Below are 115,343 nucleotides of genomic sequence, written 5' to 3'. Positions count from 1 at the left end.
TCTCTCGTAGTACGTGCTTCCCCCATAGCTCACCCTTCTCCCTTTTCTTTCTCCTATACAATATAAGATCCCCAAAGGAATTCCCGGGGATCTTATAAGCACAATTATTCTGGTACAAATGCAGATACAGGTCCTAATTCCTTTTCTAAATAACTGTGAATATTCGCTGGGTATTTCTCTACCACGGCGATATGTTTTTGAATCGTCTTATATAATTCATCATGATTCATTTGAATATAATCCTGCGTAAGCATTTTTCGAAGAAGAATAATTTCTTTAATATGCGCTCCCTCTTCTCCACTTATAACTCTCTCGTCCATTAAAATATCAATAATATCTTCGTAACTTCCTGGATCGCGCATAATAAATCCATCAATCATCGCATTTCCTACATCTAATATACAATCAATAATAAGATGCGCCATGCGCTCTAATGCGTAAAATTCAAACTCGGTTTCATATGTCTTTTTCTCTTGAAATGTATTTGTTGCTCGTTCTAAACATACTAGCATTTGTTCTATTTTCTTTCTGTCTACGAAGTACATGAATGTCACCTACCTGGAAATTAAAGCATTTACATTTTAATTGTAACGCTTTCTTCTGAAAAAATCGACAATTTTTCGAATTCACCTTTTCCTCGTTATTTGTTATAGTTATATTTGTATGATTTTTGAAATTGGAGGAATGCAACCTTGGAACGTGAACTCGCACTAGAAATTGTCCGTGTAACAGAAGCAGCAGCCTTAGCATCCGCACAGTGGATGGGCCGCGGAAAGAAAAACGAAGCAGATGATGCAGCAACTACAGCTATGCGTGATATGTTCGATTCAGTAAACATGGCAGGTACAGTTGTAATCGGTGAAGGAGAACTTGATGAAGCACCGATGTTGTATATTGGTGAAGAACTAGGAACAGGTAACGGTCCAGAAGTAGATATCGCCGTTGATCCATTAGAAGGTACAAACATCGTTGCAAAAGGCCTTGCAAATGCAATGGCAGTTATCGCAATCGCAGATAAAGGAAACCTTCTTCATGCTCCAGATATGTACATGGAAAAAATCGCGGTTGGTCCAAAAGCAGCTGGTAAAATTAGCTTAGATGATCCAATTGAAAAAACAATTGAAATTGTAGCAGAAGCAAACAATAAAAAAATTCGTGACCTAACGGTTATCATCCAAGAACGTGAACGTCATCAAGATATTATTGACCGTGTTCGTGCAAAAGGTGCACGCGTAAAACTATTTGGTGATGGAGATGTTGGTGCATCAATCGCTACAGCTTTACCTGGAACAGGTATCGACTTATTCGTAGGTGTTGGCGGAGCTCCAGAAGGCGTTATTTCTGCAGCAGCATTAAAATGCCTTGAAGGTGAAATGCAAGCGCGCTTAGTTCCAATGAACGAAGAAGAAGAAGCTCGTTGTCGTGAAATGGGATTAGAAGATCCTCGTCAACTTCTTATGTTAGATGACTTAGTATCTGGTGATGATGCAATCTTCTCAGCAACAGGTGTATCTGCTGGTGAATTATTAGACGGCGTGAAATTCCTTGGCGGAGATTTAGCTGAAACATATTCTATCGTAATGCGTTACAAAACAAGAACAGTACGTTTCATTAAAACGCATCACCATTTAGATCATAAACCACACTTAAACTTAGATATTTAATAAAGGAGCCATGTGTATGGAAGAACGTTTCTTTCTGTACGACGATACAGTCGCTACAAAAACTCGTTTCGTTAGCTTTATGGGGGAAAATGAGCGTCATGATTTAGCGCTTCTATACTCCGATCGTCATTACGGTAAAACGATAGTCCTTGATATGCAAAGTAACAAATTTGCTATCATCGGTCCTGACGATTTAAACGAACAAGGCTACTTAGAGCATGCATTTTCGATGTCTGAAGAAAATGCAGAAGAATTACGCTCATTTTTATTTGAACTTATATAATTTATCTGGTGCACCAGCTATGTTAGCTGGTGTTTTTTTACAATTTATATTTTGAATTTTCAATCTTATGTGTTATACTTATGAACAAATCTATTTGGATAGAAAGGACGTTATCTGCGTATGCCAACATTTACTTTGTAATGGACCAGCAATTGGATAGCATTACTCTCAAAAAAGCACCGTGCTTTTTCAAGGGAGTAGTCTGCCCATTCCCATTACAAAGGAACGTAACGCATCTGTAGTATGATGTTTACGGAGGTTCCTCTTGGGGGAACCTCCTTTTATTTTTGTCTCTTTCTTATGTCTTCATACTACAAGACATCCAAATAGCTGTATTACGTTCCTTTGCCACTAATATAAGAGGTGAAGGAAAATGCAGAAAGTACAACTTTCTTGGAGTTTATATGAAAACGAACTAGCAACAATCGAAAAGTATTGTAAAAATTGCAGACGCACTACCCTATTTACTGACACGAACATTCGCAGGCATAACGCAAACGGAAAGAACATATACCGATTTGCAATTTATAAATGTCCGAAAGATCATACGTGGAATCAAAAACTTCATATTTATAAATCATTTACTGATCACGTCGAAACTGTCGATATGACTCAGCAAGAACAAACGGAAACAAGTACTACCATTTCCATTACACAATACAAAGAAAGTGGTATAGCCGAAATAACGATCGTATTAGACATAGTTTTCGGTTCCCACCGGATTGATAAAGTGTTATCCACATATATTTCAGATTGGAGCCGTGCACTCATTGTGGATAAAATTAAAAATGGGCATATCCAATTGAACGGACAACAAATGAAACCAAACAAAACTCTTTCTGAAGGTGATTACATTTCAATTTGTTTGTAAGGAGGACTCGCATGTTAAAGGTGAAAAAAGGTACGATTGATTTATTGAATGACTTAGATGTAATGTATACAGCATGCAAAGAATTACTCTTACAGAACCAAATTTACCAATGGGATGATTCTTATCCGACGCGAGAACACATTTCCTATCATCTAGAACAGGCCGAATTGTATTGTCTATTCCAAGATCAAGTACTTGTCGGTGCCGTCGTCTTAAACGAAGCACCGTCTCCAGAATACAAACTAATTGACTGGTCAGAAATAGACGGACGCTTTCTTATCGTCCACTCTTTTGTCATCCATCCGCTCGCGCAAGGCAAAGGATATAGTAAAGTACTTTTATCCTTTTGGGAAAGCGAAGCAAGACAGATGGACTACAAAGGAATACGCCTAGATTGCTTTACAGGTAATCCCGTTTCATTAAGCTTATATGAAAATGAAAAAAATAATTATATTTGTCGAGGTGCTGTTTACTTTGCAAGTAAACAGCCTCCTCATAATTGGTATAATTGCTATGAAAAAATCCTCTTACAATCGTAAGAGGATTTTTTCATTTCTTCACTTTTCGTAATACAAAGTGTGCACAACCGAAGTTACAGTACTCGTATAAATACTCTGATAAAGTACTAATTTTCGTATCATATGTCGAACGTTGATTACTATCATCAAAGAATCCGCGCAATCTAAGTTGCTCATAACCCCAGTCTCCAACGATATAATCATATTTATTTAAAATTTCTGCATAGCGCTCTTTAAGTGCTTCTTCACTAAAACCGTCACGAAAGTTTTTAATTACTTCGTACTGAACATTATTAACGCTCACCGTAGTATGAATCTCTTGCTTTTGCTCCATTATGAACTTCCTCTCTAAGCATTCTTCTTTTTATCGTATCACAAAGCATAACAACCAACAATTTCAAATACAAAAAATTGAAAATTAGTGCATGCTATGGAGAAGGAGGTGCTACATCGTGAAAAAACAAATTATACTCTCTCTTCTCACTCTTTCCTTATTTGCAGGCTGCCAATCAACTAATAAAGCCGAAATGGAGCGTGAAGAAGGAAGTCGTGTTCTTGTTTCCAACAAAAACGACATGTATCATACGGAAAATACAAATACACGGCTCACAAGGGTGGGCTATTCATCTAAACAAAAACATGAAGTATCTAACAAACAAGTAGGCGCCATTAACCGTGAGAAAGTCGCTGAAATGATTACAAGCATGACAGTCAAACTTCCTGACGTCACCAATGCCGCTACACTCGTTACCGACGACGAAGTGTTCGTTGTATACCGTGCAAACACAACGGATCCGAAACTCGTAACAGATCAAGTATATAAAACTGCTTTGTCCATCGTTCCTCGCTATTATAAAGCATATGTATCAACAAACCAAAAGTTGATTTCTCAAATTCAAGGTCTTCAATCTGGTAGCTTAAACAATAAAGAATATGAACAAAGTCTTGATATGTTAAAACGTGAAATGAGCGATAATCCTCATTTGAACAATACGGGGGATCAAACTTTGAATGATATGATTAAAAAATAAAAAGGTGGAGAAAACCTCCACCTTTTTACTATTTCTTACGATTCGCATAAACCTCCATCGCATCACACATAAACTGCGCTAACCCTTCACCAAACTTATCAATATTTTTCGTAAAACGCTCATCAGCAACATACATTTGACCGAGTCCCTTAAAGGCCTCTAATGAATATTCACCGAAGTTTTGCAAGTAATCGTACCATACCCCGATTGCTTCTTGCGCCTCTTTAGAATCAGGTGCTCCATTTCGAATTGTTGCTAGATTTCTGTAAATATTATTAAACTCCTCCTGTTTCTCTTTAGACATCCCCTTCGCTGTTTTATTCGCTTTATCTACAGCCTCATCTCCCCATCGTTCACGTGCTTCTTCTTCGTACGGGTTATGACTAAAATCAAATCCTTCAAATTTCTCTTTATTCGTCATATCAATCTCTCCTTTTGTATGCTGAATTGTTTTATTAATCGTCGCTATCACCTTATCTAACCTGGCACGCTTTTCAAGAAGCATTTTCTTATGAAGCTGTAGTGCTTCTTTGTGGTCAAATGACGGACTCTTGATAATTTCTTTAATCTTCTTCAAAGGGAAGCCTAACTCTTTAAAAAACAAAATTTGCTGCAACGTTTCTAAATTTTCATTGGAATACAGACGATATCCAGACTCTGTCGTCTCATCTGGGGTTAACAACCCAATTTCATCGTAATGATGCAGTGTGCGCACACTAATCCCAACTAAATTAGCTACTTCTTTTACCCTCATTGTCATGCGTATCTCCCCCTTAATACATACGATAAAGTATGACGCAACGTTAGAGTCAATAAGTAAATTCATTTATCTCTAAAAGTTTCATCTCTCCCATATTTCATGCATAATAGATATGTACATATATTAGAAAGCGGTGAAAGTATGGTTTCAAATACTGTAATTGCCAGCATCATATTTCAACTCGTTGTTTCGGTTCTGGTCCCAATTATTGTACTCGTTTATTTCCGTAAAAAATATAATATTAATTGGAAAGTGGTCGGCGTTGGTGTTCTTATCTTTATTGGATTTACCCAAATTCTCGAAACACCGTTCCACCTATTTATGCGTGGTAATCCAGCAATCGCTCCATTTTTAGAAAATCCGTATGTCTTTGCAATTTATGGCGGACTAACTGCTGGTATTTTTGAAGAATTAGGACGCTTCGTTGCCTTCTTCTTCCTACTAAAAAAATATCTAGAATATAAAGATGGCTTCGCTTATGGAATTGGTCATGGCGGGATTGAATCCATTTTAGTTGGCGGATTCTCTGCATTGCAGACACTTATATTCGCTAATGATATTAACAATGGTAGCTTCACTCAAATGGCAGAAAAACTACCACAATTAAATCTTGTAAAGGATATGTTAATAGAACAACCTGCTTATTTATACTTCCTTGGCAGCTTGGAAAGAATTATGGCTCTTGTATTGCAAATTGCCTTCACAATGCTTGTCTTATACGCTGTAAAACAGAAGAAATATATTTTCCTTGTTTACGCTATATTATTCCACGCATTTGTAGACTTTTTCGCGGCACTTTACCAAACAAAAACAATTAACATCTTTGTTGCAGAAGGAATTACTCTTCTCTTCGCGATTGGTGGTTTCATTCTTATTCGTAAAATGAAAGAGAAATTAGTAAGTGTGCCAGAATAAAAAATAACCCACCAGTTGGTGGGTTATTTTTTATATGGATTTTCGTAGTGATGATAACTTTTCCCCCCTTGCAGCTCCCTCTTTGTTTCCGCATCTATAACGATGTACTTATGAAACTCATCTACTTCATCTTGAGAAAAGGAAGCGAAAAAATAAACTTGGCGATCAGGGTGAAGAAAAAAATCTTGAAACACCACGCTACTCCGACAACCCACGGCTGTTTTTTGTCTGAAAGAAAATTCTTCATCGGGCACTTCTTTAAATAAAATCTTTTTCCGAACACTATATGCTGCATTTTTATATTCTTTATACACCTTTTTATCTAACTGTTCGTAAAACACATCCTCACTCACAAATGGCTTATTTCGATTGCTTGGATAGTCTAATTTTTGATTTGATTGTGCATATGTTGTGGACAATTGCGCGAGAAAACAAATACTGAATACAATGCATATCATTTTTTTCATAATTGCACCTCAAATTTTCATTATCCACATTACTTTTCCACATACTTAGATCACTATTCCGTTTCCAATAAAAAGGAATTTTTTCCACATTTGTCGAAGTATATAGCGTCAACTTGAAAAATGGGGATGAATTATGAAGAAAATTATTGTAATACGACATTGTTCCGCAACTGGACAAAAACGTGATGCCGGATTAACGTTTGCCGGAAAAGATCAAGCTAACACCCTTGCTGCATTCCTCTTAGAAAATCAGCTACAAATAGATCATATTATTTCGAGCCCATTTGTCCGAGCTATCGATTCCATTCGGCCCTATGCGCTCAAAGCTAACCTATCTATCGAAGAGGATGAACGATTAGCTGAACGTATATTAAGCAGCGTTCCGATGGATGATTGGATGCAAAAACTAGAATCTACTTTTACAAACATAGATATTGCCTTTTCAGGCGGAGAGTCAACAAAACAAGCAACGGACCGTGCTATATCGCTTATCCAAGACGTTTTAAAGTTAAACCATACTACAACACTACTCGTTACACATGGAAACTTACTTACGCTCATTTTAAAGCACTTTGATCGTACGATCGGCTTTAGTGAATGGAGAACTTTAACGAATCCTGATGTTTACGAAATTACAATCGATGAACAAAGTTTCATAAAACGATTATGGGAAGCATCGTCCAAATAGTATCCCTTTCCAAAACACTCAGTTGACGCCACGAGAAGAGACTGTATTAACAATAGAGAGGGGTATCATTCCATATGTACGAAGACGTACTTTCTTTACTACATAAAACAAATGCTTCTTATGAAAAGTTTGAACACGAACCAGTACTTGACTATGAAACAGATCGTATCGTTCGTGAAAGACTTGGTTTGCAAGGCACTCCAAGTAAAAGCTTATTTTTAAAATCAAAATCCGGGGAGCATTACGTATTCTTTACGTTAGAAGGCACTCGCCTCAACCGAGGAGAGATGAAGGAAATAACAGGAGAGAACTTATCTCTCTGTTCTCCTAATGAGCTAAGAGAAGAAACTGGTTGCACTCCTGGATGTGTAGCTCCTTTCGGTTATTCACAAGATGTAACGATTATTGTGGACAGTTCAATTTATACTTACGATAAAATTTTAATTACACCTGGTGTACCTGAATTTACAATTGAATTATCCACAGAGGAATTAAAAAAGATTTTATCCACATGTCAAAATAAAGTTTTAGAGTATAAGAAAAAAGAGAGCTAATGATTAGCTCTCTTTTTTCATTATTTCGCTTCTGCTACTTTTTCTTTTGCAGAACGTACTTGCTCGTCCGCATGATAAGAAGAACGTACAAGTGGGCCAGCTTCACAGTGGCTAAATCCTTTGCTAAGTGCAATTTCTTTTAGCTCTGCAAATTCTGCTGGTGGGTAATATTTAATAACTGGTAAATGCTTCTTAGATGGTTGTAGGTATTGTCCAAGAGTTAAAATATCCACATTGTTTGCACGTAAGTCATCCATTGCTTCAATTAAATCTTCTCTCGTTTCACCTAAGCCCAGCATAATGCTCGATTTAGTTGGAATATCAGGCTGCATTTCTTTTGCTCGACGTAAAAACTCTAATGAACGGTCATATTTTGCTCTAGCGCGAACTCGGTTAGATAATCGACGTACTGTTTCAATGTTATGGTTCAAAATATCTGGTTTTGCATCCATTAACATTTTTAAGTTTTCTTCTACCCCACCCATATCAGATGGTAATACTTCGATAGACGTGAATGGATTTTCACGACGTACAGCGCGTACTGTTTCAGCAAAAACAGCTGCTCCGCCGTCCTTTAAATCATCACGTGCAACCGCTGTTATAACAACGTGCTTTAAGCCCATTTGTACTACAGAATCTGCTACGCGTTCTGGTTCTTGTAAATCAAGCTCAGTTGGTAAGCCTGTTTTAACCGCACAAAAACGACAAGCACGTGTACAAACCGCACCTAAGATCATAAATGTTGCTGTTTTCCTTACAGCCCAGCATTCATGAATATTCGGACATTTCGCCTCTTCACAAACTGTATGAAGATTCTTAGAACGCATCATTTTCTTTAAGCCTGTATAGTTTTCATTCGTGTTTAACTTAATTTTCAACCATTCGGGCTTGCGCTTATACTCTGTTTGTTTTGTCATGGTTATCAACTCCGCACAATATGAAATAGTTTACCGTGTTCGCTTCTTTCAATGTAACATATCTATTCTAACGTATGAAAGCGATTTGCTCAAATGAAGATTCTAAGATTTTTTCCAATCGTTCCCTATAATGAAATACTCCGTATATCCCACACTAAAAAGAGTGATTTTGTGAAAGGAGTCTATTTCATGCTTCGAAAAATTTCTCTTTTGCTTTCGATTTGCTTTCTTCTCCACCAAAACATCGCTTACGGTGAAGATAATCAGCAAAGCATATATGAAAAGCGCATGGCACTATATAAAGAAACTGAGCAATCTTCCGGTATTCCGTGGTATTACTTAGCCGCAATGGATCAATACGAAAGAAACATACGGAGCGTAAGAAAAGATATTCCGAAAAAACCAGATGCCATCATTTCCCTTTATTTCAAACCTGAAATATGGGCTGGACCTGTGAATAGTAATGATACTCTCCCCCATACAATTTCTCTATTTGGCGGAATGGGTTTAGATGGTGACAAAGATGGATTTGCAAATGCAAATAACGACCGTGATCTTCTGCATACAGCAGCAACTATTTTAAAGAAACAAGGAACGTCGGAAGACCGTGTTAACATTATGCTTTGGGAATATTATAGACGTGCAAAAACAGTTGAATTAATTACAGAATACGCCCGAATTTATAAACATTATGGACGCATTAATTTAGAAGGCAATGCTTTCCCTCTCCCGATTCGCAGTGACCATAGCTATCGTAGTACTTTCGGTGCTGGTAGAAGCTTTGGCGGCAGGAGGATTCATGAAGGGACCGATATTTTCGCTGGATATGGCGTACCAGTACGATCAACTTGCTATGGCGTTATTGAAACAAAAGGATGGAATCGTCTTGGTGGATGGCGCATTGGTATTCGTGACCTTCATAATAATTACCACTATTACGCTCATTTAGGCGGGTTCTCTAAAGAAATACAGCTCGGACAAATTGTCGAACCAGGAAAAGTAATCGGATTTGTCGGTAGTACCGGCTACGGTCCTCCTGGTACAGCTGGAAAATTCCCGCCCCACTTACATTTCGGCATGTATAAAGACAATGGCTATACAGAATGGGCTTTCGATCCATACATGCATTTAAGCCTTTGGGAACGAAAAGAACGAGCAAATACAAAACGATAACCGTAGCGAATTGCTACGGTTATTTTTATAAATATAAATCAATAGAACACTACTGACTAATTATCCGTTTTCTTTTTATCTGGTACAGTAACTCCGCCACTTCCGTAATAAGTAGGCACTTCACCTTGAACGATGCGCGTCGCAATCGGAATGTTTTGCTTCACCTTAATTTCTTTCGTGCGTAACGGAATCATAACTTGTAACGTCACTTCCACTTCCATAATAATTTTGATCGCCGTATTATTAATTCCTTGCGGCTCAACTAATTGTTTAATATCCGTATTCACATGACCAATTGGCGTAAAATTAATCGGAATATCCGGTCCTATATTACCAAGAAGCGCATTATCAGTTATGCGCCCAAAAGGAACTGACATAGATACCCCATTCTCTTCAAAAATACCAAGTGCTTTCGTATCCCCTTTTTCTACTTGTTGTAAATATTTTTCTATGTATGCAGTAGTCGATGTTAATATTTCATTTACTTGTTTTGTATTTAAATCAATTGTAGATACTTTCCCGTTCCTATCCGTTTGCACTTTCATTAATGAATCTACATCAAACCCTTCATTAATTCGGTCTTTTACCGCTTTCGTCATAACTGCTGTTGCCATTTTATGAGTCTCTGTTTCCCCATACTTAATTAACGTTGGCTGAATACTTTTATTTACAATCCATAAACCTTGAACTACCATTACGATAAAAATAATAAATGAAATAAGCAGTATATACCGAAAGGAAATCGGTCCCCTTCGAAACCGCGAATTTTTCGAACGAAATATGCCCATAAGAAAACCCTCCTTCTTATATTATTTCTATGCAAGAAAGAGGGACGATATATGCTTATCTCATTTTTAATAGTGCATCTTTTCCGATTGTGCCTACCGGAATACCTAAAGCTTCTGCTCCAGTCGTTACTGATTCCAGCGGTGCTTCAAGAAGTTGTTCAATCGTTCTTACACCAACCGCACGGCCAGCAATAATTCCTCGATCACCTAACTTCTCATTTAGAAGACCTACATCTAAAGCACCGCACATAATATATCCTTTATCGCTCATTACAGCTAGCAAATTTGTCTTTGGAAGTTTTACGCTAACAGCAATGAACGTATAGTTATCAATTATAATTGGCTCTACATTAACCATAGTTCACACTCCTCTCTTTCTTATCTTTATGACAAGAGAAAAATGAGTGTTACAAGTTAACTAGCCTATAGTTTGACTGAAGATGTATAAGTTATCAACATGTCTGTTAGTACATCTCTAAGCAATTCCGGCATATAATATTGTTTGTCAGAAAGTGTGGATAGCTCTGGGTATAAGTATCCGAATGTAAACATATCAATCGTTCCTACCGTATATATCCGGTCTAATTCCAGCGATTCGCCGTTAATCAATACATCTTCTAGTAAAATTTTATTCCCTGGAATCGTATCTGGAATCACTTCCAAACCATCGTAAATCATTTTCCCCATTACTTTTCCACGAAATCCGAATCCTTTCACCTCAAGATTCTCCATATTCGGGCGGCGCGCTTTCAAAATAACTTCTCTTAACGTTTTCCCTGGTACTTTTAACAGACATGGATTAATGGGATGTGGACAAATCCGATGAATATCTCCGCGCGTCACAACACCTTCATTTAATCCCTCAAGAAGTACACCAGCATTCACCATCCCAACATCCGCATTACACCACTCTTTAAGTGCACTTGCCAACATATGAGAAAACGTCGTCTCCTTAAACCAATCAACCGGCAATGATTCTTTTAAATGAACGACAGGCTCAGCCATTATCTGTTTACTTTCTTCCTTTAGCATTTCAATTGTGGATAACGGCTCGCTATAAGCACCTAACCGTTCTGTCTTAATCGCTCTACCGTCTTTTTTCAACAGTCTCTTCGTCTCTTTATCCACAGTAAGCTGAACGTGACCAACGTAATGTCCCCACTTTTCACAACAGCAAAGCAAAGTATTATCCACAAGAACACCGCGCTCAAATAAATGATGCGTATGTGCCCCTAAAATAACATCTATATCATAATGCTCCGCCATATACTCATCCATACTTTTTCCAAGATGAGAAAGCACAACAGTAATATGAGCTGTATCCTTAACTTCTTCTAAAATAGACTCTAAATGGATGATCGGATCTTCAATATGCCAGTCTAACATATGATAAAACTCTGGATAAGCTACCGTTAATCCAATAAAGGCAATCGTAATCCCATCTGTCGTTGTATGTAATTTATAAGGCTGCGCCCACGCCGGACGTACACCTTCTTTTTCAAATAAATTCGCTACGAGCACCTCAAATCCAGCATCATCATATAGACGATTCAAATGCTCTTTCGCCAATGTAATTCCTTCATTATTTCCGATCGTTACATAATCATATAACGCCTCATTTAATAATTTTGTATTCCCAAGTCCATTTGTCGCTTCCGAAATACTATGAAAACGATCCACATGATCGCCAATATCCACAGTTAAAACAGTCTCTCCCGCTTCCTGTCTTCGCCTTTTCTCCCCTAGTACAAACCGAGAAATTTGCGGCCAATTTTCAAAATGACTATGTATATCGTTTGTATGATAAAGGTGGATGATTGTTTCTTTATTTATATTCAGAGAAAAAACCTCCTCTCAGTTCCTTACTGCCATTTACGCTATACGTACGCAATAATCCTGTAAATACTTTTCGTCTTTTCTTGCTATTCTACATTGTACTCGCATTATAAGAAAAAGCCAAAGATTGCCCTTTTAATATGGAAAACTTTATATTACTTTTTCTAGTCTGTTGATTAGTTTGAGGGGGAGAATTTTTCGAGAGGTTTAGCGAGCAATGCAGCGGATTTGTCAGTATCTTTGTCTTACTTCCATTGTCTTACTTTGTCGACAAATCGATATTCCTTGTCGAACCGCTGATATATTGAAATAATCGCCGATATATTCCGAGTTGTGGTCGATATATTTCATTAAACACCCACCCGGGTATCTTACAGTCGAACCCGAATATACAACATAAAAAGCGCCCTGCTATGCAGGGCGCTTTCTTCATACATATATTAACCAATAGAACCTTCCATCTCAAACTTGATTAGACGGTTCATTTCAACTGCGTATTCCATTGGAAGTTCGCGAGTGAATGGCTCGATGAAGCCCATTACGATCATTTCTGTAGCTTCTTGCTCAGAAATACCGCGGCTCATTAGGTAGAATAATTGTTCTTCTGATACTTTAGATACTTTCGCTTCGTGCTCAAGTGAAACGTAATCGTTTTTGATTTCGTTGTAAGGAATTGTATCAGATGTAGATTGGTTATCCATGATTAACGTGTCACACTCGATGTTAGAGCGAGAGTTTTTCGCTTTTGGTCCGAATTGTACGATACCACGGTAAGTTACTTTACCACCATGCTTCGCAATCGATTTAGAAACGATTGTTGAAGACGTGTTTGGTGCTAAGTGAATCATTTTCGCACCAGCATCTTGGTGTTGGCCTTTACCAGCAATCGCGATAGATAATGTTAAACCACGAGCGCCTTCGCCTTTTAAGATAACTGCTGGGTATTTCATCGTTAATTTAGATCCGATGTTACCGTCAATCCATTCCATCGTTGCGTTTTCTTCACAAACCGCACGTTTTGTAACTAGGTTGTATACGTTGTTCGCCCAGTTTTGGATTGTTGTATAACGGCAATATGCATCTTTTTTAATGATGATTTCTACTACCGCACTATGAAGTGAGTTAGTCGTGTAAACAGGTGCTGTACAACCTTCTACGTAGTGTACGTGTGCGCCTTCGTCTACGATGATAAGCGTACGCTCGAATTGTCCCATATTTTCAGAGTTAATACGGAAATACGCTTGAAGTGGTGTATCAACTTTAATACCTTTTGGAACGTAGATGAATGATCCACCAGACCAAACTGCAGAGTTTAATGCAGAGAATTTGTTGTCTGTTGGTGGGATTACTTTTCCGAAATGCTCACGGAAAATATCTTCGTTCTCTTTTAATGCGCTATCTGTATCTTTGAATACGACTCCTAGATCTTCTAGGTCTTCTTTCATGTTGTGGTATACAACTTCAGATTCGTACTGTGCAGATACACCAGCTAAATATTTTTGCTCAGCTTCAGGAATACCTAATTTATCAAATGTCGCTTTAATTTCCTCAGGTACTTCATCCCAAGACTTCTCAGATTTCTCAGATGGTTTTACGTAGTACGTAATTTCATCGAAATCTAAGTCGTTTAAGTCGCCGCCCCATTGTGGCATTGGCATTTCATAGAACTTATCCAGTGATTTTAAACGGAAGTCTAACATCCACTGTGGTTCTTCTTTCATACGTGAAATCTCTTCAACGATTTCTTTTGTTAAACCGCGTCCAGCACGGAAAATCGAAACGTCTTTATCCTTGAAACCATATTTATAATCGCCGATATCTGGCAGTTGCTTCGCCATGTTGGTGTGTCCCTCCTTATATAACCTCGTTTTTAGGAACCTTTAACATTACTTATCTTCGTTTAAGCCCTTTTCTAACGCTTTCCACGCTAATGTTGCACATTTAATACGTGCCGGGAACTTGCATACGCCTTGTAATGCTTCAATATCTCCTAAATCAATGCTGTCATCATACTCTTTTCCTAGCATCATGTCAGAGAAAATTTTAGAAAGCTTAAGGGCCTCTTCAATTTTCTTTCCTTTTACTGCTTGTGTCATCATTGAAGCTGAAGACATTGAAATTGAACATCCTTCACCTTCAAACTTCGCTTCTTGTACAATACCCTCTTCTACTTTCATCGTAAGTTGAATACGATCGCCACAAGTTGGATTGTTCAAGTTAACGGTAACACTATCTTCTAACACGCCATGGTTACGAGGATTTTTATAATGATCCATAATAACTTGACGATATAACGTATCTAAATTATTAAATGACATTTGTGAAATACTCCTTTGTCTTGATTAGTGATTCAACAAATGTATCAATTTCTTCTTTTGTATTATATAAATAGAAGCTCGCACGTGCTGTAGAAGAAGCTTTTAGCCACTTCATAAGCGGTTGTGCACAGTGATGTCCTGCGCGAACCGCAATGCCTTCTACATCTAATACAGTTGCTACATCGTGAGGATGTACGTCTTCAATATTAAATGTAACTAGACCAGCGCGATGCTTTGGACCATAAATTGTAACGCCATCTACTTCTGATAGTCTCTCTAAAGCGTATTGCGCTAATTCATGTTCATGCTTTTCAATATTATGAAGACCGATTTCTTCTAGGAAATCAATTGCCGCACCAAGTCCGATTGCATTACCGATAATCGGTGTACCTGCTTCGAACTTCCACGGAAGCTCTTTCCAAGTAGACTCTTGTAAGTCTACGAAATCAATCATTTCACCACCAAATTCAATTGGTTCCATATTGTTTAGCAATTCTTTCTTACCATATAATACGCCGACACCTGTTGGTCCGCACATCTTATGAGCAGATAATGCGTAGAAATCACAGTTTAAATCTTGTACATCCACTTTCATATGAGGTGCACTTTGTGCTCCATCAACGATCATGATTGCACCGTTTTCATGTGCGATTGCTCCGATTTCTTTTACAGGGTTAATCGTTCCAAGTACGTTAGAAACGTGCATGATAGAAACGATTTTTGTATTCGGTGTAACTGTTTGACGAACATCTTCTAAAGAAATTGTACCGTCTAGTTGAAGCGGAAGGTATTTTAAAGTTGCACCAGTTTTCTTCGCAACTTGTTGCCACGGAATGATGTTACTATGGTGCTCCATGTAAGAGATGACGATTTCATCGCCTTCTTTTACATTATCAAGGCCATAGCTAGCTGCTACTGTATTTAATGCAGTTGTCGTTCCGCGCGTGAAAATAATCTCTTCCATTGATTTCGCATTAATAAACTTGCGAACTTTCTCACGTGCACCTTCATACGCATCGGTAGCTTTCGTACCGAGCGTATGAACACCGCGATGCACGTTAGAATTATATTCTTTATAATAACGTTCTAACGTTTCAATGACTTGAATTGGTTTTTGAGAAGTTGCTGCACTATCGAAATATACAAGTTGTTTGCCGTTCACTTTTTGATCAAGAATTGGAAACTGTTTGCGTATTTCATGAATATTCATTAGCGAACTTTCCTTTCAATTACCTCAACAAGCTGTGCCTTTACTCCTTCAATTGGAAGCTCATTTACTACAGGTGCTAAGAATCCATGGATGACTAAACGTTCTGCTTCGCGTTTTGGAATACCACGGCTCATCAAGTAGTATAATTGGTACGGATCTACGCGACCTACTGAAGCTGCGTGACCTGCCATTACATCATCTTCATCGATTAAAAGAATTGGGTTTGCATCACCGCGAGCTTTCTCATCTAACATAAGAACGCGAGAAGATTGTTGTGCATTTGATTTAGATGCACCGTGTTCAATCTTACCAATTCCGTTAAAGATAGATGTTGCACTATCTTTTTGTACACCGTGTTTTAAAATCCAACCTTCAGAGTGTTTACCGAAGTGAACAACTTTAGTTGTAAAGTTTTGTGTTTGGTTACCACGACCAATTGTTACTGTTTTTGTATCAGCATATGATCCGTCGCCCATTAAATTCGTAACGTTCTCTGAAATTGTGTTTCCGTCATTCATAAGGCCTAGAGCCCAATCAATGCGGCCGTCGCGTCCAACAATACCGCGGCGGTTAACGTAAGTTGTTACGTCTTTTGCTAATAGATCAACCGCACCGAATTTCACTTGTGCGCCTTGTTCCACGATTACTTCTGCTACGATATTTGCAATACCTTTAGCATTTTCATTTGCAACGTAGTTTTCTACATATGTTGCAGTACTGTTCGCATCAGCTACGAATAATACGTGGTTATATACGTTAGCTTCTTCGCCGTCTACTAAGAATACAGCTTGAAGTGGAGTTTCAAGAACAACGTTTTTCGGAACATATACGAATGCACCGCCGTTGATTAATGCAGCATGAAGTGCAGTTAGACGATGCTCGTCTACTTTCACGCCGTCTTTCATTAAGTACTTTTGTACTAATTCAGCATGCTCTGTTGCAGCTGTTACGATGTCTGTAAAAATAACACCTTTTTCTTTTGCTTCGTCTGCTAAAGAAACGAAAGCAGTTGTACCAGTACGTTGTACTAATACGCTGTTATTTTCATCGATTAAGTTTTTCACTGCTTCTGGAAGCTCTGTTAAAGAACTTACAGGCTCTTGCTTAGCAGCGTCGCCTTTTCCGATAAAGTCCCATTTTTCAATTTTCGTTTTATCAGGCGTTGGCATTGGAAGTTCAGTTGCTTGTGCAAGAGCTTGTAAGCGGAACTCAGTCAACCAAGCAGCTTCGTTTACTTCGCTTGCGCGCTGACGGATTGTTTCTTGATCGAAAGGTAATGTACCGATTGTCATGTTTATGCTCCTCTCTTACGCTTCTTGCTCTGCTGTTTCGTCTTCAATACCTAATTCTTTTTTAATCCAGTCGTAACCTTCAGCTTCTAGACGTTGTGCAAGCTCAGGGCCACCAGATTTAACGATACGACCGTTCATCATAACGTGAACGAAGTCTGGAGTGATGTAGTTTAATAAACGTTGGTAATGCGTAATCATTAGGCAGCCGAACTCTTCGCCGCGCATTTGGTTAATACCTTTAGATACAACTTTTAATGCATCGATATCAAGACCTGAGTCGATTTCATCTAAGATTGCGATTTTTGGCTCAATCATCATTAATTGAAGAATTTCGTTACGTTTTTTCTCTCCACCAGAGAAACCTTCGTTTAAGTAACGTTGTGCCATTTCTGGATCCATTTCTAGGAATTCCATGTTTTTATCTAAAGTACGGATAAATTTCATAAGAGAAATTTCATCGCCTTCTTCACGACGTGCATTAATTGCAGAACGTAAGAAGTCCGCGTTTGTTACTCCGCTAATCTCACTTGGATATTGCATTGCTAAAAATAGACCTGCTAGCGCACGCTCATCTACTTCCATTTCTAATACATCTTCACCGTCGATGATGATGCTACCTTCTGTTACTTCATACTTTGGGTGACCCATAATCGCAGAAGATAAAGTTGATTTACCTGTTCCGTTAGGTCCCATAATTGCGTGGATTTCTCCACCTTTTACTTCAAGGTTTACACCTTTTAAAATTTCTTTGCCGTCGATTGATACGTGTAAGTCTTTAACCGTTAATGTAGAACCAGCCATCTCAATACCTCCATTAATCCTCTATATACATTTTAAAAATTACTAAAACGTTCATATTCTCATTTTATTCTCATTCTAATCTTATAGCAAATAAAATGATATCGCAAACACTAAGAAAATGTAACAATTTTTTCACAAATGTATATAAGTATTTCCTTTACATCCTCTTATGATACACCTTTCTTCTTATATATATAAAGAAAAAAGGACTGGGTTATTCCCAGCCCTTTCCAGCACCTATTCGTTCACAGGAAGTACAGCACCTTTATATTCTTTGTTAATAAAATCTTGAATTTCTTTTGAATGTAGCACTTCTACTAGCTCTTTAATTTCTTTTTTCTTCTCGTCACCTTTACGAACTGCGATAATATTTGCGTAAGGAGAGTCTGATCCTTCAATTGCGATTGCATCCTTTGTTGGATTTAATTTCGCATCAATTGCGTAGTTTGAATTAATAAATAAAGCATCACCTTCATTGTTTTCGTACAGCTTCGGTGAAAGTCCAGGTTCTACATCTGTTTTAAACTTTAAATTTTTCGGATTTTCTACAACATCTTTTACTGTCGCTTTAACAACATCTACACCGTCTTTTAATTTAATAACGCCGCCTTTTTGTAACAACGCTAACATACGACCACGCTCAGCTACGTTATTACTCATAATAACCGTTCCTCCATCTGGAAGCTCTTTTAAGCTTTTATATTTCTTAGAATAAATGCCCATTGGCTCTAAATGAATTTTTCCTGCATTTACAATTTTGTATCCTTTTTCTTGAATCTCTTTATCTAAATAAGGGATATGTTGAAAATAATTTGCATCGATTTCTTTATCAGCTAATGCCTTATTTGGTAAAACATAATCCTGGAATTTTTTTATCTCTAACTTAATGCCCTTTTTCTCTAATATTGGCTGTGCCTTTTCTAAAATAACAGCGTGCGGTATATTAGAAGCGCCAACGACAAGCTTATTCTCATCTTTCCCCCCGCAAGCAGCTAATGTAAATACAGACAGTGCTGTAACAACTGACAATATAATCTTTTTCATATGATGTCCCTCTTCTCCCCTATAGTTATGTAGTTATAAAAAGAGCCAGCATACACCAGCCCTTTTTCCGCAATTATTCTTTTACAGGAACAACTGCCCCTTTATATTCTTTAGTAATAAAGTCTTCAATTTCTTTAGAATGCAGTACTTCTATAAGAGCTTTAATCTCTTTTTTATCTTTATCGCCTTTACGAACAGCTACTACGTTTGCGTATGGAGAATCATCGCCTTCAATTGCAATCGCGTCTTTTTCTGGGTTTAATTTCGCATCAATTGCATAGTTAGAATTAATTAGAACAGCGTCGCCTTCTTTATTGTTATACACTTGTGGCAATAGACCCGGCTCGATATCTGTTTTGAATTTTAAGTTTTTCGGATTATCCGCAATATCTTTTGGAGTTGCTTTAACTGGCTCTACTCCGTCTTTAATTTTTAAAATGCCTTCTTTTTGTAAAATTGCTAAACCACGACCATGATCAGTAACAGAATTACTCATAATAATTGTCGCCCCGTTTGGAAGTTCTTTTAAGCTCTTATATTTTTGAGAATACACACCAATCGGTTCTAAATGAACTTTTCCTGCTATTTCAAAGTCATATTTTTTATCTTTAATTTCCTTTTCTAAATACGGAATGTGCTGGAAGTAGTTCGCATCTAATTCTTTATCTGCTAACGATTTATTCGGTAACACGTAGTCTTGGAATTTTTTAATTTCTAACTCAATTCCTTTTTTCTCAAGTAACGGTTTTGCCTTTTCTAAAATTTCAGCGTGCGGTACGTTAGAAGCACCAACAACAAGTTTTTTTTCATCTTTATCTTTCCCGCCACAAGCAGCTAACCCAAAAATTGAAGTTGAAATAAGTGCTGTAAGTAATAATTTTTTCATTTGAAATATCCCCCTGTTTTCATTATCTTTTATCTATTCGAGTCGTTAAACTATCACCAATCCACTGAATTAAAAATACAACGAGTAATACACAAATTGTCGCAACGATTGTTACATCGTTATTTCCACGCTGGAATCCCTCTAAGTAAGCAAGTGTTCCAAGACCACCAGCACCAACAACACCTGCCATTGCTGTATAGCCCACTAAAGCAATAGTCGTAACCGTAATACCAGATACTAACGCTGGTAACGATTCTGGAATTAACACCTTCAAAATAATTGTGCTTGTTTTTGCTCCCATCGCTTTTGAAGCTTCAATTACACCTTTATCAATTTCACGAAGTGCGATTTCAACCATTCTCGCGTAAAATGGTGCCGCTCCAATAATTAAAGCTGGTAGCGCTGCACTCGCTCCGAGAATTGTTCCAAGAAGAATCTTTGTGAATGGGATTAATAAAATAATTAAAATGATGAACGGTATAGAACGGAAAATGTTTACGAACGCTCCAATCACCGTATTAATCGCTTTATTTTCCCATAAATTATCTTTCGCTGTCATAAAGAGTAATAATCCTAAAATAAGTCCTAAAACAAATGTGGCAAGCGCTGCGATTGCCGTCATATATAACGTTTCACCAGTTGCTTCTAACATTTGATTCCAATCAATATTTGCGATTAACTTATCCATGTGCAATCACCTCCAGCTCTACTTGATCTTGATGAATCCCTTCTATTGCTTGCTGGATCGCTGTTTCTTCACCATTTAAATGAACGACTAAACTTCCGTAAGAGCCGTTATTCGTTTGCGCGATATTTCCTTGCAAAATGCTAACTTCTATATCACCGCGCTGCATTAACCTTTGAAGTACCGGTCTTTCTACCGCTTCACCGACAAACTGCAAACGAATTACTTTTCCATCTGGATACTTTTCTATTAAACTTTCAATCGTTTCATTCGTATCTTCAGAATCAGTTAACTGCTGTACAAATCGTTTTGTAATGTCTTGCTGTGGATTACGGAATACGTCAAGTACTGGACCCGTTTCTACGATCTTCCCTTTCTCCATTACAGCAACTCGATTACAAATTTTGCGAATAACGTGCATCTCATGCGTAATCAATACAATTGTTAAGCCGAGACGCTTATTAATATCTAACAATAAATCTAAAATTTGATCCGTCGTTTCCGGATCAAGAGCTGACGTTGCTTCATCACATAAAAGTACTTGTGGATTATTTGCTAACGCTCTTGCAATCCCGACGCGCTGCTTTTGTCCACCACTTAGCTGAGATGGGTACGCGTCTCCTCTTCCTTCTAATCCAACAAGATGAATTAACTCATCGACACGTTTTCTTCTCTCCGCCTTATCGACACCTGCAATTTCAAGTGGGAATGCGATATTTTCACGCACAGTTCGTGACCAAAGTAAGTTGAAATGCTGAAAAATCATTCCGATTTCTTGTCTTGCCTTACGAAGTTCATTTCCAGTAATCGCTGAAATCACACGATTCGCAATTGTAATTTGGCCAGAAGTTGGTTTCTCTAACTGATTAAACAATCTAATTAACGAACTTTTCCCAGCGCCACTATATCCAATAACACCAAATATTTCACCCTTATCTACTTTTAAGTTGGCGTTATCTACAGCAGTGACATCACCGCTTTTTGCCTTATATATTTTCTTTACATTTTCTAATAAAATCATGATGTTCACCCCTTTTTTGATTAAAAAGCGTAAGCGGCTCGTTTAGAACAAGAGGACGTTGGAATCCCAGACGTAGAGGCGCTTTTTGCCTCATAGGAAGGGATGAAACGACCGACTGTTCTAGCCGCTGGAGCTGGATTTCATAAAACTTTGGATAGACTCCGCAATTTTTTTATTTTTGATGCGTGTAGTCCATCGTTATAGCTCCTCTTATTATTTGAATGTCCTCCGCATTCAAACGACAAAAAACCTTTCCGCTTCTAGAGAAGCAGAAAGGTTTATATGCGTATATAACAACATTATCCCTCTCTCTCATCTCTCAAAGCATTTGCTTTGCAGGAATTGGCACCATTTCAACATAAGTTGACGGTTGCCGGGCTTCACAGGGCACAGTCCCTCCACCTCTCTTAATAAGAGAAATCAGATTAAATTTTCGTCTGATTTAAAATTTATGAAATTGTCTATATTTTATGAATTGAATTGTATCAATATCCACACGCTCTGTCAACAGAAATTTTCGTAAAAAAAGAAACTTCAGAATTTTAAGCTCCGACTGACATCGGTTTACATATATGAAACATCGATTCAACTAATAACATCGTTCGATACGTTCCAGAATATTGTACCCGTCCATCACTCATTAACTTTTGCAACCTCATATTTCCAGTCACTAATTTTTGTACATCCTCTTCCTCTAAACAAACGATTTGTTCCGTTCCTCTCGCCTCTTTCAAAAGTTCTATATAATCTCTTGAAATTTGTAACGAACAGCATTCATCTCCAAAACGAAAATTAACAGTTCTTTCTCCTTGCCTTAAAAGCGGTTCTAAATGATATTGACCATTAGCGTAATTTACAAATGATTGAAGCAAAGAATATAATTTCATCCTAAACCACATCCCTCATATCACTTTCTATTACATACCATTCCCTCTTATTAAAGGGCAATCCTGTTATTTTCGCTCGACAAATACTGTATCTATCACGCATGTCGACATATTTCCCAAGAAATATGTCGAGGCGGCAAAAACTTTGCCGCCTACTTTAATTCCGTATATAAATATTCAACCGAATGAAATGCATATATTTTCTTCATCAGTGTCCCATTTTCAAAAATAAGTAAACACGGTACACTTTCTATCCCATACTCTTTCGCTAAATGCGGGGCATAATTTAAATCTAACATTCCAATTTTCAAATCTTCAATCGTCATCTCAACGACCGTTAACATCTTCTTTGCCAATTGGCATGTTCCACACATTGGTGTATACACATATAACACTGTTTTTTCTTCATTTCCTATTAGGGCTGTAGCTTCGGCACCTGTCCAATCAATCACTTCTATCATTCCTTACCGTAAATATTCTGTATAAACGTCAATGTCTGCTCCCCATAATACATTTGCTAAATGTGAAGAAGGCGCAGTCGCCACCTCGCGATACGAGCGATCAATATAAATATGCTCTGCTTGCGGAAATTCTTTTCGGAATTGTTTCCTTAACTTTTCTCCTGCATCATCAGCATCCACTAGCACATATACGTCCTTATCAAAAAATTGATCAATGAGCTCATCCATTTTCGACAAACCAATTGTACCATTTGTACAAACAATTTCCACTGGTTCACGAATAATAGATTCAATCTTTCTTCTATCCGATTTACCTTCTACAATAATGACTTTTTCCACATAAATCATATGTCATCACCCGATCACCATATACTATACAACCTTTAACTTAGTATATAGTATATTCGTTATTTTCATGTTGTTTCCTGTTTATTTTTGCAAAAGAAAAGCGCAAGCGGCTTGCTCAGATTGTGAGGGGGATGGAGCTTCTGACGTAAAGGCGCTTTTTGCCTTGTAGGAAGAAGCGAAGCCACCGAACAATCTAGCCGCTGGAGCTGGACAATAAAGAAAAGCGGAACCGACTGTTTAGCCCTGTTGGCTAAGGTTCTTTCGTACAGAAGACGCTTTTTTGTCTTCTCGTACGGAAGGTTCTTAGACATGAAGGGCTAGGAGGTGGAACTAGACAATGAAAAGCGCAAGCCGCTCGCTCAGAACAAGAGGGCATTGGAACTCCTGAACTAGAGGCGCTCTTTGCCTCAAGTAAAGGAGTGAAATGACCGACTGTTCTAGCCGCTGGAGCTGGATCACAACGAAAAGCGCAAGCCGCTCGCTCAGCATGAAGCCTCCATGAAAAAAGTTTTTCAAAAACGTTCTCCTACATAATAATTAATATATATGTTTTTAAATTCATTATGTACACAACATAAAAAAGGACAGCACAAAGGCTGTCCTTTTTCTTCGACTATAATTAGTCTTGGTTTGTCATTTCTGCATATTTTTCTGCAGTTAATAACTTCTCAACTTGGCTTGCATCAGAAAGTTCAACTTTAACCATCCATGCACCCTCGTATGGAGATTCGTTAACTAGTTCTGGTTGGTCACTTAATTCTTCGTTTACTGCTACAACTTTACCACTTACAGGTGCGTATAATTCAGAAACTGTTTTAACAGATTCTACGCTTCCGAATGGCTCGTCAGCTTGGATTGTTGCACCTACTTCAGGAAGTTCAACGAATACGATATCGCCTAACTCACCTTGCGCAAAATGAGTAATACCGATAACAACCGCATTACCTTCTGTTTTTACCCATTCGTGTTCTTCAGAGTAACGTAAATTATTTGGAATGCTCATGACTGTACCTCCAGTGAATGTATTAATTATGTAAAAATACCTTATTGGTACTTTTTCCACACACTTTCAAACTGCTCTTCGTTAAAACCAAGTGTTACACTCGTTCCATCTGTTACAATTGGACGTTTAATCAACATGCCATCAGATGCTAAAAGCTCATACATTTCGTCTTCGCTTGCATCCTTTAACTTATCTTTTAAACCAAGTTCGCGGTAACGCATTCCACTTGTATTAAAGAATTTTTTTAATGGTAATTCACTTTTCTCATGTAAATTACGTAAATCTTCTTTTGACGGTGGATTTTCAACAATATGAATCATCTCATATGCTACATCGTTTGCCTCAAACCATTTCTTTGCTTTTTGACATGTGCCACATTTTGGATATGAATAAAATGTTACTGTCATAAATTCACCTACTTTTTTACTAACCTTTACCTTTATCATATAGAAAACATTTTATTATTTCAAACGATTATTCGCTAAACTTTTACTTATTTCGTGATAATTTTTAATAATCCTGCTAATTTTTCTTATTTTTCCGCCATTTATTAAGAAAAAATAAATATATAATTTTTTAAAATTTTTTTCTCATCCCACGCCGAACATATATCTTAAACAAACGTTTGATTAATTTCATATTTTTCTACCTCAACCTTCGGAATACGTAGATTCTTTTATACCGAACATATACCTTAAACAAACGTTTGATTAATTTCATGTTTTTCTACCCCAACCTTTGGAATACATGAATTCTTCCATACCGAACATACCTCTTAAACAAACGTTTGATTAATTTCATGTTTTTCTATATCACCTTTGGAATACATGATTTTCTATACCGAACATATATCTTAAACAAACGTTTATCCCGCATTAACGGGCAGTAAGACTCCCACCTCGAAATTCGGCAAATGCGAGGAAGTTAGGTGGGAGATAACTGCCCGTAAAAGCCCGATTGGTGCGGGCTAATAATCAGTGGGGGGATGGACAGACACCCCCCCACTGATTAAAGTTTCACTTTATTTAAAAAATAAGAAGTCCTTTTACAGGCTCCTTCATCATCGACTTAAATAGTCCGAAATGGTTTGAAATACTACTATATACATATTATGAATACTTTCTTCTGTATTTCCACCATTCGATAAACCTACTCCCCATTGTTGCCCTTCGCCACTTCCAATATTTGCAAAACCTTGCGCATACATAGCATTTACATCTTTTGGTGCACTGTTATACTCTATATTTTTTGTAATAAAAGTCGAATATGATTTATCTTGTAAGCCAATAAAAAACACTGGTTTCTTTAACGATAAAAATAAATCTTTATACTGCTCTTTCGAAGCTTCTTGAAAGTGCTCTTTCATTATTAGAAAACCATCTACTGCTCCAGATTCCTTTTTCAGTTCTTCTAACTTCACTTTTTCAAACTTTATATTTCTAAACGTATCTTTCGGCTTTTCACCAACAACTCCAATTACGAGTGCTCTCCCGTTGTATTCTAATTTCTCTCCTTCTTTATCCTTTGCACACCCAGTACTCACTAGGCATAACAATATAAAAACTAAGAAATAAAATGAACGCTTCATATAGCACCCTCCCCCTCTTTTAAGTCAAGTGACAAAAATGTAAGGTGAATTCAAGAAAATGTAAGTAAAATCGATAGCCCAATTGGATTTTCTATATTATAATCAATTGAATTTATTTACATTACTAAAACATAGGAGATTATCATGAAGAAATTTAAACTTTCATCTCTTCTTCCGTTAAGTTATATACTTCTACTCGTACTCGTAAGTCCCCTTTACGATGTATTAAATAAATCTACTGTTCACGCAGTAGATGTCACAACTGTAGTAGATGATTGGATTCCATTTGTGAAAGCATTTATTATTCCTTACTTACTTTGGTTTCCATACTTATACGGTGCACTTATTTATTACTGTTTTGCTGATCGAAAGCAATATTATGTCACTTTAAGTAGTGTAATTCTTGGAAAACTTGCTTGTTTTTCGATTTATTTTTTTTGGCAGACAACTGTACCACGCCCAACCGTCGTTGGAACAGATGTATTTTCCGAACTAGTCCGCTATATTTATAGTATTGATCATCCAGTAAACTGCTTCCCAAGCATTCATGTCCTTACGACATTTGTAATTATGTTAGCTGCCTTTAAGCGTAGAGAACAGCATACTTTGGAATATTACATCCTTACTTTCTTCGGTACGCTTATTATTTTATCAACATTATTTACGAAGCAGCATGCATTTGTAGACGCCATTTCTGGAATGACGCTTGCAAGCGTACTTTACTTTGGCGTTCAGTTGTTATTAGCAAAAGAAACCGTACGTGTTCCAGTAAAACAAAATCAAAAAATGTAAAAAGCAGACTGTGGCTTCAGTCTGCTTTTCTCTATATTAAGGAGATTTTCAAATTAAGATTGTGGTACAGTCATATCACCAGAATGAATACGACCTGCCTTTTTAAGAGCAATGTAAAGTATATAAGAAACAGCTACTGGAATGATGATATAAGTGATTACCATCGCTGGGACAACTTCCCACCCTTGGCTGGAAATTAAATTAATTGGTGCGATAAGAGAGCTTAATCCAAGACCTGCAATTTCTTTTCCTGCTTCCAGTTGGAAAATTAGTGCCGATACTGGGCCAACTATTGCACTGGCGACGACAGTTGGGACGAGAATCATTGGATTTTTAGTAATGTTCGGTAACTGCACTTTTGGAGTACAAAGTGCCTGAGCTAATATGCCGCCTAAGTTATTTTCTTTCGCTGAAATAACAGAGAATCCGATAAATTGAGCAACACATCCTGCAAGTGCTGCACCGCCTGCAACACCGTCTAAGCTAAGCGCTATCGCTAACGCAGCTGATGAAGCTGGAGAAATAAGTAACAATCCCCAAACTACAGCAATCACGATAGAAGCGATAAACGGGCTACCAGCTGAACTATCTTTAATGAATGCTCCAACTGTATTTAAAACTGGGCTAATATTTTGAGCTAACCAAATACCGACTAAACCAGAACCTAATATTGCTGCAAATGGAACGAGCATCATATCTAAAGCAGTTTTTCCGCTTAATCGTTTACCAATATAAACTGCTAAAGTCGCTGTTAATAATGCACCGATTGGTTCACCTGTTTTAATGATGAGACCAGCTTCAGTAATTGAAATTGAACCAGCTCCAATTGCTCCAGCTACCATCGCTGAGAAAATTACGAGTCCGTTTGCACCGAGCATAAAGGCAATCCCGGCTCCAATTGCTGGTGCCATAAGTGATTTTGCAACAATTCCGATTGTAATAAGTAATGGGATATCAACAATTCTTCCTATATTTTCGATCAGTAAACCAATTCCAAGGGATACGAAAATACCCTGTGCGATTCCGGCTGAAGCTTTAAACACACGAGACATTATATATTCCTTCATTTGTTTCACCTTCTCCTATAATTTAGTAACCAATTGTTTTCATATAATCGCGTAAAACATCGTTTGATTTTGCAAAGCGACTTTCTTCATCTTCTGATAAGTTTAGTTCTACCACTTCTCTTATACCATCTCTAGTAATAATTGCTGGTACTCCTGTACAAATATCGTATTCGCCATATTCACCATCTAAAATGGCTGAAACAGCGATAACACGGTGATCATCATTGAAAATTGAGCGAGCAATATAAGCTAAAGAATTTCCGATTCCGTAATAAGTAGTTCCTTTGCGCTTATAAATTTCCCATCCAGCTTTTGCAGTCTTCTCAACGATTTCATCTAAATCTATTTCACCTAAGCGTTCTTTTTGTTCCTCTAAAATTTGCAGAATTGATTTTCCACCAACAGTTACGTGAGACCAAGCAACCATTTGAGAATCACCATGTTCTCCTAATGAATACCCATGAATACTACGAGGATCTACATGTAACATTTCAGATAAAATTGTTCTTAAGCGAGAAGAATCTAATGATGTACCAGTACCTATCACACGATTTCTAGGTAATCCAGATAATTTCCACACTTGATATGTAATAATATCAACTGGGTTCGATGCGAGTAAGAAAATACCATCAAATCCACTTTCCATTACGCCGCCAACAATGCTTTCCATAATCTTTGCACTTGCTCCTAAAGTGTCTAAACGGCTTTGTCCAGGTTTTGGCGCTGGTCCTGCTGTAATAATTACAATGTCCATATCTTTGCAGTCTTCATAACTTCCTGCATATACTTTTGTTCTTGTATTTGTAAAGTTAATGCAATGTGATAAATCCATCGCTTCTCCAACTGCTCGTTCATGATTTATATCAATTAATAATAATTCTTCACATATGCCTTGATTCACAATTGAATACGCACAGCTCGATCCAACTAATCCAGTACCAATAATTGCAATTTTTCTTGTGTTTCTATTCATAGCAATCTCTCCTAATCGATCATGTAATCTATTTCTTTTGTTCTTTACACTCCTAATTATAAAGATTCCCACGATAGAAACCATGGATACTTTGTGAAACATTGAACAAACTTTTGTCCTTTTTGTGAATTGTTATATTCAATTTTCGTCATATTTGTTACAACTGAAAAAATATTTTTTATGTATTTATTGACATATACCAAACAAAAAAACGAGCGAATCCATTCGCTCGTTTCATTCATCACACTATTCCGCACTTAATTGACTTTTTAATTGCTGTACAATCATTGGATTAGCAGGTGCTGCCGGTTTGTAATAACTCTTTTGCTTTGCGTATTCATACATATTACGTTGACGCATCTCATCTTGATTACGAATTTGAATTAACGTTTGATGTAACTGTTCATTATCAGACTGAGAAATATAATTTGCATAACTTGTTAAACTTGAATTTAACCCTGCTAAATAATCATTTACCATATCTTTTTCATTCATTTCTCTCTTCCTCCTATCCTAGAAAAGTCATTAATTGTTGTTTCGTATTTCGTGCATCTTGTGCATCCTTCTCAAGCATTTGCTTTAGCTGTGGGTCCGTACAAGCCTGTGCATACTGTTCCAATTTGTTAATAATCGTCGCATGTCCACCAATTAAATGACGTAAGTTTTCTACTTCAAGCTCTGTTAAATTTTGCATATAACATACCCGCCTTTCTTTGTTCATTCATCATTAGTATTTGGTTCTTTTTGGATTGTATTCATTAACTTTTCCCATATATAAACAAAATAAAAGATGAATAGCTAGGCCATTCATCTTTTCTGCTAAATATTCATTCAAATTTATAAAGAAACAATCATACTTATACTCACAAGTAGGTTCCATACAATATGTAAAATGATGCTAGGTACAATAGATTGTGTTTTCTTATATAACATAGCAAATACAATCCCCATAATCATTGCCGTAATCGGAAAACCACCATGAAGAATCCCAAAGATGAAGGAAGAAATAATAGTACCAACTAGAAAACTATATTTCTTTTCAAAAAATCGATACAAAATACCTCTATATAAAATTTCTTCTTTAATTGGTGTAATTATAGCAACACTTAACACATATATAATACTTTGTAGACTATTTTGAAGTCCTAAGCTCCCTAATTGATCTCGTTGCTGCTCTGCACTTTCAAAGCTAAACAACTCTAACATTACATACTGAGTTAATGCAATGATGATAAAACCTATTAATAAATACAAGTAGGTTTTCCCATTTTTTAAAACAGATACATCCCAAATGTTCTTAATAAAATGAAGCACTGGTTTATAAGCAAATAAAACAATAGTAACAACAGCTGCATCAAATAGAAGTAAATAATATCCCTCTAAATTAGCACGTAATACCTCTTCTCCAAAAATTCCAAGGGCTAAAGCAAGAAATAATCCCCCTAAGAGTGAGAACCCTAGAATGCTTGCAATCGTTACAACTAGATTTTTATATGTTATGTTATCTACTTTTCTTTCTGCATTATACGCGTCTAACACTGTTTTTCTCATACTATTCCTCCATTTGTTTTCATTCCCTTAACGAAAAACCTTTAATGTAAATATATAGATAATATAACAATTTTTTTCAAAAAGAATAATATGCAATTTTACATATCATGAAAGCTTTGTATTATATAGTTTTTTGAATTAGATTACTATAGAATAATTATTAGATGAAATTCCAAAAATTTCTTATCTATCCACCATAACCCTCGCATCATATAAAACTTACTAATTGAAGGAGAAATGAACATGAAAACACATGACTTCCTTACAGAAATCCAGAAGGGCCCTGAACCTAATCCCTATCAAGACCCTATCGCATTTATTTTCGTTTGCTTTTCCTTAGCCATATACACATTTTTCAAACCTGCAAGATAATATCATCTAGCAAAAAGAGCCTCAAAATTATTTGAGGCTCTTTCTAGTTAAATTCCTTTCTGCTTCTTCAATCGCTAGTTTCATGCGTAGCAAAGGATCTTTAATCATCTTTCCGTGCCCTGTCGCCAATATAGATGGTTTATATTCCAGCAATTTTTGAGCGCTTGCCAAGGCAGTTTCTGCATCCCAAGTCCCAAACACAGGAAACGGAAAGAGCCACTTTATTTGTCCTGCGACCGCCACTCCTCCTTTAGTTTGAAACGCATCTCCAACAATTAGTGCATCGTTCCTCGTATCTAAAAACGCCATTGAACCTGGTGTATGACCTGGAGTCTCAATCGCTAAAAGAGAACCAATTTGATCACCCTCTTGAAGAAGAATATCTGGAATCGTCTTTATCTTTTTGGACACACCCACTTTTATCGGTGTGTTTCGTTCTCCATTTTGCAGTGCCATATCTCCTTCAAGTAAATGAGCATCTCTTTTAGAAATATAAACCGTAACATCCGGCAGCTCGTGTTTTATCGCATCAAGTGCTCCTATATGGTCATCATGCGCATGTGTAATAACAATATTCGTAATCGGTTTCCCTATTTTTCGAGCCGATTCTAAAATCTTCATTGCACAAAATGGTAAAGCTGCATCAATTAAATTTAATCCTGTTTCTTCTTCAACAAAATAACAGTTAATCGGAAATAAACGTGGTAAAAATGCGATTTGATGAACTGTTCCTACTTTTATTACCTTCATCTCCTTTACCTCCATTAAAAAAATCCGTTTACAAATACATATGTAAAACAGCCCTTCTCAAGAATCCATAGATAAAAAAACCAGCAGCCACAAGGCTACTGGTTCCCGCTGTTCTATTAAACTGTGTAACGCTCATCTTCTAAAATTTTTGCAGCGATTTCACGTTTCTTCGGAATTACGTTAAGTGGTGTGTGGCGAGTTAATTTACGTAATGATGATAACATCATGCGCAGCATGTCGCCGTTTTCAACTGCGATAAGTGTTTCTTTCGCATCTGCTTCGATTTCGTTGAATGCTTCTTGGCAGAATACTTCAGTGTATAACACTTTTTGTTTATTCTTTTCAAGACCAGTTGTTTTAATTGCTTTTTCTGTACGAAGAAGAGCTGATTCCATTGCGTAAAGATTGCTTACGATGTCAGCGATATTCACAAGAATTTCTTGCTCTTTATCTAATGCTTTACCGTATTTTTGAGCAGCTAATCCAGCTACCATTAAGCCGATTTTCTTCGCGTTAGTTACTAAATATTTTTGAAGTGCTAATGGCTCATCGCCTACTTCTTCTGGCATCATCATCATTAACTCTTCTTGTAATTTTTGTGCTTTTTGAAGAAGTGGTAATTCACCTTTCATCGCTTTACGTAAGAACGTACCTGGTACGATTAGGCGGTTAATTTCGTTCGTTCCTTCGAAAATACGGTTAATACGAGAATCGCGGTACATTCTTTCAATCTCGTACTCTGCCATAAATCCGTAACCACCATGAATTTGAACACCTTCATCTACTGTATAATCTAGTACTTCAGAACCGAATACTTTATTTAAAGAGCACTCGATTGCATATTCAGCGATAGAAGCTGCTACTGCTTTACCGTCCTTTACTTCTTCTTCAGATAATGTGCTCATGCGGCTTTCGAATAAACCTACTGTACGATATACAGAGCTTTCAGCTGCATATGTTTTCGCTGCCATATTCGCAAGTTTCTCTTGAATTAATGGGAAGCGAGCGATTGGTTGTTTGAATTGTTGACGTTGATTTGCATATTGTGCTGAAATTTCTACTGCACGTTTCGCAGATCCAACTGTACCAACACCTAATTTATAACGACCGATATTTAAAATGTTGAACGCAATAATATGACCTTTACCGATTTCACCAAGTAAGTTTTCTTTCGGTACTAACGCATCTTCTAAAATTAACGTACGAGTTGAAGAACATTTAATACCCATTTTCTTCTCTTCAGGGCTTGTAGATACACCAGCGTAGTCTTTCTCTACGATAAATGCTGAGAAGTGCTCACCGTCTATTTTTGCGTATACGATAAATACGTCAGCAAATGCAGAGTTTGTAATCCATTGTTTTTCACCATTTAATACGTAATGCGTACCTTCTGCATTTAAACGTGCAGTTGTTTTTGCACCTAATGCGTCAGATCCTGAACCTGGCTCAGTTAATGCGTATGCAGCTAATTTTTCACCAGTTGCAAGTAGTGGTAAATATTTTTTCTTTTGCTCTTCGTTACCGAATAATACGATTGGTAAAGATCCGATACCAACGTGAGCACCGTGAGTGATTGCAAAACCACCAGCGCGCGAGAATTTCTCTGCGATTAACGCTGAGCTTACTTTATCAAGACCAATTCCGCCGTACTCTTCTGGTACGTCAGCGCCTAGTAAACCAAGTTCACCAGCTTCTTTTAAAAGACGCACAGAACGATCAAATTCGTGTTGCTCTAAATATTCAAGCTCTGGAAGAACTTCATTTACGATAAAGTCCTCTGTCGTTTTTGCAATCATTTTATGCTCAGATGAAAAATCTTCTGGCGTAAACACTTGATCAATTGTAATTTCCTCTACTAAAAAGCTACCGCCTTTAACCGCATTTCCTACTGTTTTTTCCATAAAAATTTCCTCCTTCATATTTTCATAAGCCGCTTCTCTCATTTTGAAAGAAGCTGGCTCTCATTTTTTTATAAACCTTTGTTGCTTCCATTCTTTGCTTTAGCGCCCGCACATTCTGAGCGAGCCGCTTCCACTTTTTTTATATAATCCAGTTCCAGCGGCTAGAATGTTCGATGGCTTCACTTCTTCCTATGAGGCAAAAAGCGCCTCTACGTCTGAAGCTCCATCCCCCTCACATTCTGAGCGAGCCGCTTCCACTTTTTTTATAATCCAGTTCCGGTGGCTAGAACAGTCGGTCGTTTCACCCCTTCCTGTGAGGCAAACAGCGCCTCTTCGTCAGGGCTTCCAACGCCCTCCTGTTCTGAGCAAGCCACCTGCACTTTTTTTATAGTAATTCAAATACTCCCGCTGCTCCCATTCCGCCACCGATACACATTGTTACGATACCGAATTGTTGGTTGCGACGTTTCATTTCGTGAATAAGAGATAGTGTTAGTTTTGCTCCTGTACAGCCAAGTGGATGTCCAAGTGCGATTGCACCGCCGTTTACGTTTACTTTTTCTTCATCTAGACCAAGTTCACGAATAACTTGGATAGATTGAGAAGCGAATGCTTCATTTAGTTCAAATAGACCGATATCAGATAGCTCTAAACCAGCTAATTTTAACGCTTTCGGAATTGCAGCAATTGGGCCGATTCCCATTACTTCTGGTGGTACTCCAGCTACTGCGAATGAACGGAATTTTGCAAGTGGCTTCATGCCATCGCTCACTGCTTTTTCACGATCCATTAATAGTACAGATGCTGCACCGTCACTCATTTGTGAAGAGTTACCAGCCGTTACAGAACCGCGAACGTTAAATGCTGGACGTAATTTACCTAAAATGTCTAGCGTCGTCTCTGCTCTTACACCTTCGTCTTGTGCGAAAATGATTGTTTCTTCTTGCAGTTTGTTGTTTGATCCAACAGTACGTAATGTTACATCTACAGATACTGTTTCATCAGCAAAGTTCCCTGCAGCTAATGCTTTCGCAGCACGTTGATGACTTCTTACAGCAAATGCATCTTGTTCTTCACGAGAAATTCCATATTTCACAGCAACTTGCTCTGCTGTATGCCCCATACCCATATAATATTCTGGTGCTGCTTCTACAAGGCGACTATTCGGACGAACAACGTGCCCCATCATTGGAACTAAACTCATTGATTCCGCTCCGCCTGATAATACAGCTTCAGAGTGACCAAGCATAATACGCTCTGCTCCGTAAGCGATACTTTGTAAACCTGAAGAACAGTAACGGTTAATTGTAATAGCTGGAACATCGTAAGAAAGTCCTGCTAGCCCACCGATATTACGAGCCATATTTAAACCTTGCTCTGCTTCTGGCATCGCACAACCGAAAATTAAATCATCAATTGGTCCTTCATAATTCGCACGCTTTAACGTTTCTTTTACTACTAACGCCCCTAGATCGTCAGGACGAACTGTTTTTAATGAACCCCTCTTTGCTTTTCCAATTGGTGTTCTTGCTCCCGCAACAATGACAGCTTCTCTCATGAACGATATCTCCCCTCGTTATTAGTTACGTAATGGTTTTCCTTTTACAAGCATGTGCTGCATTCTTGCTTGTGATTTCATCTCACTTACTAAGCTAATAAATGCTTCACGTTCTACATCTAATAAATACTGCTCATCAACTTCTGTTCCGTACGGCACTTTTCCGCCCGCAATGACATATGCCAGTTTCTTCGCAATGTGCAGATCATGTTCAGAAATGTAACCTGATAAATGCATTGCCTCTGCACCAAGTACAAGCGCTGCATATCCTGTCTCACCAACAACTGGTATCTTTTTGCGGATAGGTGCTTTATAACCTGCTTCATATAAAGAAAGTGCTTTTTGTTTCGCATCATATAGTAAGTGATCACCATTCACACTAATACCGTCTTTATCGCCTAAGAAGTTGTTCGATACAGCTTCTTGTGCTGATGTAGAAACTTTCGCCATCGCTACAGATTCGAATACTTTATTCGCAACTTTTTGTAAGTCGAATTCTACACCGTTTGCCATTTTGTTTAAGTGTTTAATGTATAACTCTTTGTTACCGCCTCCGCCAGGGATTAAGCCAACTCCTACTTCTACTAAGCCCATATAAGTCTCACTAGAAGCTTGAATGCTCGCAGCTGGTAAGCAAACTTCTGTACCGCCGCCAAGCGTCATACCATATGGCGCCGCTACAACTGGCTTAGAAGAGTACTTAATTTTCGTCATTGCATCTTGGAAGTTTTTCACAACCCACTCAATTTCAAAGTAGTTGTCGTCTTGTGCTTCCATTAAGATCATTGCAAGGTTCGCACCAACGCAGAAGTTCTTCGATTGGTTTCCGATAACGAGACCTTTATAATTTTTCTCTACTTCATCAACAGCGTAGTTAATCATTTGCGTAATATCCATACCGATTGCATTGCTCTTCGAATGGAATTCTAAGCAAAGGATACCATCGCCTAAATCAATTAAGCTCGCTCCGCTATTTTTCTTTAACACACCGTTTTTCTCTTTTAACTGCTTAAGAGAAATTGCTTTTTTGTTACGTTCGATTAGCTTATATTCACCATTGTCGTAATAGTAGCTATCGCCGTTATCATGTTTATAGAAAGTAGTGAAACCTTTCTCTACCATTTCTTTCACCCAAGTAGGAACAACTGCGCCGTTTTCTTCCATCTTTTGAACAGACTTTTCAACGCCGATTGCATCCCAAATTTCGAATGGTCCTTGCTCCCATCCGAAGCCCCATTTCATCGCTTGGTCAATTGCAACGATATCATCAGCAATTTCTTTATGAAGTTTTGCAGAGTATAAAAGAGTTGGTGTAATGATGTTCCATAACAACTCTCCTGCACGGTCTTTCGCGTATACAAGCGCTTTCAATTTATTCGCTAATCCTTTTTCTTGTTTACTTAACTCTACGGATGCAGCTTTTAATTTTTTGCGCGCTTCGTATTCCATCGTTTCAGGGTTTAATTCTAAAATTTCTTTTCCTTGTTTTAAGAAGAAGCCTTGACCTGTTTTGCTTCCAAGCCATTTTTTATCAAGCATGTCATGCATAAAAGCAGGTACTTTAAATACGTCGCGCTCTTCTTCTTGTACATTTTCATATACGTTATTTGCAACGTGTACAAATGTATCTAAACCAACAACATCTAATGTACGGAACGTTGCGCTCTTCGGACGACCAATTAATGGACCTGTTACAGAGTCAACTTCTCCAATGCTATAGCCACGCTTAATCATTTCTTGAAGCGTTACAAGCAATCCATACGTACCGATGCGGTTTCCAATAAAGTTTGGTGTGTCTTTTGCGATAACAACGCCTTTTCCAAGAACGTCTTCGCCAAATAGTTTCATGAAGCTTAATACTTGTGGATCAGTTTCTTTCGTCGGTATTACCTCTAGAAGTTTTAAATATCGTGGTGGGTTAAAAAAGTGTGTTCCTAAGAAGTGTTTCTGGAAGTCGTCTGAACGACCCTCTGCCATTTTTTCAACGGAAATGCCTGATGTATTTGAGCTCACAATTGAGCCTGGTTTACGAACAGCATCTACTTTTTCAAATAGTTTCTTCTTTATATCTAAGTTTTCAACTACTACTTCAATAATCCAATCTACATCAGCTAGACGCTCAAGATCATCTTCTAAGTTACCTGCTTCAATCAGTGCTAAATTTCCTTTCACTGTCAGAGGAGCTGGTTTTTGCTTTAATAGTTTTTGCACAGCCGTATTACTAAAACGATTTCTCACACTTTTATGTTCTAATGTAAGTCCCTTCGCCTCTTCTTCTTTCGTAAGCGCAGGTGGTACAATATCAAGCAATAATGTCGGAATACCAATATTAGCTAAGTGTGCCGCAATCCCTGAACCCATTACGCCTGAACCTAGAACAGCAGCCTTTTTAATTTGGAACATCCATTTCTCCCCCTATTCTTGAATGAATGCTCATTCAATTTTTCGACATAAGTCGCAATCAATGAGTGAGCCTCTACTAATAAATATATGATACAGTTTGAATTTTCGCAATATATTTATTGATAAAATTTTCTGAAATAAATATATTTCTTTCATTTGGCTATGCTATACATGTGTATTTTCTTCATTAAAATGCACTTTTCCTTTTTATAATCTGACGAAACTGGAGGAATATATATGGCAAAACTTAAGAAGAACCCTTCAAAAGCTGGAATTAGCGCAGCAAGCGTAACTGGAAATGCAGGCCCGCATAATCAAGGTGTTGAAAAAGGGCGTCAAAGTAATAACCAACAATATAAGAAGCATAATATGGGCGAAAAATAACGCTATATTTTTGGGCAGAGAACGTGGCATAATGATTAATGGCTGCTTTTTCTGCCCAATTTATTTGTACATATGGAAAACAAAAGAGGGAACGACGATGAAACGAACAATAATCATGATTGTAATGATTGCCACACTATTTACAGGGATGATTTTCTTCTCTTATGCACAAAGGCAACAAGTTGTAAGAGCAGATCAGCCTAACATTACTGGGCAATACGGGATTACAATCGATGCAGACACAGGTGAAATTTTGTATGGAAAACGGGAAGATGAACGCTCTTATCCGGCTAGTATAGGGAAAATGATGACTACCTTACTCTTACTAGAAAATGTGAAAGAAGATGAAGAAATTACGGTTACAGAGAATGCGATTAAAACGGAAAGTCAAAGTAAGAAGATTAAGCTTCGCGCGGGTGAAAAATTAAAACGTGATGAGGCATTAAAACTTATGCTTATTATTAGTGCAGACCCAATCGCTGAGTCAATTGCAGAACATATCGCAGGATCAAAAAATGAGTTTGTGAAAATGATGAACGCTAGAGCGAAGGAACTTGGGACAAAACATGCGACTTTCAAAAACGCAAGCGGTGCTGATGCACTTGGAAATAAAGTATCACCATATGACATTGCTATTATTACGAAAGAAGCCTTGAAGTATCCGATCGTTTTAGAATATATGAATTCAATACATACAACACTACATACTTCAGAGCGATCTCCAAAAATCGCAAACTATGGACGAGAAGAACTATATGACGATCCATATGCGATTGGAAGTAAAAGCGGTTTATCAGCTCTCGGAAAATACACAGTCGTAACAGTTGATGAAAAAGACGGTAAACGCGTCATTAACGTCGTGTTATCTTCTACTCGTACGCAGCTATATCCTGATACGAAGAAAATGGCACACTACGCATTTCAGCAATTAAAATAACCAAGGAGTATTTTCTCCTTGGTTATTTTTTGATCATACCTTTTAATACGAACGCAACGTTTGCTGGACGTTCTGCTAGACGGCGCATGAAATAGCCATACCAGTCGTTTCCATAAGGCACGTAAACGCGCATTTTGTAACCTTCTTTTACTAGCTCAAGTTGACGCTCTGTACGAATACCAAATAACATTTGGAATTCAAATTGATCCCTTGGAATGTTATGTTCTTCCGCAAGTTTTTTCGTATATTCAATAATCGCTTCGTCATGCGAAGCAATTGCAGTGTAATTTCCATTTAATAAGTGCATTTTAATAATTTTTTTATAATTGTCATCTACATCTTTCTTTTCCGGGAACGCTACTTCTTCAGGTTCTTTATAGGCCCCTTTTACAAGACGTAAATTAGGATTATAAGCGTTTAAATCTTCAATATCTTTTTCTGTACGATATAAATAAGCTTGAATAACAGTACCAATATTATCGTATTCAGATTTTAATTGTTTAAAGATATCAATTGTTTTTCCGCAGCGCGTATAGTCTTCCATATCAATTGTAATAAACACACCATTTTCTTTTGCAGCTTCTAAAATACGGCGCATATTGTTCATTACGATTTCGTCAGAAATATCTAATCCCATAGAAGTCATTTTTAAAGAAAGCTGCGAATTAAGACCTTCTCTTCCAATTGCACGAATCGCTTCAATCGATTCGCTAGCCATTTCATTTGCTTCCGCTTCGTTATCAACGAATTCACCTAAATAATCGATTGTTACACAAAGACCTTGCTTATTTAATGCTTTAATTGCAGCTGTCGCTAATTCAATCGTTTCCCCTGCGACGAAGCGACCTGCACCAAAGCGTAAACCGTACTTTTTAGCCAGTTTTGTTAGCGCTTTATTTTTAGATAAGAAAAGAAACGAATTTCGCATTAATTGTTCCATGTAATTCACCCCTACGACTATAATTTATCTGTTTTTTACCCCTCTTCGAAATTATATCATTGTTTAAAATTATTTGATACAAATAATTATTTAGATAATTTATAAAATACTATCAAAACATTTAAAACTCTATATTCTCGTTTGTAAATATGAAGAAACTATTTTTCGACATTCAGAAAAAACGGGTTTACTAGGGAAAAAATGAGCATGCCGAAAATATTCGACATGCTCACAAAACCATTTATATTTCATGTAAATTATATAAGGATATTAATAACAAAAACTTGAGGTAACATTATCTCAAGCCTTCTTACTTCTCATTTCGCTTCTCATCATTCAGCTTTTTAATATTCGTAATTAACTGTACCATCTCTTCTTTTGCATCTGGATACGTCTCATTCCAATGTTTCACTAAAGCTGGCATCGTCTTAGCCATATAAGAATAAAGTGCCCATTTCTGTACCTGCTCTTTTCGCTCTTCGTTGCTCTCTCCAAGTAATAGTTCCGTGTATTTCTCTAGCAAGCCATCAAACTGCTCATTAAACTTTTCACTCATCTTATTTTCCTCCTATATGAAAAAAGCAGCGAAGATCGCTGCTTTTTCTTATAATTTTGATTGAACAGAGTTTAATTTCTTCTCCATCGTACTTACTTTATCACGGCGATCATCGATACGAATTGTTGTCGCAACGCGCTGTGCACCTTTCGTGTATGGAACTTCATGCATTTGTTGAATGACTTCTAAAATGACAGGAAGATCTCCTTCAATTACTGTATTCATCGGTGTTAATTGATACTTCACGCGATCAGCATTTTTCTCTAGTACCTTTTGTACTTCTGCTACATATTCACTAACACTTGGATTACCTGTTCCTACTGGAATAATCGATACATCAACAATTGCCATAATAATCTTCCTCCTATTACTGCTTCTTATATATCCATTGTCTATTTTACCGAAATTCTCATCATTTTACTAATACGTTACTCTTCTACTTTAAACTGCTCAACCAATCTTTCTAAGTCCTGCATATTCTCTGTCAAACTTTCCATCGTATGAGCTACTTTTTCTAAATGATTCACTTGTGACTCAGTTGCTGCATTTACCTCTTCAGAAACAGCTGCACTCTCTTGACTCGTGCTAGCAATTGTTTGCATAACTTCTGTAATTTCTTCTTGCTCGTGACCTATGTTATTTACCTCTTCTACAATTTTTTCAACTGAGGTACTAATAGTATTTACAACTGACATAATTGTGCGGAATTCTGTCTCCGCCTCTGTCGTAACTTTATTTTGTATATCCGCAATGTCTTTCAATTTACTTACAACTTCTACAACTCGTTTTACTTCTAACTGCACATCGCTAATCATTATTGTAATCTCACCCGTTGCCTCTTTTGATTGTTCAGCTAATTTCCGAACCTCTTCAGCAACAACAGCAAAGCCCTTACCTTGCTCACCTGCACGTGCTGCTTCAATTGAAGCGTTTAAAGCCAGTAAATTCGTTTGATCCGAAAGACCTTTTATAAGTTCTACCACATTTTGAATCGATCCAACCCTTTGCTCTAACTTACCGGACGCTTCTTCCGTATGAACAACGATAGAAGATGATTGTTCTCTTGTACGAACTAAATTACGCATCGTATTTAATCCTTGCTTAGATGCCTCTTCAGCTTTGCCAGCCACTCCTTTTATTTCACCAACGGAGTTATTCATTTGTTCCACTGACTGCGCCATATTCTCGAGCTGTTCTGAAACTTCATCTACACTATTAGCAAGAGTAGACGCGCCTCCGCTCACATCATCCATTGCAGCTGAAACTTCTCTACTAGCTGCTACAGTTTCATTCGTTAAATAATGCAGATTGTGAGTCGATTTCTGTACTGTCGATACACTATTTTTAATTTTACTTACCATTTCATTCATTTGCTCAACCATATCATTAAAGTGGGTCGTAAGCATACCAACCTCATCTTTACTTGTCACCTTCATTTGTAGTGTTAAATCACCTTCCGCTACTTTTTGAACGTGATTTGTTAATAGTTGTAATGGTCTTGCTAATCTTCTTGAGAATAAATATGATGCTACTATTCCAACTAATAAACTAATACACGCCATTATAATAACTGTATTTCTCGTACTACTTAACAATCCATCAATCGTTTGTTTCGGATAAAAGATTCCTATCTTCCATTTCATCGCATCAAATGACTGACTATAAACAACTACATCTTCACCTTTTAATGTAGTGACAGCATATTTTGTTACCTCTTTATTTAAACTCTTCATAAGTGGCTCTTTAGAAACATCTTTCCCTACTTTTTCTGGATAAACAAGAGCCATATTTTTATCATTTATAATAAACATTTCTCCGTCATTATTGTATTGAATATTGTGAAGCAATTTCTGAATTGTTCCGAGCGATACATCCATCGCAACAACGCCTAATACAGATCCATCTTGAGCTGTAATTGCTTTAGAAACCCCTACACTTAACTTTCCTGTCGCAATTTCATAAGAAGGTTGTCCCCAATGAACCCTTTTCACATCAGCCTCTGAATCTTTATACCACGTTCTTGTCGTTGGATCATATCCTTCTGGCACTTGCCCACCTTCAGCAAGATTGGCACTTAATGTTTTTTTATCTTTCGTACCAATATATAAATCTAAAATACCGGGATGATTCTTTTTATACTCTGCAAACTCTTTCGTTAAAAACGCTTCCTCTTCTGGAGTAACCCCATCTTGAATCATATTACGAATCATCTCACTGTTCGCTTAATACCCCATATCTTCATCAGTTCTTTGAACAAATGTCGTAAGTTGCTCTGTCACAAGGTCCATCGTATTTTGAGAATACTGGTCTAAGGAACGCACTTCCTTTTCTTTCTGTAATTGATACATAGCTGTACCTAATATTACGAACATCATAGAAATAAGTACCGAAAATACTACTGCAATTTTTAAACGTAAACTTCTCAACATATTCCCTCAAGCATCCCCTTCTCGGTAAAATTTAATCGTATTAATCACTATATTAAGTATAATAGATAAATCAGAAAGCTCAATCCATATAGTTTAAAAAATTGAAATTTATTCTCATTTCAATCAACTTACTTGTTATCTCAACACTTGTGTAAAAACAAATAGTTCATTATCCTTAACATATAATCTCATTCGTTCGGAGGGAACTATGCTACAAAAATTCGGTTTCTCACAATATGAAAGCCAAGCTTATGAAGTTGTCGTATCAAGCAATGACCCATTAGATGCAACAACTATCGTTAAACATTCAGGTGTTCCAAAAGCAAAAATATACGAAGTGTTAGCACGACTCATTGATAAAGGGATGGTAATGGATTCTGTTTCTGAAAAGAAAAAATTGTATACAGCATTACCACTCAAGCTAGCAATTGAAAAGTTAACGACAGAATTCCAATCTAATATTAAAGAACTTGAAAATAATATTTCTAAAAAATCATTTACAGATGACCGCGTTTGGAGTTTAAAAATGCAGTCTTCTATTAAAGTACAAAGTAGGCAACTTGTAGAAGATGCGAAAGAATCCATACGCATCTCCGCATGGAACGATACCCTTTTAGAATATCTTCCTTTACTAGAACAAAAAGCAAAACAAGGCGTCCAAGTCGAGTCCCTCATAGTTGGAAAAGTGGAAACTGACTTAGAAAACATGCATTTTTTAATCCCAGCTCAAGAACCTAACGCATTAGAGCGTTATTTACTACTCATCGTTGACGATAGTGAAATTTTATTTGCTGGTGTAGAGCAAGAATCATGGCAAGCGATGAAAACAATGTCACAACCTTTCGTGAAGTTCTTTACGGAGTTCTTCTATCATGACGTTGCACTTGCGAAGATTACAGAGAAGCACCATGATCTCTTTATGCAGGATGAGGAAATTAAGGAATTGTTGATGAAGTTGAGGTATTAACAAATCCAAAAATCGATTCTACCATTTGAATAGATAATATAATTTTTCATACAAAAAAAGCTGTACCAAGCGGAGTTTTACATACTCATTTGGTACAGCTCTTTTTTACGCTTTCGCTAATTTAATTTTATGTAGTTGGTTTTTCGGATGGTTTTGATTTGTAAATACAGAACGTTCATTTTACGATTTTTTTTGCTCCTTTATCTCCATCAAAAGCTCAATAATCTTCTCATTTTGCTCTACTTGTTTCTCAGAATTTTGATAGATGAAACGAATCCATCTAAATACAAAAATAATAAGAAATAATGGGACTAAAGAAATTAGAAAACCAATAATTGAAAAATTAGACTCCATATACTATCACCTCGCTATATATTCCCTTCTCCATTTCTCTACTAACCCCTGCATTTTTTTACACAAAAAAAAGAACCTATCAAACGATAGATTCTTCTTTCGTAAGCTGATTCGAACGTCCTCTCGTAATAGAGAAAATCGCACAAAGCAGTGCCAATATAATGAAAACGCCGCCTACCCAAGCGTTATATATAACAGATGATTTCTCAATAACAACTCCGCCCACTGTTGAGCCAAGTGCAATTCCTAAATGAAGTGCAGAGTTATTTAAACCTTGCTGAATACCAGCTGATTCTGGTGCAATTTCAATTAAATAATTTTGCTGTGCTGGTGAAATAGCCCAGCTCAGCATACTCCAAAGCCCCATCATAATAATGAAAAGCGGGAATGAGAATGTCATCATCGGCAACATAAAGATTGCACATACAAATACGATAATGATGGAAATAATACTTTTCTTCGATCCCCATTTATCAGCAAGCCAGCCGCCAAGGCCGCCTCCAAGTACCGCCGCAATTCCGAAAATGAAGTAAAACACACTAATCCAATTTGCTTCAACATGCATGACATCTTTTAAAAAAGGTGTTAAATATGCGTATAGCGTTAAATGACCTGTTAAAAATAAAAATGATGTTAACTGTGCGCTTACAATTTTTTTATCCTTTAACGTAGCAATTTGTTCTCTTATCGATAGTACTGATGTCGGTGGTACTTTCGTTAAAAATAATGAAATACAAGCGATTGCTATAACTGTTAATACCGAAATTAATACAAATGGTGCACGCCATCCATATGCATTTCCGAGCACAAGACCTAGTGGTACTCCAAGTACGAGTGATCCACTAATACCCATGAAAATGATTCCAATTGCACGCGCACGAAAATGCGGCTCTACTACACTAGAAGCAAGTGTTACCGATAGTGCAATAATAAGCGAACCACTCGCTGCACAAATTACTCTCGAGAACATTAACATCTCGTAATTCACACTAAATGCCGAAATGATATTTCCAATTAAGAAAATTGATAATGCCACAACATACAATTTCTTTCTTTCAAACTTGCCTGTTAATGCTAATAAAACCGGCCCTGATAGAGCGAATACTACTGAAAATATTGTAATAAGCTGACCAGCTGCACTAATCGACACACCTAAATCATTAGCAACTAAATCAAGCGTTCCTCCTATAATTAGCTCAACCGTTCCGACTACGAAAGCCGCAATAGCTAAAATATATACACGAAAATTCAAGCCTTTCCCCACACTTTCTCTTTTGGTTACTACCATTATAGTAACTAAAAGAGAAAGTGGACGCAAGTACAAATTTTTTTACAGCAAAAAAGCAGGCGTATAATACGCCTGCCCTTCAATCATTACACTCCAGTTTCTTTCTTCTTATTTAAGTACCAATATACCGGAAGTCCAGTAAATACAATTCCAATTGATAAGAAGCAGCTTACCGGATCGTTAATAATTGCACTTCCAAGTACAAACAACGATCCTAAAATCGCAACGATTGGTACAATCGGGAATAACGGTACACTATATGCACGCTCTTTATTCTTGTTACGTTTTCTTAAAATGAAGACACCTATAAATGTCATTACATAGAAAATATAAATAATGAATACGGAAATCTCGGATAGCTTATTCGGATCACTAATAATCATTAAAATAATTCCTAATATAATTTCAACAGTAATCGCATTCGCTGGTGTTTTAAATCTCGAATTTTCTTTTGCAATAAACTTAGAAAACGGAAGGTGTCCACGCTCTGCCATCGACATTGGAATACGTGGGAATGTTAAAATCTTTCCATTTAAACAACCGAAAATAGAAATGATAATACCGATACTAATAATTTTCCCGCCATATTCTCCAAGTAACATTCCCGCAGCTGTCGCCGTTGCGTTTTCTCCAAGGGCTACAATTTTCGCTGCTGGTAATACATTTAATAACGCTAAGTTAATTAATACGTAAGCAGCTGTTACAATTAAAATCCCAACTGTCATTGCCTTCGGTAATAACTTTGTTGGATTCTTCATTTCTCCGCCAATAGAAGCAAGCAAAATCCAGCCATCATAGGCAAATAAAGTTGCTAAAATTGCCATCCCGATACTTTGATTTTCTGATATCGGTACAACTACGTTGAAGATATCACTATTCCCTTTCCAAAACCCTAGCACAACAATTAATATAATTGGAATCATCTTCCCAACTGTCGTAACCGTTTGGACGATGCCCCCATATTTTGTTCCCAAACTATTTATAACGCCTAGGAACACAACTGTTCCAATTGCGATTGGTAAATTCCAGACTTTATCTAAATAGAAAAAATTGATCATTAAAGAACTAAAATACAAACCTAACGTTCCAATAATAGCTGGTCCATAAACAATTGTTTGCATCCAGCCAGATAAATACCCCCAAAAACTTCCGTAAATCTCCTCTAAATACGTATACAACCCACCATTTTTCGGAATTTGCGCTCCAATTTCGGCTACTGTTAAACCACTTGCTAACGTCAACAGACCACCAATTACCCAAGCAAGAATAGCCATATTAGAACTCCCTGAGTAATCTAATACGCTCCCTGGTTTCATAAACACACCAGACCCAATAATAGTTCCTACTACGATAGAAAGTGCTACTGTTAAACCAATTTTGTTTTTCTCATCATGATGCATGCTGCGTATCCTCCTTCCAATTCTAGTGTGATGCAAAAATGAAATAAAAAAACACTCGTCCCTAAAAAAGGGACGAGTGTTGTATTCGTGGTTCCACCCTTGTTTCAATTAGTAAAGTGACACACTTCACCAATTTCTCAAGTCTAAATAACGGTTTTTGCCGGCATGCAATTACTAGATATCCGTTCACTGCTGCAGTTCAGAGGTGGTAATCGATTTTCCCGTATTAGGAAGCTCACAGCCAAAGGCCTCCCTCTCTGATAATCGTAAAAAACTGATCATATCCTCATCATCACTTCTTGATGTCGAATTTTGTAGTTGTTTCCCATTATATTGAATTGTTAGAAAAAATCAATATATTTTTTATATAACATAAGAAACATTTCTCTTCTTATATTATAACAGAAGTTCCGACACTTCTCTAATTCCCTAAAAATGGTATAATTCATGTAGGAGGTGTACTAATAATGATTGCTATTTTTTGTATCATCGCTACGGTTCTTTCTTTTATATTCGCTATCATGTATCGATATAAGTATCCTGGTTATAGCATTTTAGCGGTAGCTATTATACCAGCTGCTTCCTTCTACGTATTAGGTAAATACCAATATACTGAAGTGTTTATCGGTTTTGCAATCTTCTACTGCATCTTTGGATACATACTAACAATGAAAAGAATTTCAATGAATCATTAAAAGGGACCGATTTCTGCTTACAGAAATCGGTCCTCGCATTTGTCATATGTACCTTTCGGTTACCCACACGAAAGATACTACATAGTTCAATTATTTATCATCTTTTTTCATAAAAAATTTATGATTTGGAAGATCCACATTTAAATCTGCTAATTGTTTCTTTTCCTTTTCTAGAATCGCTTTCGCTTTTTCTTTTGTCGCCTCATCTAGATTCGCGAACATATCACCGTGCTTCCCTTTCTCTGGGAATTTCACACCTAGTTCTTTCAACTTCGCTTTCGCTTGCTCACGAGTTAGTGTTCCAGACTTTTCTTGCTTCAAAATTGCTTCCGCTTTTTCTTTTGTCGCCTCATCTAAATCCGCGAACATGTCACCATGCTTCCCTTTCTCTGGAAGCGTTACGCCTAATTCTTTCAATTTCTCTTTCACTTGCTCATGCGTTAATGCTCCGGACTTTTCTTGCTCAAAAATGGACTTCGCTTTTTCTTTTGTCGCCTCATCTAAATTCGCGAATATATCTTTGTGCTTACCTTTCTCTGGGAATTTCACGCCTAGCTTTGTTAATTCCTCATTTGCTTGTTCGCGAGTTAATTTCCCGGACTTTTCTTGCTCTAGAATCGACTTCGCTTTTTCTTTCGCCTGATCATCTAGTCCTGCAAACATTTCCTTGTGCTTACCCTTCTCTGGGAATTTCACACCTAATCCCTCTAACTGTTTCTTTGTATCGTCCATAATCGTTTTTACTTTTTGTTTTGTAGCCTCATCTAAATTCTTCTTTGCAGTTCCTTTTGTAACTTGCTCAGCTGCTGGAGTATTAGTTGCCGCAAACGCTGGTATACCAGCTCCACCTACAATTCCAAATGATAGAGCACCTGCAATTACTAAATACCCAACTGTTTTCTTCTTCATAGGAAATTTCCTCCTTCATATTTCTAAAGCATGTACACTTTCGTATACAATGCCAATAATAATGTTGGTTTCTTAAAATTTCCTTAACGATTTAAATAAAAAACACCGCTCATCACGAGCGGCGTTTTTCTAAGCTTTTTGTAATTGTAATTCTTCACGTTCCATTACTTTTCTTAATACAATTGTTTGTGTCATTGTAAATAAGTTACCTGTAATCCAATACAGCACCAGTCCTGATGGCGCCGCAAATCCCATAAATAGAATCATTGCAGGCATCATAATTTGCTGTATTTTCAGCATTTGAGCTTGTTCTCCAGGCGTTACATTTGATTGGAACACCTTCATTTGAATAAATGTTGTTAACGCTGCGATAATCGGTAATATATGATATGGATCTGCATGTCCTAGGTTCACCCATAAAAATGAAGATGTACGAATCTCTTCAGTTCGGCTAATCGCATAATACAAAGCAGAGAAAATCGGCATTTGTATAAAGATTGGCCAGCACCCAGCTAACGGATTCCAACCGCCTGATTTCATTAGTTCTGACATTTCTTTTTGATACTGCTTTTGTTTTTCAAGATCTTTACCCACATCACCGTATTTCTGTTTCAGCTTCTGTAATTCAGGTTGCATTTTTTTCATTTTCGCTTGGCTACGATATTGCGAAACAGCTAATGGAATCATTGCTGAACGAATAACGAGCGTCATGATAATGATGGCAATCCCGAAGCTAGCTCCAGGTATATGATGAGCAACAAATTGAATCATAAATGAGATTGGATATACGAAATAATGGTTCCAAATTCCCGTACTATGTGAATCAATTGTACCTGCATTGCTGCAGCCAGATAAAACAAAAACAAGTAATAATGATAAACTAATGAGCCTAGCTCGGTATGATTTTAACATGTTCATTCCTCCAATGTTTCGTAATTAATTAGCGAAACATTGGTGTATACGGACCTACCTCGTCACTCTCTCCACTCGATTCTTGTCTGCGGACAGAACGAATCATTCCATATTTATAAAAAATAGAAAATAGCGGTACATTTCTTGTACCCTCTTCACACGTATCTACTAGTTTAAAAGCTCTCTGTCTACCGCTCGATGCTTGCTGACGCACAAAGCGAGAAACGTTAGCAAGAAAAAAGACTTCTAATACACAAAGCGCTGTCGTTACAAACGATATATATAGAATTGCATCCTGCAATAAAAATTCCATCGCTTCACATCCTTAATAAAGTCATTTTAGCATATTCAGCAAACATTCTCTATTTCCTTTTGTTCTCAAAAGTTTTTTTGTATATTTTCTCAAAAAATTATGCTAGAAAACCAATGTATTCGCTTTCTTTAGTATATTCACACGTATCTTTGAATAGGTTTAATTTGTTAGAAATTTATAAAATTTTTGCATTATAATAAAACTATTGCCAGTTTTTGAAAAAAGCTTTATTCTCTTCTTGTAATCAAAAATGAATATGGAGATGAAACATACTATGGGTCAACTAGGAGACGCCGATTACGTTCCCGACACCGCCTTTTTATCCTTCCCAGCAGCTAAAACATTTCATTTAGAATTCATCATACAGTTAGTTGTTATTTTTATAGCTTCTATTTTGTATGCAATTTCTATGAATATGTTTTTTATCCCGCATAATATGATTAGCGGTGGGTTCGCTGGTGTAGGGATGATTATCGGTTATTTAATGCACTACAATATCGGAGCACTTATCTTTTTACTAAACATTCCGCTTCTTATTTTAAGTCACTTTTACTTAGGAAAGAAGACAACCTTTTTAACGGCATACTTTGTGGCTGTATCATCTTTAGCGATGAACATTATCCCAGTACACCAAGTTTCAGACGATATTTTACTGTCTTCTGTATTCGGTGGTGTCATCTGCGGTGCTGCCTCAGGAATCATATTCCGATTTGCTTCTTCAACAGGTGGTTTTGATGTTGTTGGATTGATTGTAGCGAAACATCGCGATGTTTCAATTGGAGCAATCATCTTTGGATTCAACTTAATCTTACTTGTTGCAGCAGGATTTATTTTCGGATGGGATATTACGCTTTATACGTTAATTAGTCGGTTTGTAGTCAGCAAAGTAATTGATGCCGTGCATACAAAACATATTAAATTAACGATAATGACAATTACAGAAAAAGGTGAGGAAATAAAAAGCTCACTATTACATCACGGCATACGTGGCGTAACAATGGTAGATGCTGTCGGCGGCTATACAAACCATAAGAAAAAAATGATTTACACTGTCGTAACTCGCTACGAGTTGGGCGAAATGAAACGTATTATCCGCCAAGTGGATAATAAAGCATTTATGAACATTACTGAAACAGTTGAAATTGTCGGCCGTTTCAAACGTATATAAAAAAGCGCAAGGAACTACAATTCCTTGCGTTTTTTATTTTTTACACTTATTACAAAATCAGATAATTCTATTATTGTATCACTAAATATGTTATAATAAAACTAGACTTACAAAAAAGAGTATATAGACTTGGAAGTTTCTCTTATTTTTATAAGCAAAAAGAAACGAGCAGTCGGGTATATTTCAGACACCATACACGTAACGGTTTAAAAAAACCGATCATCTTAGTTATTCTTCACTGATCTTTTTATAAAAGATACGTACAACTAAAATTCACTTCAATATACTATACCTACCTTTTTGACTTCCAAATCATCTTATTACATAAGGAGATGAACATATGAATCAATATATACGATACACACTAGCTGTCCTATTTGCGATCGTCGGCGGCGTGATCTGTTTCTGGACAAACACAGAGCTTGGAGAGAATATCATTTTTAATGGAATCGAAACCCTTGTAAGCGCTTCAATTTTAGGCGGATACATTTTCTTCCTCTTCAATCCAGAAGAAAATGCTCAAAAAACAATGTTATTAACAATGATCGGAATCGTTGGTGGATGTATTTCCTACTCAATGACAAACTATACATTACCACTTCAATTAAGCTCAGCTTTCTTCCACGGTCTATGGACTTGGTTTATCGCATTCTGCCTAGCAGATGTATTCAACCTACTACAAGACCACGAAGAAGAAAATGGTCGTCAAATTGAAAGTAACTCTTAAGCTGGAAGATACTCTTCCAGCTTTTTTGTTTCCTGTTCTTTCCTGTTCATACCCCATCACCAAAATAAAAAGAAGTTACCTCCACGGCAACTTCTTTCCCATATACCCCACTTAGTATTCAATTAAATATATCAACGATGTTTAAAATATATCGATCGTTTCTCCACTTATATCAGCGATTTTTTCATTATATCGACGGTTCGACACTCAAAACGCACAACATGCCTATCCCCCAAGTAACTTACTGCCGAACTCAACGATTAAAAAGATAATTAATAGGATCGCGAGTATCTTTAATGCTACATACGCCACTTTAAAAACAGCATAAATGAGCAAGACTATCAAAATAATCGATAAAATTTCCATATGTATCTCCTCCTATCTCTTTTATTCTACCTGTACTTCGTTTTTTATGAAATCGAATAAGATGACATATAAAAAAGAGGATACCTCACCCATCGTAAGATACCCTCGCCTGTAGCTGCTCAAACCATTCTCTCTCTACTTGTAAATATCCCATTCCACTCTTCTCAGCACTCTCCAATTCTTTATCAGCTTTCTTCATATAAATGCGGGAAGCTTCCATATCGTCCTCTAAATATTTAATAATTCCTTGTGTACGGTAATATCCGTTTAAATCCATTTTGGTAATGGCCTTTGCATGTTCCTTTGCTTCTTGCAGAGAAAGGCTATCCGTCTGATACAGAGCTTTATATAAAAGATACCAACTATGAAAACTACCAACGAAAAATTTATTTTCCTTCGTTACAGATAGCTGAACAATTTGTTCTATATACGGTATCGCTCTTTCCATTCCCTTTTGATCAGCTCGGGCATAAAAGACGAGCATAAGTCCGCTCATTATCTCTCTTATACTTTTATCCTCTTTTAATTTTTCCTCACTAAGTTCTACTAATCTCTCATCCCAATCTTTCGGTCTTTTATAACTAAATAACTCACTCGATATTTGAATCGTATATAAATGCTGCTTAGCTTTTTCATCATCTTTAATTAAAATGAGAAATTGCATGCCATCACTCAGAAGCGTTCCTTTTATCGGCACGATTGTAACTGCAAAAATCACAAAGTGGAAAACGGAAAAATATAAAAGATATTGATAATAGCTCACCATGTATATGTAACCTGAAGTAATACCGAATAATAAACTCATAATTGGTCCGCCTAAAGTCATCCACGCCCATTTCTTTGAAAGGTTCGGTGTCTCTATAGAAGACGGTGCTAACATCACCACACCACCAAAGTACGCCCATAATTTATTTTCTCGAATGCGTAATTTCCCCTTTTCTTTTTGAACAGTGATAGGTCCTACTGTCATAAATTTAAAATTCAAACCACCTATCAAACCAAATACTACGTGCCCTAGCTCATGAATGGCTAACACTAATAATACAATTCCAAATACTGCCCATATATTCAACATTACTTCTAATTTCCCAGTTCGAATTACTCCGTATAAAATGGACAGAACTAGCGCCGCCGTCATGGAACCAGCTGGCCTTCTTAAAATATCCACCTTTTTCTCCCCTTAATAAATCATTTTTCTCTGCATTTCGTACATGAATTTTCCGAGATGCAATATCCAAATAAATGAGATTAAGCCAATTAATACAAAATCGATATCACTAGCCGCTGTATATATAACGGCAGCCCACCATACATATGCCAATATTGTATTCGTAAATTCATATGCTTTATATCCAGCCTCATGCACAATGTGCTTTAATCCTTCATCTGCGTTTTTCGTCCACATTTTCATAGATTCCATATATGTTACACCTTGTTCAGGATATAGCTTATTATAACGATTTTTTGTTATGAGCCCGATAACCACTACAATAGTTAAACAGACAATAGAAGCTACTAAATTCCACACTGCAAATGACACATTTGTATCCTGTAACAGTGCACGTCTACATGTAATAACTGCATATACAAACCATGCCTGCGTAACTATATCACCTACACGTAAATATATACTTATAATGCCTAATTTTCTGCCTTGTACGCTCTCTTCTTCATCGCGTGCCTCCGCTAACATACGTGTATTCTTCCAAGTGTAGTACATCATTAAGATTCCAAAAATAGTACATACACCTATAAATGTATTAGATGATAATTTTCTCGGTTCATTCGAGAGTAAATTTAAAGCTATATAAGATGTTAAAAAGCCACCCATCATACTTAATGCTATTTTCCCCACAAAATCAAATTGTTTTTTTCGTTTACTCTTCATCTTCATCGTCCTCTTCCCCCTCCACCAACATAAATATCTCCTCCACCGGCGCTCCAAAAATTTGTGCGATTTTTAGCGATAACACAATAGATGGTGCATAATCTCCGCGCTCAATTAAACTAATGGTTTGCCGTGATGAGCCAATCGCTTTCCCTAAATCCCCTTGTGATAAACGATGCTTTGCTCGAAATTCCCTCACTCGATTTTGAAGCTTCATGTCTTCCCTCTTTTTCATTTATTTAATTAAAATTGTAAATAATATCCTTATCTTTGTCAATTATAATTGTCATTTTGACTTATATACATGTCAAAAATAAATCTATATTCTCCTAAATATATAACTTAGATAATAGATTTTAATAATCACATACGGAAAAAAAATAGGAACGTATTATATACCAGCCACCGGTGACGGTATCGATGGAAAAATAAAAACAAACTGGAAAATACAATAAAAAAGGCAGTGCTTTTGCACTGCCTCCCTAAAATCTGACATAGAATGGATTCCATATTAACTTGCGTTTTGTAAAAATACTCGTTTTAGTTGTTTGCGGAAACGAATGCTTAACGTAATTGCTACAATGACAATCGCTCCGAAAATGATTTTGCCGATATGATCTCCCAGTAATCCGAAAATATCATGTAAGTTACCACCTAACCAGTAGCCGCCAATTAAGAAGAACGATACCCAGAATAAAGCACCTGAATAAATTGTAATTGCAAAGCGGCGAAACGGTAAGTTAATGATACCTGCAAAGTATCCTGTAAAATGACGTACACCAGGAATGAAGAAGCCAATAAAGATAAGGAAATATCCATATTTATCGAACCACATTCTCGTTAAATCAATTTTTCTTTGTGTTAAAAATACGTACTTCCCGTATTTTTGAACAAAAGGCATACCAAGCTTATTACCTAAAAAGTATTGAATCGTCATTCCTACACTTGTCCCAATAAAGGATAGGATAATTAAAATAGGTAAACTTAGATCACCCTTCTGTGCTAAAAACCCCGCATATGCTAATGTTGGCTCTCCCGGAAACGGAAGTGCAATATATTCTAACAGCAAGCCTACAAGTACTACATAATACCCATATTGCTGAAATAATTCATGAACCCATTCCATGTCATCTCCCCTTTCATTCACGTACAACTTGTTACTATTATTGTATAAAAAAATTGTCGAAATAACTATCACAATAGCTTACATTTTTATTACATTTTTGTAAGGCTCATTCTAAAGTTTTTTGTTCTCTATTTACTTATATCTATTAGCATTTAAAAACAAGCTAACAACTATATATCACGCGAAGGAAATCCATTAATATACATTTTTCATCCAGTTTTTAACACTCGAAAACCACCTTATTTTGTTCTCTATAAAAAACCACCACAAACTCATATGAACTTCATATTAGCTTCATATACGTATTGTAAGATTATATCGGAATTTGTTGAAAAATTTAGCTAATATATGACTAAACATTAAACTGAATAAATATAAGTCGCTTTTCGAAATTGAAAAAAGGGTGAATAAGAAATGGAAGCTTATAAAATGCACGATTTTATTAATACGAATGTTGAATCTCATCAAAATGAAACCGTTTTTAATTTACAAATATGTGAAACAAATGAATTTGACGTAAGTTTAACAAAATCTACAACGCTGTCTTTTATCGTTTCAAAAAAGAACATTAAGATCGTCACGAGAAAATGGGTTAATTCAAATCAAGAAAGCATGATTGGCAAAAGCTACATCATTCCAACGAAAGCTTTTCACTATTTCTTACCGATTATTTCTGAAACTGAAGATGAACTAAATATTCGAGTTCAAAGTTTTGGACTACATGGTGAGCTTTTATTAAATGAAAGATTACTTATTGATAAAAACAACAAATGTAATACAAAGATTACTACCTTCTTTGAAACATTAGATGAAAATGTCAATCAAGCATTACGAGGATTACAAATTCATTGTATGTAAGACTACTACAACAAGTAAAAGGAGAATATAATGAAAAAACTATTATTAAGTGCGCTATTATCATTAGGATTTTTAACTCTTCCATTCACTACTGCAGAAGCAGCTACGACGAAAGATCAGCTTATCGTAAACACAAAAATAAATAAAATGGATTATTATCAAGATGGAAAATTCATAAAAAGTTTCACTGTCGCTACTGGAAAAGCAGCAACACCAACACCTAAGGGTACTTTTCAAATCGTAAATAAAATTAAAAACCGTCCTTACTATACAGGAAAAATTAAAGGCGGCGATCCACGTAATCCACTTGGGGACCGCTGGCTCGGATTAAATATGGCAGGAACTTACGGAACAACGTATGCGATTCATGGAACTAACAATAATCAAGCAATCGGGAAAGCAACAACACTTGGTTGTATTCGTATGTTTAACAATGATATTCACTGGTTATTTGAGCGCGTTCAGCAACAAGCTACTGTCACTGTAAATTAGCCTAAGAACAAGATTTATGTGTAGCCAAGAATTTTATGTCTTGGCTTATTTTATTTATTCATTTACAGTAGCAAAACAACTGTATTTACATATATAATAAAAATAGATTGCATTCAACATCATCGTAACATTGATAAACATGGATATTAAAATTATACAGTTATAATATTTTATAAATTTTACAATACATACTATAATAGAACTACTGTAATTCTGAACTATTCAGTGACACTAAACAATCCCCCTTGCTACTTTCATTACTATTTTATAGCGGGGGCTTATTATATGTATAAACAATCTGAGCCATCCGAAAAATGATGAATTCGAATATTGCAGTAAAAAGCGTTATTTAGGAGGTGTTACTATGACGCATATACTGGTGATTGAAGACAACCCAGATATACAAGAACTTATTCGTGAATTTCTAATGGCACAAAACTTTACTGTTGATGTAGTTGGTGCTGGAACAGAAGGCATTCTTCTTTTCCAAAAAAATTCATACGATCTTGTCCTCCTCGATGTAATGTTACCAGATATAGATGGCTATAGTATTTGTAAAATTATGCGAGGACAATCTGATGTACCAATCATTATGTTAACAGGCTTACATAATGAAGAAAGTGAAATTAAAGGATTTGAGTTAGGTATTGATGACTATATTACAAAACCGTTCCATTACACCGTATTTATAAAACGTGTAGAAGCTGTATTAAGAAGGGCAGCAACAAAGGAAGCAGAAGCAGAAGCTGCAACTATACTACAATTCCATGAATTGATGTTAAATTCTACAGCATATGCCGCTTATGTTCATGGTAATCAAATTGAATTGACTACAAAAGAATTTGAAATTATATATACTTTACTGCAAAATCGGGGAAAAGTATTATCAAGAAGTGATTTGTTGAATAAGGTATGGGGCTATGAACATTATGGTGATGTGAGGGTTATAGATACACATATTAAAAACTTACGAAAAAAATTAGAAATTCCTTATATTAAAACGGTGAAAGGCATTGGCTACAAAATCGAGTCGTAGCAAAGACAACATCACCAAAAATATATTCATCAAAACCTTATTATTTTGTATTCTGTTATCACTTTGTCTTTATCAAATTATTTATTTTCTAGCCTCAAATTACGATAAAGATCGTTTGAAAGCTTCTGGAACGCAAACTGCGGAACAAGCGGAATCAGACAAACAAAACGACCAAAGTAAAACAAAGCAAAATAAAGCTGTGTCAGAGAGTAGCATCTCTAATTTTCAATCTTCTCAAATAGACATGAAAACACTCTCTACAGCCATCAATCATCTTTTGCAGCCTAGCCAAACTGCAAAAGCAAAAGAACATGCACAAAATATTCCGGGGAAAAGTAACACAACGTCTTCACTTACAAAAGCGGAAAAGCAAGTTACTAACAATGATGCCTTACATACACAAAATGCAGCAAGTAAAGCAAATGATACACATGATAATCCAAAGTTAACAGCTGTTTTGCAGCAGTTAGCTCCACATATTGGGGCGACAATGCTTGCATTATCTCTGCTTGGATCTTTAATCTATGCAAAAATAATCGCCAAACCTTTCCGATATATGAGCGATGCTTTAAAAGATATTATGAATCTTGATTTCTCAGATAAAAAGCTACTTAACAAAAATACAGATCAAACAGATTTTAATTTGCAAGTAGCTGCCTCACAAGTACCTACTATTGTGAAAAATTTACATGAAAGCAATCAAGATTTAAGAAATGAACTCAAGAAGGAACAACAGTTAGAACAATCTCGTAAAGAATTTATGTCTATGATATCCCATGAATTAAAAACACCAATCGCAGCCGTTATGGGACAACTCGATGGCATGATTCACGGAATTGGCACTTATAAAGATAGAGATAAATATTTAAAACGTTCATATGAGATGATGCAAGATATTAACATATTAACGGAAAAAGTGTCAGAATTATCCAAAATACAAAACCCTCAATTTAAACCAAATTTAAAAGTTATCTCATTAACTAATATTATTGAGGACGTTATAAAGAAAGTAGATTATTTTGTATCTGTAAAACAATTAAATGTTCAATCTAACATTAAACAAGATGTACAAATTTTAGCTGATCCTAAATTTATGCAAACTGCTATTTTTAACATTATTTCAAATGCAATTCATTATACAATTGACCATCAGCATGTATATATAAAACTTTATGAAAAGCCAAACGGTTACGCATTAGAAGTATTAAATACAGGTTCTCAAATTGACGAAGATAAACTTGCCCATTTATTTGAACCATTCTATCGCGCAAATCCTGACAAACATGGCTTAGTACAAGGTAGTGGTCTTGGGTTATATATTGTAAAACAAATATTAGATAAACATCAGTTTCCTTATGGAATACAAAACACACCTCAAGGTGTAAAATGCTCCATTGTATTCCCAAAAGCAATGTAAAACCTACTCTAATTTCATACCCCAAATTCATACTTCGTATGAATGGCGGAATTTTGTAGAGTATCTTACTCTGTTTCGTTCGCCCGTTATCCTTATTTGGATAGCGGGCGTTTTTTATTATTTAAAAGGAGGATTTTTATGGAGAAGTTTAAGTATTCACTACTCGTTTTACTCGGTGCTTGTAGCTACGGCGTACTTTCAACTATTTTTAAACTCGGATTCATCGACGGATTTTCATCACACCAACTACTAGGAGGACAATATGTCTTCGGATGGATTGGACTACTTTTACTCGTTCTTTTCTTTTCACGTCATAAAGTATCAAAAAAACAATTCTTTTCGTTACTAACAGTCGGCACAACAATGAGTATGACAGGTATTTTCTATGCTATTTCTGTAGAAGAACTGCCAGCCTCTATCGCTGTCGTTTTACTCTTTCAGTTCACTTGGATTGGTGTAGTCATCGAAGCGATTGCCAACCGAACATTCCCAAGCCGTGAGAAATTTATATCTATTATTATTTTATTTACTGGTACATTGTTTGCTGGTGGAGTATTTGAAGGTCTTGGACAAAACTTTTCTACGAAAGGTATTATTTTCGGACTATTAGCTGCCGTCTCTTTCTCATTCTATGTATTTGTAAGCGGGCGCGTTGCTACAGATGTTCCGCCTTATACGAAAAGCTTTCTTATGACAACGAGTGCTACTCTTATTGTATGCTTATTTTTCCCGCCTACCTTTTTAACGGACGGCGCTTTACAAGCAGGCCTATGGAAATATGCTTTCTTCCTTGGACTGTTCGGGGTTATTATACCTGTCATTTGTTTTTCAATTGGGGTACCAAAAGTCGGAACGGGACTTGGTACAATATTAGGTGCAGCTGAATTACCAACAGCAATTATCGCTTCTATTACACTTGTTCATGAAGTTGTATCGCCAATGCAGTGGATTGGGATTGTGGTTATATTACTCGGTATTTTCACACCACAACTACTTACTGCTAGGAAAGAAAAAAAACATAATCGTGTTCATAGTGCGTGACAACATCAACTTGTATATAAATGTGAATAAAGTTACGATATGTTAAACTTTATTACTACCTTCAAAATAACATATGATATTGCGGCTATTATTCTCGTAATCCTTGCTGTGCTTTTCTTTTTGAAAGATAAGAAAGAGGGTTATACAGCATAACAAAAGACCTTTCATTTATTTGAAAGGTCTTTTCCTTATATTTCACTTTACTGCTCCATATAACTTCTCTACCTCATGTTCAATTTGTTTTACATCGATTCGCTCAAATAATGGCTGTACATTATCAATTCGGTTTGGCAACGTATTTTGAGGTTCCCAATTTACTTTAACACTCGATAATGTATTTCTAACTCTTTCACTTGAAAACGGTAAAAATGGTTCAAGCAGTTGTGCAAAGTTTGCTATTAGGTAAACACAATTATAAATTGTTTCCTCACATGAAACTGGGTCGTCTTCTCTTTGTTTCCAAGGCTGCTTTTCATCAAAGTACTTATTTGCAAAGCGTACTGCATCAAATATTGTTTCTAGTGCCACCTTAAATTTAGTTTGTTCAATCGCCTCTCCTACACTTTTATATAATCCTTCTACTTTATCTTTCAGCTCTACATCAATACTTCCCTTCGGTACAGTACCACCATAATATTTTTCAATAAACTTTAATGTCCGGTTCACAAAGTTCCCGTATGCACCTAACAATTCACTATTATGACTGTAAATGAATTCACGCCATGAAAAATCAGTATCACGATTTTCTGGTGCGTTAACTGTTAAAAAGTAACGAATAGAATCTGGATTATAGCGTTCTAATATGTCAGGCACCCATACTGCCCAGTTTTTACTTGTAGATAATTTTCTTTTTTCAACTGTTAAATATTCATTCGAAACGATATGACGCGGGATTGCTTCTTCTCCTATTCCAAGTAATACCGCTGGCCAAATGATTGAATGAAACGGAATATTATCCTTTCCGTGCACATAATATGTTTTCGCTTCTTTATCCCAAAACTCTTGATCATCTTTCCCTGTTTCTTCAGTCCAGCGTTTACTCGCCGAATAATATCCTGTCACTGCTTCAATCCATACGTAAATTTTCTTATCTTCATATCCTGCCACTGGAATTGGTACCCCAATTGGTAAATCACGTGACACTGCCCTATCTTGTAATCCTTCCTTTAAATATCTCTCTGTTAATTGAATTGCATTGTCGCGCCATGTTCCTTTCTGCTTTGCAATTTCTACGACCTCTTTAATTTGCTGCTGAAATTTATGCAATGCAAAATAGAAATGCTCTGTTTCCTGTACTGATGGCGTACTACCACATAACTTACATTTCTTTTCTAACAAATCGAGTGGATCTAAAATAGCGGAACAAGCATCGCATTGATCGCCCCTTGCTGCTTCATGACAATGCGGACAAATACCTTCTACATATCGATCCGGTAAAAATTGCGTACACGTTTCGCAATAAGCTTGTTCAACTACTTTTTTATAAATATAACCTTCTTCTAATAGTCGCAAAAAGACTTTTTGAACAGTTTCATGATGATGCTCACTATCTGTACGTGTATAGCAATCATAAGTAAAACCAAGGCTACGAAAACATCGCTCAAACTCTTCGTGATACTTATCAGCAATTTCTTTCACCATCACACCGTCTTGCTTTGCTCTAATTGTAATCGGTGTTCCATTACAATCACTTCCTGAAACATACAACACATGCTCACCTTTTGCCCTGTAATAACGTGCTAAAATATCTCCTGGTAACAAACTAGCAATGTGTCCAAGGTGTAACGAACCATTTGCATACGGCCAAGCGCCTCCAATAAAAATACTCATCTTATATTCCTCCTTTAAAATATAAAAAGCCCCGCCCTTATCTTAAAAAAGATAAGGGCGGGGCTTTATAAACAGTCGCGGTACCACCTTATTTCGTCAGTCATTCGCATAACTAACCTTAACAAGTACGGAGCTATATGCTCTTATACTGTGGTTTTGATAACGAGTACCAACTCTCGTCGCCGCCTACTATTATCATTTGATAAGTTCAGGACGAAGCTCAAAGGCCATTGTTCAAATGAATATTCTTGCTTCTTCTCAGCTACCGAAGCTCTCTGGAAAGAATGGTTCCATTCTACTTTTCCTTTTCAACGCTTTTATGTATAAAACGTATTTTACGACTTAACAACAGAAAAATCAAACTTTTATTCAAAAAAACAGGAAATCCTACTCATTCACCGAATAACTATACGTTCACAAAAGGAGTGATAAAATTGAATCAAAAACAACTAAGTACTATTAATGAAAAAAGCTGGAACGCAGCTGCTTATGAAGCTTGGACAAATCGTCACGGGGCGCCAGGAGATTATGCGAAAAAGCTCATGGAAGATCCCGTGCGCGAGGTAGATCATTATTTACCTTACATACAATCTCCAAAAGGAAAACGTATTATTAATTTACTCGGATCAAAAGGCAATAAAGCAGTTGCTCTTGCTCTTTTAGGAGCCGATGTAACAGTTGTAGACATTTCAGCAAGTAATGAAAAATACGCAACCGAACTAGCCGAAGCTGCTGGTGTCTCTATTCAATATATCATTTCCGATGTACTAGATTTAAATCTATCCCAATCATTTGATATCGTGTTACTGGAGCTTGGCGTGCTCCATTACCTTTTAGACTTAAAGCCACTCTTTCATATGATCTCTCACTTACTAAAACAAGATGGGACCTTTATACTACGTGACTATCATCCCGTTTATACAAAATTATTAGGAGTAGATCATCCATCATTTCGAGCAAATGGAAATTATTTCGACGAGGAACTTATTGAAGATGACGTAGCTTATAGTACTCTCCTTACGGGATCACAGAAATACGCTTTACCGAGAACAAAAATTAGGCGCTGGACACTAGGAGAAATAATTACATCAATGGCAGAAACAAATTTCAAGGTTGAAAAATTGATTGAAGAACACGGATCTCATCAAAGGTGGGTTTTCCCTTCTACTGCACCAGAGGGAATTGAAGAACGTATACCAGGTCTATACACATTAATTGCGACAACATGCAAAAAAGGATCCCTTCACGGATAGGATCCTTTTTTTGCATGCTTACGCATATAAGTTGAGGTTGGAGATTACCATAATTCTGTAGAATAGGACACAAGATATTTCAACATTCGTCTCTGACTTACGTCGTCAAAAAGGGGTATGACCAACATAACGAAGAGTAATGTTTAGTTGATAGTGATAATCGTTATCAACTAATTAGAAGTATACAGGATGTTATTTCAAATTACAATACCATTTCTGATTTTTATTTATGAATTTTTTGATATACAAATGTATACATTTTAAGAACATTTACTCACATTAATCTGCCATATTCCATTATCTGCTATAATTTTCATTGAACAGATTAATAACTTCTTAATTATGTTTTTATTAGTTTCGTTCTCAATATTTATAAATTATAATAAATAGTTTTTAAAAAAGGTAGGGGTAACAATGAAATATGTTAGCATTCGAAAAAAACTACTGTTCACACTCTTAAGCATTTCTTCCTTATTTAGCATTGCTCTTATTGTTATTCTTTCATTCGCGATGAATCAAGCAAGTGAAATCGAAACATTAAAGAATGATGTATCGAAAAGAGCAACGATTTTAAAAGAACGTGGCGATTGGTTCCAAGCGCAGGTCGCTGGTTTACAAGAATATTTACTATCACATGACCAAAAAGAATTGGATAAATTCAACCGGGAAGGAAAAAAACTAGCTGATACTAGGGAGAAAGTAACAAGTGATAAAAAACTCCCAGAAGGAATGAAAGAGGCCATTTTAATGGGAGCAAAATGGCGCAGCGTCGTAGATAATGAAGTCCTCCCTCTTGCACGGGAAGGAAAATGGGATGAAGCATCCAAAATTGCTCTTGCTCAAACAGATTATGTAAATGATCTTTTAAGTCGTTTTACTAAATATGCAAATGAAGAAAATGACAAACGGGACGTATTAATTGCTGACGTAGAGTCTTCTTCATCCCTTATTCAATATATTATTTTCTTCTCACTCATTACATGTACATTAACGTCTATTCTATTGGCATGGTGGTTCTCTGGTAAACTCGTTAAACCGATTCGACAAATTGATGCGAAGTTAAAAGAATTAGCTTCTCAAGATGGCGATTTAACCGCTAGATTACACGTAACGAGTAAAGATGAAATTGGTGACATCGCAAATTCCTTTAATCAAATGCTTGCTAACTTACAGCGTATAATAAAGCAAGTTCAACAAACATCAACAAGTGTAAAAGAAGCTTCTGAAAATGTGTTTATCGAAACAACTGCTTCTATGGAAAATACCGCAAAAACTAAAGAGACTATGAATGCTCTTGAGCACAATATTCGTTCACAAGTTTCTAGCATTGAAGAAAGTTCAACCGCAATGGATGATATGGCAACGAGTGTTCAGCGCATTGCACAAGCTGCCTCTTCTGCCGCTAGCCTAGCTGTTACAACTTCTGAAAAAGCAGATGATGGAAATAAAGTCATTGAAAAATCTATTACACAAATGCATACAATTAACGAAGCTGTTAACGCTACATCACAAGTGGTAGAGCGACTCATTACACATACGAATCATATTGATACTGCACTTCAATCTATTTCTAATATTGCCGAGCAGACGAATTTGCTCGCTTTAAATGCTTCTATTGAAGCGGCCCGTGCTGGTGAACACGGAAAAGGATTCGCTGTTGTTGCCGATGAAGTACGAAAACTTGCTGAACAATCTCAGCTAGCAGCAAATGACATTAATCATTTACTTCATCAAATTCAAGCGGACACAAAAATAACAAATGACATGATGACACAAGGTCAGTCAGAAGCTTCTGAAGGAATTACAGTCATTCGTACCGCTGGATCTTCATTCTCAGAAATTGTTAATCACATTAACAATTTCTCTACACAAATACAAGAAATGTCTGCAACTGCTGAAGAAATGGCCGCAAGTTCTGAAGAAATGAATGCAGCTTTAAATAATATCGCTTCTATTTCAAATGAAGTTGCTGCCGAAACATCGAAAACAGCAACTTCAGCTGGTGACCAAGTAAACAAAATGAGTGTCGTTGCTAAAAAATCATCAGAAATGAAAACAATTGTGCAAGAACTTGAAGTGCTCGTTTCTCATTTCAAAACAAATAGTTAAAATGAAAATTTCATTTATACTTCTACGAACTCTAAATTGTTAGAAAGAGCGATTTAGAGTCTCTCTTTTTTCACGCTAAAATATCTCTTTCTATCTCCCATTCTGTCTGCTATAATTCCTAAAGGAAAGAAGAAAGCTTTATTCCAGATGGAGTAAAGCTTTCTTTCAATTTTTTACATTAATTAATTAATTAATTCTAATACTAAGATTTTACAAGGAGGATTTTTATCATATGAATTTTATTAGCATTCGAAAAAAACTAATGTTCATGATGGGAATGATTTGCGCTTTATTCGGCATCGCCTTAGCTTTTATTTTATTCTTTACCATGGATCAGTCTCATAAAGCTGAAACATTACAAAAAGAAATTTCTCCTCTTGCAACAGAATTGAAAGAGCGCGGAGACGCTTATCAAGTACAACTTTCTGCTTTAAGAGGTTATTTACTACAACATGATCAAGTCGAATTAGACAAGTTTAATGAGATGAGTAAACGTCTTGAAGATACAAAAGGGCAACTTCTTTCTAACCCTAACACTTCTCAGTCCGTGAAAAGCACAATGGAATTAGGATCCACTTGGAGAAAGTTCATTGAAGAGAAAGTATTCACTCTTGCAAAAGAACAAAAATGGGAAGAAGCTTTACAAGTAGCTTCTACAGAGAATGGCACTGTTTATAAAGTAATCGGTGATTTCACAAATTACAGTAATGAACAAGCTAAATTACGTGAACAATCTATTGAAAAAATCGATCAATCTTCACTACGAATTGAATATGTTGTCTTCTTATCACTTGTTATTTGTATTGTAACTGCAATTATTCTTGCATGGTGGTTCTCTGGTAAGCTTGTAAAACCAATTCAACAAATTGATACTAAACTAAAAGAATTAGCCTCTCAAGAAGGCGACTTAACAGCCCGTCTACAAGTAAATAGCAATGATGAAATCGGTGCAATTGCATCATCGTTTAATAAAATGTTAGAAAACCTGCAACATATCATTAATCGTGTTCAAAAAACATCTGTAGAAGTACAAACAGCTTCTGAAAATATGCTAGAAAAGACTAATACATCACGCGAGGCAACAATAAGAGTTCAAAGCTCGATGTCCAACTTAAATTCAAGTATTCAATCGCAAACTTCTAGTATGGAAGAAAGCTCGACTGCGATGGATGATATGGCAATAAGTGTTCAGCGTATCGCTGAATCTGCTTCATCTGTAGCCGAACTTGCTGTAGCTACATCTGAACACGCTAACGACGGAAGTACTGTTATCCAAAAATCTGTTTCACAAATGACAACGATACATGAAGCTGTAATTGCTACATCAGAAGTAGTCGAACGTCTAATCACTCATACAAAATATATTGATACAGCTGTACAATCTATTTCTAATATCGCTGAACAAACAAATCTACTTGCTTTAAATGCTTCTATTGAAGCGGCTCGTGCTGGTGAACAAGGAAAAGGATTTGCTGTCGTAGCTGATGAAGTTCGTAAACTTGCGGAACAATCAAAAACAGCGGCAAAAGATATTAACCAATTGCTTCATCAAATTCAAAATGATACGGAAACTGCTAGCTCTATGATGTCTAAAGGTCGTTCTGAAGCATTTGAAGGCATTACTGTCGTTCGTGAGGCTGGTACTTCTTTCACAACAATTGTTGAACAAGTAAATAAAGTATCAACTCAAATGCAAGACATATCAGCAACTGCTGAAGAAATGGCTGCAAGCGCTGAAGAAATGAACGCTTCACTTAATAACATCGCTTCTATTTCAAATGAAGTATCTAGTGAAACAGCCGCAACGGCACAATCTGCTGAACAGAAAGTCATCGTGATGAATGAAATGACTCTCACTGCAAAACAAATGAAACAAACAGTTGAAGAATTAGATCAGCTTGTATCTCATTTTAAAACTGAATAGCTTTTCAAAAAAATATTCCTCTCTCAGAGAGGAATATTTTTTTGAGCTCATTTCCTGCACTTATCCCGCATATCCGTTATAATGAGAACCGATATCATTAATATTTAGGGGGTGCTACACATGTCACAACAAGCATTTGAAGAAAAGTTATATGCAAACTTAGAAGCTGTTATTGACCCTGAGCTAGGTGTTGATATTATCAATCTTGGATTAGTTTATGACGTTACAGCGGATGAAAATAATAATGCTGTCATTACAATGACGATGACTTCTATCGGTTGTCCAATGGCTGGCCAAATCGTATCAGACGTTAAAAAAGTATTATCAACGAACGTACCTGAAGTAAATGAAATAGAAGTAAACGTTGTATGGAATCCGCCATGGACAAAAGAACGTATGTCACGTATGGCAAAAATTGCATTAGGTATTCGTGATTAAATAAGGAAAAGACCTGACAATCCAGTCAGGTCTTTTTTCTCTTATTATTTTACTCCTACAGCGTCATAAGCTTTCGTTACAGCTTGTACCTCTTTAGAGTTTTTACCGAATAAATCTTCTGCTGATTGAAGTGCAGCTTGGCGCATCATTTTGAAATCAGAGTTTGCAGTTAAATATTTTGTAAGAGCACGATAGTAAATTTTTTCTGTTGCTTCACGGCCCACTCCAGTTACTTTCACATTGTAATGCGTGCCGCCCTCAGACACTAAATACGCCGCCTTATTGTTAATACTACTGTTAATATGAACGCCGCCATTATCAGCTGTTCCAGTATAACGTTTATTATAGTGATCCGGGTAACCTTCACCTGGTTTTAATGGGTTTGGAATAGATGCTGGATCCTTCAGAGAACGAAGTGCATCACCAGGTTTACCAGGTGTATAAATATCAGCTCCTAAATCCCAGCTTTTCTTCTCAACCATGACGCCCATAATATCAGATAACGATTCATTTAACGCTCCTGATTCATTTTTATATACAAGGTTTGCTGTATGTTCAGTTACAGCATGCGTTAATTCGTGGCCAATAACATCTAGGCCAGCTGATAATGGAATAAATGTCTTACCATCTCCATCACCATACATCATTTGTACACCGTTCCACGCTGCGTTATTCCAAGATTCACCTACGTGAACAGCAGAAATAAGTTTTGCACCTTTATCATCGAAAGAGTTACGGTTAAATGTCTTTTTATAATAATCATATACTTTTCCTGCATTCACATGCGCATCAACTGCCGCTTTATCTTCGAAGAACTTAGATTTACTTCCAATTTCTTCTCCTGTATATCCAAGAATTTGTGAGAATAAATTAAACCAGTCTTCGTTCATATTCTCTGCATCAAATGTATGGACACCTTGTCCTCGTGTACCATCAAATAAGTTGAACGCTCCTGTTTTCGTATCTTGAGCAATTTCAAATGATTGTCTAGCACCTAATACTCCGTAACCAAATCCAGTAATGTTATCTACAGCATTATATTTCTCAATAACATTTCCATTTGTTGCATCAACAAAGTAATGCCAATATCCTGGAGCTGGTTTTGAAACCGACGCTTTTACAAGATATGCAAGATAGTATTGACCATCTTTTTCATACACATATAAATCTTTTTTCACGCCATCATAATTCTTTACTTTACCAATTTCTTTCTCAATATTAGCTTTTGCAATCGTTTCTGCTTGTTCCGCACTAATACTTGCAGATGTAGGAATATTTTTATCATCTAAACTCGGAATAACTTGTCCGAAAAATGCTTTTACATTGTTCTCTTTATCAAGCGTAACTGTTTGATCTGAACCATACACAGGAATGTTATTATGCTTCTCAACTAACTTCACATGTGTTGTACCAGACTCAGCATCTTTTTCTTCACCAACGATATTGAAATGTTTGTCAATATTTCCCGCTAGTTTAAACATATCCTTTTTACTCTCTAAATATTGAAAGACCGTCTCTTTTTTATCTAATCCTTCCGGCGCTTTCCATTCTTCCCCTATGTAAGCTGGCGTTTTAAACTCTTGGTGATACTGGATTTTTTGCTCTTCTGCTTTCGTCGTAGTTGCTCCAAATGCCCCAAACCCACTTGCGATAACAGTTAATGCTAATGCTGATGAAATTACTTGCTTTTTCAATCTAACACTCCCCATTTCCCTAAAAGTTTTTAACACCTTTATAAATATTCTGAATAATCTTTCTAATACCTGCTCTCAAAAATTGAGAAAGTTTTTTCTGATAATTAAACTCACCAAAAAGAGGACATCGAAAAACGATGTCCTCTTTCCTATAACTTTTCATTCCGCTATTTATATGCTGGAAAGCCACCACTGATTAAAGCCTCACTTTATTGTATTTTCATTTCAATTGCTAAATAGTGAGACTTCTCTTTCGCTTGAATGCGAATATCTTCTTCTACAGCCTCCGCTGCATCACGCATTACAAGTGTTTCACCGTTTACAACGCTGCTACCTTCAATTTGTACAAGGTACAATTGACGTCCTTCTTTAACAGGAAAATGAATTTCTTTACCAGCTTCTAATGATAAAGAATATAAATTTGCCTCTTGGTGAATATGAATTGGTGCATCTCCATCAGAAGGAGATACCATATGGAACCACTCATTTTCACGTTTACTCCAATCAAATTTAAACTCACCATAGTTTGGTTTATGACCGTCGCGGTCTGGTAAAATCCAAATTTGCAATAAACGTAATGTTTCACTTCCTAAGTTATGCTCACTGTGAAATACACCAGTACCTGCACTCATATATTGAACATGCCCACGCTCAATTGTCCCGCGGTTCCCCATACTATCTTCATGTGTTAATTCACCAGCTATAACGTAAGAGATAATCTCCATATCACGGTGCGGATGCATATCAAAACCAGTTTGTGGCGCTATTAAATCATCATTCATAACACGTACTGCTCCAAAATTCATGTTGTTTGGATTATAATAATTTGCAAAGGAAAAATGAAAATGTGTATTTAACCAACCGTGATTTGCTCTTCCCATATTTTTATGATCAACTTTTCTAAACATATCATTCACCTCATATTATCTCGAAATCGAGATAATTATTTTTAATTTTATCACTGCAACTTCTTCAGTAATTCTAATAATTGTTTTTGTTCTTCTCTATTTAACTTATCAAATTGCTCTGCTTGAAATGTTTCTTGCGGCGGGACTATTTCTTCATATAGAACCTTTCCCTTTTCTGTTAATGAAATATATTTCGTGGTACCTTCTTGTTCACGCTGAATCCAATCTAGTTGCTCCATCTTATTTAAAAGTTGAGTAACATTTCCTTTCGTAACAAACAACTTATTTCCAAGTTCTTGCTGCGTTAAACGATCGTTTCCTCCAATTTGAACTAATACATCAAACTGAGCGGCAGATACATTCCACTTTTTCAAATGCTGATTCGTCTCACGAATACTTCTATTATAAAAGCGTGATAAACGAAACCATAATAGTACTCCAGGTCTTTCCCCTGCTTTCATTCCATCACCTCGCTCATTTGATACTATTAGTTTAGAACTAAACTTATTAAAGGTCAACTACTTATTTTTAATTAGCAATAAATAAAAGCACAGTGATTTTCCTCCACTATGCTTCAGATTAAATTTCTATTTTTATATTCATCTAGCTTCCTCTCCGCGAAATGCCTCGCATCTTTCTCGATCCATCTTTCTTCGTATAGTTCATTTCCAACATATAGTACATCGTCCTTATGCTGCATCGCATGCCTGAATTCATGCAATAGCGTTTTGAGCACTTGCTCATACTCTTCCCACATACAAACGAAAATTAATTGTTTTTCTTTATGATAAAAACCACCTACTGGGAATAAAAACTCCTCTTCTTCTTCTCCTAATGATAAAAGTACATGATTCGCATCACACGTATCACAAAAAATAACTGGCGTTGCACTTACTTCAATAAGAGAAAACAAATCATTTCTTAACTTTTTGACATCCCAAGGAAGCTCCGAATCCAACACATACCAATTCTCAACTTGTTGATATACATTTTGAAACTGGAGTTCCATTTCTCAATAATCCCCTTCCTAAACTCCCTTTTCCTATATATATGCCACAAAATGGTAAATATTAAACATACACTTTCATCCTTTAAAAAATGACAATAAAAAAGAATCTATGTCAGCATAGATTCTTTTTTCCGTAATCACTTTTTTTTCATCATTTTTTTTAATATAAAATAACCAATTGCACAAACAATAGCAGCAAGTGCAAAGTATTTCACATATGGACCAGCTACTTTATTAATACTTTCCCACTCTGTTCCTAATTTAAAACCTAAATATACAAATACAATTGACCATGGAATAACAGCTAGTGTAGTTAGCGTAATAAACTTAGCATGTGACATTTTCGCAATACCCGCTGGTATCGAAATAGCATGACGCACAACAGGAATAAAACGCGCTGTAAAAATAACACCAGTTCCGTAACGATTAAACCACGCTTCAGCATAATCAATATGTTTCTTCTGAATCAAAATATATTTTCCATATCGCTCAAGAACAGGTCTTCCTCCGTATCGACCGATCCAATAAATGAATAGTTGTGCGATTACACCACCAATTGTACCGAACGCGACAGCCCCCCAAAATGTAATGCTTCCTGTTGATACTAAATAACCTGCATAAGATAATACGATTTCACTTGGGATAACCTCTAGCATTAATCCCAGCATAATTCCCCAATAACCAAGTCCTTCTAGAAAAACTAAAACTGAATGAATCAACTCTCCTAACATCATTTACCTCTCTTTACTGTTTTCATTGCAAAAAATAAAAGTACAAGCAGTAAATATCTTGTACTTTTATTTTTTTAAAATTTATCTAGTCTTCGTATCCCACTTAAAGATTTTATTTAAAAATTTATATACATTCTTTGACTCTTTCGTCAGAAGTGGACCTAAGATCGATAGTATAAGCACGTATAGTGCTGAGAATGGTTTCAGTACTGACATTAAACCACCGGCGATGCCGATATTAGCCATAATGATGGAGAATTCTCCTCTTGAAACGATTGTTAATCCAATATTTGTTGATGCTTTATGAGATAATCCAGCTTGTCTTCCTGCAATCATCCCTGCAACAAAGTTTCCGACGATTGTAAGAAGGACAGCACCTAACGTTAACCATATCGCCCCACCTAATGAAAACGGATCGATACTTAATCCGAAACTGAAGAAGAAAATAGCTCCGAAGAAGTCTCTAAATGGAACAACAAGATGTTCAATTCGATCACTATGCTCTGTCTCAGAGAAAACTAACCCTAAAAGAAGTGCCCCGATTGCTTCTGCAACGTGAATTGTTTCTGAGAAACCTGCAATAAAGAACAACGAAGCAAATACTACAATAATAAAGATTTCATCAGAACTAATATTGAGCAATCTATTTAATAACGGCGTTGCTTTTCTAGCCACAATAAAGAATAGAAGCATATATCCTAAAGCAATTCCAATTGAAGTAAGGGCACCTAAGAAGGAAGCGTGATCCCCAAGAACTAAGCCAGAAACTACTGATAAATATACAGCAAGGAATATATCTTCAAACATAATAATTCCTAAAATTAATTCGGTTTCATTATTACCAGTTCTTCTTAAATCAACTAATACCTTTGCGACAATAGCACTAGAAGAAATCGTAATAATACCCGCAATAATTAAGATTTCGAGTAACGGGAATCCCATTATAAATCCGTATAATAATCCTAGTGAAAAGTTAATCAAAATATAGATTGTTCCGCCAATCGCGATAGAACGTCCAGATTTAATTAGTTTTTTCATCGAAAACTCTAATCCCAGATAGAAAAGAAGGAACAGAACACCAATCCTTCCAAGGAAGGATATCACACTTGCACTTTCAATAAATTTGAGATCGATAACACCTATTGTCGGCGCGTGCGGCCCTACTAACATGCCAAGAACAATTAGAAAAGGAATTACTGAGAATTTAAACTTTCCAGCGATTACCGCCGCAATTGCTACTAAAACTAAAGCTGTACCAACTTCAAAAATTAAAGTATCCATCTAGTCAGTCCCCCTATTCGAAAGTAATTCATTAATAATCTTTTTAATTTCTTCTCTCTCACCAGAAACTACAAGCATATCTCCTTCTTCAATCACCGTGTCTGGACCTGGATTAAATAGCTTTTTCATATTCTTTTTCATAACTGCAATTATCGTTACGCTATATGTTTTTCTTATTTCAAGATCACCAATTGTTTTTCCGATTGCTGGAGCTGCATTCTCCACTTTGAACCACTCAATTGCTAAACCTTCAAAGACCATCTCAACATTTTCTAATGCCCTAGGCTTATATACCATCCCACCTAATATTGCTGCAATTTGTCTCGCCTCTGAGTCACGTAATGAAATACTTGAGATGCTTTCTTCATGATCTGAATCAAAATGATACATTTCTCTACGCCCATCATCATGAATGACAATCACCATCTTTTCGTTACCTTTCGTAACGATTTGAAATTTATAACCAATACCCGGAAGTTCACTTTCTCTAATATTCATATTTAGCTCCTCCATAACTTCTTTATTTTAATTTTCTGTTTTTCTGTCTTTTGTTCATCCAATCAATTTTAGAAATTCTAACCATTCAGGATACCTATGACTTGGAAATCTTTTATTGTAATAATAAGTGGCTCCTAAAAAGATACTTAAAGATGTAATGATAAAAAATAAATTACTTCTTATTTTCAAACTCTTAAGACTTACTTTCAATAAAGATTCTTCTTTCAAATTATCCCCTCTTTTTCGCTTTAAATTTAGTTTTTTAAAATGTAAATAATTCTAAAAATATTACGATGTAACATAATCATAACACAAAATGCATTTAAGTAACATGATTTTTTAGAAAAATTGATTCTGGTATATTTTTTGCATATAATTTTCTTATTACGAAAAAAAGGAAGTGTATTATATGGTTGATATCTTTAGCAGATTCCTTGAGGTAACGAATAATATTTTATGGTCATATATTCTTATTGCAATGTTAATCGGCTTCGGTCTTTATTTCTCTTTCAAATTAAAATTTGTCCAAATTACTCATTTCCGTGAGATGGTCAGTTTAATTAGTAAAGGATTTAATCGAAAAGAAAAAAAGAAAGATAGCATCTCTCCATTCCAAGCATTTTGCTTAAGTGCAGCAGCACGTATTGGTATCGGGAACTTAGCTGGTGTAGCATTAGCCATTTCAATGGGTGGACCTGGCGCAATATTTTGGATGTGGTTTATCGCTATCCTTGGAGCAGCTACTAGTTTTGTAGAATGTACGCTCGCGCAAATTTATAAAGTAAAAGATGGAAGCAGATTCCGTGGTGGACCAGCGTATTACATGGAAAAAGGGTTAAACAAACGCTGGATGGGTGTTTGGTTTTCACTTCTTATTACAGTTGCGTACGGATTAATTTTCAATTCTGTACAAGCAAACACGGTAACAATAGCATTTGAAAATGCTTTTGGACTAGAGCGAACGATCGTAGGAGCTCTATTAGCTTTATTAGTTGCAGTTATTATTTTTGGTGGTATCAAGAGCATTTCACGTATTACAGAAATGATTGTTCCTCCAATGGCAATCATTTATATCGGCGTAGCTGTTTTTGTCGTAATTAACAACTTCACTATGTTACCAAGCATTTTTACAGAAATATTTAACAGCGCATTTGGTTTAGACCAAGCTATCGCTGGTGGTATTGGAGCAGCAATCAAATTCGGAATTCAGCGCGGTTTATTCGCGACAGAAGCAGGTATGGGTAGCTCTCCTAATGCAGCAGCAACATCAGATGTATCTCACCCTGTAAAACAAGGACTTGTTCAAGCATTAGGTGTTTTCGTAGATACATTCTTAGTATGTACATCAACAGCGTTTATCGTATTATGTTCTGGACTTTACAAAGGATCGAATTTAGAAGGTATTGAATTAACACAACAAGCATTAAGTTCACAAATTGGACCGTGGGCAAGCACTTTCTTAGCGATTATTATTTTCCTATTCGCTTTCAGTTCTTTACTAGGAAACTACTATTATGGTGAAACAAATATCGCATTCATTAAAGAAAGCAAAACATGGTTACTGATTTATCGTGTTGCAGTTGTCGGAATGGTGTTCTTCGGATCTATCGCTGCCCTTCAAACAGTTTGGAGTTTAGCTGATTTCTTTATGGGACTAATGGTATTCACAAACTTAATTGCCATCTCATTCCTTAGCAAGTTCGCCTACGCAGCATTAGTAGACTATATTAAACAAAAGAAACAAGGAAAAGATCCTGTCTTCGTTGCAAGTTCTATCCCTGGCTTAAAAAATACAGAGTGTTGGGATGGGCAAGATTTAGAAGAGAAGAAACAAGTTGGATAACAACTAAAAGCAGAAGAGGCTCGCAGGAAAAAGCGAAGCCACCGAATATTCTAGCCGCTGGAGCTATATAATAAAAAATCCCTATTACTTCATAGTAATAGGGATTTTTTATTTACAACCGTTCATAATTTGTTCAAATTAATTCCAGAAAAAGGGTTGATTTATACAAATCACTAGATTATAATAATTATAAATTAGTAATTTGTATAAAATAATAACTCAAGAGGAGATTGATCATAATGAATACACAAGTAATCGAAGCATTAAACAAACAAGTAGCAAACTGGAGCGTTTTATTTACAAAACTACACAATTTCCATTGGTACGTAAAAGGACCTCAATTCTTCACACTACATGAAAAATTTGAAGAGCTTTACACAGAATCAGCTACTCACATCGATGAAATCGCAGAACGCATTTTAGCAATTGGCGGCAAACCAGTAGCAACAATGAAAGAATACTTAGAACTATCTTCTATTCAAGAAGCAGCTTACGGAGAAACTGCAGAAGGGATGGTCGAAGCAATCATGAAAGACTACGAAATGATGCTAACTGAATTGAAAAAAGGCATGGAAATCGCTCAAAACTCTGATGACGAAATGACATCTGACCTACTACTAGGCATCTACACAGAACTAGAAAAACACGCTTGGATGCTACGTGCATTCTTGAATCAATAATAGATTAAAAGCGGAAGCGGCTCGTTCAGAGTCGCTTTTTTTCTATGGGGTTGTCATGCATATCAGTACATGAAATTTATATCAGCGATTTTCCAATTATATCGGCGATTCCATTAAATATATCAGCGATTTTCCAATTATATCGACTTACCGACAAATCACGACAATATTAGCCCCCCTCTCCTCTACTTTTATCAATATATTACAATCCCTTTTATGTTAAAATATAGGTAACACCCTTTAGTAAAATAGATCCAAAAAAGCTTTTCCATATTCATCATTTACTACTTAAATGGCGGGAGTGGTTCAGTTGAAAGACTACTTAATTAGAGCATTTTTTGCGTTAATAACAGTTGGGATTCTCTTACTTATAGCTAATATTTTCAATATACGTGTCGAGGTTAAAGACTATGCTTTCCTCGTTGTTGTAGCAATTGGTGGCGGCTGGGGTGGCTGGTACCTGTATAAAAAACAAAGTAATCAAAATGATAAAGGCATTCCGAAATAATATGGAATGCCTTTTTTCTCTAATACATAATTAAGCTTAAACCACTAATAAAAGCAGTCCCCAAAAACATCATACAACCCATATTCTATGGTAAATAAAAAGAATTCATTTTGAATATAGAAATAGTCCAAAATCTTGCATAACAGAGGTATGCCCCATTTGCCGCAACATTGTGGCTATATTCCCACGGTGATATGCTCCGTGGGTGACGACGTGTAGTATTGTTTCGGAAACCGTCGTATCCAGGAGCCCAGCATACGGATTATCAACCTCAAACACTTTTTCATAATCTTGTTGACTACTTAAAAGTTCTTTATATCGTTTAGATAATTCATAAAAACTAGTTTCCATTTCCTCAATATTTTTTGTTTCTAGCTGTTCTTTCAATTGGTCTGTGTGTACCATTGCATCACTCATACTTTTACCAGAAATAATCTCAAGCCAGGCTAAATCTGTGAGGTATATGTGAGACATTACTTTTGCCACCGAAGAAAAACCACTCTTAACTTCCTTATGGAAAATGTCTTGCGGTAGTTCTTTTAAGCGATTTAAAATAACTTCATTTGCCCATAAGTGGTAGTTATACATTTTTAATACAGAACGCCCCATGCTCATTTCTCCTCCAATTTTCATTTTAATGATTAGATTATGATACATAGCTGATTAAAAATTCCCAAAGGATTACATCTATAAAATTTATTCTGATTTCGATTAAAAAAACCTCAATTAACTTCATAAAAACATTCGCTATTTTCCACAATCTGACCCTTTAACGGAACAATTCTATATCACTCAATAATTTCTTACTCACCTTTTATTCAGATGTTCTTTTTTAAATCAGCAAAACATACCTCCATCTGCTTCCCCTCTTGGAACGATTTCACATCTCACTATCAATATATTTAACCAAATTAAAAACACATGTCTTTTTGCGATAAAAAGACATGTGTTTCCAAAATCCACTATAAAAATGTACTATGATAACTGCTTCCACTTAGTTCCCAAAACAGGACGCTCATAATTTTGTATTTCATGAATTAGTTTATCTGCCGTCTCAGCTGAAACGATCAACTCTTTATTTGATGGATTCATAAATCCTTCTTCTGCTGCACGTTCAACCATTTGCAAAATTGGCCCATAAAAGCCTTTTATGTTCAATAAACCAACCGGCTTATTATGTATACCAATTTGTGACCAACATACTACTTCAAATAGCTCTTCAAACGTTCCGTATCCGCCTGGTAATGCAATAAAAGCATCCGCAAGCTCTGCCATTTTCGCTTTGCGCTCGTGCATCGTTTCTACTTCAATTAATTCTGTAAGCCCTGTATGAACAATTTCTCCTCGGAATAGACCGCGTGGCATAACACCTGTTACACGTCCGCCTAAGCGAAGAACTTCGTTTGCTACTTCTCCCATTAATCCAACGCATGAACCGCCGTATACAAGCTCATAATCGTTCTCAACAAACATTTTCCCTAACGCTATTGCCTGCTCTTTAAATTCTGGTCTTCCCCCTAAATTTGAACCTGCAAACACACAAATCTTTCTCATTCCTACACCCCGAAACTATATATTGTTATGATACAATGAGTATTGTACAACATATTGAAGGGATGAGGAAGAAATGGATATCGTCGCATTTCAAAGATGGGTGGAGGAATTTTACGAAAAACGAAGCTGGTCACAGTACAACTCCTTTATTCGCTTAAATTTCTTAACTGAGGAAGTTGGGGAAGTTTCACGCGTTGTTCGCGCAATTGAAATCGGTCGTGATCGCCCTGATGAACAAACGAAAACACAAGAAGAGCTAAAACAAGAACTAAAAGAAGAACTTGGTGATGTACTATCTAATCTTATTGTCCTTTCACAAAAATATGATTTGGATTTACAAGACATTATGGAAACACACGTCACAAAGCTTTCAAAAAGATTCGAAACATCTAAATGAGAACATTATCAATTGTGATATAATGTTCTTGTCAAAATAATAAGGGGGATTTTATGTTATCTAAAAAATTGCACGACGCATTAAACGATCAAATGAACTTTGAATTTTACTCTGCCCACGCCTATATGGCAATGGCTGCTTACTGTACAGCTGAGAGCTATGATGGATTCGCTAACTTTTTCCTTGTACAAGCTGAAGAAGAGCGTTTCCACGCAATGAAGCTTTACAACTACATTAATGACCGCGGTGAGCGCGCTATTATTACTGGATTTGATAATCCAAATAACAAATACGAATCTGTACTGAACGCTTTTGAAGTGGCACTTGAGCACGAGCGTGAAGTAACGAAGCGTATTTACAACTTATCTGATATCGCTTGGGATGAGCGTGAGCATGCAACAATTACATTCTTAAAATGGTTCGTCGATGAGCAAGTAGAAGAAGAATCTTCATTCGATAGCATCATCCAAAAATTAAAACGTATTACAAGCGATTCAAACGCATTATTTATGCTAGATGCTGAATTAGAGAAACGTACATTTACGCCTCCAGCTGAGTAGTATTCCAATCACCTTAATGAATGTATTAAGGTGATTTTTTTATTTCTTCTCTAAGTTGAATAACCCTCGCCACATCCTTCTTATAAAGCTCTGAAACCTTTTCAACAAAGTCACTATGAGTAAACGTCCCATCTCCTACCCCTACTATACTTAAATACCCATGTATAAATTTCAAAAACGCTCTAGCATCTTCTCCAGTTAATTGATCAATGTTCTCTATAATCTCATCAAACTCCCTTAAACTATCTCGTTCTTGCACCCTAATCCCCCCTCTCTATATTATTTATCATACCAAAATAAAAAAGTCGTTCATCCCTCTAGGCGAGAGATAAACGACTTCGTTTGTTTTTATTAAAGCATAACCCCAACGATAACCGCTGATAATATACTTACTAACGTTGCACCGTATACAAGTTTTAATCCGAATGAAGATACAACGTTTGCTTGTTTTCCATCGATACTCTTCGTTGCACCTGCGATAATTCCGATAGATGAGAAGTTCGCAAATGATACAAGGAAGATTGATAAAATACCTACTGTACGAGCTGATAAATCGCCAGCTACTTTTCCAAGATCAAGCATCGCAACAAATTCGTTTGTTACTAATTTCGTCGCCATAATTTGTCCTGCTGTTAGCATCTCTGATGTTGGAATACCCATTACGAATGCTAATGGTGAGAAGATGTATCCTAAAATGCTTTGGAATGTGATTCCGAAAATAGAATCGAACACACCGTTAATTGCTGTAATTAATGCTACGAAACCGATTAACATCGCCGCTACTGTTACAGCGATAGAGAAACCAAGCATAATATACTCGCCTAACATTTCAAAGAATGTTTGTTTCTTATCTTCTTGTAATTCTAAAATGTCATCTTCTTCGTTCACATCATACGGATTAATAATATGAATGATAATAAATCCACTAAATAAGTTTAGTACAAGTGCTGTTACTACATATTTTGGATCAATCATCTTCATATAAGAACCAACGATTGACATCGAAACTGTTGACATTGATGATGCACAAAGTGTGTATAAACGATTTTTCGGTAATTTGCTTAATTGATCTTTTACTGTAATAAATACTTCACCTTGGCCGACAATTGCCGCTGCTACTGCGTTATATGATTCAAGTTTTCCTAAACCGTTAATTTTACTTAATACGAAACCGACTGCACGAATGATAATCGGTAAAACTTTAATATGTTGTAAGATTCCAATTAGTACTGCTAAGAAAATAATTGGTAATAATACTGTTAAGAAGAATGGTGCTTGTCCATCATTTGCTAGACCACCAAATACGAAATTAACCCCTGCTTCCGCAAATTTTAAAATAGCGCCAAATCCATCTGCAATCCCTTTTACTAATACAAATCCGACCTTTGTATTTAGTAAGAAATACGCAAGTACCAATTGAATTACAAGCATAACTGCAATTGGTTTATATTTAATTTTCTTACGATCTGAACTTATAAGGAACCCTAGTACAAATACTACAAGTAAACCGACTAGAAACATTACTAACTTCATATGTGAATCCTCCACTTCCATGAGTTATCAGTCGTATAACGAATGACGTCTGACCATTGATGTTAAAAAATATGAACCCCTAAAATATTTTGAACTGTCTTCTAAAATAGGTAAGCGTTTACATAAATTGCAATTTATAACAGGTAGTCTCTTCTTCTCTACCGTATTTAACGTCTGAAATGGATACCACCTACAAATCAAATTGTAAGCGTTATCTAATCGAAATGCAATATAAATTTTAAAAGATTTTTATATGTTAATATATTCCTAACCGATTGGGTTTTTTATGTAAATTCACCATAAAAAATAGCCCTAGCTCATAGCTATGGCCTCCCTTTTTACCCCGCTTTAACGGGCAGTAAGACCCCCACCTCAAAATTCAGCGAAAACAAAGAAGTTAGGTGGGTGATTAACTGCCCGTAAAAGCCCGATTGGTGAAGGCTAATAATCAGCGGGGGATAAAGCCCCCCACTGATTAAAGTTTCACTTTATAACATAACACCAACGATAATTGCGGATAAAAGACTTACTAATGTCGCACCGTATACAAGTCGTAATCCGAATGATGAAACAACGTTTGATTGGTTTTCATCGATCCCTTTCGTTGCACCTGCGATAATTCCGATAGATGAGAAGTTCGCGAATGATACAAGGAATACAGAAAGAATACCGACTGTACGAGCTGATAAATCACCAGCTACTTTTCCTAGATCAAGCATCGCAACAAACTCGTTTGATACTAATTTTGTTGCCATAATTTGTCCCGCTGTTACCATTTCTGCTTGCGGGATACCCATTACGAATGCTAATGGAGAGAAAATATATCCTAAAATAGCTTGGAATGTAATACCGAACACTGAATCAAACAAGCTATTGATTGCTGTAATTAATGCTACGAAACCAAGTAACATTGCTGCTACCGTAATCGCAATCGTGAAACCAAGCATAATATATTCGCTTAACATTTCAAAGAATGACTGTTTTTTCTTATTTTCTAACTTCAGTGTATCTTCTTCTTCTGTAATATCGTACGGGTTAATAATATGAATGATAATGAAACCACTAAATAAATTTAATACAAGTGCTGTTACTACATATTTTGGTTCAATCATTTTCATATAAGAACCAACGATCGACATCGATACTGTCGACATGGAAGATGCACATAGTGTATATAAACGATGTTTTGGGATTTTACTTAATTGATCTTTTACTGTAATAAATACTTCTGCTTGCCCAACAATTGCGGCCGCTACTGCATTATATGATTCTAATTTTCCTAAACCATTTACTTTACTTAGCATAGTACCAATAGCACGAATAAATATCGGTAAAATTTTAAAGTGTTGCAGAATTCCGATTAACACTGCAAAGAATACGATTGGTAATAAAGCTGTTAAGAAGAATGAAACCTCTCCTTTATTAACAAGACCACCAAATACGAAAACGATTCCAGATTCCGCATATCCAAGAAGTGCTCCAAATCCATCTGAAATTCCTTTTACTAAAATATAACCAATTGGCGTATTTAATAAGAAATACGTTAACGCTAGCTGAATAACAAGCATAATTGCGATTGGTTTATACTTGATCTTCTTACGATCAGAACTTATAAGAAAGCCGAGTACGAATACAACTAGTAGTCCTACAAGAAACATAACAAACTTCATTAATAAAATCCTCCATTTAACTCTTCATTAACGTTGAACGTCTGACTACTCAAAACAAGGAATAATCCGAACTTTCCATTTCTCCTCCAAAACCTTCAATCGGATATGAAAAACCATAAAATCTCTTGTCTCAAAGCCATTTTCCATTCTAACACAAATTATAACTCACATCCGCACTTTTCTTAAAAAAATACATTTTATTATAAAACACTCATTAATGTTCGTATTTTCTCTCTTCCTTTAGTTTATCAACATAAAAAAAACGAGCATCAAATTTCTCTGATGCTCGTTCCTTTTTATTATACAGCTTTTTCTTTATCTGCTACTGCTGGCTTGTCCCAGCACTCTGTATTGTTTAAACCAGGAATAGACCCCGCATAAAAGACTGGATCTTTTCCTTGTTTCTTTTGTTTTACGTAATCTGATAATGCCGCGAAAGCATACTTAGAAAGGAATACAATCGCCACTAAGTTAATAATAGCCATGATACCCATGAATAAATCTGCTAAGTCCCAAACAATTTGAATTGTTGCTACAGAACCTAACATAACCATACCAAGTACCGCGATTCGATAAACATTTAGTAAAACTTTACTTCCATTTAAAAACTCAATATTTGTTTCACCATAGTAGTAGTTACCTACCAATGAACTAAATGCAAACAAGAAGATTGCAACTGCTACAAATATAGAAGCCCACGGTCCGATATGTTGACTTAATGCTTGTTGCGTTAATTGAATTCCGTTTAAATCAGCCGCTCCAGGCACATCTGATAATAAAATGATAAATGCTGTACAACTACAAATTAATAATGTATCTGTAAATACTCCTAAAGTTTGAATGAAACCTTGTTTCACTGGATGCGTTACGTTTGCAGTCGCAGCTGCGTTTGGCGCACTACCCATACCTGCTTCATTTGAGAATAATCCACGTTTTACCCCTAGTAAAATCGCAGCTCCTAATCCCCCGCCCACTACTTCTTTAATTCCGAAAGCATGTAAGAAAATTTCTTTAAATACATATGGAATTGCCGTAATGTTTGTTACAACAACGAATAATGCCACTGCTACATATATAATTGCCATTACTGGAACAATCATTTCAACCGCACGTGCAATACGTTTTACTCCGCCGAAGATAATGATTGCAAGTAAACCAGCCATAAACAGACCTACAAACTTACCATCTGTGTTAAATGCTCCATCAAAAGCCGCCGCTACTGTGTTTGACTGCACGGCGTTGAAAATTAATCCGAAACTAACTGTTATTAGAACAGAGAAGACAACTCCTAGCCAGCGTTTCTTTAAACCCTTTTCCATATAATACGCTGGACCACCACGGAACGCATTCCCATCTTTTACTTTATAAATTTGCGCTAATGTGCTCTCTACAAATGCAGAAGCACCCCCAATTACCGCGATTAACCACATCCAAAATACCGCTCCTGGTCCACCTGCTGAGATTGCGATAGCTACACCAGCTAAGTTACCAGTACCTACACGAGAAGCTGTACTCATACAAAATGCTTGGAATGACGATACACCACTTTTTTCTTTTTGCGCTTTTCTTGTTTTTGAACTCGCTCCATCCCCAAGTAAGCGAATCATTTCACCGAAGTAACGAATTTGGACAAATTTCACACGAAACGAAAAGTAAAGTCCTAATCCAATTAACATCGCAATAATGATATATGACCAAAGGACATTATTTATATCCCCAATTACATTAGTTAAAAAATCCATAATTGCATTGCCCCCCTCTTCCTAACAATAAGAAAATTATATTCTAAAAACTTTTAGTAATCAAGAACTTTATGTTAGGTTTCATTACATGGATACGTGAAGATTCCTAACATACATGTTTTTTTACGTGAAAATATAACTAGTACGTGCATTTATCCAATACTCAATCACTCATCCTATTCGACCAGTCATACTTTTAAGACAGTACGTTCCCTACAAATAACGAGAGGAATGAACAAACAAAAATTATATTAATAATTACCTCTCACCCTTTTTATCATTTACTACAACAAAAAAGGCGAGCATCGAATTTATCTCGATGCTCGCCTTTTTATTATACTGCTTTTTCTTTATCTGTTACCGCCGGCTTATCCCAACACTCTGTGTTCGTTAAACCAGGAATAGAATCTGCACTGAATACCGGATCTTTTCCTTGTTTCTTTTGCCTTACATAGTCTGCCAACGCAGCATACGCAAATCGGCCAAGAAGTGTAATCGCAATTAAGTTTGTGATTACCATTAGACCCATAAATAAGTCTGCCATATTCCATACAACTTGAAGCGTCGCAACAGAGCCGAATAGTACCATTCCTACAACCGCAATACGATAAATCGTTAACCAAGTTTTACTTCGTTTAATAAATTCAATATTCGTTTCACCATAATAGTAGTTTCCTAGAAGTGAACTGAAAGCAAATAAGAAAATAATAATCGCTAAGAAGCTACTTGCCCACGAACCGATTTGTGAACTTAGCGCGACTTGCGTTAATTCAATACCTTCTAAATCTGTTGCCTTATATGCACCAGAACATAGTACGATAAATGCTGTTGATGTACATACTAAGAATGTATCTACTAATACTCCAATTGTTTGAATAAAACCTTGTTTCGCTGGATGTGTTACATCCGCTGTTGCAGCCGCATTCGGTGCACTACCCATACCTGCTTCATTCGCAAATAATCCGCGCTGAATACCAAACTTCATTGCAGCACCAATACCGCCACCTACAGCTGAATCTAAACCGAATGCACCTTTAAAGATTTCTGTAAACATATCCGGTATTAAATAATAATTTTTAATAACAACGAACACAGCTACTGCAATATAAATAATTGCCATCGGCGGAACAATCATTTCTGACATACGCGCAATACTTTTCACACCACCAAAAATAATAACCGCAACTAATGCTGCAAGTACAATCCCTACAACATAACGCTCAATACCAAATGCATTTTTAAATGCTAATGTCACTGTATTTGCTTGTACTGAGTTGAAAATTAAACCGTAACTAATTGTAATAAGGATAGAGAACCAAATTCCCATCCAACGTTTATTTAAACCTTTTTCCATATAATAAGCAGGACCACCACGGAAGCCACTGCCATCTTTTATTTTATAAATTTGCGCAAGCGTACTTTCTACGAAACTTGAAGACGCCCCAATAATCGCAATAACCCACATCCAAAATACAGCTCCAGGTCCTCCCATAGAAATAGCTAGCGCTACACCAGCTAAGTTCCCGATACCAATACGAGCTGCTGAACTCATACAAAATGCTTGGAATGACGATACACTTCCCTTTTTACGTGTCTTTCCAGTTAAGCCATCACTCATTAATCGAACCATTTCCCCTAAATGAGTAATTTGCACGAATTTTAATTTAATAGAAAAATAAAGCCCTAAACCAATTAACATTGCAATAAGAATATATGACCAAAGAATTGTATTCGTTGATGAAACAAATTGCTCTAAAATATTCATACAATTAACCCCTCCTTTTCTCCATAAAACGAATTATATTTAAAAAACATTTAAAAATCAACATTTTTCGACAATTTGCAATTTCCAAATATTAGCCAGACACGAAGTAACAATATCTTTATGACTCTCCTCCCTCTAACTGTGCATAATAAAACAAAAAGTAAATCTACAAACTACCCCATTGACAAAAACACCAACCTGTAACTATAATGATTACATCAGGTTGTAACAAACCTTATTACAACAAATTCATTTAATTTCAGATATACACTTTAACAAAACACTTTGGAGGGATTTATTATGAAAATCGGAATCATCGGAGCAACTGGTAAAGCAGGAAGTCGTATTTTAAAAGAAGCATTAGATCGCGGACATGAAGTAACTGCAATCGTAAGAAACGCTGCAAAAATTACAGAAGAAAATATAAAAGTTTTAGAGAAAGATGTATTCGCTCTTACATCTAATGACCTACAAGCATTTGATGTAGTTGTAAATGCATTCGGTGCTCCAGCCGGACAAGAACACCTTCACGTAGATGCAGGAAACGTACTTATCGAAGCTATGAAAGGTGCACCTAATACAAAATTACTTGTAGTTGGCGGCGCTGGTAGCTTATTTGTAGACGAAGAGAAAACAACACGTGTATTTGATACACCAGGATTCCCAAATGAATATCTTGCAACAGCTCAAAACCAAGGTAAAAACTTGGAAATCCTAAATCAAACAAATGATATTACTTGGACATTCATTAGCCCTTCTGCACTATTTGCATTAGGAAAACGCACAGGCTCTTATACAGCTGGAAAAGACAACCTTCTTGTTAACTCAAAAGGTGATAGCTACGTAAGTTACGAAGACTTCGCAGTTGCAGCACTTGATGAAATTGAAAATCCAAAACACGTAAACGAACGCTTCACAGTAGTTTCTGAAGCTGAGTAATAGAAAAAAAATGCGCGTAGATCCAATATCTACGCGCATTTTTTATTACAATGTTCCCTTTACTAGTTCTAATCCACTTTGAGTGATTTTAAATACAACTTCTGCTGAAGCTACTTGTTCTGCTAACTCATTCTTTTTATACCATTTCAGACGACTTGGTTCTGCATGCTACACTTTTACAACATCCCCATACTCAAATGGAGTACCATTTACTTGTTCTGCAAAATTCTTTGAGGTTTCTTGACCGTCTGCTGATATATGCTTTTTCTCATTTCCATTTTGATCATAAATCGCAAAACCCAAATACTGTTCGTTCACAAAACGATAATGAATCACATCATTCGTAAATGTTGCATGTAATTTCTTTTCGTCATGATTTAACGTAACAATAGAACGTGTAACATTGGACACACCTTGATACACCAGGCTATCTCCATACGTCACTTCAATCGGTACTTCTGTTATTGTCTTATTCCCAAAACGATCTTTCGTCTCTACTTTTACTTTTTGCTCACCGAGTTTCATTGTGTCTGGTTTCTCTACAAATCCAATTACTTCTCCGTCTTTTACTTCAACAAAGTTTTTCACTTCTAACTTTTCAGCATCTGTTCCGATTACTACTTTTTGCTGTACTGCCTTTACTTCTTGTAGAGCTTCTATTCTTTCAAAACCTTTTTCTGTTACTTTAAAGAATAATTCTTTTTCTACTTTCGCCTTACCTTGACCAGTAAAGTTATTATTTTGATACCAATTAAATCGATCCGATTCTGCATGATACACTTTTACAACGTCACCGTATTCAAATTCTAAGCCGTTAATCGCTTTTGCAAACTCTTTCGTGTTTTCAACACCTTTTACAATCGCTTTCTTCTTCTCTATTCCTTTTTGATCTAATAATGTAAATTCAAAGTACGTTTCTTCTTTAAAATAATGGTGCACCGGATTCGAATCAGCTGTCGTACTGAATTTTTTCTGATCATGTTGCAATGTTACAATCGATTTAATATCAGTACTATAATTTAGCCCTTTAAATACCAAGCTATCCCCATACGTTACTTCTAGTGATACTTCCGTTACTTTCTTATTCCCGAAACGATCTTTCGTTTCTACCTTTACTTTTTGTTCTCCGATTTTCGTTGTATTTGGTTTCTCTACAAAACCAATCACTTCTCCATCTTTCACTTGAACAAAATCTTTTGCATTTAATTTTGCATCATCTGTTCCGATTACTATTTTTTGTGGTACTGCCTTTATTTCTTGCTGAGCTTCCATTCTTTCGAAACCTTGCTCCGTAACTTTAAAGAACACTTCATGAACGCCATACTGTGCGTCCACGAATTCATTCTTTTTATACACTTTAAATCTATCAAACTCTCTTTGATACACTTTTACTATATCGCCATATTCGAACGACATTCCCTTAAATTGCTCTGCGAATGCTTTCGTATTTTCAGACGCTTTTACAGATACTGCTTTCTTCTCTTTCCCATCTTTATCATATACAGTCATTCCCATATATTTCTCATCCGCAAATGAAGTATGCATTTTACCTTCTGAATCTGTTGTACCGAATTTCTTCTCTTCATGGTTCAAAGTTACAACCGATTTAATGTTTGTTCCGCCATAACTTGTACCAAAGAACATAATGCTATCTCCGTAAATTACTTCTAACGGCACTTCTGTCACTTTCTTATTTCCAAAACGATCTTTCGTCTCTACCTTTACTTTTTGCTCACCGATTTTTGATGTATTTGGTTTCTCTACAAATCCAACTACTTCTCCATCTTTTACTTCAACAAAGTTTTTCACTTCTAACTTTTCTACATCTGTTCCAATTACTACTTTTTGTGGATTTGCTTTTACTGTTTGCTCACCGTCTAACCTTTCAAATCCATTTTCAGTAATTTTGAAGACTAATTCCTTTATCTCTTTACTGTTTCCTTCTCCCACATATAAATCTTTTTGGTACCAATGTAAACGAGAAGATTCTGCATGGTATACTTTCACCACATCTCCATACTCAAATGCAAGTCCATTTACTTCCTTGGCAAAAGCTTTCGTATTCTCCAAACCTTTTACCGCTATATTTTTCTTCTCTGTTCCCTCTTTATCGTACAGTGTGAATTCAAAATACTTCTCATCTTTAAAGTAATCATGAATCAGATTCTTTGTATCTGTTGCACTCAGTTTTTTCGTATCATGATGTAACGTTATAATTGACTTCATATCGTCAGTACCATAGCTTAATCCATATACAAGTAAGCTATCTCCATATGTTACTGTTAGAGGAACTTCCGTCACTTGCTTATTTCCAAAACGATCTTTCGTCTCTACTTTTACTTTTTGTTCACCGATTTTTGATGTATTTGGTTTTTCTGCAAAACCACTCACTTCTCCATCTTTTACTTGTACAAAGTTTTTCGCTTCTAACTTTTCAACATCTGTTCCGACTACTACTTTTTGCGGTACTGCTGTTACTTCTTGTAAACCATCTTTAAATTCAAACCCTTGCGGAGTGATTTGGAATAATTTTTCTTTTTTATTTTTAGCATTTCCTTGATCTACAAGTGCGTTATTTTGGTACCACTTCAAACGGCTTGGTTCTGCATGGAATACTTTTACTACATCACCATATTCAAAATCCAATCCATTTAGTTCAAGCGCAAATCGTTTTCCATTTTCTTGCCCTTCTGCTGATACACTTTTCTTTTCAATCCCATTTCGATCATATAGCGTTAAGCCCATATATTCTTCTTTTTCAAAACGGTAATGTATTTTATTATTAGTAAAGTTTACATTTAATTTTTTTCATTGTGACGAAGCATCACTGTGGACATTACTTCATTTGAAAGTCCTTGAAAAATTATACTGTCACCATAAACTCCATTAACTTGGACAGGAATTGAATTTTTATTTCCTTTCTCATCCTCAATTTCTACTAACACTTCCTGTTTTCCATTCTCTAATTTAGGCCATATGATCTTACCTGTTACTTTTACATTCTCACCTAAATTTTGAACGGGTTTACTCGCCTCGTTTTCATCAGAATCCGTACCAACTAAAAGGTTTTGTACCTCATTAGCAGGTTCACCATACGGAACCTTATACGGTTCAACTTGCTTCTCACGAATATCATTACTATCAGTAGCTTTCCATATTTCTTTTTCTAATTTAGGTAAATTTAATTTTTCTATCTTCTCTCTAGTATCATCATTTGGCGTTAATCCCCATTCCTCAAAGAAAGGAATTAAATTTTGCCCAGCCACTTTTGATGTCATATAAATAAATAGTTGCTTTTTCTCTTCATCAGAATTAGGCATTTCACTCTGAGGCAACAAACGATAAGCTTGATGTAACCTAGGATAAAAATGGTCTCCATACACTACATTTAATTGCCAAAACATTGTAAGAGGATTGATTTCATCAATGACCTTTTCTGCTTTAGGTCTCTCTAAATACTCAAATGATTCTTTATAGTGCTCATCCATTTCTAATTGATTCCCTAATGCCTTTTGAACAGCTAATGAGTAAATATTTACTGTGACTTCTCTTACTTTAGACCACTTCCAAGGTTCTTGCTGATGTAAATGTCCAACTTCATGCCATGGTCCCCAGCCATCCTTTTCAAGTACTTCTAAATCTAAAACTCTATTCATTGCCGTCGGGATATATCCTGTATGATAATTTGTCGCAAACATAAAGTTCCCTTCAGCAGGCTTCCGTTTTTCAACAAACTGAACATAATGAGTTGGAGATTTCGCAACCCCAACACCGTCCTCAGATAATCCTGCCACTGCGTTTTCCAAACGAATAATCTTATCGTGTAATTTCATTAGCTCTGTTGGATCCGTATTCTTCGTATATTTCTGCACAGAATCATAAGTAGTAGTAATTAAGCTTCTCTCACCTTTTAATTCAACTGCATAAGGATCCTTATATTTTTTTAACATTTCATCCCAATCTTTTTTCGTATGTTTACCTAAAATAAACAAAGGGAAGTGGCTACCACCATTCGTAACTGTAGCTGTTACATTACCTTCGCTATTCATATTGTAAAAATATAAAATACCGCCTCTTGGAGATGAAATAACGTTTTTCCCTGGTTTTAAATCAAACTCTTCTGGATCCTTTTCATCATAAGATCTCGTTCCTATGAAAGCTTGAATAGACTGCGTTCCTTTTATGTCAATTGTAATCTCTTCATTTGGCGCTGCATAAATTCCAGTCGGCTCATTAGCAGAAAGTTTCCAAGTAACTCTTAAACGTTCATTTTCTTCATCTACGCTACCTTTACCCGGCAACTGAAACGCCCTCTGCTCAAATTTATTCTCTTCTAAATTCCCACCTTTATTCTCTTCCAAAGGTGCCGCATATCCTTTTGATGCTTCGAAAGCTACTGGTGATAATAATGTAGATATGCATATACCAGCTACTAATACCCTACTCTTCTTTTTCTTCGACATAATCTGTGTCCCCTATTCTTTTTGTAATGCAAACCATCATAGATATATTTATTTACTGTAAAATCAAATTATCTTTATACAATCATTTAATATATACAACTCAACCTCGCGCCCCTACACCTCTTACCATCGTTCACTTTAAATGTATCCTCTTTCTTATGTGACAAATTTTTAAAAGCGAAAGTTCCTCCTCACCTTTCTCTATATTTCGTGATGAGTTCTCTTTTTTATGTCAAAATAATGATGAGAGATGGTTTTATCAAGTATTGTTGTCTATACATGAAAAATGTGTATAAAAATATTGTTTTTTACAATTCATTCATAGGTATCCATCTATGGACAGTTTTTCCAAAATGAATTGTACATGATTTCTTTCTCGTTAGATAGCCTTTTCAATTAGATTAATATTACATTTTTATGAATAAAATCCAAAAATCGTAATGTTTATATTTTAAACGTTTAATGCTATTTCAAAATAAAAACCTGTCTGAAAGATACTATTCTTTCGGACAGGTTTTTATTAATCAAGCATACGTTTCATTATAAATCCTTTTCCGTGTAACCACTCATCCTCAATTTCACCGGTTAAATGGAACCCAATTGATTCATATAATTTTTGCGCGAGTTTGTTTTCTGGATGTATGCTTAAATACATAACTTTGCAATTATATTCTGTTGTAAAATGCTCCATTAACAAACGCAATAATGGTTTTGCATACCCTTTTCCTTGGCATGCACTATCGATGACAAATTGATTTAAATATACAGCCTTTTCTTCTTCCTCAAACCAGCCATACATTGCATATCCAATAGGTATATCAGCATCATATAGACCTACTGAAACTGCATCTTCTTTATATTTTGTTTCAGCATCAACTAAACAAGTTCCAACTGTACTTTCAATAAATTTATGCTGTTCTTCTGTTACTTTTAAGTTAGCAATTTCATACCGATTTTCTTTCGTTATTTCACAAATACGAAGTTTCATTTTTTATCTCTCTTTCTAATTTCTTGTTTTCATTATACCGTACAGATTAAAACATTAATGCTGGCGATGTAAGAAATCCAAAGCATGCAAAAAAGCACTGGCAAACGCCAATGCTTTTTCCACTATCTTTTAATTTGATTCGGTTTATGTGGTTCATTTGGTGTATAGGGTTTATTTGGTTTATTATCATGACCATTTGCTTTCTTCCAACTTACCGCCAACTCTGGACTTGTTTTCTCTTCACTACGCTCAAGTAATACAACTGCATTTTGAATTGTCGGTGTTCCTTTATGCGCGATTCCTTGTAGTTTCGTTAAATTCCCTGATACTTTAAAGCTAAATCCACCCGATGGTGTTTGTTTCGGAATTAAAATGCGGAACTTTTCTCCTACATTAAATTCTGTTTTTCCCTCGCCTTTTTCATTTACGAACTTCGCGCCTTCTGGTGCACCTGTTGCTTGCACTTTATACGTTCCACTTTTTGCATTTGTTTGCACTGTGTATAAACCTGTTTCAAAAAACTCATTTTTTAATACTGCCTCTTGTTCTTCCGATGGTACTACACTCATCGTAATTTCTTGTAGTTCCTCACTAGCGCTTGCTTTTGCAACTATATCTTTCGTTACTTTTTCTACATTTTTATTACGGAAATCTAAATCGTTAATATCAATTTGTTTTAACGCATTCCACACCGCAAGCTGCGTTGCGTAATGTGCCTCTCTCCAATCGGAAACACCTAATTCTTGTGGGCTCTTCTGTGGATACCCGTTTAATAGTACACGATATACGTTAATATCTACTTTACCCATTTCAGGTAAATCTTGGCCGCTCGGAGATTTCAAATCTACATTTAAGCAAAATGCAATTTTTCCATCTGCCGTTTTAATAAGCTCTGTTCGAATTGGTTTCTTCTTTGACTTACTATAGCTCCAATCCATTTCATACTTCGTATGATCCATAACTTCTGCGAATGCTTTTTGAAGCGGGAATAATAAGTTCGCAAATACAAATAAAACACTCAAAAAAGCGGCCATTATCTTGAACGATCGTTTTATATTCATGTCTACAACCCCTTATAAAATAACAAATTTACTACTGTTTATTATTTAGTTAGAAACGTTTTTTATGCATAAGTAAAACAAAAAAGAGTGCAAACTGTTTGCACTCTTTCTTCCACTATAAGTTTAGAAATCAAAATTATCAGGATCTGGACCAACGCGGTGGTTCTGATTTAAAGCATCAATCTTTTCCATATCTTCTTTTGTTAATTCGAAGTCGAATATATTAGCATTCGCAATAATACGCTGTTCTTTCGTTGATTTCGGAATCGTTACAACTTCATTTTGAAGATCCCAACGTAAAATGATTTGCGCTGTTGTTTTACCGTACTTATCAGCAACTTCTTGTAAAGTTTCATTATCTAATAATTGCCCTTGCATAAGTGGTGACCATGCTTCCATTTGGATTCCTTGTTCTTTACAGAAAGCTTGTAGTTCTTTCTGCGTTAAACGCGGGTGATACTCTACTTGGTTAATCATCGGCTTAATTTCCGCACCTTCCATTACATCTTTCAGATGATGGATTTGGAAGTTACTTACGCCAATTGCACGCACGCGTTCTTCTTTATAAAGTGTTTCTAACGCTCTCCACGAATCTTTATATTTCCCTTCAACAGGCCAATGGACAAGATATAAATCTAAATAATCTAGTTCTAATTTTTTTAAGCTCTCTTCGTATGCAGCAAGTGTCGTTTCATATCCTTGATCTGCGTTCCACACTTTTGAAGTAATGAATAAATCTTCTCGAGAAATTCCTGCTTCTTTTATACCAGCACGAATGCCTTCTCCAACTGCTTTTTCATTTCCATAAATCACAGCTGTATCAATGCTACGGTATCCTTCTTTAATGGCTACTTTCACAGCCTCTACAAGTTCCGGTCCATCTTCTACTTTAAATACACCTAAACCGAACCAAGGCATTTCCACACCGTTATGCAATGTTGTTTTACTTTGTAAATTTTTCATTATATTTTTCTCTCCTTTATTTTGCTTGATCTCTTTTTTCTAAGTTCATACTCCAAGCCGTTAAAATAACAGCGCCTACTACCATAATGCCGCCTACCCAAGCTGTATGAATTAATCCTAACGAGTTCGTTACAATACCGCCCAAATAAGCCCCAAGAGCAATTCCTGCGTTAAATGCTGCAATATTCATTGCTGATGCGATATCAACGGCACTCGGCACGAAACGCTCAGCCAATATAACGACATACACTTGTAGTCCTGGAACATTCATAAACGCGAATAGCCCCATAAAAATAATTGTGATAAGCCCCGCTACTTGAAACGGCGCTGTAAATGTTAGTACGAATAATACAATTGCTTGAATAAAGAACATGTAAAATAGTGCACGAATTGGATTATGATTCGATAATTTTCCGCCGACCATATTCCCAATCGCAATTGCAATCCCATACACTAATAAAATGATTGTAACGGTACTCGTTTTAAATCCTGTTACTTCTTGTAATAGCGGAGATAAATACGTAAATGTTACGAATGTTCCTCCGTATCCTAATGCAGTAATGACGAAAACAAGTAAGAGTCTTCCGTTCGTGATAAGTTTGAATTGATCACGAAATGATACTCGTGTACCCTTTTTTAAGTTAGACGGAATTAACATGCTGTTTGCGACTAAGGCAACAATTCCAATGACCACAATCACCATAAAAGATGCTCTCCAGCCAAATTGTTGACCAATAAACGTTCCAATTGGTACACCTGTAATCGTCGCAACGGTTAAACCAGTAAACATAAATGCTATTGCACTAGCACGTTTATTCTCTGGTACAAGTGCAGCCGCAATTGTGGATCCGATCGACATAAAAACGCCATGTGCAAACGCAGAGACAACCCTCGCGATAAGTAACACAGTAAAACTTGTTGCTACCGCTGCAATTCCATTACCGATAATAAAGACAATCATAATCCACATTAATAATGTTTTTCGCGACATACTAGCAGTTAGCGAAGTTAAAACAGGAGCACCGAATGCTACTCCTAACGCGTATAAAGAAACGGTTAAGCCCGCTGTTGTAACAGAAACATGTAAATCTTCCGAAATAGATGGTAATAAACCGACACTAATAAACTCGGTTGTACCAATTCCAAATGCACTAATTGCTAGCGCTAATAAAGCAAACATACTTCTTCGATTCGTCTGAACAGCCGAAGATGATACTGCATATGAATTCAATTGAACTCCTCCTTAATACGAGAAATCCAATCATAATAGTTTGATAAAAAGGCCTTTTTATCTTCTACAAAAATAACTTTACTGCTGATAAATGCTATTATGAATGGCTTCACTCTTTTTTTGAAGAACGCACTTTAAAGTACGATAGGTACCCAAAAGTAACATAGGCACTTTTTAGTACCGTACTACTCATTTCCCTCTTACGTATGCTATTATGAAACATATTCAACACGATAAAAAGTACGTACTTTAAAGTGCTATAGGCACTAAAAAGTAACATTTAACTTATTTAGCTTCTTTTGTTGAAGAACTGAAATTTACATTCATCAAAGGAGATTTTTATATGAAGAAATATAATATTCCTGTCGAGGCGACTTTAGAGGTTATCGGTGGCAAATGGAAAGTCGTTATTCTTTGCCACTTAACGAAAGGTACAAAGAGAACGAGTGAACTAAAACGTTTAATGCCTGGTATTACACAAAAGATGTTAACGCAGCAATTACGCGAGTTAGAAGTAGACGGGGTTATTCAAAGAAAGGTATACAATCAAGTACCACCAAAAGTAGAATATTCCCTTACTGACTACGGATGGTCTTTAGAATCAATTCTCGATTCACTTTGTACTTGGGGCGAATGCCACCTTGAAAAAAGTGGTAACACATCGATGCTAATTACAGAGGATGAACAATAAGAAAAAGGAAAAAATGAACAGCAATTTGTCCATTTCCTCCTTTTTTTCTTTATATATATGTACATTTTTAAGATAGATAAAATAATTTATGCGCTTTCATGCCTTGTCAGTACTAGGTTACAGAATCAATATCAAATAATTAGGAATCATTTTTATGTTAACATACGTGTATATAGTATATAATATAGGATATATATTATATACACTTTCCGATAAGGGAACTTTCCATTATGCGGACAAGCCATGTATCGGACAGTTCATAAATAATAGGTAGGACATTATGGTTTTGGATTTATGATTTCAGCTTACTTGCTATCATAAATTTAAAGGCATTTTATTGTGCTTTGTGAAACTTTGTATAAAGTTTCGCAAGTGTTTACTATCTTACCTATAAAAAATAAGAGTATTGCTATCGTAAAGGAGAATTGGAGATGCCAGAAACTATGACTCAAACAAAGCCAGAACAAGAAACTGTACAAATTTCTGCTAGCCAAGGACAACTTGATGTACTTGATCAGTTGTTAAAACCTGAGGTACAAGAATCATTAACAAAACTAGTAGAACAGCTTCCAAAATTAACTGAGCTTGTTAACATTTTAACTAAGTCTTATGACTTCGCTCAAACTGTTGCTACTGATGAAGTATTAAAAAGCGACACTGTTAGTGCAATCACAGAACTTGTAGAACCTGTAAAAGATACAGTGAAAGGCATGGCTGCAACTGCTATCGAAGCGAAAGATCGTGCTGACGAAAGCAACGAAGTTATCGGCCTGTTCGGTCTATTAAAATTACTAAAAGACCCACAAGCACAAAAAATGTTCCGTTTTGTGAACGCATACCTTCAAATTAGTGCAGAACGTAACAATAAATAATTTAACTTATAACAACAATTAGTAAAGACGGGGGATATCATACTATGTCAAAACAAATTGTCATCTTAGGCGCTGGTTATGGCGGTCTTCTTGCCGCTTTAAACGTACGTAAATATTACAGCAAATCAGAAGCACAAGTTACAGTGATTAACCAATACCCAACACACCAAATCATCACTGAACTACACCGCCTTGCAGCTGGTAACGTTGCTGAGCAAGCAATTGCAATGCCACTTACAAAGCTTTTCAAAGGTAAAGACATCGATCTTAAAATTGCAACAGTTGAGTCATTCTCAGTTGATAGCAAAGAAATCAAACTAGCTGGTGGCACTACTTTATCTTACGATGCACTTGTAGTTGCTTTAGGAAGTAAAACTGCTTACTTCGGTATTCCAGGACTAGAAGAAAACAGCATGGTATTAAAATCTGCTGCTGATGCAAACAAAATCTACAAACACGTTGAAGACCGTATTCGTGAATACGCTACAACGAAAAACGAAGCTGATGCTACAATCGTAATCGGTGGTGGCGGATTAACTGGCGTTGAGCTAGTTGGTGAGCTTGCTGACATTATGCCTAAACTTGCAAAAAGCCACGGCGTAAATCCAAAAGAAGTTAAACTTCTTCTTGTTGAAGCAGGTCCAAAAATCCTTCCAGTATTACCAGACCACTTAATCGAACGTGCAACTGCTAGCTTAGAAGCACGCGGTGTTACATTCTTAACAGGTCTTCCTGTAACAAACGTTGCTGGTAATGAAATCGACTTAAAAGACGGTCAAAAAATCGTTGCTAACACATTCGTTTGGACAGGCGGCGTACAAGGTAACCCATTAATTGGTGAATCAGGTCTTGAAGTAAACCGCGGTCGTGCAACTGTTGATGCACATCTACAATCTACTTCTCACAAAGACGTATTCGTTGCTGGAGACAGCGCTGTTGTCTTCTCTCCAGACGGTCGTCCATACCCACCAACTGCACAAATCGCTTGGCAAATGGGTGAGTTAATTGGATACAACTTATACGCAGCACTAGAAGGCAAAGCATTCGAAGAGTTCGCACCTATCAACTCTGGAACACTTGCTAGTCTAGGACGTAAAGATGCTGTTGCTACAATCGGAGCAAGCAATACTCCGCTTAAAGGTTTACCAGCATCATTAATGAAAGAAGCAAGTAACGTTCGTTACTTATCACACATTAAAGGTCTATTCAGCTTAGCTTACTAATCTGAATATAAGCCCGAATCATGCCCTGCATGGTTCGGGCTATTTTTATCCCGCTATTTGCGGGCTGATAATCAGTGGGGATGAACAACTCCCCACTGATTAAAGTTTCACTTTATCCGTAATTTTCTCTAACTTATTTATTCGGCAAAAGAATAGTATAACCTCTTTAATTATCGAAATATACTGACTTTTTTGTGTCGAAATTGTGTATATGAAAAGAGCGGAAGTAGATATCTTCCCTACTTCCGCTCTTTCACAAGAACTATTCTCCTAATTCCACTAAGCTGTAGTTCTTCTTCCCTTTACGAATAATGATGAATCGTCCATCAAATGAATTTTCTACAGTAACATCTGTACCCACATCCGTTACTTTTTCACCATTCATAGAAATAGCTCCATTATTAATATCTTCACGTGCTTGTCGTCTAGATGGTTCAATTCCTAAATCAACTAGCCATTCTACGATGTTTTTCGTCTCTTTTGAAGACTGGAATGTTGGCATCTCTTTAAAACCTTGTTCAATTTCATCGGCTGTTAACGATTTAATATCTCCGCTAAATAACGCTGCTGTAATTTTCACAGCTTGCAAGAGTGCCTCTTCTCCATGAACGAATTTCGTCATTTCTTCCGCTAATACTTTTTGCGCTTCACGTTTATGAGGCTCTGTTTCTACCTTCGCTGCCAATTCATCAATACGCTCTTTCGTTAAGAAGGTAAAGTATTTCAAGTATTTCACTACATCACGGTCATCTGTATTCACCCAGAACTGGTAAAATTCAAATGGTGTTGTTTTTTCAGGATCAAGCCAAACCGCACCACCTGCAGATTTACCAAACTTCGTACCATCAGATTTCAATAATAACGGAATTGTTAGTCCGAATACTTTCGCTTCGTGCCCTTCTAACTTACGAATTAAATCTAAACCACTCGTAATATTTCCCCATTGGTCACTACCACCAATTTGCAGTTGAACATCTTCTTTCGTGTATAAATGATGGAAGTCCATCGCTTGCAAAATTTGGTACGTAAATTCTGTGAAAGAAATTCCTGTATCTAAACGACTTGCTACAATATCCTTCGCTAACATGCTATTAATGCTAAAGTTTTTCCCGTAATCACGTAAAAACTCAATAATATTTATTTCATGTGTCCAGTCGTAGTTATTTACCATCTTCACTTCGCTATTTCCGCCAAAATCAAATAGCTTTTTCATTTGTGCTGTTAACGCATCCACATTATGCTGAACGACTTCTAACGTTTGAAGTTGACGTTCTGATTGACGTCCGCTCGGATCACCAATTGTTCCTGTTGCCCCGCCAATTAAAATAACTGGATGATGGCCAGCTAACTGGAATCTCTTCATCATCATAAACGGAATCAAATGTCCGATATGCATACTATCACCAGTCGGATCAACTCCGCAGTATAGTGAAATCTTTTTCTCTTCTACTAGCTTACGTAAACCTTCTTCATCAGTCTGTTGATTCACAGCGCCGCGCCATTCTAATTCATCAATAATATTCATCTTTTGTCATCCCCTCTATTTTTTTGAAAACAAAAAGTCCCTATGTCTATGACATAGGGACGATTATTCACCGTGTTACCACCCAGTTTGTATAAATAGCATAGCTACTCATACCACTCTTAGCAATAATATCGATTGCCAATCCGCTTAGCATTACCTAAGATACTCCAGAGTGTAATTCGCAAGTTTGTTTGTGCTAGGTTCCAGCAACCCCTAGCTCTCTCGTTAACAGTGACAAACTGCTACTGGGCTCTTTCAACGTATATTATTTGTTAAATTATTAGCCATTATATTGAATTGAAAACAAATTGTCAACAATACCCAAATGTTATTTTAAAATAATTCACATTTTCATACGTATTTCGTTATTCTTTATCTTCTCCAATAATCCTTACTTCTCGCTCTAACTTCACGCCAAATTTCTCTTCAACAGTCTTTTGTACAAAGTGAATTAAATCAATGTAATCTTGTGCTGTTCCGTTATCAACATTCACCATAAATCCAGCGTGTTTTACAGAAACTTCCACTCCGCCAATTCGCTTACCTTGTAGTCCTGATTCTTGAATCAATTTACCAGCAAAGTTATTTGGTGGGCGCTTAAATACGCTACCACATGAAGGATATTCTAGAGGTTGTTTTGACTCACGTTTAAACGTTAAATCATCCATTTTTTCTTTAATTTCTTCACGCACACCTTCTTCAAGCTCAAATCTCGCTTCAAGAATAATGTAATGGTTGTTTGCAAATACACTCTTACGATATCCAAATTCAAATGCTTCTTTCGTTAAAGTACGTAGCTCTCCATCACCTGTCATTACGACAGCTTCTGTTAATACAAACGATACTTCACCGCCGTAAGCACCAGCATTCATATATAATGCTCCGCCAACTGAACCTGGAATACCACAAGCAAACTCAAGACCCGTTAAATTATGATCTAATGCAATTCGTGATACATCAATAATTGCTGCACCACACTGTGCCACAATCGTCGTTCCTGTTACAGTCACACCTGTAATGTGAATTAAACTTACTATAATCCCGCGAATTCCACCATCTTTAATAATGACATTCGATCCATTTCCTAAAAACGTAACTGGAATATTATATTCGTTAGCATATTTAATAACTTCTTGAATTTCATCATAATTTGTCGGCGCAACGAACACATCTGCTTTGCCGCCAACTTTAATATGCGTATGATTCTTTAACATTTCATCTTGTTTCACATGACCTTCAGGCAATACCGTACTTAAATATTTATAAACCTCTTGCATATTCATTTTACGATTCCTCTATTTCTATATTCTTTTTATCCCGTTATACGGGCCCATAATATCCCCACATACATGAACGAACCTAAAGTGGTGGATACAGTGTACCCAAAATCAATTCGAGACACCTATAAACCTCTTAATTTATAAGAGGTGCCACTCATATTAAAATATATATTGCATAATAAAGCAACCCAAATGGGCTACTAAACTTGACATGTCATCAGAAAGACAACAATTTGTAAAATATATTACTTTTTCAAAACACTATCCTTCAGTATCTTACTATACCATACGAAAATAAAGTGGTATTTTTTTGTAATCTTTACTTTGTTTATGACATATAAGAAAATCGATTGAAAGCGGGAGATAAGACTCTCATGAAGATACTAAGTGAGATACAGGAATCAAAGGATTTAACGAAGGAATTTCAAGATGAAGTGGCAGTTGCGAAAGAGAAGAAAAAGCCGTGGTAGAAGTTTTGGTAAGGTTTGTATATAAACTACAAAAAGGTAGAAAAGTATACTTTTCTACCTTTTCGATTAGTGGAATAAAGATAAACCAATTTTTAAACAATGCTATTAGTTTTTAACCACTTTTCAAAAATTAATCTAAATTGTTCTTCAGTAGCATCTTTATCCCCTATTGAAAATATTTTCAAACCGTAACCAACAAATTTTTCACCTAAATTATGTTTACTAGCATATTCATACAAAAAATCCACGTCAGCTTCATATTCTTCAATAAAAACATCCCATATAGGCTTGTCTATTTTCTTATATGCAATAACTTCTAAATCATATCCATCTTCATAATATCCTATATGCATATGTTGGTGTTCTTCATAGTTACACATACTATTAAATAATCTCTCCTTTACCAAATAATATGATGATCATTCAAATTTGGCGGGACATGATAATGTAAATATGGTCCTTTATTTTTTACTGGACCATAATCTAACCTAAATAACACTTTTTTAGTAACTTTAGATCTGACTTGAATAATTCTAGTTTTATATGGACCTTCAAGAATATATTTATTTGGTGCGTCTAATGCTTTTTGTACATAAGGTCTCGCTATTTTCCAACCTTTATCTGCAGCTGTTCTTCCCGCTTTTGAAGTTAAAACCCTTAATGCTCCAATAACAAGAGCTGGTAATATTTCTTATTTAACTATTAATTCACCTGTAAGAGGATTTTTTTCAATAACATATTCAACTCTTGGTTTACTTAGTTCTCCTTCTAATTGTAAAAATACAGGGTCAGTTACTAAAAAATTATATTCGTTCTCGAATTTTTCAAAATCGAAGTTAGAAACATCGACATTAGATAAATCAATACCACCATCTTCTTCAGGAACATATTCTTCGACAATTGTATCATCATTTAATTCAACAGTTGCATCAACAAATGATGGCAATGCAAAACTAAACATTAACACGAAAGAAAGTATCCCAGCTATAATTCTCATCTACCATTCCCCTCTCAAATTTTATAATAGTGGGAAATAACTAAAATTTATATTTCCTATTATTTCTCACTATTAAATATTAAAAAATATAAAATTTTCTAACAAGTCTAAAAATAAAGCGATGAATTTGTTATTATTAATTTGTATAAAATAATAACTTAATAAGATTTAAAATAAATAAACTAAAAATCTCTTCCTCTACAATATAAAGCTAATAAAGCATCTCCCTAAAGGTACAATACTGTATCTTTAGGGGCGATGTTAGTGAAAAAAGAATTGAGCCATTCTAAGACATACCAATCTATTTTACCGATCCACCTTTGACCAATTGGAGATAGGATATAGTAATTTTTAAATCCTTATAAGATTCGATTTAAGCCTTTCACCATATCATTCAGTTGTAAATATAGTGTATTTCTTGGCTCTGTATACTCCTATACGCTCTCGCATTTCTATAAATAGAAATTACTTTGTCACAGGGCTCAACCTTAGGATTTCTCCACCAGCTGCCTGTCAGCTACTAGACGACTTGGCTCTTACTTAGAGACTGGATTTTCACCAGCAAGCAGCGGACCAGATGAGCTGGACACGCCATAAAAAAAGAGCACCTCCCACAGAATGTGCCCTTTCTATACTCATTAAATTATTTTTCGTTCTCTTCTTTTTCCTTATCAAACCATAATAGCTCATCGTCATCAACTTCACCATTATAATTGATTAGAATCTCTTCTCCCGCTTTTATATCTTTGTAAGCAAAGAAGTTAAACGTATGATTCTCGAAGACAATATCATACGTTGCATTCGGATTATATGCATGATTAAATAACATGCCGTATCCTAACAGGAATGCCGTATGATTTACCCCATACTCAAATGCGTAGTCAGCAAGTAACGTTTTCTCAATGTGTTCATGCTGTTCATTCGGATAAGAGATAACTGGTGCTGAGTGAATCAACTCACCCTTTTTAATATCACGAGTTGCAAATACCCCTCTATTAAATTCTCCATCACTAAGTTCAGAAGTCTTAACTTCGATCATATGCGTCACCTATATAATTCTTTCTTTGAAGTATTTTATTCCGCTATTTGCGGGGTTCAACTAATAATCAGTAGCGTATAGCCCCACTAATTAAAGTCTCAGTTTATCTCCTTAAGCTTGGCAGAAAACGCGCAGAAAAGCAATTAAATTACTATCAAGTATTCATTTAAATGAAAAAAGAGCACACATGGTGTACCCTTTTTAAGAGATATTACTTTTCTAAAATATCTTCTAGCAACTTCACTTGCTCGCTAACAGTATGTAACGTCTTCACCRATATATCATTTCGATGTTTTTCTTCTTCCACACTTGCTAACACTTCTTCCGTAGCCGCAGAAGTTTGCTGAATTACATTAGAAGCATGTGTAACGTCCTTTACGATATTCGTCGTTTTAGCTTGGAAACTTTCTTGATGACCAACAATCTCCCTCATTACATCATTAATCGCATCAATAAACTTCCCTAAATCCGTTACATTCGTCAAAACACTTGCTAACATTTCGTTACATTCTTCTTGTACTCTTTCTGACTTCTCTACCTGCACTTCTACTTTACTTGCTTGATTACTAAACTCCTTCAAAATCCCTTGAATTCTCCCCGCAGAACGATTCGATTCTTCAGCAAGCTTTAATACTTCATTCGCTACAATAGCAAAACCTTTTCCATGTTCTCCTGCCCTTGCAGCTTCAATATTTGCATTTAAAGCTAGCAAACTCGTCTGACTTGAAATATTCGTTATTACATCTACAATTTCATTAATTTGTTTCGATTGTGTCATTAATTCTCTAAATATCGTTCCTGATTGTGAAATAACACCATTTAAACTTCTCATGTTAGCTTCAAAATTTCTTAAAGTATTTACACTACCCTTTGAGACTTCCAAACTTTTATCAACACGCATCGACGCATTTCTTACTTGAGAGATGATTTGGTCAATATTTCCCTCCATATCATTCAATACTTCTACTGAACGTGACATCATCTCTGATTGCGATTGAGTTCCCACTGCTACTTCTTCAAAAGCAAAGTTAATTTCACTCATTGACTCCATCGATGTATTCATATTTTGTCTTAAATGATTGAAATTACTATCTAACTTCACAACAGTTTCCTCAATAAGCCTTTGCGTTTCTTCTAACTCCTGAGCTTTCTTCATCACCGCTTGCTTCTCATCCCTTAAACGAGCCAAAAGATTAGAACCAATCTTTGTGACACCCCACATAGCGATCGTTACAATCGCTAACAAGCTTGCGAAATTTGCAGCTTCAGATGACGCTGTATACGCAAAAAATTGATTTGGCCAATAACTACAAAGTATAAATGTAACAACAACTGCTACCCCACCAAGAATTAAAATAAGACGTTCACTCAAATAAATAAGTGAAACCGCTAATGTAAAATAGACCATTTGAAATACAGCTGGGCTTTCATTAAATGCTTGTACCATAATGAAAGACATAATAAGTAGCATACATGTCATGATGTATTTATACATTGCTTCCATACTTTCTATAAAAGTAAGCAGCGTTCCAAATACTACGATAGAAATACCACACACCCAAAATGCTATCGCTCTCTCTGTAAAAATATATCCGTAATACCCAATCGCGATTATCCCAAGGAAGAAACTACAAATCGTGATAAATAGCAATAAATGATTTTTCTGTGATTCTTTCTCAAGGTTAGAAAAACAAGTTCTCTTTAACCACTCCATATATGAAGCCCCACCTTCTACTCATACGTATCGATTACTTCAGCTTGAATACCGCACTCACTGGGTTATGATCGCTATTTTCAAACTTCAAATCTTTCCCTTGTACATTTACAATTTCAACATTCGGTGAAACGATAAAGCCATCAATAATCGTGACGAAATTTTCACCTTCCACATATTTCTTCACATCATCTCTCACAGTCATAACAGACGGATCTACAGCCCACTTAAAGCCACCATCAGTAAAGTCCTTTGGTAACTCTACTAACCACTCAGGACGCTCTTTCACGAACTTCGGATCACTTAACTGAGCGTTAGAAATTAATTGATTCCAGTCTCCGCCCATTATTACATAATCACCATTTTTATAATGCTTGTTCATATATTCTTTTAAATACTCCACTTGCTGCTTTCTAATTTTTCCGCCTTCATCATAAGCAGACAAATGTAAATTTACGAGTCTAACAAATTTCCCATTATTAACAGGAATTTTATGTTCAACAATCGCTCGGTCTAAATCAAATAAACGCTTTGGCCACGGCTCCATTCCAGGAAGCTGAAACCTCTTCGCTGTTTGAACCGTATATTTAGAAAATGTACTTAATCCAGCTTCAGCATATCCCATTGGACTTGTGATTGGTACAGGAACCCATTTTGTATCATAGTTCTTTCCGAACGAAGAAGCATAATCAGGTAGTCCTTTTTTCAAAAATTCATGCCCATTTACATCAAATGATCGCATTGATTTTATATCTATTTCTTGTAATAGCGCAAAATCACTATTCTCATTTTGTAAAAACGAAAGCATATTCTTTAAGTTAGTTTCCGTTTGTTCTTTACTACTTGAACCAGACCCTTTTCCCCCATCCATAAAGAAGTCTTGATCCTTATCTAGTCCAGCATATCCAATATTAAATGTTGTTACTTTAAATTCATTTTCATGCGCAATTACGCGCTCCTTATTGTTTTCCACCTTCAAGCTTATAACATCAGCCGGCTGTTCTTTTGTAAGTGTCATATAAGCTAAAAACCCACCTACAACTCCCACACCTACTAAAATACATATAAGTACTATTTTTAATAACTTTTTCAAACAAACGACTCCTTTTCTAAAACATACGATTTTACTTTTCTTTATTTTCAGTTAAATAAAAAATGACAGACATACGAAATATTTTATCACATTGAAAACCTTATATCACTATATTTAGTTTATAAGTAAGGATTCCTTATCTTAAACTATTATATAAATACAAAATGCACCAACTTCTCCACTGGAAATTAAACGCAATGTTTAGTACACTATATGTAATAATCATAGGTGATGGAGTTCGCCATAACCGCTGCTTAGCTAATGACTCCTACCAGTATAACTACTGGTAGGAGTCTATTTTTTTGAGCAAGCTATTTAAAGAGGTGAGGAATTTGATTTATATTATCGTCGGTATAGCCGGTATATTAGGAGCCCTTTCTCGTTATTATTTAGGTCTTACTATTCATACATTTTGGCATCATTCTTTTCCATTAGCTACATTACTCATTAACTTAGCCGGCTGCTTCTTATTAGCATGGCTAACTACGTATATCGCCCGGCTAAATATCTTACCTTCAGAGGTTATCACAGGCATCGGGACTGGATTCATCGGTTCCTTTACGACGTTTTCAACATTTAGTGTAGAAACTGTGCAATTAATCAATCATTCTGAATGGAGCACGGCTTTCTTATATGTATCATGTAGCATACTTGGCGGTCTCATTATGTCTGGGCTTGGCTATACACTAGGTGATTTCTTAATTAAGAAATCACTTACGGAAGGTGATCACTTATGATGGAAGCTTTATTAGTGGCAACTGGAGGGTTTTTCGGTGCGATTACACGATTTGCAATTAGCAATTGGTTTAAAAAAAGAAATAAAACACCCTTTCCAATTGCTACATTCCTTATTAATATAACAGGAGCATTTTTACTCGGGTATATAATTGGCAACGGAGTCTCTACAGGATGGCAATTATTATTAGGAACTGGATTTATAGGCGCATTCACCACATTTTCGACACTTAAATTAGAGTCCATTCAGCTTCTCAATCGCAAAAAAATTTACACATTCCTTTTATATTTAAGTACTACTTACATAATTGGTATCCTATTCGCATTCCTTGGAATGAAGCTCGGCGGAATATAAAAAAGCGACTCTATTGAGTCGCTTTCTTTCATAAAAAGTATGTTCCGCCATATGGAATGGAAAATAAAGTGAAACTTTAATCAGTGGGGGTTTTGTTCTTACCCACTGGTTATTAGCCTTCACCAATCGGGCGTTTACGGGCAGCCCGACTCCCACCTAACTTCTTTGCTCCTGCCGAATTTTGAGGTGGGAGTTTTACTGCCCGTTAATGCGGGATAAACCAGCTGGATACACATCATAATGTATACTTTGCACAGGAAGCTGTGAATACGACATATACTGGCTCTGCATCATTTGTGCTACTTGTGCTTGTTGTTGCATTTGAATGGCCTGATGCACTGCCTGAATTGTCATCTGTGCCCCGGCCACTGTAATCGCTGCTCCTACTTGTCTTCCAGTGCAAAAATAAAGCGCTAAAAAATGGAATTCCTGTGATCCAAATGAACAGTACAAATGGCTTATATAGTCCCTTCAAATTTTTTGAAACTAACAATACCGCTCTTCCCGTTTCTGGCCCAATATATATGCAGAACAATAAACCAAAACATCCGCAAAGAATGATAATTAACTTTAACCATAATGACAATTCGTTTTGTTTCACAAAAATCCACTCCTAAACTAACAGCATTTATCTATTGCTGTTTTTTCAACTTTGAAGTGATAAGTCCAACTAGCAACACACCAATACCACTAAAGAACAATAGGTAGCTTACTGGTACTAGGAAAAAGAAAGGTTCTACAAGAAGCCCATTATCCGCCACTTTACTAGTTGTACCGTGCATTAATAAACAGGTAACTCCTAACGATATTAGTACGATAGCTAATAAAAATTTATTTTTCATAATATATTCTCCTTTAATTTCACCATTACTTTTGCTAACCTCATAATAAGTCCCGACGAATTTCAAGTCAACAATTATTTATCGTTTTACGATAAATAATTGTTGACTTGAATAATAAAAAGACTGTAGACAATCATTGTCTATAGCCTCTTCACTCTAAAATATTCTTTTTGGAACATACACATTCTTATCGCATTATGGTAGTTGCCATCAACGAAGAACTCATCTTGCAACTCACCTTCTACTATAAATCCGACCTTTTTATAAACGTGTACAGCTTTTTCATTCTCTTTATCGACAACTAAATATATTTTATGCATATTTAATACGGAAAAAGCGTAATCCATCGCTAAACGCGTTGCATCAGCTGCATAACCGTAACCTTGGTAACTCGGATCAATAATAATTTGGAATTCAGTTCTACGGTGAATATAATCGATTTCTACTAATTCGACTAATCCCACCATCTCATTATCTTTCTCAACGATAAATCGGCGCTCACTTTGATCATGTATATGTTTATCGTATAAATCCTGCAGCTCCACAAATGCTTCATAAGGCTCTTCAAACCAATACGACATAATATGCGCGTTGTTATTAAGTTCGTGTACAAACTTTAAGTCTTCCCGTTCTAAAGGACGTAATTTCAATTCCTGACTCATTTCTATAACCTCCAAGTAAAATAACCTCTTCACTTAATTTCTCAATTTTTTTCGATTTCAAACGCCCTAATTACATTGTAAACCTTCAAGTAACTTGAAGGTCAAGGTACAAAAAGTAGTGCAAACTTATGTCTGCACTACTCTTTTCTCAAATCTCTCATATTCGATATGTATAAAGCAATAACTAAAACAAGAATGGATCCCGCATATAATAACGTCTCCATTGGTTCCTCATGAGACACAATAATTAAACGAATTAACGCCGTAATTCCGATATAAATAAAATAACGTAACGGAAAATGATAATTCGACTTAAAATACTTAATAATTAATGCGATGAACTCGAAGTATAGGAAATAGACGATGATACTCTCAACTAATTTATAAGATGTATACTTCTTCGCTGAAAATATGTATTGAATAAAAGTAATTGTTTCGTTAATTAAAAAAATCGATAAAACAATGGATAATATGATTAACGCTATATTTAATATCCACTGTAAAACGCTAGCTATATAATGATCGATATTAAATGACTTCATTTTCTCTTTTAGCTCCCCTTCGTGTAAGTACTTATTCATTATAGCAAAATTATACTTACAGAAATGTTAAATCATATATGATCGTCCTCTTTCACGATTACTCCACCATTCGGATATTTATGCTTAATATAATCGCTTCCCCAATCGCAAAGCACCTTCAAACCCTTTTTTAATGATTCTCCCTGTTCTGTAAGAGAATACTCAACTTTCGGTGGTACTTGATTATATACTTTTCTAGACACAAGCCCATCTTTTTCAAGCTCTTTCAATTGCTCAGTAAGCATTTTTTGTGTAATACCAGTTACCAATCGTTTTAACTCACCCGTTCTTGTCGGTCCGCTTGTTAAATGATATAAAATATGGGATTTCCACTTACCTCCGATCACATCCAAAACGACTTCAATTCTATTGTTATACTCTTTTTTCATATTGAACTCCTTCTGTATTTTGATAGGCACTTTCTCGTGCCTATGTCACGAGATGGTGTCTATATCACKGAAAAGTRCGTACTTTTCATAATATCTGTACTATACCATAATGATGCATGTAAGCAACTTATAACAGAGCATTAAATTAGTGGAGGTATTTTAAAATGAAAAAAGAAAATCGTACTACAAATTTTTATGATGTGATTCGTGAGCGCCGTTCCGTTCGCTCTTATGATCCTTCAGCTACAATCTCTGATGAAGAAATTAAAGAACTTTTAGAAGAAGCAATGCTAGTACCAAGTAGTTCCAACTTAAACCCATGGCGTTTCATGGTAATTACAGATCAAGACTTAAAAGAGAATCTTCATCCAATTGCTTTAAATCAACCACAAGTGCTAGAAGCATCCGCTATGATCGTAATTTTAAGCGAAAATAATGCCCACGAATTCGAACATATCAATAAAGTGAATGAACGTGCAGTAGCTGCTGGATTCATGACAGAAGAAATTAAAAATAGACTGAACAACAGTATTCGTGAGTTTTATGCACCTGTAAGCGAACAAGGAAAAAGAGAATGGCAAATGCTTGACGGTGGTTTGCTAGCTATGCAATTTATGCTTGCTGCAAAAGCGAGAGGATACGATACAGTCCCAATGCTTGGCTATAACGTTGAAGAATTCCGCAAAGCATTTAACGTTCCAGAAAACTTAACTGACGTCTTAATGATTGCATTAGGCAAAGCAAAAGAGCCAGGATTCCCAACAGTTCGATTAACTGTAGATGAAGTAACGTCTTGGAATGGCGAGTTTTAATCACAGTGTTTATCGTACTTTAGGAATAAAAGTACGATAAACACTACTAAGAAGAAAAGAGGTTTTCTTATGAAATTAAGTGTTTTAGATCAAACTCCAGTTTCAAACGGGGTAACTACTCAAGAAACTTTTTAAAATACGATTGAATTAGCACAGCTAGTAGATAAACTAGGCTATCACAGACTATGGTATTCTGAGCATCATGGTTCAGCCAATTTTGCTAGTGCTTCACCAGAAATTATGATTTCTCATATCGCATCTGTAACGGAGCAAATTCGCGTTGGTTCTGGTGGAATGATGTTAATGCACCATTCACCATTAAAGATGGCAGAAGTATTTAAAACATTAACATCTTTATATCCAGATAGAATTGATTTCGGTGTAGGTCGAGCGCCAGGTGGCAATCAATTTTCTACACTTGCATTACATGAAGGAAAACATCCAAACATGCTGAATCTGTACGATAAATTAATGGATACGATGATGTTTATGACAGAAACAATGCCTGCAGATCATTTATACAATCGTACACTTGCTTCTCCATTAGGTGCCCCATTACCTGAAATTTGGCTATTAGGTTCTAGTGGTAGTAGCGGTGCACAGGCAGGAAGATTCGGTATTGGTTATTCCTATGCTCAGTTTATTAGTGGGGAGTTATCTAGTGAAATGTTAGAATCTTATCGTAAAAATTTCGTCCCTTCTGAGTTTATGGTTAAGCCTAAAATAAACATTGGATATTTTGCACTAGCAGCGGAAACTGCTGAAGAAGCAGAATATCATGCAGCTTCTTTAGATTTATCTCTATTATTTTTAGATAAAGGTAAGTACTTCCACGTACCTTCTCCTGAAGAAGCACTAAATTACAATTACACTGAAATGGACAAAATGCATATACAGAACAATCGTAAAAAATTCCTTGTCGGAAGTGCTAAAGAAGTTGCAAATACACTTCGCGAACATGAAGAAAAATTCGGAGTTAACGAAGCTATGATTGGGACAATCAGTCATAATCATGACGCAAAACTACAATCTTATCGACTACTTGCAAAAGAGCTTCTATAAAAAGAAAGGCGGGAAAACAATGCTTGAAGTTTTAAATCGAATCAATGAACTAGCTAAAAAACAAAAAGAAGACGGTTTAACAAAAACAGAATTACATGAGCGTAAAGCATTACGTGAGGAATACCTTCAAATTATTCGAGGTCAAATCAACACCACTGTTACAGGATTAAAAATATTAGACCCTTTAGGAAACGATGTGACACCTGAAAAATTAAAAGAACAACAAAAGCTATCACTAAACACAGATAACAATGCATGAAAATACCGAGACTTTTTGTTACTTAATGATTCATCTAAGTAAACATATGATCAGATGGATCATTAAGTTAACATTACATACCTCATCGACGTATCCTTCAAACTTCTAGTTCTAACTTGAAAATCTACAAACAAAAAACCATACCCCCGCCCCTCCGGCAAAGTTATGGTTTTTATCCTACAATGTCACTCTACCTATAAGTTTGCCGTGAATTCCGCAAAACAGCAAATAAGGTTACTATAACCCTCAAAGAAAAGAAACCTTATTTTAACTTTCCTATTGATAGGTTAACACGATAATTCCCGTACTTTAATAGTCGTCCTAGAAATTTATCTAAGTCTTCATTGGAAGCAAAATGTGTTTTTAATAAATAACACCCCTCACCGCTTATACGGTCTACTTCAGAAATCCCTTCTTCTTTTTGAAAGAAATTCATAAACTCTTGATGATTAGCTGTTGTTACGAATAAAGTAACAAATGCAGTCACTACTTGTCCTAATTTGATTCGGTTTATTGCGATTGTATATTGTTCAATAATCCCTAAATCCTCTAATCTTCGAATTCGATTTCCTACAGCCTGCCCCGTCATATGTATTTTTTGACCAAGTTCTTTCCATTGTATTCTTGAGTTTTCTCCTAATAATTTCAGTATCTCAAAATCTGTTTGATCAATGATATAAACCAATCCTTTCATCGTGAAAGTAGAAAGCCAGAAAGTGTTTCGCCAACTTATTCTGCTTGTCGATACAATTCACTATACTTAGTTTATCCTCTTACATCACATTGTTTATCAGTTACATTTACTTATAACACAGAGGACGCAACAAAAAAATACATCTAGATTTAAAGGAGATTATAAATATGTTATTACAAGAGATTTTATCGTTCAATGAACAATTTGTAGAAAATAAAGAATACGCTCCTCGTGAAGCGACAAAAATGCCTAAAAAACGTATGGTTGTTGTTTCTTGCATGGACGCTCGTTTAATTGAGCTACTTCCAAAAGCTTTAGATATACACGATGGTGATGCAAAAGTTATCAGAAATGCAGGTGGTAAAATTGCTTCTGCTTTCGATAGTGTTATGCAAAGTGTTGTCGCATCAGTATATGATCTAAATGCAGATGAAATCTTCCTTATCGGACACCAAAGATGTGGTGCGAGCCAAACTAATCCAAAAGGAACACTTCAAAAAATATTAGATCGTGGAGTAGCTTCACCAGAAATTTTATCAGCGATTGAATATGCTGGTGTTGACCTTGAAAAATGGTTATTTGGATTCGATGATGTCAACGGTTCAACTCAAGCTAATGTTGATTTAGTAAGAAATCATCCACTTATTCCAAAAGATGTTCCTGTACATGGTTTAGTTATTGATCCTCACACAGGTAAATTAGATTTAATAGTTGATGGATATAAAGCATTAAATGGTATGAAAAATTAATTATTACTTAAATGAAGGGAAGTTATTAGATATGAATAGACAAGAAGCTACGCAAAAAATTATGGAAGCAAAAATTGCAAAAGGTTTAACATGGGAAGAAATTTCAAAAGTAAGTGAAAACTCTGAGACTTGGGTTGTAACAGCGTTATTAGGACAAGCTACAATGACACGTCCAGAAGCAGAAAAAATCGGTAAACTATTAGAATTAGATGAAGAAGTAGTTCAAGCATTAACAGTAGTTCCACTTAGAGGTCAAGTAATGCAAATGCCTCCTACTGACCCAATCTTATATCGATTATATGAAATGATGTTACAATACGCACCAACTCTTAGAGAATTAATTCTAGAAAAAGCTGGCGAAGGTGTAATGAGTGCAATTAACTTCAATCTAGATGTGGACACACAAGAAGATCCAAAAGGTGGCGACCCTCGTATCGTGATTACACTTAACGGGAAATTCTTACCGTTCCGTACATGGTAATTAATTAAAAATCTATCTATATAATTAAAGTGATTTTATAGATTTACAAAATCCATCCTTTTTAATCTAGCTGTGTAGAAAGGATGGATTTTTACTATGAGATTCTTTTTATACAAGGGAGAATAATATGAATAAAAAATACGTCGATACGAGCTTTAGTATTCTACAGTGGTTTGTGTTTTTATTAGCAAATGCAATTGCATTGCCTATCATTATTGGTGGCATATTCCATTTATCAATAGAAGATATCTCAACATTAATGCAACGAACTTTTTTAGTTGTAGGAGTAAGTTCATTTATACAAGCATGGTTTGGGCATCGCTATCCCATAGCGGATGGGCCAGCCGGTTCATGGGTAAGTATATTTGTCATATTGGGACAAGTCGCTATGCATCAGGGACAAAGTGCAAAGGATGTATTACAACTTTTAGAAGGCGGATTAATTATTGCAGGTGTATTACTCTTCGTCCTTGGTATAACAGGGCTTGTTCATCGAATTCTACGTTTATTTACACCCTTGGTTACAGGAACTTTTCTTTTAATATTATCTCTTCAGCTTAGCGGTGTGTTACTAAAAGGAATGATGGGATTACAAGGAGCTGTAACTCATCCTGATTATACAACGGCTGCTATTGCGCTCTTTGTTTTTGCCCTTATTACTTTCTTATCAATTAAAGGGAACGGATGGATGAAAAGTTACGCTGTGTTACTTGGAATTTCATGTGGTTGGCTTTTGTATGCTGTATTAGGAAAATCATCTCATATGCCTTCACACACACCGTTAGTTAAGTTACCAGAGCTATTTTCTTGGGGCACACCTAGATTAGATATTGGAATGGCTCTAACTGCAACTTTATTTACATTTCTTTTAGTTGCAAATACAATCGCTGCTATTTCGGCTGTAAAACAAGTGGCTCCGTCATCTAAAGAAAATGAAAAGCAAATACTGAACCGCGGCGTGTGGGCCGGAGGTATATCGCATATTATCTCGTCGTTGTTTTCTACAATTGGAATTGTACCATTACCTGCATCAGCAGGATTTATTCAACTAACAGGACAAAGAAAAGTGAAGTCGTTCCTTATAGCAAGTCTTATATTAGCAGGAATTTCTTTTATTCCTTCAATTGTAAACTTTATATCCTTGCTACCAGGTCCTATTGCTAATGCCGCACTTTTAGCAACATTTGTCCAAGTAATAGGCATTTCATTTCAATCCATTTTACGTGAAGAATTAAATCAACGCCGATTAACTATATTAGGAATTTCATTATTAATCAGTTTGGGAATAATGTTTCTTCCAGAAAGTGCATTTAGCGGAATTCCTTCTTCCTTACAATATGTTTTAAGTAATGGATTACTTGTGGGTACCATGCTTGTCATTCTATTGGAACAGTTTTGGAAAGAGTAAAATTTGTGACTAAGTAAAAAAGCGCCCTGCTTACAGGGCGCCTTTTTATACCTAATGACTAATACTAGCAGTTGGGTATAATGTTGTTCCTCCAATTGAAACTTTWATTTCATTTGTTAATGGAACATTTTGTTCATTAATAATTGTTCTCCACCATTCCCATGCAAGACCAGTACATTCTCTTGCTACGATTTTTATATTTTTTGAATTTGGTGGAAGAGGGATAACTGTAGAGTAATGAGCCGTTTTGTCTTTCTTT

122 protein-coding genes, 3 pseudogenes, 2 riboswitches and 3 other annotated features (1 of these 130 running past the window's edge) are annotated in these 115,343 nt (G+C 36.0%); of the genes and pseudogenes, 43 read left to right on the top strand and 82 right to left on the bottom strand.

All coding sequences use genetic code 11. The features are described from left to right. Together AC1DKZ_RS17720 and AC1DKZ_RS17715 are read right to left on the bottom strand one after the other, a co-directional pair. Nucleotides 1-26 carry the beginning of a helix-turn-helix transcriptional regulator gene (locus AC1DKZ_RS17720; RefSeq protein WP_476996750.1) on the bottom strand. Its footprint begins 607 nt before the window's first position, so the window shows 26 of its 633 coding nt (coding positions 1-26); it begins with the start codon at nt 24-26; the stop codon falls past the left edge of the window. Between the two features lie 78 nt (nt 27-104). Beyond that, nucleotides 105-545: a DUF86 domain-containing protein gene (locus tag AC1DKZ_RS17715; protein WP_002015910.1), complete on the bottom strand. Its 441-nt coding sequence runs from the start codon at nt 543-545 to the stop codon at nt 105-107. Nucleotides 546-692: 147 nt separating this feature from the next. On the opposite strand from AC1DKZ_RS17715, the gene glpX reads away from it, so the two are divergent. From glpX to AC1DKZ_RS17695, 4 genes are all read left to right on the top strand, one after another. Then, nucleotides 693-1,664: a class II fructose-bisphosphatase gene (glpX, locus tag AC1DKZ_RS17710; protein WP_000439085.1), complete on the top strand. Its 972-nt coding sequence runs from the start codon at nt 693-695 to the stop codon at nt 1,662-1,664. 16 nt (nt 1,665-1,680) lie between these two features. After that, complete coding sequence (locus tag AC1DKZ_RS17705; RefSeq protein ID WP_002167444.1) at nt 1,681-1,947, top strand: DUF3055 domain-containing protein; 267 nt, start codon at nt 1,681-1,683, stop codon at nt 1,945-1,947. Between the two features lie 373 nt (nt 1,948-2,320). Next, entirely contained in the window at nt 2,321-2,818 is a 498-nt protein-coding gene (locus AC1DKZ_RS17700) for a cytoplasmic protein (protein WP_078175908.1), read from the top strand. Between the two features lie 11 nt (nt 2,819-2,829). After that, nucleotides 2,830-3,357 (top strand): GNAT family N-acetyltransferase, encoded by a 528-nt coding sequence (locus AC1DKZ_RS17695; RefSeq protein WP_476996749.1) that lies wholly within the window; start codon nt 2,830-2,832, stop codon nt 3,355-3,357. Nucleotides 3,358-3,367: 10 nt separating this feature from the next. Here the strand turns inward: AC1DKZ_RS17695 and AC1DKZ_RS17690 are convergent, their stop codons facing one another. After that, entirely contained in the window at nt 3,368-3,670 is a 303-nt protein-coding gene (locus AC1DKZ_RS17690; RefSeq protein WP_002015914.1) for a YutD family protein, read from the bottom strand. A 118-nt stretch (nt 3,671-3,788) separates the two neighbouring features. On the opposite strand from AC1DKZ_RS17690, the gene AC1DKZ_RS17685 reads away from it, so the two are divergent. Further along, complete coding sequence (locus tag AC1DKZ_RS17685) at nt 3,789-4,367, top strand: YhcN/YlaJ family sporulation lipoprotein (protein WP_476996748.1); 579 nt, start codon at nt 3,789-3,791, stop codon at nt 4,365-4,367. A gap of 28 nt (nt 4,368-4,395) precedes the next feature. On the opposite strand, the gene AC1DKZ_RS17680 is transcribed toward AC1DKZ_RS17685, so the two are convergent. After that, entirely contained in the window at nt 4,396-5,127 is a 732-nt protein-coding gene (locus AC1DKZ_RS17680; RefSeq protein ID WP_476996747.1) for a MerR family transcriptional regulator, read from the bottom strand. Between the two features lie 99 nt (nt 5,128-5,226). On the opposite strand from AC1DKZ_RS17680, the gene AC1DKZ_RS17675 reads away from it, so the two are divergent. Then, on the top strand, nt 5,227-6,042 hold the full coding sequence (locus AC1DKZ_RS17675) for a YhfC family intramembrane metalloprotease (protein WP_476996746.1): 816 nt from the start codon (nt 5,227-5,229) through the stop codon (nt 6,040-6,042). 23 nt (nt 6,043-6,065) lie between these two features. Here the strand turns inward: AC1DKZ_RS17675 and AC1DKZ_RS17670 are convergent, their stop codons facing one another. Next, a complete protein-coding gene (locus AC1DKZ_RS17670; protein WP_476996745.1) occupies nt 6,066-6,509 on the bottom strand; it encodes a hypothetical protein in 444 nt (147 codons plus the stop codon). 133 nt (nt 6,510-6,642) lie between these two features. On the opposite strand from AC1DKZ_RS17670, the gene AC1DKZ_RS17665 reads away from it, so the two are divergent. Beyond that, complete coding sequence (locus AC1DKZ_RS17665; protein WP_476996744.1) at nt 6,643-7,197, top strand: histidine phosphatase family protein; 555 nt, start codon at nt 6,643-6,645, stop codon at nt 7,195-7,197. A gap of 74 nt (nt 7,198-7,271) precedes the next feature. Further along, entirely contained in the window at nt 7,272-7,751 is a 480-nt protein-coding gene (locus AC1DKZ_RS17660) for a YbaK/EbsC family protein (protein ID WP_002089362.1), read from the top strand. Between the two features lie 20 nt (nt 7,752-7,771). Here the strand turns inward: AC1DKZ_RS17660 and lipA are convergent, their stop codons facing one another. Further along, the gene (lipA, locus tag AC1DKZ_RS17655) at nt 7,772-8,668 is read right to left on the bottom strand and encodes a lipoyl synthase (RefSeq protein ID WP_002015922.1); all 897 of its coding nucleotides are present in this window, start codon (nt 8,666-8,668) and stop codon (nt 7,772-7,774) included. Between the two features lie 189 nt (nt 8,669-8,857). Here lipA and AC1DKZ_RS17650 point away from each other — a divergent pair, with 189 nt between their 5' ends. Continuing rightward, nucleotides 8,858-9,841 (top strand): M23 family metallopeptidase, encoded by a 984-nt coding sequence (locus AC1DKZ_RS17650; RefSeq protein WP_215587022.1) that lies wholly within the window; start codon nt 8,858-8,860, stop codon nt 9,839-9,841. A 56-nt stretch (nt 9,842-9,897) separates the two neighbouring features. Here the strand turns inward: AC1DKZ_RS17650 and yunB are convergent, their stop codons facing one another. From yunB to AC1DKZ_RS17560, 18 genes are all read right to left on the bottom strand, one after another. Continuing rightward, nucleotides 9,898-10,629, bottom strand: coding sequence for a sporulation protein YunB (yunB, locus tag AC1DKZ_RS17645; protein ID WP_219301041.1), 732 nt, complete (start codon nt 10,627-10,629; stop codon nt 9,898-9,900). Between the two features lie 55 nt (nt 10,630-10,684). Beyond that, nucleotides 10,685-10,987, bottom strand: a complete 303-nt coding sequence (locus tag AC1DKZ_RS17640; protein WP_002015926.1) for a YunC family protein — start codon at nt 10,985-10,987, stop codon at nt 10,685-10,687. Between the two features lie 65 nt (nt 10,988-11,052). Further along, entirely contained in the window at nt 11,053-12,444 is a 1,392-nt protein-coding gene (locus AC1DKZ_RS17635; protein WP_080118319.1) for a bifunctional metallophosphatase/5'-nucleotidase, read from the bottom strand. Nucleotides 12,445-12,905: 461 nt separating this feature from the next. Beyond that, on the bottom strand, nt 12,906-14,303 hold the full coding sequence (gene sufB, locus AC1DKZ_RS17630) for a Fe-S cluster assembly protein SufB (protein WP_002015928.1): 1,398 nt from the start codon (nt 14,301-14,303) through the stop codon (nt 12,906-12,908). A gap of 48 nt (nt 14,304-14,351) precedes the next feature. Further along, on the bottom strand, nt 14,352-14,783 hold the full coding sequence (gene sufU / locus AC1DKZ_RS17625) for a Fe-S cluster assembly sulfur transfer protein SufU (RefSeq protein ID WP_002089369.1): 432 nt from the start codon (nt 14,781-14,783) through the stop codon (nt 14,352-14,354). Next, nucleotides 14,773-15,993 (bottom strand): cysteine desulfurase SufS, encoded by a 1,221-nt coding sequence (gene sufS, locus AC1DKZ_RS17620; RefSeq protein WP_002015930.1) that lies wholly within the window; start codon nt 15,991-15,993, stop codon nt 14,773-14,775. Before sufS ends, sufU begins: the two co-directional genes overlap by 11 nt. Beyond that, on the bottom strand, nt 15,993-17,285 hold the full coding sequence (sufD, locus tag AC1DKZ_RS17615) for a Fe-S cluster assembly protein SufD (protein WP_002089372.1): 1,293 nt from the start codon (nt 17,283-17,285) through the stop codon (nt 15,993-15,995). Before sufD ends, sufS begins: the two co-directional genes overlap by 1 nt. A 15-nt stretch (nt 17,286-17,300) precedes the next feature. Continuing rightward, complete coding sequence (gene sufC, locus AC1DKZ_RS17610) at nt 17,301-18,086, bottom strand: Fe-S cluster assembly ATPase SufC (protein WP_002034576.1); 786 nt, start codon at nt 18,084-18,086, stop codon at nt 17,301-17,303. Between the two features lie 237 nt (nt 18,087-18,323). Beyond that, complete coding sequence (gene metQ / locus AC1DKZ_RS17605; RefSeq protein WP_085312709.1) at nt 18,324-19,130, bottom strand: methionine ABC transporter substrate-binding lipoprotein MetQ; 807 nt, start codon at nt 19,128-19,130, stop codon at nt 18,324-18,326. Nucleotides 19,131-19,203: 73 nt separating this feature from the next. Further along, entirely contained in the window at nt 19,204-20,016 is an 813-nt protein-coding gene (gene metQ, locus AC1DKZ_RS17600; RefSeq protein WP_060749346.1) for a methionine ABC transporter substrate-binding lipoprotein MetQ, read from the bottom strand. Nucleotides 20,017-20,038: 22 nt separating this feature from the next. Continuing rightward, nucleotides 20,039-20,704 carry a methionine ABC transporter permease gene (locus AC1DKZ_RS17595; protein ID WP_002129754.1) on the bottom strand — a complete coding sequence of 222 codons (666 nt, stop codon included), beginning with the start codon at nt 20,702-20,704 and terminating at the stop codon, nt 20,039-20,041. Continuing rightward, a complete protein-coding gene (locus AC1DKZ_RS17590) occupies nt 20,697-21,722 on the bottom strand; it encodes a methionine ABC transporter ATP-binding protein (RefSeq protein ID WP_002015938.1) in 1,026 nt (341 codons plus the stop codon). The genes AC1DKZ_RS17595 and AC1DKZ_RS17590 overlap by 8 nt, the downstream gene beginning before the upstream one ends. Before the next feature lie 309 nt (nt 21,723-22,031). Next, nucleotides 22,032-22,139: riboswitch (SAM riboswitch) on the bottom strand. A 125-nt stretch (nt 22,140-22,264) separates the two neighbouring features. Then, nucleotides 22,265-22,609: a hypothetical protein gene (locus tag AC1DKZ_RS17585; protein ID WP_002015939.1), complete on the bottom strand. Its 345-nt coding sequence runs from the start codon at nt 22,607-22,609 to the stop codon at nt 22,265-22,267. A gap of 152 nt (nt 22,610-22,761) precedes the next feature. Beyond that, complete coding sequence (locus tag AC1DKZ_RS17580; RefSeq protein WP_002015940.1) at nt 22,762-23,070, bottom strand: thioredoxin family protein; 309 nt, start codon at nt 23,068-23,070, stop codon at nt 22,762-22,764. A 3-nt stretch (nt 23,071-23,073) separates the two neighbouring features. Continuing rightward, a complete protein-coding gene (locus AC1DKZ_RS17575; protein ID WP_000640865.1) occupies nt 23,074-23,418 on the bottom strand; it encodes a toprim domain-containing protein in 345 nt (114 codons plus the stop codon). A 619-nt stretch (nt 23,419-24,037) separates the two neighbouring features. After that, entirely contained in the window at nt 24,038-24,421 is a 384-nt protein-coding gene (gene gcvH, locus AC1DKZ_RS17570; protein WP_000026895.1) for a glycine cleavage system protein GcvH, read from the bottom strand. A 41-nt stretch (nt 24,422-24,462) separates the two neighbouring features. Beyond that, nucleotides 24,463-24,828, bottom strand: coding sequence for an arsenate reductase family protein (locus AC1DKZ_RS17565; RefSeq protein WP_002129756.1), 366 nt, complete (start codon nt 24,826-24,828; stop codon nt 24,463-24,465). Nucleotides 24,829-25,481: 653 nt separating this feature from the next. Further along, a complete protein-coding gene (locus AC1DKZ_RS17560) occupies nt 25,482-26,009 on the bottom strand; it encodes a hypothetical protein (RefSeq protein ID WP_002191092.1) in 528 nt (175 codons plus the stop codon). Between the two features lie 144 nt (nt 26,010-26,153). On the opposite strand from AC1DKZ_RS17560, the gene AC1DKZ_RS17555 reads away from it, so the two are divergent. Then, nucleotides 26,154-26,801: a phosphatase PAP2 family protein gene (locus AC1DKZ_RS17555; RefSeq protein ID WP_002129758.1), complete on the top strand. Its 648-nt coding sequence runs from the start codon at nt 26,154-26,156 to the stop codon at nt 26,799-26,801. A gap of 53 nt (nt 26,802-26,854) precedes the next feature. Here the strand turns inward: AC1DKZ_RS17555 and AC1DKZ_RS17550 are convergent, their stop codons facing one another. The 9 genes from AC1DKZ_RS17550 to AC1DKZ_RS17510 form a co-directional block, all read right to left on the bottom strand. After that, on the bottom strand, nt 26,855-27,868 hold the full coding sequence (locus AC1DKZ_RS17550) for a PTS sugar transporter subunit IIC (protein WP_476996743.1): 1,014 nt from the start codon (nt 27,866-27,868) through the stop codon (nt 26,855-26,857). A 22-nt stretch (nt 27,869-27,890) separates the two neighbouring features. Beyond that, nucleotides 27,891-28,841 (bottom strand): L-lactate dehydrogenase, encoded by a 951-nt coding sequence (locus AC1DKZ_RS17545; protein WP_002139268.1) that lies wholly within the window; start codon nt 28,839-28,841, stop codon nt 27,891-27,893. 246 nt (nt 28,842-29,087) lie between these two features. Continuing rightward, nucleotides 29,088-29,336, bottom strand: coding sequence for a spore coat protein (locus tag AC1DKZ_RS17540; RefSeq protein ID WP_002015950.1), 249 nt, complete (start codon nt 29,334-29,336; stop codon nt 29,088-29,090). A gap of 13 nt (nt 29,337-29,349) precedes the next feature. After that, a complete protein-coding gene (locus AC1DKZ_RS17535) occupies nt 29,350-29,535 on the bottom strand; it encodes a hypothetical protein (RefSeq protein WP_002089398.1) in 186 nt (61 codons plus the stop codon). A gap of 143 nt (nt 29,536-29,678) precedes the next feature. Continuing rightward, on the bottom strand, nt 29,679-30,392 hold the full coding sequence (locus AC1DKZ_RS17530; protein ID WP_476996742.1) for a lysostaphin resistance A-like protein: 714 nt from the start codon (nt 30,390-30,392) through the stop codon (nt 29,679-29,681). Between the two features lie 399 nt (nt 30,393-30,791). Further along, nucleotides 30,792-31,514, bottom strand: a complete 723-nt coding sequence (locus tag AC1DKZ_RS17525) for an MBL fold metallo-hydrolase (protein WP_476996741.1) — start codon at nt 31,512-31,514, stop codon at nt 30,792-30,794. 116 nt (nt 31,515-31,630) lie between these two features. Continuing rightward, nucleotides 31,631-33,415 (bottom strand): acyl-CoA dehydrogenase family protein, encoded by a 1,785-nt coding sequence (locus tag AC1DKZ_RS17520; protein WP_170972678.1) that lies wholly within the window; start codon nt 33,413-33,415, stop codon nt 31,631-31,633. A 385-nt stretch (nt 33,416-33,800) separates the two neighbouring features. Next, nucleotides 33,801-34,973: an acetyl-CoA C-acetyltransferase gene (locus tag AC1DKZ_RS17515; protein ID WP_001206343.1), complete on the bottom strand. Its 1,173-nt coding sequence runs from the start codon at nt 34,971-34,973 to the stop codon at nt 33,801-33,803. A 21-nt stretch (nt 34,974-34,994) separates the two neighbouring features. Beyond that, entirely contained in the window at nt 34,995-37,376 is a 2,382-nt protein-coding gene (locus AC1DKZ_RS17510; protein ID WP_404441936.1) for a 3-hydroxyacyl-CoA dehydrogenase/enoyl-CoA hydratase family protein, read from the bottom strand. A gap of 237 nt (nt 37,377-37,613) precedes the next feature. Here AC1DKZ_RS17510 and AC1DKZ_RS17505 point away from each other — a divergent pair, with 237 nt between their 5' ends. After that, entirely contained in the window at nt 37,614-37,760 is a 147-nt protein-coding gene (locus tag AC1DKZ_RS17505; protein WP_080448040.1) for a YuzL family protein, read from the top strand. A gap of 97 nt (nt 37,761-37,857) precedes the next feature. After that, the gene (locus AC1DKZ_RS17500) at nt 37,858-38,697 is read left to right on the top strand and encodes a D-alanyl-D-alanine carboxypeptidase family protein (RefSeq protein ID WP_033713142.1); all 840 of its coding nucleotides are present in this window, start codon (nt 37,858-37,860) and stop codon (nt 38,695-38,697) included. 22 nt (nt 38,698-38,719) lie between these two features. On the opposite strand, the gene AC1DKZ_RS17495 is transcribed toward AC1DKZ_RS17500, so the two are convergent. The 4 genes and pseudogenes from AC1DKZ_RS17495 to AC1DKZ_RS17480 form a co-directional block, all read right to left on the bottom strand. Further along, nucleotides 38,720-39,637, bottom strand: a complete 918-nt coding sequence (locus AC1DKZ_RS17495) for a proline dehydrogenase family protein (protein WP_002015957.1) — start codon at nt 39,635-39,637, stop codon at nt 38,720-38,722. Between the two features lie 310 nt (nt 39,638-39,947). Next, nucleotides 39,948-40,193 carry a YusU family protein gene (locus AC1DKZ_RS17490; protein WP_001290599.1) on the bottom strand — a complete coding sequence of 82 codons (246 nt, stop codon included), beginning with the start codon at nt 40,191-40,193 and terminating at the stop codon, nt 39,948-39,950. 48 nt (nt 40,194-40,241) lie between these two features. Then, the gene (locus AC1DKZ_RS17485; RefSeq protein WP_002089423.1) at nt 40,242-40,544 is read right to left on the bottom strand and encodes an MTH1187 family thiamine-binding protein; all 303 of its coding nucleotides are present in this window, start codon (nt 40,542-40,544) and stop codon (nt 40,242-40,244) included. Between the two features lie 77 nt (nt 40,545-40,621). Further along, nucleotides 40,622-42,622 (bottom strand): annotated as a pseudogene (locus AC1DKZ_RS17480) (methyl-accepting chemotaxis protein). Between the two features lie 208 nt (nt 42,623-42,830). Between AC1DKZ_RS17480 and AC1DKZ_RS17475 the strand changes: the two are divergent. After that, on the top strand, nt 42,831-43,589 hold the full coding sequence (locus tag AC1DKZ_RS17475; protein WP_002143655.1) for a TrmB family transcriptional regulator: 759 nt from the start codon (nt 42,831-42,833) through the stop codon (nt 43,587-43,589). Nucleotides 43,590-43,769: 180 nt separating this feature from the next. Here the strand turns inward: AC1DKZ_RS17475 and AC1DKZ_RS17470 are convergent, their stop codons facing one another. The 3 genes from AC1DKZ_RS17470 to AC1DKZ_RS17460 form a co-directional block, all read right to left on the bottom strand. Further along, complete coding sequence (locus AC1DKZ_RS17470; protein ID WP_002034605.1) at nt 43,770-43,943, bottom strand: hypothetical protein; 174 nt, start codon at nt 43,941-43,943, stop codon at nt 43,770-43,772. Nucleotides 43,944-44,022: 79 nt separating this feature from the next. Further along, nucleotides 44,023-45,207, bottom strand: coding sequence for an MFS transporter (locus tag AC1DKZ_RS17465; protein WP_476996740.1), 1,185 nt, complete (start codon nt 45,205-45,207; stop codon nt 44,023-44,025). 110 nt (nt 45,208-45,317) lie between these two features. Continuing rightward, nucleotides 45,318-46,631, bottom strand: a complete 1,314-nt coding sequence (locus AC1DKZ_RS17460) for an APC family permease (protein ID WP_002015963.1) — start codon at nt 46,629-46,631, stop codon at nt 45,318-45,320. Nucleotides 46,632-46,696: 65 nt separating this feature from the next. Beyond that, nucleotides 46,697-46,933 (bottom strand) — a binding site (T-box leader). Nucleotides 46,934-47,098: 165 nt separating this feature from the next. Here AC1DKZ_RS17460 and AC1DKZ_RS17455 point away from each other — a divergent pair. Then, nucleotides 47,099-47,326 carry a hypothetical protein gene (locus tag AC1DKZ_RS17455; RefSeq protein WP_002015964.1) on the top strand — a complete coding sequence of 76 codons (228 nt, stop codon included), beginning with the start codon at nt 47,099-47,101 and terminating at the stop codon, nt 47,324-47,326. Nucleotides 47,327-47,416: 90 nt separating this feature from the next. Here the strand turns inward: AC1DKZ_RS17455 and AC1DKZ_RS17450 are convergent, their stop codons facing one another. The 3 genes from AC1DKZ_RS17450 to AC1DKZ_RS17440 all read right to left on the bottom strand — a co-directional run bounded on the left by AC1DKZ_RS17450 (nt 47,417) and on the right by AC1DKZ_RS17440 (nt 49,460). Further along, complete coding sequence (locus tag AC1DKZ_RS17450; RefSeq protein WP_476996739.1) at nt 47,417-48,235, bottom strand: hypothetical protein; 819 nt, start codon at nt 48,233-48,235, stop codon at nt 47,417-47,419. 129 nt (nt 48,236-48,364) lie between these two features. Beyond that, the gene (locus AC1DKZ_RS17445; protein WP_447619808.1) at nt 48,365-49,147 is read right to left on the bottom strand and encodes a membrane protein insertase YidC; all 783 of its coding nucleotides are present in this window, start codon (nt 49,145-49,147) and stop codon (nt 48,365-48,367) included. Nucleotides 49,148-49,175: 28 nt separating this feature from the next. Then, nucleotides 49,176-49,460, bottom strand: coding sequence for a hypothetical protein (locus tag AC1DKZ_RS17440; RefSeq protein ID WP_002015967.1), 285 nt, complete (start codon nt 49,458-49,460; stop codon nt 49,176-49,178). A 274-nt stretch (nt 49,461-49,734) separates the two neighbouring features. Here AC1DKZ_RS17440 and AC1DKZ_RS17435 point away from each other — a divergent pair, with 274 nt between their 5' ends. Together AC1DKZ_RS17435 and AC1DKZ_RS17430 are read left to right on the top strand one after the other, a co-directional pair. Next, complete coding sequence (locus AC1DKZ_RS17435; protein WP_000530031.1) at nt 49,735-50,628, top strand: YitT family protein; 894 nt, start codon at nt 49,735-49,737, stop codon at nt 50,626-50,628. Nucleotides 50,629-50,968: 340 nt separating this feature from the next. Then, nucleotides 50,969-51,355, top strand: coding sequence for a DUF3938 domain-containing protein (locus AC1DKZ_RS17430; RefSeq protein WP_002192344.1), 387 nt, complete (start codon nt 50,969-50,971; stop codon nt 51,353-51,355). Between the two features lie 225 nt (nt 51,356-51,580). On the opposite strand, the gene AC1DKZ_RS17425 is transcribed toward AC1DKZ_RS17430, so the two are convergent. From AC1DKZ_RS17425 to AC1DKZ_RS17405, 5 genes are all read right to left on the bottom strand, one after another. Further along, nucleotides 51,581-51,721, bottom strand: a complete 141-nt coding sequence (locus AC1DKZ_RS17425) for a DUF3985 family protein (protein ID WP_000404757.1) — start codon at nt 51,719-51,721, stop codon at nt 51,581-51,583. Between the two features lie 85 nt (nt 51,722-51,806). Further along, nucleotides 51,807-52,859 carry a site-2 protease family protein gene (locus AC1DKZ_RS17420; RefSeq protein WP_002129811.1) on the bottom strand — a complete coding sequence of 351 codons (1,053 nt, stop codon included), beginning with the start codon at nt 52,857-52,859 and terminating at the stop codon, nt 51,807-51,809. A gap of 42 nt (nt 52,860-52,901) precedes the next feature. Then, complete coding sequence (locus tag AC1DKZ_RS17415; protein WP_033713416.1) at nt 52,902-53,609, bottom strand: DUF3169 family protein; 708 nt, start codon at nt 53,607-53,609, stop codon at nt 52,902-52,904. Then, nucleotides 53,599-53,844 carry a helix-turn-helix transcriptional regulator gene (locus AC1DKZ_RS17410; RefSeq protein ID WP_002067963.1) on the bottom strand — a complete coding sequence of 82 codons (246 nt, stop codon included), beginning with the start codon at nt 53,842-53,844 and terminating at the stop codon, nt 53,599-53,601. Before AC1DKZ_RS17410 ends, AC1DKZ_RS17415 begins: the two co-directional genes overlap by 11 nt. A gap of 276 nt (nt 53,845-54,120) precedes the next feature. Beyond that, nucleotides 54,121-54,735 (bottom strand): DedA family protein, encoded by a 615-nt coding sequence (locus AC1DKZ_RS17405; protein ID WP_002143668.1) that lies wholly within the window; start codon nt 54,733-54,735, stop codon nt 54,121-54,123. A gap of 414 nt (nt 54,736-55,149) precedes the next feature. On the opposite strand from AC1DKZ_RS17405, the gene AC1DKZ_RS17400 reads away from it, so the two are divergent. From AC1DKZ_RS17400 to AC1DKZ_RS17380, 5 genes are all read left to right on the top strand, one after another. After that, on the top strand, nt 55,150-55,593 hold the full coding sequence (locus AC1DKZ_RS17400; RefSeq protein ID WP_002034632.1) for a DUF3978 family protein: 444 nt from the start codon (nt 55,150-55,152) through the stop codon (nt 55,591-55,593). Nucleotides 55,594-55,623: 30 nt separating this feature from the next. Next, the gene (locus AC1DKZ_RS17395; RefSeq protein ID WP_002015973.1) at nt 55,624-56,085 is read left to right on the top strand and encodes a L,D-transpeptidase; all 462 of its coding nucleotides are present in this window, start codon (nt 55,624-55,626) and stop codon (nt 56,083-56,085) included. Between the two features lie 364 nt (nt 56,086-56,449). Then, complete coding sequence (locus AC1DKZ_RS17390) at nt 56,450-57,121, top strand: response regulator transcription factor (protein WP_215567742.1); 672 nt, start codon at nt 56,450-56,452, stop codon at nt 57,119-57,121. Beyond that, nucleotides 57,099-58,538: a sensor histidine kinase gene (locus AC1DKZ_RS17385; protein WP_476996738.1), complete on the top strand. Its 1,440-nt coding sequence runs from the start codon at nt 57,099-57,101 to the stop codon at nt 58,536-58,538. The genes AC1DKZ_RS17390 and AC1DKZ_RS17385 overlap by 23 nt, the downstream gene beginning before the upstream one ends. Before the next feature lie 138 nt (nt 58,539-58,676). Continuing rightward, entirely contained in the window at nt 58,677-59,579 is a 903-nt protein-coding gene (locus AC1DKZ_RS17380) for an EamA family transporter (protein ID WP_367963774.1), read from the top strand. Nucleotides 59,580-59,774: 195 nt separating this feature from the next. On the opposite strand, the gene metG is transcribed toward AC1DKZ_RS17380, so the two are convergent. Further along, the gene (metG, locus tag AC1DKZ_RS17375) at nt 59,775-61,409 is read right to left on the bottom strand and encodes a methionine--tRNA ligase (RefSeq protein ID WP_215584205.1); all 1,635 of its coding nucleotides are present in this window, start codon (nt 61,407-61,409) and stop codon (nt 59,775-59,777) included. A gap of 50 nt (nt 61,410-61,459) precedes the next feature. Then, nucleotides 61,460-61,730, bottom strand: a binding site (T-box leader). Nucleotides 61,731-61,843: 113 nt separating this feature from the next. Between metG and AC1DKZ_RS17370 the strand changes: the two genes are divergently transcribed. The 4 genes from AC1DKZ_RS17370 to AC1DKZ_RS17355 all read left to right on the top strand — a co-directional run bounded on the left by AC1DKZ_RS17370 (nt 61,844) and on the right by AC1DKZ_RS17355 (nt 67,133). After that, on the top strand, nt 61,844-62,662 hold the full coding sequence (locus AC1DKZ_RS17370; RefSeq protein ID WP_476996737.1) for a class I SAM-dependent methyltransferase: 819 nt from the start codon (nt 61,844-61,846) through the stop codon (nt 62,660-62,662). 414 nt (nt 62,663-63,076) lie between these two features. After that, complete coding sequence (locus AC1DKZ_RS17365) at nt 63,077-64,771, top strand: methyl-accepting chemotaxis protein (protein ID WP_476996736.1); 1,695 nt, start codon at nt 63,077-63,079, stop codon at nt 64,769-64,771. A 232-nt stretch (nt 64,772-65,003) separates the two neighbouring features. After that, nucleotides 65,004-66,695, top strand: a complete 1,692-nt coding sequence (locus AC1DKZ_RS17360; protein WP_476996735.1) for a methyl-accepting chemotaxis protein — start codon at nt 65,004-65,006, stop codon at nt 66,693-66,695. Nucleotides 66,696-66,815: 120 nt separating this feature from the next. Beyond that, nucleotides 66,816-67,133: a metal-sulfur cluster assembly factor gene (locus AC1DKZ_RS17355; RefSeq protein WP_000082522.1), complete on the top strand. Its 318-nt coding sequence runs from the start codon at nt 66,816-66,818 to the stop codon at nt 67,131-67,133. A gap of 44 nt (nt 67,134-67,177) precedes the next feature. On the opposite strand, the gene AC1DKZ_RS17350 is transcribed toward AC1DKZ_RS17355, so the two are convergent. The 7 genes from AC1DKZ_RS17350 to AC1DKZ_RS17320 form a co-directional block, all read right to left on the bottom strand. Further along, nucleotides 67,178-68,827, bottom strand: coding sequence for a M4 family metallopeptidase (locus tag AC1DKZ_RS17350; protein WP_002129824.1), 1,650 nt, complete (start codon nt 68,825-68,827; stop codon nt 67,178-67,180). Nucleotides 68,828-69,036: 209 nt separating this feature from the next. Continuing rightward, on the bottom strand, nt 69,037-69,735 hold the full coding sequence (locus AC1DKZ_RS17345; protein WP_476996734.1) for a pirin family protein: 699 nt from the start codon (nt 69,733-69,735) through the stop codon (nt 69,037-69,039). 50 nt (nt 69,736-69,785) lie between these two features. Beyond that, nucleotides 69,786-70,196, bottom strand: a complete 411-nt coding sequence (locus tag AC1DKZ_RS17340) for a MarR family winged helix-turn-helix transcriptional regulator (protein ID WP_476996733.1) — start codon at nt 70,194-70,196, stop codon at nt 69,786-69,788. Nucleotides 70,197-70,309: 113 nt separating this feature from the next. Continuing rightward, nucleotides 70,310-70,744 (bottom strand): DUF3920 family protein, encoded by a 435-nt coding sequence (locus AC1DKZ_RS17335; protein ID WP_002015986.1) that lies wholly within the window; start codon nt 70,742-70,744, stop codon nt 70,310-70,312. Nucleotides 70,745-70,881: 137 nt separating this feature from the next. Continuing rightward, a complete protein-coding gene (gene uptA, locus AC1DKZ_RS17330) occupies nt 70,882-71,475 on the bottom strand; it encodes an undecaprenyl phosphate transporter UptA (RefSeq protein ID WP_002068116.1) in 594 nt (197 codons plus the stop codon). Between the two features lie 81 nt (nt 71,476-71,556). Continuing rightward, nucleotides 71,557-72,756: a cation:proton antiporter gene (locus AC1DKZ_RS17325; protein WP_000380227.1), complete on the bottom strand. Its 1,200-nt coding sequence runs from the start codon at nt 72,754-72,756 to the stop codon at nt 71,557-71,559. Beyond that, on the bottom strand, nt 72,757-73,254 hold the full coding sequence (locus AC1DKZ_RS17320; protein WP_001026068.1) for a cation:proton antiporter regulatory subunit: 498 nt from the start codon (nt 73,252-73,254) through the stop codon (nt 72,757-72,759). A gap of 409 nt (nt 73,255-73,663) precedes the next feature. Here AC1DKZ_RS17320 and AC1DKZ_RS17315 point away from each other — a divergent pair, with 409 nt between their 5' ends. The 3 genes from AC1DKZ_RS17315 to AC1DKZ_RS17305 all read left to right on the top strand — a co-directional run bounded on the left by AC1DKZ_RS17315 (nt 73,664) and on the right by AC1DKZ_RS17305 (nt 76,285). Continuing rightward, complete coding sequence (locus tag AC1DKZ_RS17315) at nt 73,664-75,097, top strand: alanine/glycine:cation symporter family protein (protein WP_002184697.1); 1,434 nt, start codon at nt 73,664-73,666, stop codon at nt 75,095-75,097. A 239-nt stretch (nt 75,098-75,336) separates the two neighbouring features. Continuing rightward, on the top strand, nt 75,337-75,777 hold the full coding sequence (locus tag AC1DKZ_RS17310) for a Dps family protein (protein ID WP_002112747.1): 441 nt from the start codon (nt 75,337-75,339) through the stop codon (nt 75,775-75,777). A 310-nt stretch (nt 75,778-76,087) separates the two neighbouring features. Further along, nucleotides 76,088-76,285 carry a hypothetical protein gene (locus AC1DKZ_RS17305; RefSeq protein ID WP_000656312.1) on the top strand — a complete coding sequence of 66 codons (198 nt, stop codon included), beginning with the start codon at nt 76,088-76,090 and terminating at the stop codon, nt 76,283-76,285. 105 nt (nt 76,286-76,390) lie between these two features. Here the strand turns inward: AC1DKZ_RS17305 and AC1DKZ_RS17300 are convergent, their stop codons facing one another. Beyond that, the gene (locus AC1DKZ_RS17300) at nt 76,391-76,894 is read right to left on the bottom strand and encodes a DinB family protein (RefSeq protein WP_000533787.1); all 504 of its coding nucleotides are present in this window, start codon (nt 76,892-76,894) and stop codon (nt 76,391-76,393) included. 366 nt (nt 76,895-77,260) lie between these two features. Then, complete coding sequence (locus AC1DKZ_RS17295; RefSeq protein WP_476996732.1) at nt 77,261-77,839, bottom strand: LOG family protein; 579 nt, start codon at nt 77,837-77,839, stop codon at nt 77,261-77,263. 73 nt (nt 77,840-77,912) lie between these two features. Between AC1DKZ_RS17295 and AC1DKZ_RS17290 the strand changes: the two genes are divergently transcribed. After that, complete coding sequence (locus AC1DKZ_RS17290; protein ID WP_002089472.1) at nt 77,913-78,236, top strand: MazG nucleotide pyrophosphohydrolase domain-containing protein; 324 nt, start codon at nt 77,913-77,915, stop codon at nt 78,234-78,236. Nucleotides 78,237-78,289: 53 nt separating this feature from the next. Further along, nucleotides 78,290-78,796, top strand: coding sequence for a ferritin (locus AC1DKZ_RS17285; RefSeq protein ID WP_046955624.1), 507 nt, complete (start codon nt 78,290-78,292; stop codon nt 78,794-78,796). 25 nt (nt 78,797-78,821) lie between these two features. Here the strand turns inward: AC1DKZ_RS17285 and AC1DKZ_RS17280 are convergent, their stop codons facing one another. The 5 genes from AC1DKZ_RS17280 to AC1DKZ_RS17260 all read right to left on the bottom strand — a co-directional run bounded on the left by AC1DKZ_RS17280 (nt 78,822) and on the right by AC1DKZ_RS17260 (nt 85,506). Next, a complete protein-coding gene (locus tag AC1DKZ_RS17280) occupies nt 78,822-79,055 on the bottom strand; it encodes a hypothetical protein (RefSeq protein WP_002184696.1) in 234 nt (77 codons plus the stop codon). Nucleotides 79,056-79,147: 92 nt separating this feature from the next. After that, a complete protein-coding gene (locus AC1DKZ_RS17275; RefSeq protein WP_002129840.1) occupies nt 79,148-80,329 on the bottom strand; it encodes a NupC/NupG family nucleoside CNT transporter in 1,182 nt (393 codons plus the stop codon). 488 nt (nt 80,330-80,817) lie between these two features. Beyond that, complete coding sequence (locus tag AC1DKZ_RS17270) at nt 80,818-81,999, bottom strand: NupC/NupG family nucleoside CNT transporter (protein WP_002089478.1); 1,182 nt, start codon at nt 81,997-81,999, stop codon at nt 80,818-80,820. 299 nt (nt 82,000-82,298) lie between these two features. Further along, nucleotides 82,299-83,741: an alanine/glycine:cation symporter family protein gene (locus AC1DKZ_RS17265; RefSeq protein WP_476996731.1), complete on the bottom strand. Its 1,443-nt coding sequence runs from the start codon at nt 83,739-83,741 to the stop codon at nt 82,299-82,301. 334 nt (nt 83,742-84,075) lie between these two features. Beyond that, nucleotides 84,076-85,506 carry an alanine/glycine:cation symporter family protein gene (locus AC1DKZ_RS17260; RefSeq protein WP_476996730.1) on the bottom strand — a complete coding sequence of 477 codons (1,431 nt, stop codon included), beginning with the start codon at nt 85,504-85,506 and terminating at the stop codon, nt 84,076-84,078. Between the two features lie 300 nt (nt 85,507-85,806). Here AC1DKZ_RS17260 and AC1DKZ_RS17255 point away from each other — a divergent pair, with 300 nt between their 5' ends. Next, entirely contained in the window at nt 85,807-86,445 is a 639-nt protein-coding gene (locus AC1DKZ_RS17255) for an NAD(P)-dependent oxidoreductase (RefSeq protein WP_476996729.1), read from the top strand. Nucleotides 86,446-86,490: 45 nt separating this feature from the next. Here AC1DKZ_RS17255 and AC1DKZ_RS17250 read toward each other — a convergent pair. From AC1DKZ_RS17250 to AC1DKZ_RS17230, 5 genes and pseudogenes are all read right to left on the bottom strand, one after another. After that, a pseudogene (locus AC1DKZ_RS17250) lies at nt 86,491-90,908 on the bottom strand (putative mucin/carbohydrate-binding domain-containing protein). Between the two features lie 520 nt (nt 90,909-91,428). Further along, nucleotides 91,429-91,896 carry a GNAT family N-acetyltransferase gene (locus AC1DKZ_RS17245; protein ID WP_367961748.1) on the bottom strand — a complete coding sequence of 156 codons (468 nt, stop codon included), beginning with the start codon at nt 91,894-91,896 and terminating at the stop codon, nt 91,429-91,431. A gap of 122 nt (nt 91,897-92,018) precedes the next feature. Next, nucleotides 92,019-92,957, bottom strand: coding sequence for a thioester domain-containing protein (locus tag AC1DKZ_RS17240; RefSeq protein WP_476996728.1), 939 nt, complete (start codon nt 92,955-92,957; stop codon nt 92,019-92,021). A 123-nt stretch (nt 92,958-93,080) separates the two neighbouring features. Then, a complete protein-coding gene (locus AC1DKZ_RS17235) occupies nt 93,081-93,920 on the bottom strand; it encodes an aldo/keto reductase (RefSeq protein WP_476996727.1) in 840 nt (279 codons plus the stop codon). 16 nt (nt 93,921-93,936) lie between these two features. After that, complete coding sequence (locus AC1DKZ_RS17230; protein WP_476996773.1) at nt 93,937-95,100, bottom strand: MFS transporter; 1,164 nt, start codon at nt 95,098-95,100, stop codon at nt 93,937-93,939. A gap of 394 nt (nt 95,101-95,494) precedes the next feature. On the opposite strand from AC1DKZ_RS17230, the gene AC1DKZ_RS17225 reads away from it, so the two are divergent. From AC1DKZ_RS17225 to AC1DKZ_RS17215, 3 genes are all read left to right on the top strand, one after another. After that, entirely contained in the window at nt 95,495-95,842 is a 348-nt protein-coding gene (locus tag AC1DKZ_RS17225; protein WP_002016005.1) for a winged helix-turn-helix transcriptional regulator, read from the top strand. Between the two features lie 431 nt (nt 95,843-96,273). Beyond that, nucleotides 96,274-96,714 (top strand): DUF1641 domain-containing protein, encoded by a 441-nt coding sequence (locus AC1DKZ_RS17220; protein ID WP_476996726.1) that lies wholly within the window; start codon nt 96,274-96,276, stop codon nt 96,712-96,714. 44 nt (nt 96,715-96,758) lie between these two features. Then, nucleotides 96,759-97,937, top strand: coding sequence for an NAD(P)/FAD-dependent oxidoreductase (locus AC1DKZ_RS17215; RefSeq protein ID WP_044439292.1), 1,179 nt, complete (start codon nt 96,759-96,761; stop codon nt 97,935-97,937). Between the two features lie 262 nt (nt 97,938-98,199). Here the strand turns inward: AC1DKZ_RS17215 and tyrS are convergent, their stop codons facing one another. Together tyrS and murB are read right to left on the bottom strand one after the other, a co-directional pair. Beyond that, the gene (gene tyrS / locus AC1DKZ_RS17210; protein WP_476996725.1) at nt 98,200-99,462 is read right to left on the bottom strand and encodes a tyrosine--tRNA ligase; all 1,263 of its coding nucleotides are present in this window, start codon (nt 99,460-99,462) and stop codon (nt 98,200-98,202) included. Between the two features lie 52 nt (nt 99,463-99,514). Next, nucleotides 99,515-99,730: a binding site (T-box leader), on the bottom strand. A 97-nt stretch (nt 99,731-99,827) separates the two neighbouring features. Beyond that, entirely contained in the window at nt 99,828-100,745 is a 918-nt protein-coding gene (murB, locus tag AC1DKZ_RS17205) for a UDP-N-acetylmuramate dehydrogenase (RefSeq protein WP_431073194.1), read from the bottom strand. 347 nt (nt 100,746-101,092) lie between these two features. On the opposite strand from murB, the gene AC1DKZ_RS17200 reads away from it, so the two are divergent. Then, complete coding sequence (locus AC1DKZ_RS17200) at nt 101,093-101,212, top strand: DUF3967 domain-containing protein (protein WP_002016020.1); 120 nt, start codon at nt 101,093-101,095, stop codon at nt 101,210-101,212. Nucleotides 101,213-101,304: 92 nt separating this feature from the next. On the opposite strand, the gene AC1DKZ_RS17195 is transcribed toward AC1DKZ_RS17200, so the two are convergent. The 5 genes and pseudogenes from AC1DKZ_RS17195 to AC1DKZ_RS17175 all read right to left on the bottom strand — a co-directional run bounded on the left by AC1DKZ_RS17195 (nt 101,305) and on the right by AC1DKZ_RS17175 (nt 106,055). Next, nucleotides 101,305-101,592, bottom strand: coding sequence for a DUF3986 family protein (locus AC1DKZ_RS17195; protein ID WP_476996724.1), 288 nt, complete (start codon nt 101,590-101,592; stop codon nt 101,305-101,307). A gap of 20 nt (nt 101,593-101,612) precedes the next feature. Then, nucleotides 101,613-102,209: pseudogene (locus tag AC1DKZ_RS17190) on the bottom strand (hypothetical protein). A 643-nt stretch (nt 102,210-102,852) separates the two neighbouring features. Beyond that, nucleotides 102,853-103,248: an SET domain-containing protein gene (locus AC1DKZ_RS17185; RefSeq protein ID WP_000573650.1), complete on the bottom strand. Its 396-nt coding sequence runs from the start codon at nt 103,246-103,248 to the stop codon at nt 102,853-102,855. Between the two features lie 211 nt (nt 103,249-103,459). Then, nucleotides 103,460-104,962, bottom strand: a complete 1,503-nt coding sequence (locus AC1DKZ_RS17180; protein ID WP_476996723.1) for a DUF4077 domain-containing protein — start codon at nt 104,960-104,962, stop codon at nt 103,460-103,462. Nucleotides 104,963-104,996: 34 nt separating this feature from the next. After that, nucleotides 104,997-106,055 (bottom strand): endonuclease/exonuclease/phosphatase family protein, encoded by a 1,059-nt coding sequence (locus AC1DKZ_RS17175; RefSeq protein ID WP_061673701.1) that lies wholly within the window; start codon nt 106,053-106,055, stop codon nt 104,997-104,999. A gap of 218 nt (nt 106,056-106,273) precedes the next feature. Next, nucleotides 106,274-106,333, top strand: a riboswitch (Fluoride riboswitch). A gap of 54 nt (nt 106,334-106,387) precedes the next feature. Between AC1DKZ_RS17175 and crcB (AC1DKZ_RS17170) the strand changes: the two genes are divergently transcribed. Together crcB (AC1DKZ_RS17170) and crcB (AC1DKZ_RS17165) are read left to right on the top strand one after the other, a co-directional pair. Further along, nucleotides 106,388-106,792, top strand: coding sequence for a fluoride efflux transporter CrcB (gene crcB, locus AC1DKZ_RS17170; RefSeq protein ID WP_002143706.1), 405 nt, complete (start codon nt 106,388-106,390; stop codon nt 106,790-106,792). Then, entirely contained in the window at nt 106,789-107,145 is a 357-nt protein-coding gene (crcB, locus tag AC1DKZ_RS17165) for a fluoride efflux transporter CrcB (RefSeq protein ID WP_476996722.1), read from the top strand. Before crcB (AC1DKZ_RS17170) ends, crcB (AC1DKZ_RS17165) begins: the two co-directional genes overlap by 4 nt. Nucleotides 107,146-107,340: 195 nt before the next feature. Here crcB (AC1DKZ_RS17165) and AC1DKZ_RS17160 read toward each other — a convergent pair whose 3' ends face one another. From AC1DKZ_RS17160 to AC1DKZ_RS17140, 5 genes are all read right to left on the bottom strand, one after another. After that, nucleotides 107,341-107,598: a DUF3947 family protein gene (locus AC1DKZ_RS17160; protein ID WP_431182294.1), complete on the bottom strand. Its 258-nt coding sequence runs from the start codon at nt 107,596-107,598 to the stop codon at nt 107,341-107,343. Between the two features lie 179 nt (nt 107,599-107,777). Beyond that, nucleotides 107,778-107,987 (bottom strand): DUF3955 domain-containing protein, encoded by a 210-nt coding sequence (locus AC1DKZ_RS17155; protein ID WP_476996721.1) that lies wholly within the window; start codon nt 107,985-107,987, stop codon nt 107,778-107,780. Nucleotides 107,988-108,127: 140 nt separating this feature from the next. After that, entirely contained in the window at nt 108,128-108,649 is a 522-nt protein-coding gene (gene speG / locus AC1DKZ_RS17150) for a spermidine N1-acetyltransferase (protein WP_002112781.1), read from the bottom strand. Nucleotides 108,650-108,786: 137 nt separating this feature from the next. Further along, nucleotides 108,787-109,191, bottom strand: coding sequence for a phosphate-starvation-inducible protein PsiE (psiE, locus tag AC1DKZ_RS17145; protein ID WP_002129862.1), 405 nt, complete (start codon nt 109,189-109,191; stop codon nt 108,787-108,789). A gap of 71 nt (nt 109,192-109,262) precedes the next feature. Beyond that, nucleotides 109,263-109,619, bottom strand: a complete 357-nt coding sequence (locus tag AC1DKZ_RS17140) for a winged helix-turn-helix transcriptional regulator (RefSeq protein WP_476996720.1) — start codon at nt 109,617-109,619, stop codon at nt 109,263-109,265. A gap of 164 nt (nt 109,620-109,783) precedes the next feature. Here AC1DKZ_RS17140 and AC1DKZ_RS17135 point away from each other — a divergent pair, with 164 nt between their 5' ends. The 3 genes from AC1DKZ_RS17135 to AC1DKZ_RS17125 all read left to right on the top strand — a co-directional run bounded on the left by AC1DKZ_RS17135 (nt 109,784) and on the right by AC1DKZ_RS17125 (nt 111,752). Further along, on the top strand, nt 109,784-110,431 hold the full coding sequence (locus AC1DKZ_RS17135; RefSeq protein ID WP_476996719.1) for a nitroreductase family protein: 648 nt from the start codon (nt 109,784-109,786) through the stop codon (nt 110,429-110,431). A 141-nt stretch (nt 110,432-110,572) separates the two neighbouring features. Next, on the top strand, nt 110,573-111,493 hold the full coding sequence (locus AC1DKZ_RS17130) for an MsnO8 family LLM class oxidoreductase (protein ID WP_476996772.1): 921 nt from the start codon (nt 110,573-110,575) through the stop codon (nt 111,491-111,493). 19 nt (nt 111,494-111,512) lie between these two features. After that, entirely contained in the window at nt 111,513-111,752 is a 240-nt protein-coding gene (locus AC1DKZ_RS17125) for a DUF896 domain-containing protein (protein WP_088040408.1), read from the top strand. 262 nt (nt 111,753-112,014) lie between these two features. Here the strand turns inward: AC1DKZ_RS17125 and AC1DKZ_RS17120 are convergent, their stop codons facing one another. Beyond that, nucleotides 112,015-112,446 carry an Lrp/AsnC family transcriptional regulator gene (locus AC1DKZ_RS17120; protein WP_097915642.1) on the bottom strand — a complete coding sequence of 144 codons (432 nt, stop codon included), beginning with the start codon at nt 112,444-112,446 and terminating at the stop codon, nt 112,015-112,017. Between the two features lie 167 nt (nt 112,447-112,613). On the opposite strand from AC1DKZ_RS17120, the gene AC1DKZ_RS17115 reads away from it, so the two are divergent. The 3 genes from AC1DKZ_RS17115 (at nt 112,614) to AC1DKZ_RS17105 (ending at nt 115,084) form a co-directional block, all read left to right on the top strand. After that, complete coding sequence (locus tag AC1DKZ_RS17115) at nt 112,614-113,195, top strand: beta-class carbonic anhydrase (protein ID WP_000926491.1); 582 nt, start codon at nt 112,614-112,616, stop codon at nt 113,193-113,195. Between the two features lie 31 nt (nt 113,196-113,226). After that, nucleotides 113,227-113,676 (top strand): cyanase, encoded by a 450-nt coding sequence (cynS, locus tag AC1DKZ_RS17110; RefSeq protein ID WP_476996718.1) that lies wholly within the window; start codon nt 113,227-113,229, stop codon nt 113,674-113,676. Nucleotides 113,677-113,803: 127 nt separating this feature from the next. Then, nucleotides 113,804-115,084 (top strand): purine/pyrimidine permease, encoded by a 1,281-nt coding sequence (locus tag AC1DKZ_RS17105; RefSeq protein ID WP_476996717.1) that lies wholly within the window; start codon nt 113,804-113,806, stop codon nt 115,082-115,084. 51 nt (nt 115,085-115,135) lie between these two features. Here the strand turns inward: AC1DKZ_RS17105 and AC1DKZ_RS17100 are convergent. Continuing rightward, the coding region (locus AC1DKZ_RS17100; protein ID WP_476996716.1) for a thiol-activated cytolysin C-terminal domain-containing protein at nt 115,136-115,343 on the bottom strand (208 nt) is incomplete at its 5' end.

This window comes from Bacillus sp. 05T21, from assembly GCF_056396785.1.
This window is presented reverse-complemented; position numbering and strand designations above follow the sequence as displayed.

What these genes read in the sequence shown, in the direction of transcription:
- AC1DKZ_RS17660 (WP_002089362.1), top strand. Translation starts at nt 7,272, where the DNA reads ATGTACGAAGACGTACTTTCTTTACTACATAAAACAAATGCTTCTTAT.
- AC1DKZ_RS17420 (WP_002129811.1), bottom strand. Translation starts at nt 52,859, where the DNA reads ATGACGGCGGCGCTAGTTCTGTCCATTTTATACGGAGTAATTCGAACT.
- AC1DKZ_RS17590 (WP_002015938.1), bottom strand. Translation starts at nt 21,722, where the DNA reads ATGATTTTATTAGAAAATGTAAAGAAAATATATAAGGCAAAAAGCGGT.
- sufC (WP_002034576.1), bottom strand. Translation starts at nt 18,086, where the DNA reads ATGGCTGGTTCTACATTAACGGTTAAAGACTTACACGTATCAATCGAC.
- murB (WP_431073194.1), bottom strand. Translation starts at nt 100,745, where the DNA reads ATGAATATGCAAGAGGTTTATAAATATTTAAGTACGGTATTGCCTGAA.
- AC1DKZ_RS17540 (WP_002015950.1), bottom strand. Translation starts at nt 29,336, where the DNA reads ATGAATGAAAAAGATATGGTAAATGATTATTTAGCAGGGTTAAATTCA.
- AC1DKZ_RS17560 (WP_002191092.1), bottom strand. Translation starts at nt 26,009, where the DNA reads ATGAAGCGTTCATTTTATTTCTTAGTTTTTATATTGTTATGCCTAGTG.
- AC1DKZ_RS17460 (WP_002015963.1), bottom strand. Translation starts at nt 46,631, where the DNA reads ATGCATCATGATGAGAAAAACAAAATTGGTTTAACAGTAGCACTTTCT.
- AC1DKZ_RS17355 (WP_000082522.1), top strand. Translation starts at nt 66,816, where the DNA reads ATGTCACAACAAGCATTTGAAGAAAAGTTATATGCAAACTTAGAAGCT.
- AC1DKZ_RS17515 (WP_001206343.1), bottom strand. Translation starts at nt 34,973, where the DNA reads ATGAGAGAAGCTGTCATTGTTGCGGGAGCAAGAACACCAATTGGAAAA.
- AC1DKZ_RS17255 (WP_476996729.1), top strand. Translation starts at nt 85,807, where the DNA reads ATGAAAATCGGAATCATCGGAGCAACTGGTAAAGCAGGAAGTCGTATT.
- gcvH (WP_000026895.1), bottom strand. Translation starts at nt 24,421, where the DNA reads ATGAGCATTCCAAATAATTTACGTTACTCTGAAGAACACGAATGGGTA.
- AC1DKZ_RS17335 (WP_002015986.1), bottom strand. Translation starts at nt 70,744, where the DNA reads ATGGAACTCCAGTTTCAAAATGTATATCAACAAGTTGAGAATTGGTAT.
- AC1DKZ_RS17295 (WP_476996732.1), bottom strand. Translation starts at nt 77,839, where the DNA reads ATGAGAAAGATTTGTGTGTTTGCAGGTTCAAATTTAGGGGGAAGACCA.
- AC1DKZ_RS17715 (WP_002015910.1), bottom strand. Translation starts at nt 545, where the DNA reads ATGTACTTCGTAGACAGAAAGAAAATAGAACAAATGCTAGTATGTTTA.
- AC1DKZ_RS17115 (WP_000926491.1), top strand. Translation starts at nt 112,614, where the DNA reads ATGTTATTACAAGAGATTTTATCGTTCAATGAACAATTTGTAGAAAAT.
- AC1DKZ_RS17380 (WP_367963774.1), top strand. Translation starts at nt 58,677, where the DNA reads ATGGAGAAGTTTAAGTATTCACTACTCGTTTTACTCGGTGCTTGTAGC.
- AC1DKZ_RS17105 (WP_476996717.1), top strand. Translation starts at nt 113,804, where the DNA reads ATGAATAAAAAATACGTCGATACGAGCTTTAGTATTCTACAGTGGTTT.
- AC1DKZ_RS17415 (WP_033713416.1), bottom strand. Translation starts at nt 53,609, where the DNA reads ATGAAGAGTAAACGAAAAAAACAATTTGATTTTGTGGGGAAAATAGCA.
- AC1DKZ_RS17580 (WP_002015940.1), bottom strand. Translation starts at nt 23,070, where the DNA reads ATGATAGAAGTGATTGATTGGACAGGTGCCGAAGCTACAGCCCTAATA.
- AC1DKZ_RS17270 (WP_002089478.1), bottom strand. Translation starts at nt 81,999, where the DNA reads ATGAAGTTTGTTATGTTTCTTGTAGGACTACTAGTTGTATTCGTACTC.
- psiE (WP_002129862.1), bottom strand. Translation starts at nt 109,191, where the DNA reads ATGAAGTCATTTAATATCGATCATTATATAGCTAGCGTTTTACAGTGG.
- AC1DKZ_RS17520 (WP_170972678.1), bottom strand. Translation starts at nt 33,415, where the DNA reads ATGGAAAAAACAGTAGGAAATGCGGTTAAAGGCGGTAGCTTTTTAGTA.
- AC1DKZ_RS17550 (WP_476996743.1), bottom strand. Translation starts at nt 27,868, where the DNA reads ATGAAGGAATATATAATGTCTCGTGTGTTTAAAGCTTCAGCCGGAATC.
- AC1DKZ_RS17435 (WP_000530031.1), top strand. Translation starts at nt 49,735, where the DNA reads ATGGGTCAACTAGGAGACGCCGATTACGTTCCCGACACCGCCTTTTTA.
- AC1DKZ_RS17125 (WP_088040408.1), top strand. Translation starts at nt 111,513, where the DNA reads ATGCTTGAAGTTTTAAATCGAATCAATGAACTAGCTAAAAAACAAAAA.
- AC1DKZ_RS17405 (WP_002143668.1), bottom strand. Translation starts at nt 54,735, where the DNA reads ATGGAATGGGTTCATGAATTATTTCAGCAATATGGGTATTATGTAGTA.
- AC1DKZ_RS17135 (WP_476996719.1), top strand. Translation starts at nt 109,784, where the DNA reads ATGAAAAAAGAAAATCGTACTACAAATTTTTATGATGTGATTCGTGAG.
- AC1DKZ_RS17455 (WP_002015964.1), top strand. Translation starts at nt 47,099, where the DNA reads ATGATTGCTATTTTTTGTATCATCGCTACGGTTCTTTCTTTTATATTC.
- AC1DKZ_RS17360 (WP_476996735.1), top strand. Translation starts at nt 65,004, where the DNA reads ATGAATTTTATTAGCATTCGAAAAAAACTAATGTTCATGATGGGAATG.
- AC1DKZ_RS17705 (WP_002167444.1), top strand. Translation starts at nt 1,681, where the DNA reads ATGGAAGAACGTTTCTTTCTGTACGACGATACAGTCGCTACAAAAACT.
- AC1DKZ_RS17535 (WP_002089398.1), bottom strand. Translation starts at nt 29,535, where the DNA reads ATGCAAAATTTAACAGAGCTTGAAGTAGAAAACTTACGTCATTTAATT.
- lipA (WP_002015922.1), bottom strand. Translation starts at nt 8,668, where the DNA reads ATGACAAAACAAACAGAGTATAAGCGCAAGCCCGAATGGTTGAAAATT.
- AC1DKZ_RS17475 (WP_002143655.1), top strand. Translation starts at nt 42,831, where the DNA reads ATGCTACAAAAATTCGGTTTCTCACAATATGAAAGCCAAGCTTATGAA.
- AC1DKZ_RS17325 (WP_000380227.1), bottom strand. Translation starts at nt 72,756, where the DNA reads ATGGATACTTTAATTTTTGAAGTTGGTACAGCTTTAGTTTTAGTAGCA.
- AC1DKZ_RS17680 (WP_476996747.1), bottom strand. Translation starts at nt 5,127, where the DNA reads ATGACAATGAGGGTAAAAGAAGTAGCTAATTTAGTTGGGATTAGTGTG.
- AC1DKZ_RS17440 (WP_002015967.1), bottom strand. Translation starts at nt 49,460, where the DNA reads ATGGAATTTTTATTGCAGGATGCAATTCTATATATATCGTTTGTAACG.
- AC1DKZ_RS17120 (WP_097915642.1), bottom strand. Translation starts at nt 112,446, where the DNA reads ATGAAAGGATTGGTTTATATCATTGATCAAACAGATTTTGAGATACTG.
- AC1DKZ_RS17450 (WP_476996739.1), bottom strand. Translation starts at nt 48,235, where the DNA reads ATGAAGAAGAAAACAGTTGGGTATTTAGTAATTGCAGGTGCTCTATCA.
- AC1DKZ_RS17345 (WP_476996734.1), bottom strand. Translation starts at nt 69,735, where the DNA reads ATGTTTAGAAAAGTTGATCATAAAAATATGGGAAGAGCAAATCACGGT.
- AC1DKZ_RS17575 (WP_000640865.1), bottom strand. Translation starts at nt 23,418, where the DNA reads ATGATTTATGTGGAAAAAGTCATTATTGTAGAAGGTAAATCGGATAGA.
- AC1DKZ_RS17285 (WP_046955624.1), top strand. Translation starts at nt 78,290, where the DNA reads ATGTTATCTAAAAAATTGCACGACGCATTAAACGATCAAATGAACTTT.
- yunB (WP_219301041.1), bottom strand. Translation starts at nt 10,629, where the DNA reads ATGGGCATATTTCGTTCGAAAAATTCGCGGTTTCGAAGGGGACCGATT.
- AC1DKZ_RS17410 (WP_002067963.1), bottom strand. Translation starts at nt 53,844, where the DNA reads ATGAAAAAGAGGGAAGACATGAAGCTTCAAAATCGAGTGAGGGAATTT.
- AC1DKZ_RS17555 (WP_002129758.1), top strand. Translation starts at nt 26,154, where the DNA reads ATGAAGAAATTTAAACTTTCATCTCTTCTTCCGTTAAGTTATATACTT.
- AC1DKZ_RS17300 (WP_000533787.1), bottom strand. Translation starts at nt 76,894, where the DNA reads ATGGGGCGTTCTGTATTAAAAATGTATAACTACCACTTATGGGCAAAT.
- tyrS (WP_476996725.1), bottom strand. Translation starts at nt 99,462, where the DNA reads ATGAATATTATTGATGAATTAGAATGGCGCGGCGCTGTGAATCAACAG.
- AC1DKZ_RS17195 (WP_476996724.1), bottom strand. Translation starts at nt 101,592, where the DNA reads ATGTGTAACTATGAAGAACACCAACATATGCATATAGGATATTATGAA.
- sufS (WP_002015930.1), bottom strand. Translation starts at nt 15,993, where the DNA reads ATGAATATTCATGAAATACGCAAACAGTTTCCAATTCTTGATCAAAAA.
- AC1DKZ_RS17470 (WP_002034605.1), bottom strand. Translation starts at nt 43,943, where the DNA reads ATGGAGTCTAATTTTTCAATTATTGGTTTTCTAATTTCTTTAGTCCCA.
- cynS (WP_476996718.1), top strand. Translation starts at nt 113,227, where the DNA reads ATGAATAGACAAGAAGCTACGCAAAAAATTATGGAAGCAAAAATTGCA.
- AC1DKZ_RS17265 (WP_476996731.1), bottom strand. Translation starts at nt 83,741, where the DNA reads ATGGATTTTTTAACTAATGTAATTGGGGATATAAATAATGTCCTTTGG.
- AC1DKZ_RS17140 (WP_476996720.1), bottom strand. Translation starts at nt 109,619, where the DNA reads ATGAAAAAAGAGTATAACAATAGAATTGAAGTCGTTTTGGATGTGATC.
- AC1DKZ_RS17310 (WP_002112747.1), top strand. Translation starts at nt 75,337, where the DNA reads ATGAATACACAAGTAATCGAAGCATTAAACAAACAAGTAGCAAACTGG.
- sufU (WP_002089369.1), bottom strand. Translation starts at nt 14,783, where the DNA reads ATGTCATTTAATAATTTAGATACGTTATATCGTCAAGTTATTATGGAT.
- AC1DKZ_RS17445 (WP_447619808.1), bottom strand. Translation starts at nt 49,147, where the DNA reads ATGTTAAAATCATACCGAGCTAGGCTCATTAGTTTATCATTATTACTT.
- AC1DKZ_RS17640 (WP_002015926.1), bottom strand. Translation starts at nt 10,987, where the DNA reads ATGGTTAATGTAGAGCCAATTATAATTGATAACTATACGTTCATTGCT.
- AC1DKZ_RS17185 (WP_000573650.1), bottom strand. Translation starts at nt 103,248, where the DNA reads ATGATCGAAGTTAAGACTTCTGAACTTAGTGATGGAGAATTTAATAGA.
- AC1DKZ_RS17495 (WP_002015957.1), bottom strand. Translation starts at nt 39,637, where the DNA reads ATGGAACAATTAATGCGAAATTCGTTTCTTTTCTTATCTAAAAATAAA.
- AC1DKZ_RS17585 (WP_002015939.1), bottom strand. Translation starts at nt 22,609, where the DNA reads ATGAAATTATATTCTTTGCTTCAATCATTTGTAAATTACGCTAATGGT.
- metQ (WP_085312709.1), bottom strand. Translation starts at nt 19,130, where the DNA reads ATGAAAAAGATTATATTGTCAGTTGTTACAGCACTGTCTGTATTTACA.
- AC1DKZ_RS17315 (WP_002184697.1), top strand. Translation starts at nt 73,664, where the DNA reads ATGGTTGATATCTTTAGCAGATTCCTTGAGGTAACGAATAATATTTTA.
- AC1DKZ_RS17665 (WP_476996744.1), top strand. Translation starts at nt 6,643, where the DNA reads ATGAAGAAAATTATTGTAATACGACATTGTTCCGCAACTGGACAAAAA.
- AC1DKZ_RS17400 (WP_002034632.1), top strand. Translation starts at nt 55,150, where the DNA reads ATGGAAGCTTATAAAATGCACGATTTTATTAATACGAATGTTGAATCT.
- AC1DKZ_RS17690 (WP_002015914.1), bottom strand. Translation starts at nt 3,670, where the DNA reads ATGGAGCAAAAGCAAGAGATTCATACTACGGTGAGCGTTAATAATGTT.
- metQ (WP_060749346.1), bottom strand. Translation starts at nt 20,016, where the DNA reads ATGAAAAAATTATTACTTACAGCACTTATTTCAACTTCAATTTTTGGG.
- AC1DKZ_RS17530 (WP_476996742.1), bottom strand. Translation starts at nt 30,392, where the DNA reads ATGAGAAAAACAGTGTTAGACGCGTATAATGCAGAAAGAAAAGTAGAT.
- AC1DKZ_RS17275 (WP_002129840.1), bottom strand. Translation starts at nt 80,329, where the DNA reads ATGAAGTTAGTAATGTTTCTAGTCGGTTTACTTGTAGTATTTGTACTA.
- AC1DKZ_RS17490 (WP_001290599.1), bottom strand. Translation starts at nt 40,193, where the DNA reads ATGAGTGAAAAGTTTAATGAGCAGTTTGATGGCTTGCTAGAGAAATAC.
- AC1DKZ_RS17700 (WP_078175908.1), top strand. Translation starts at nt 2,321, where the DNA reads ATGCAGAAAGTACAACTTTCTTGGAGTTTATATGAAAACGAACTAGCA.
- AC1DKZ_RS17695 (WP_476996749.1), top strand. Translation starts at nt 2,830, where the DNA reads ATGTTAAAGGTGAAAAAAGGTACGATTGATTTATTGAATGACTTAGAT.
- AC1DKZ_RS17510 (WP_404441936.1), bottom strand. Translation starts at nt 37,376, where the DNA reads ATGTTCCAAATTAAAAAGGCTGCTGTTCTAGGTTCAGGCGTAATGGGT.
- AC1DKZ_RS17365 (WP_476996736.1), top strand. Translation starts at nt 63,077, where the DNA reads ATGAAATATGTTAGCATTCGAAAAAAACTACTGTTCACACTCTTAAGC.
- AC1DKZ_RS17260 (WP_476996730.1), bottom strand. Translation starts at nt 85,506, where the DNA reads ATGAATATTTTAGAGCAATTTGTTTCATCAACGAATACAATTCTTTGG.
- AC1DKZ_RS17340 (WP_476996733.1), bottom strand. Translation starts at nt 70,196, where the DNA reads ATGAAAGCAGGGGAAAGACCTGGAGTACTATTATGGTTTCGTTTATCA.
- AC1DKZ_RS17565 (WP_002129756.1), bottom strand. Translation starts at nt 24,828, where the DNA reads ATGACAGTAACATTTTATTCATATCCAAAATGTGGCACATGTCAAAAA.
- AC1DKZ_RS17220 (WP_476996726.1), top strand. Translation starts at nt 96,274, where the DNA reads ATGCCAGAAACTATGACTCAAACAAAGCCAGAACAAGAAACTGTACAA.
- AC1DKZ_RS17225 (WP_002016005.1), top strand. Translation starts at nt 95,495, where the DNA reads ATGAAGAAATATAATATTCCTGTCGAGGCGACTTTAGAGGTTATCGGT.
- AC1DKZ_RS17500 (WP_033713142.1), top strand. Translation starts at nt 37,858, where the DNA reads ATGAAACGAACAATAATCATGATTGTAATGATTGCCACACTATTTACA.
- AC1DKZ_RS17155 (WP_476996721.1), bottom strand. Translation starts at nt 107,987, where the DNA reads ATGAAAAATAAATTTTTATTAGCTATCGTACTAATATCGTTAGGAGTT.
- AC1DKZ_RS17485 (WP_002089423.1), bottom strand. Translation starts at nt 40,544, where the DNA reads ATGGCAATTGTTGATGTATCGATTATTCCAGTAGGAACAGGTAATCCA.
- sufB (WP_002015928.1), bottom strand. Translation starts at nt 14,303, where the DNA reads ATGGCGAAGCAACTGCCAGATATCGGCGATTATAAATATGGTTTCAAG.
- sufD (WP_002089372.1), bottom strand. Translation starts at nt 17,285, where the DNA reads ATGACAATCGGTACATTACCTTTCGATCAAGAAACAATCCGTCAGCGC.
- AC1DKZ_RS17290 (WP_002089472.1), top strand. Translation starts at nt 77,913, where the DNA reads ATGGATATCGTCGCATTTCAAAGATGGGTGGAGGAATTTTACGAAAAA.
- AC1DKZ_RS17235 (WP_476996727.1), bottom strand. Translation starts at nt 93,920, where the DNA reads ATGAAAAATTTACAAAGTAAAACAACATTGCATAACGGTGTGGAAATG.
- AC1DKZ_RS17390 (WP_215567742.1), top strand. Translation starts at nt 56,450, where the DNA reads ATGACGCATATACTGGTGATTGAAGACAACCCAGATATACAAGAACTT.
- crcB (WP_476996722.1), top strand. Translation starts at nt 106,789, where the DNA reads ATGATGGAAGCTTTATTAGTGGCAACTGGAGGGTTTTTCGGTGCGATT.
- AC1DKZ_RS17525 (WP_476996741.1), bottom strand. Translation starts at nt 31,514, where the DNA reads ATGAAGGTAATAAAAGTAGGAACAGTTCATCAAATCGCATTTTTACCA.
- AC1DKZ_RS17320 (WP_001026068.1), bottom strand. Translation starts at nt 73,254, where the DNA reads ATGAATATTAGAGAAAGTGAACTTCCGGGTATTGGTTATAAATTTCAA.
- uptA (WP_002068116.1), bottom strand. Translation starts at nt 71,475, where the DNA reads ATGTTAGGAGAGTTGATTCATTCAGTTTTAGTTTTTCTAGAAGGACTT.
- AC1DKZ_RS17395 (WP_002015973.1), top strand. Translation starts at nt 55,624, where the DNA reads ATGAAAAAACTATTATTAAGTGCGCTATTATCATTAGGATTTTTAACT.
- AC1DKZ_RS17430 (WP_002192344.1), top strand. Translation starts at nt 50,969, where the DNA reads ATGAATCAATATATACGATACACACTAGCTGTCCTATTTGCGATCGTC.
- metG (WP_215584205.1), bottom strand. Translation starts at nt 61,409, where the DNA reads ATGAGTATTTTTATTGGAGGCGCTTGGCCGTATGCAAATGGTTCGTTA.
- speG (WP_002112781.1), bottom strand. Translation starts at nt 108,649, where the DNA reads ATGAGTCAGGAATTGAAATTACGTCCTTTAGAACGGGAAGACTTAAAG.
- AC1DKZ_RS17595 (WP_002129754.1), bottom strand. Translation starts at nt 20,704, where the DNA reads ATGGATAAGTTAATCGCAAATATTGATTGGAATCAAATGTTAGAAGCA.
- AC1DKZ_RS17215 (WP_044439292.1), top strand. Translation starts at nt 96,759, where the DNA reads ATGTCAAAACAAATTGTCATCTTAGGCGCTGGTTATGGCGGTCTTCTT.
- AC1DKZ_RS17425 (WP_000404757.1), bottom strand. Translation starts at nt 51,721, where the DNA reads ATGGAAATTTTATCGATTATTTTGATAGTCTTGCTCATTTATGCTGTT.
- AC1DKZ_RS17675 (WP_476996746.1), top strand. Translation starts at nt 5,227, where the DNA reads ATGCATAATAGATATGTACATATATTAGAAAGCGGTGAAAGTATGGTT.
- AC1DKZ_RS17230 (WP_476996773.1), bottom strand. Translation starts at nt 95,100, where the DNA reads ATGTTTGCTTTATTAGCGCTAGCAATTAGTGCATTTGGAATTGGTACA.
- AC1DKZ_RS17545 (WP_002139268.1), bottom strand. Translation starts at nt 28,841, where the DNA reads ATGAATAGAAACACAAGAAAAATTGCAATTATTGGTACTGGATTAGTT.
- AC1DKZ_RS17240 (WP_476996728.1), bottom strand. Translation starts at nt 92,957, where the DNA reads ATGAATATAAAACGATCGTTCAAGATAATGGCCGCTTTTTTGAGTGTT.
- AC1DKZ_RS17670 (WP_476996745.1), bottom strand. Translation starts at nt 6,509, where the DNA reads ATGAAAAAAATGATATGCATTGTATTCAGTATTTGTTTTCTCGCGCAA.
- AC1DKZ_RS17245 (WP_367961748.1), bottom strand. Translation starts at nt 91,896, where the DNA reads ATGAAACTTCGTATTTGTGAAATAACGAAAGAAAATCGGTATGAAATT.
- AC1DKZ_RS17505 (WP_080448040.1), top strand. Translation starts at nt 37,614, where the DNA reads ATGGCAAAACTTAAGAAGAACCCTTCAAAAGCTGGAATTAGCGCAGCA.
- AC1DKZ_RS17650 (WP_215587022.1), top strand. Translation starts at nt 8,858, where the DNA reads ATGCTTCGAAAAATTTCTCTTTTGCTTTCGATTTGCTTTCTTCTCCAC.